The 111,149-nt window shown below is 47.0% G+C and carries 85 protein-coding genes and 13 pseudogenes (1 of these 98 only partly in view); 32 read left to right on the top strand and 66 right to left on the bottom strand.

The window, feature by feature from the left end; all coding sequences use genetic code 11:
* Positions 1-665 precede the first annotated feature (665 nt).
* Positions 666-1,010, top strand: a complete 345-nt coding sequence (locus HRE53_RS26570; RefSeq protein ID WP_235108612.1) for a hypothetical protein — start codon at positions 666-668, stop codon at positions 1,008-1,010.
* 464 nt (positions 1,011-1,474) lie between these two features.
* Here HRE53_RS26570 and HRE53_RS26565 read toward each other — a convergent pair whose 3' ends face one another.
* The 4 genes from HRE53_RS26565 to HRE53_RS26550 form a co-directional block, all read right to left on the bottom strand.
* The gene (locus tag HRE53_RS26565) at positions 1,475-1,954 is read right to left on the bottom strand and encodes a transposase (protein ID WP_235108611.1); all 480 of its coding nucleotides are present in this window, start codon (positions 1,952-1,954) and stop codon (positions 1,475-1,477) included.
* A 186-nt stretch (positions 1,955-2,140) separates the two neighbouring features.
* Positions 2,141-2,374 carry a hypothetical protein gene (locus HRE53_RS26560; RefSeq protein WP_235108558.1) on the bottom strand — a complete coding sequence of 78 codons (234 nt, stop codon included), beginning with the start codon at positions 2,372-2,374 and terminating at the stop codon, positions 2,141-2,143.
* 14 nt (positions 2,375-2,388) lie between these two features.
* Positions 2,389-3,336 (bottom strand): transposase, encoded by a 948-nt coding sequence (locus tag HRE53_RS26555; RefSeq protein WP_235108014.1) that lies wholly within the window; start codon positions 3,334-3,336, stop codon positions 2,389-2,391.
* 189 nt (positions 3,337-3,525) lie between these two features.
* The gene (locus HRE53_RS26550) at positions 3,526-4,044 is read right to left on the bottom strand and encodes a winged helix-turn-helix domain-containing protein (RefSeq protein WP_212662770.1); all 519 of its coding nucleotides are present in this window, start codon (positions 4,042-4,044) and stop codon (positions 3,526-3,528) included.
* A gap of 355 nt (positions 4,045-4,399) precedes the next feature.
* Between HRE53_RS26550 and HRE53_RS26545 the strand changes: the two genes are divergently transcribed.
* A complete protein-coding gene (locus HRE53_RS26545) occupies positions 4,400-4,945 on the top strand; it encodes a transposase (protein WP_235108610.1) in 546 nt (181 codons plus the stop codon).
* A 23-nt stretch (positions 4,946-4,968) separates the two neighbouring features.
* On the opposite strand, the gene HRE53_RS34620 is transcribed toward HRE53_RS26545, so the two are convergent.
* Both HRE53_RS34620 and HRE53_RS26540 read right to left on the bottom strand, forming a co-directional pair.
* On the bottom strand, positions 4,969-5,094 hold the full coding sequence (locus tag HRE53_RS34620; protein WP_255801047.1) for a hypothetical protein: 126 nt from the start codon (positions 5,092-5,094) through the stop codon (positions 4,969-4,971).
* A gap of 72 nt (positions 5,095-5,166) precedes the next feature.
* Positions 5,167-5,859 (bottom strand): NrtR DNA-binding winged helix domain-containing protein, encoded by a 693-nt coding sequence (locus HRE53_RS26540; protein ID WP_235108609.1) that lies wholly within the window; start codon positions 5,857-5,859, stop codon positions 5,167-5,169.
* Between the two features lie 84 nt (positions 5,860-5,943).
* On the opposite strand from HRE53_RS26540, the gene HRE53_RS26535 reads away from it, so the two are divergent.
* From HRE53_RS26535 to HRE53_RS26515, 5 genes and pseudogenes are all read left to right on the top strand, one after another.
* A complete protein-coding gene (locus HRE53_RS26535; protein WP_235108608.1) occupies positions 5,944-6,795 on the top strand; it encodes a protein phosphatase 2C domain-containing protein in 852 nt (283 codons plus the stop codon).
* Positions 6,773-7,573 (top strand): ADP-ribosylglycohydrolase family protein, encoded by an 801-nt coding sequence (locus HRE53_RS26530; protein WP_235108607.1) that lies wholly within the window; start codon positions 6,773-6,775, stop codon positions 7,571-7,573. The genes HRE53_RS26535 and HRE53_RS26530 overlap by 23 nt, the downstream gene beginning before the upstream one ends.
* A gap of 174 nt (positions 7,574-7,747) precedes the next feature.
* Entirely contained in the window at positions 7,748-9,628 is a 1,881-nt protein-coding gene (locus HRE53_RS26525) for a hypothetical protein (protein ID WP_235108606.1), read from the top strand.
* Between the two features lie 14 nt (positions 9,629-9,642).
* Positions 9,643-10,667 (top strand): annotated as a pseudogene (locus tag HRE53_RS26520) (isochorismatase).
* A 106-nt stretch (positions 10,668-10,773) separates the two neighbouring features.
* Positions 10,774-11,555 (top strand): annotated as a pseudogene (locus tag HRE53_RS26515) (hypothetical protein).
* A gap of 266 nt (positions 11,556-11,821) precedes the next feature.
* Here HRE53_RS26515 and HRE53_RS26510 read toward each other — a convergent pair.
* The 8 genes from HRE53_RS26510 to HRE53_RS26480 form a co-directional block, all read right to left on the bottom strand.
* The gene (locus HRE53_RS26510) at positions 11,822-12,166 is read right to left on the bottom strand and encodes an NAD(P)H-quinone oxidoreductase subunit M (protein ID WP_212666262.1); all 345 of its coding nucleotides are present in this window, start codon (positions 12,164-12,166) and stop codon (positions 11,822-11,824) included.
* A gap of 267 nt (positions 12,167-12,433) precedes the next feature.
* Positions 12,434-13,204 carry a hypothetical protein gene (locus tag HRE53_RS26505; protein WP_235108604.1) on the bottom strand — a complete coding sequence of 257 codons (771 nt, stop codon included), beginning with the start codon at positions 13,202-13,204 and terminating at the stop codon, positions 12,434-12,436.
* A 460-nt stretch (positions 13,205-13,664) separates the two neighbouring features.
* The gene (locus tag HRE53_RS26500; protein ID WP_235108603.1) at positions 13,665-14,570 is read right to left on the bottom strand and encodes a DUF3365 domain-containing protein; all 906 of its coding nucleotides are present in this window, start codon (positions 14,568-14,570) and stop codon (positions 13,665-13,667) included.
* A gap of 648 nt (positions 14,571-15,218) precedes the next feature.
* A complete protein-coding gene (locus HRE53_RS26495) occupies positions 15,219-15,941 on the bottom strand; it encodes a hypothetical protein (protein WP_235108602.1) in 723 nt (240 codons plus the stop codon).
* 659 nt (positions 15,942-16,600) lie between these two features.
* Positions 16,601-17,551, bottom strand: coding sequence for a hypothetical protein (locus HRE53_RS26490; RefSeq protein ID WP_235108601.1), 951 nt, complete (start codon positions 17,549-17,551; stop codon positions 16,601-16,603).
* A gap of 234 nt (positions 17,552-17,785) precedes the next feature.
* Positions 17,786-18,352, bottom strand: coding sequence for a hypothetical protein (locus tag HRE53_RS26485; protein ID WP_235108600.1), 567 nt, complete (start codon positions 18,350-18,352; stop codon positions 17,786-17,788).
* A 64-nt stretch (positions 18,353-18,416) separates the two neighbouring features.
* Positions 18,417-18,548 (bottom strand): hypothetical protein, encoded by a 132-nt coding sequence (locus tag HRE53_RS34615; RefSeq protein WP_255801043.1) that lies wholly within the window; start codon positions 18,546-18,548, stop codon positions 18,417-18,419.
* Positions 18,549-18,576: 28 nt separating this feature from the next.
* Positions 18,577-19,080 carry a hypothetical protein gene (locus HRE53_RS26480; protein WP_235108599.1) on the bottom strand — a complete coding sequence of 168 codons (504 nt, stop codon included), beginning with the start codon at positions 19,078-19,080 and terminating at the stop codon, positions 18,577-18,579.
* 135 nt (positions 19,081-19,215) lie between these two features.
* Here HRE53_RS26480 and HRE53_RS26475 point away from each other — a divergent pair, with 135 nt between their 5' ends.
* On the top strand, positions 19,216-20,457 hold the full coding sequence (locus HRE53_RS26475) for an ISAs1 family transposase (RefSeq protein WP_235107866.1): 1,242 nt from the start codon (positions 19,216-19,218) through the stop codon (positions 20,455-20,457).
* Between the two features lie 249 nt (positions 20,458-20,706).
* On the opposite strand, the gene HRE53_RS26470 is transcribed toward HRE53_RS26475, so the two are convergent.
* Positions 20,707-21,279 carry an ISAs1 family transposase gene (locus tag HRE53_RS26470; protein WP_235111273.1) on the bottom strand — a complete coding sequence of 191 codons (573 nt, stop codon included), beginning with the start codon at positions 21,277-21,279 and terminating at the stop codon, positions 20,707-20,709.
* The gene (locus HRE53_RS26465) at positions 21,239-21,808 is read right to left on the bottom strand and encodes an ISAs1 family transposase (RefSeq protein ID WP_235108598.1); all 570 of its coding nucleotides are present in this window, start codon (positions 21,806-21,808) and stop codon (positions 21,239-21,241) included. The genes HRE53_RS26470 and HRE53_RS26465 overlap by 41 nt, the downstream gene beginning before the upstream one ends.
* Before the next feature lie 5 nt (positions 21,809-21,813).
* Here HRE53_RS26465 and HRE53_RS26460 point away from each other — a divergent pair.
* Positions 21,814-22,515 (top strand): annotated as a pseudogene (locus HRE53_RS26460) (ISKra4 family transposase); the annotation flags it as partial.
* Between the two features lie 95 nt (positions 22,516-22,610).
* Here HRE53_RS26460 and HRE53_RS26455 read toward each other — a convergent pair.
* The 3 genes from HRE53_RS26455 to HRE53_RS26445 all read right to left on the bottom strand — a co-directional run bounded on the left by HRE53_RS26455 (position 22,611) and on the right by HRE53_RS26445 (position 25,022).
* Complete coding sequence (locus HRE53_RS26455; RefSeq protein WP_235108597.1) at positions 22,611-23,009, bottom strand: hypothetical protein; 399 nt, start codon at positions 23,007-23,009, stop codon at positions 22,611-22,613.
* A complete protein-coding gene (locus tag HRE53_RS26450) occupies positions 22,922-23,269 on the bottom strand; it encodes a hypothetical protein (RefSeq protein ID WP_235108596.1) in 348 nt (115 codons plus the stop codon). The genes HRE53_RS26455 and HRE53_RS26450 overlap by 88 nt, the downstream gene beginning before the upstream one ends.
* An 85-nt stretch (positions 23,270-23,354) precedes the next feature.
* On the bottom strand, positions 23,355-25,022 hold the full coding sequence (locus tag HRE53_RS26445; protein WP_235108595.1) for an ISL3 family transposase: 1,668 nt from the start codon (positions 25,020-25,022) through the stop codon (positions 23,355-23,357).
* 362 nt (positions 25,023-25,384) lie between these two features.
* Here HRE53_RS26445 and HRE53_RS26440 point away from each other — a divergent pair.
* Both HRE53_RS26440 and istB read left to right on the top strand, forming a co-directional pair.
* A pseudogene (locus tag HRE53_RS26440) lies at positions 25,385-26,625 on the top strand (IS256 family transposase).
* Between the two features lie 313 nt (positions 26,626-26,938).
* Positions 26,939-27,616, top strand: coding sequence for an IS21-like element helper ATPase IstB (istB, locus tag HRE53_RS26435; RefSeq protein WP_304518433.1), 678 nt, complete (start codon positions 26,939-26,941; stop codon positions 27,614-27,616).
* A 76-nt stretch (positions 27,617-27,692) separates the two neighbouring features.
* Here the strand turns inward: istB and HRE53_RS26430 are convergent.
* The 20 genes and pseudogenes from HRE53_RS26430 to HRE53_RS26340 all read right to left on the bottom strand — a co-directional run bounded on the left by HRE53_RS26430 (position 27,693) and on the right by HRE53_RS26340 (position 49,956).
* A protein-coding gene (locus HRE53_RS26430) for an IS630 family transposase (protein WP_212662369.1) occupies positions 27,693-28,567 on the bottom strand; the annotation gives its coding sequence in 2 pieces (ribosomal slippage) (positions 27,693-28,235 and positions 28,238-28,567; 873 coding nt in all).
* Positions 28,568-28,599: 32 nt separating this feature from the next.
* The gene (locus tag HRE53_RS26425; RefSeq protein WP_235108593.1) at positions 28,600-29,949 is read right to left on the bottom strand and encodes an ISKra4 family transposase; all 1,350 of its coding nucleotides are present in this window, start codon (positions 29,947-29,949) and stop codon (positions 28,600-28,602) included.
* 78 nt (positions 29,950-30,027) lie between these two features.
* Positions 30,028-31,584, bottom strand: coding sequence for an ABC transporter permease/substrate-binding protein (locus HRE53_RS26420; protein ID WP_235108592.1), 1,557 nt, complete (start codon positions 31,582-31,584; stop codon positions 30,028-30,030).
* 95 nt (positions 31,585-31,679) lie between these two features.
* Positions 31,680-32,657 (bottom strand): ABC transporter ATP-binding protein, encoded by a 978-nt coding sequence (locus tag HRE53_RS26415; protein ID WP_235108591.1) that lies wholly within the window; start codon positions 32,655-32,657, stop codon positions 31,680-31,682.
* Positions 32,658-32,844: 187 nt separating this feature from the next.
* Positions 32,845-33,723, bottom strand: coding sequence for a glutaminase A (glsA, locus tag HRE53_RS34985; protein ID WP_396133472.1), 879 nt, complete (start codon positions 33,721-33,723; stop codon positions 32,845-32,847).
* Between the two features lie 141 nt (positions 33,724-33,864).
* Positions 33,865-34,788, bottom strand: a pseudogene (gene glsA, locus HRE53_RS34980) (glutaminase A); the annotation flags it as partial.
* Positions 34,789-35,021: 233 nt separating this feature from the next.
* The gene (locus tag HRE53_RS26405) at positions 35,022-36,269 is read right to left on the bottom strand and encodes a trans-aconitate 2-methyltransferase (protein ID WP_212666041.1); all 1,248 of its coding nucleotides are present in this window, start codon (positions 36,267-36,269) and stop codon (positions 35,022-35,024) included.
* A gap of 82 nt (positions 36,270-36,351) precedes the next feature.
* Positions 36,352-37,842 (bottom strand): asparagine synthase B, encoded by a 1,491-nt coding sequence (asnB, locus tag HRE53_RS26400; RefSeq protein ID WP_255801041.1) that lies wholly within the window; start codon positions 37,840-37,842, stop codon positions 36,352-36,354.
* Positions 37,843-38,342: 500 nt separating this feature from the next.
* Complete coding sequence (locus tag HRE53_RS26395) at positions 38,343-38,981, bottom strand: GMC oxidoreductase (RefSeq protein WP_235108588.1); 639 nt, start codon at positions 38,979-38,981, stop codon at positions 38,343-38,345.
* Positions 38,971-39,891: a GMC family oxidoreductase N-terminal domain-containing protein gene (locus HRE53_RS26390; RefSeq protein WP_235108587.1), complete on the bottom strand. Its 921-nt coding sequence runs from the start codon at positions 39,889-39,891 to the stop codon at positions 38,971-38,973. The genes HRE53_RS26395 and HRE53_RS26390 overlap by 11 nt, the downstream gene beginning before the upstream one ends.
* A gap of 50 nt (positions 39,892-39,941) precedes the next feature.
* Entirely contained in the window at positions 39,942-40,982 is a 1,041-nt protein-coding gene (locus tag HRE53_RS26385; protein WP_235108586.1) for a VOC family protein, read from the bottom strand.
* A gap of 173 nt (positions 40,983-41,155) precedes the next feature.
* A complete protein-coding gene (locus tag HRE53_RS26380) occupies positions 41,156-41,554 on the bottom strand; it encodes a DM13 domain-containing protein (protein ID WP_235108585.1) in 399 nt (132 codons plus the stop codon).
* A gap of 132 nt (positions 41,555-41,686) precedes the next feature.
* Positions 41,687-42,682 (bottom strand): class 1 fructose-bisphosphatase, encoded by a 996-nt coding sequence (gene fbp, locus HRE53_RS26375; protein WP_235108584.1) that lies wholly within the window; start codon positions 42,680-42,682, stop codon positions 41,687-41,689.
* A gap of 12 nt (positions 42,683-42,694) precedes the next feature.
* Positions 42,695-44,245, bottom strand: coding sequence for a glucose-6-phosphate dehydrogenase (gene zwf / locus HRE53_RS26370; RefSeq protein ID WP_235108583.1), 1,551 nt, complete (start codon positions 44,243-44,245; stop codon positions 42,695-42,697).
* 10 nt (positions 44,246-44,255) lie between these two features.
* A complete protein-coding gene (gene gnd / locus HRE53_RS26365; RefSeq protein ID WP_212666035.1) occupies positions 44,256-45,227 on the bottom strand; it encodes a phosphogluconate dehydrogenase (NAD(+)-dependent, decarboxylating) in 972 nt (323 codons plus the stop codon).
* Between the two features lie 195 nt (positions 45,228-45,422).
* A complete protein-coding gene (locus HRE53_RS26360; RefSeq protein WP_235108582.1) occupies positions 45,423-45,599 on the bottom strand; it encodes a hypothetical protein in 177 nt (58 codons plus the stop codon).
* Positions 45,600-46,397: 798 nt separating this feature from the next.
* Positions 46,398-47,333: an AraC family transcriptional regulator gene (locus HRE53_RS26355; RefSeq protein ID WP_212666034.1), complete on the bottom strand. Its 936-nt coding sequence runs from the start codon at positions 47,331-47,333 to the stop codon at positions 46,398-46,400.
* A 166-nt stretch (positions 47,334-47,499) separates the two neighbouring features.
* Positions 47,500-48,336: an AraC family transcriptional regulator gene (locus tag HRE53_RS26350; RefSeq protein WP_235108581.1), complete on the bottom strand. Its 837-nt coding sequence runs from the start codon at positions 48,334-48,336 to the stop codon at positions 47,500-47,502.
* Positions 48,337-48,561: 225 nt separating this feature from the next.
* Positions 48,562-49,098, bottom strand: a complete 537-nt coding sequence (locus HRE53_RS26345) for a thioredoxin domain-containing protein (RefSeq protein ID WP_212666032.1) — start codon at positions 49,096-49,098, stop codon at positions 48,562-48,564.
* Positions 49,099-49,329: 231 nt separating this feature from the next.
* On the bottom strand, positions 49,330-49,956 hold the full coding sequence (locus tag HRE53_RS26340) for a response regulator transcription factor (RefSeq protein ID WP_235108580.1): 627 nt from the start codon (positions 49,954-49,956) through the stop codon (positions 49,330-49,332).
* A gap of 112 nt (positions 49,957-50,068) precedes the next feature.
* Between HRE53_RS26340 and HRE53_RS26335 the strand changes: the two genes are divergently transcribed.
* Positions 50,069-50,530, top strand: a complete 462-nt coding sequence (locus HRE53_RS26335) for a tetratricopeptide repeat protein (RefSeq protein ID WP_235108579.1) — start codon at positions 50,069-50,071, stop codon at positions 50,528-50,530.
* Here the strand turns inward: HRE53_RS26335 and HRE53_RS26330 are convergent.
* Positions 50,520-59,435: a GAF domain-containing protein gene (locus tag HRE53_RS26330; RefSeq protein ID WP_235108578.1), complete on the bottom strand. Its 8,916-nt coding sequence runs from the start codon at positions 59,433-59,435 to the stop codon at positions 50,520-50,522. The two genes, HRE53_RS26335 and HRE53_RS26330, sit on opposite strands and share 11 nt — an antisense overlap.
* Before the next feature lie 255 nt (positions 59,436-59,690).
* On the opposite strand from HRE53_RS26330, the gene HRE53_RS26325 reads away from it, so the two are divergent.
* On the top strand, positions 59,691-59,891 hold the full coding sequence (locus HRE53_RS26325) for a hypothetical protein (protein ID WP_235108577.1): 201 nt from the start codon (positions 59,691-59,693) through the stop codon (positions 59,889-59,891).
* A 198-nt stretch (positions 59,892-60,089) separates the two neighbouring features.
* On the opposite strand, the gene HRE53_RS26320 is transcribed toward HRE53_RS26325, so the two are convergent.
* Both HRE53_RS26320 and crtL read right to left on the bottom strand, forming a co-directional pair.
* Complete coding sequence (locus tag HRE53_RS26320; protein ID WP_235108576.1) at positions 60,090-61,331, bottom strand: calcium-binding protein; 1,242 nt, start codon at positions 61,329-61,331, stop codon at positions 60,090-60,092.
* Positions 61,332-61,745: 414 nt separating this feature from the next.
* Positions 61,746-62,987: a lycopene beta cyclase gene (gene crtL / locus HRE53_RS26315; protein ID WP_235108575.1), complete on the bottom strand. Its 1,242-nt coding sequence runs from the start codon at positions 62,985-62,987 to the stop codon at positions 61,746-61,748.
* Between the two features lie 365 nt (positions 62,988-63,352).
* On the opposite strand from crtL, the gene HRE53_RS26310 reads away from it, so the two are divergent.
* From HRE53_RS26310 to HRE53_RS26285, 6 genes are all read left to right on the top strand, one after another.
* Entirely contained in the window at positions 63,353-66,883 is a 3,531-nt protein-coding gene (locus HRE53_RS26310) for an NB-ARC domain-containing protein (RefSeq protein ID WP_235108574.1), read from the top strand.
* The gene (locus tag HRE53_RS26305; protein WP_235108573.1) at positions 66,880-68,547 is read left to right on the top strand and encodes a GAF domain-containing hybrid sensor histidine kinase/response regulator; all 1,668 of its coding nucleotides are present in this window, start codon (positions 66,880-66,882) and stop codon (positions 68,545-68,547) included. Before HRE53_RS26310 ends, HRE53_RS26305 begins: the two co-directional genes overlap by 4 nt.
* A 19-nt stretch (positions 68,548-68,566) precedes the next feature.
* Positions 68,567-69,016, top strand: a complete 450-nt coding sequence (locus tag HRE53_RS26300) for a response regulator (protein ID WP_235108572.1) — start codon at positions 68,567-68,569, stop codon at positions 69,014-69,016.
* A gap of 212 nt (positions 69,017-69,228) precedes the next feature.
* Positions 69,229-69,642: a hypothetical protein gene (locus HRE53_RS26295; protein ID WP_235108571.1), complete on the top strand. Its 414-nt coding sequence runs from the start codon at positions 69,229-69,231 to the stop codon at positions 69,640-69,642.
* Between the two features lie 407 nt (positions 69,643-70,049).
* Entirely contained in the window at positions 70,050-70,850 is an 801-nt protein-coding gene (locus HRE53_RS26290) for a PAS domain-containing sensor histidine kinase (RefSeq protein ID WP_235108570.1), read from the top strand.
* 372 nt (positions 70,851-71,222) lie between these two features.
* Positions 71,223-71,645, top strand: a complete 423-nt coding sequence (locus tag HRE53_RS26285) for a DUF4332 domain-containing protein (protein WP_235108569.1) — start codon at positions 71,223-71,225, stop codon at positions 71,643-71,645.
* 21 nt (positions 71,646-71,666) lie between these two features.
* Here HRE53_RS26285 and HRE53_RS26280 read toward each other — a convergent pair whose 3' ends face one another.
* Positions 71,667-72,932: an aminotransferase class V-fold PLP-dependent enzyme gene (locus HRE53_RS26280; RefSeq protein WP_235108568.1), complete on the bottom strand. Its 1,266-nt coding sequence runs from the start codon at positions 72,930-72,932 to the stop codon at positions 71,667-71,669.
* A gap of 31 nt (positions 72,933-72,963) precedes the next feature.
* The gene (locus HRE53_RS26275) at positions 72,964-73,392 is read right to left on the bottom strand and encodes a low molecular weight phosphatase family protein (protein ID WP_235108567.1); all 429 of its coding nucleotides are present in this window, start codon (positions 73,390-73,392) and stop codon (positions 72,964-72,966) included.
* A 217-nt stretch (positions 73,393-73,609) separates the two neighbouring features.
* Between HRE53_RS26275 and HRE53_RS34610 the strand changes: the two genes are divergently transcribed.
* Together HRE53_RS34610 and HRE53_RS26270 are read left to right on the top strand one after the other, a co-directional pair.
* Complete coding sequence (locus tag HRE53_RS34610; RefSeq protein WP_255801037.1) at positions 73,610-73,735, top strand: hypothetical protein; 126 nt, start codon at positions 73,610-73,612, stop codon at positions 73,733-73,735.
* A gap of 242 nt (positions 73,736-73,977) precedes the next feature.
* Positions 73,978-75,033 (top strand): IS630 family transposase, encoded by a 1,056-nt coding sequence (locus HRE53_RS26270; protein WP_235108566.1) that lies wholly within the window; start codon positions 73,978-73,980, stop codon positions 75,031-75,033.
* Here HRE53_RS26270 and HRE53_RS26265 read toward each other — a convergent pair.
* From HRE53_RS26265 to HRE53_RS26250, 4 genes and pseudogenes are all read right to left on the bottom strand, one after another.
* On the bottom strand, positions 75,030-75,197 hold the full coding sequence (locus tag HRE53_RS26265) for a VOC family protein (protein WP_235108565.1): 168 nt from the start codon (positions 75,195-75,197) through the stop codon (positions 75,030-75,032). The two genes, HRE53_RS26270 and HRE53_RS26265, sit on opposite strands and share 4 nt — an antisense overlap.
* A gap of 120 nt (positions 75,198-75,317) precedes the next feature.
* Positions 75,318-76,397: pseudogene (locus HRE53_RS26260) on the bottom strand (ISKra4 family transposase); the annotation flags it as partial.
* A gap of 313 nt (positions 76,398-76,710) precedes the next feature.
* Positions 76,711-77,949 (bottom strand): IS256 family transposase, encoded by a 1,239-nt coding sequence (locus tag HRE53_RS26255; protein ID WP_235106803.1) that lies wholly within the window; start codon positions 77,947-77,949, stop codon positions 76,711-76,713.
* 52 nt (positions 77,950-78,001) lie between these two features.
* Positions 78,002-78,439 carry a hypothetical protein gene (locus tag HRE53_RS26250; protein ID WP_235108563.1) on the bottom strand — a complete coding sequence of 146 codons (438 nt, stop codon included), beginning with the start codon at positions 78,437-78,439 and terminating at the stop codon, positions 78,002-78,004.
* Positions 78,440-78,563: 124 nt separating this feature from the next.
* On the opposite strand from HRE53_RS26250, the gene HRE53_RS26245 reads away from it, so the two are divergent.
* Complete coding sequence (locus HRE53_RS26245; protein ID WP_235108562.1) at positions 78,564-79,190, top strand: hypothetical protein; 627 nt, start codon at positions 78,564-78,566, stop codon at positions 79,188-79,190.
* A gap of 113 nt (positions 79,191-79,303) precedes the next feature.
* Complete coding sequence (locus tag HRE53_RS26240; protein ID WP_235108561.1) at positions 79,304-79,711, top strand: hypothetical protein; 408 nt, start codon at positions 79,304-79,306, stop codon at positions 79,709-79,711.
* A 16-nt stretch (positions 79,712-79,727) separates the two neighbouring features.
* Here the strand turns inward: HRE53_RS26240 and HRE53_RS26235 are convergent, their stop codons facing one another.
* The 11 genes and pseudogenes from HRE53_RS26235 to HRE53_RS26185 all read right to left on the bottom strand — a co-directional run bounded on the left by HRE53_RS26235 (position 79,728) and on the right by HRE53_RS26185 (position 91,265).
* Positions 79,728-80,021, bottom strand: a complete 294-nt coding sequence (locus HRE53_RS26235) for a hypothetical protein (protein ID WP_235108560.1) — start codon at positions 80,019-80,021, stop codon at positions 79,728-79,730.
* Between the two features lie 79 nt (positions 80,022-80,100).
* On the bottom strand, positions 80,101-80,274 hold the full coding sequence (locus HRE53_RS26230) for a hypothetical protein (RefSeq protein ID WP_235108559.1): 174 nt from the start codon (positions 80,272-80,274) through the stop codon (positions 80,101-80,103).
* Between the two features lie 308 nt (positions 80,275-80,582).
* On the bottom strand, positions 80,583-80,816 hold the full coding sequence (locus HRE53_RS26225) for a hypothetical protein (protein ID WP_235108558.1): 234 nt from the start codon (positions 80,814-80,816) through the stop codon (positions 80,583-80,585).
* Positions 80,788-81,777 carry a transposase gene (locus tag HRE53_RS26220; protein WP_235108557.1) on the bottom strand — a complete coding sequence of 330 codons (990 nt, stop codon included), beginning with the start codon at positions 81,775-81,777 and terminating at the stop codon, positions 80,788-80,790. Before HRE53_RS26220 ends, HRE53_RS26225 begins: the two co-directional genes overlap by 29 nt.
* A gap of 105 nt (positions 81,778-81,882) precedes the next feature.
* Positions 81,883-82,629, bottom strand: a pseudogene (locus HRE53_RS26215) (VOC family protein); the annotation flags it as partial.
* Entirely contained in the window at positions 82,626-82,859 is a 234-nt protein-coding gene (locus HRE53_RS26210) for a hypothetical protein (protein ID WP_235108555.1), read from the bottom strand. The gene HRE53_RS26210 and the pseudogene HRE53_RS26215, both read right to left, overlap by 4 nt.
* Positions 82,860-82,878: 19 nt before the next feature.
* Positions 82,879-83,712 carry an MIP/aquaporin family protein gene (locus tag HRE53_RS26205; RefSeq protein ID WP_235108554.1) on the bottom strand — a complete coding sequence of 278 codons (834 nt, stop codon included), beginning with the start codon at positions 83,710-83,712 and terminating at the stop codon, positions 82,879-82,881.
* Positions 83,709-86,366: an MGH1-like glycoside hydrolase domain-containing protein gene (locus HRE53_RS26200; protein WP_235108553.1), complete on the bottom strand. Its 2,658-nt coding sequence runs from the start codon at positions 86,364-86,366 to the stop codon at positions 83,709-83,711. The genes HRE53_RS26205 and HRE53_RS26200 overlap by 4 nt, the downstream gene beginning before the upstream one ends.
* A 58-nt stretch (positions 86,367-86,424) precedes the next feature.
* Positions 86,425-88,457, bottom strand: a pseudogene (locus tag HRE53_RS26195) (amylo-alpha-1,6-glucosidase).
* A 27-nt stretch (positions 88,458-88,484) separates the two neighbouring features.
* Complete coding sequence (locus tag HRE53_RS26190; RefSeq protein WP_235108552.1) at positions 88,485-89,285, bottom strand: SDR family oxidoreductase; 801 nt, start codon at positions 89,283-89,285, stop codon at positions 88,485-88,487.
* A gap of 432 nt (positions 89,286-89,717) precedes the next feature.
* Positions 89,718-91,265 carry a GMC oxidoreductase gene (locus HRE53_RS26185; protein ID WP_235108551.1) on the bottom strand — a complete coding sequence of 516 codons (1,548 nt, stop codon included), beginning with the start codon at positions 91,263-91,265 and terminating at the stop codon, positions 89,718-89,720.
* 143 nt (positions 91,266-91,408) lie between these two features.
* On the opposite strand from HRE53_RS26185, the pseudogene HRE53_RS26180 reads away from it, so the two are divergent.
* The 4 genes and pseudogenes from HRE53_RS26180 to HRE53_RS26165 all read left to right on the top strand — a co-directional run.
* Positions 91,409-91,558 (top strand): annotated as a pseudogene (locus tag HRE53_RS26180) (IS256 family transposase); the annotation flags it as partial.
* Positions 91,559-91,610: 52 nt separating this feature from the next.
* Entirely contained in the window at positions 91,611-92,852 is a 1,242-nt protein-coding gene (locus tag HRE53_RS26175; RefSeq protein ID WP_235108550.1) for an ISAs1 family transposase, read from the top strand.
* 19 nt (positions 92,853-92,871) lie between these two features.
* Positions 92,872-93,987: pseudogene (locus tag HRE53_RS26170) on the top strand (IS256 family transposase); the annotation flags it as partial.
* Positions 93,988-95,116: 1,129 nt separating this feature from the next.
* A complete protein-coding gene (locus HRE53_RS26165) occupies positions 95,117-95,515 on the top strand; it encodes a hypothetical protein (RefSeq protein WP_235108549.1) in 399 nt (132 codons plus the stop codon).
* Positions 95,516-95,558: 43 nt separating this feature from the next.
* Here the strand turns inward: HRE53_RS26165 and HRE53_RS26160 are convergent, their stop codons facing one another.
* The 7 genes and pseudogenes from HRE53_RS26160 to HRE53_RS26130 all read right to left on the bottom strand — a co-directional run bounded on the left by HRE53_RS26160 (position 95,559) and on the right by HRE53_RS26130 (position 103,311).
* A complete protein-coding gene (locus HRE53_RS26160; protein WP_235108548.1) occupies positions 95,559-96,830 on the bottom strand; it encodes a pentapeptide repeat-containing protein in 1,272 nt (423 codons plus the stop codon).
* A gap of 382 nt (positions 96,831-97,212) precedes the next feature.
* Complete coding sequence (locus tag HRE53_RS26155) at positions 97,213-98,088, bottom strand: LysR family transcriptional regulator (RefSeq protein WP_235108547.1); 876 nt, start codon at positions 98,086-98,088, stop codon at positions 97,213-97,215.
* A 246-nt stretch (positions 98,089-98,334) separates the two neighbouring features.
* A complete protein-coding gene (gene urtE / locus HRE53_RS26150; RefSeq protein ID WP_212666256.1) occupies positions 98,335-99,021 on the bottom strand; it encodes an urea ABC transporter ATP-binding subunit UrtE in 687 nt (228 codons plus the stop codon).
* 37 nt (positions 99,022-99,058) lie between these two features.
* Positions 99,059-99,814 carry an urea ABC transporter ATP-binding protein UrtD gene (urtD, locus tag HRE53_RS26145; RefSeq protein ID WP_212666016.1) on the bottom strand — a complete coding sequence of 252 codons (756 nt, stop codon included), beginning with the start codon at positions 99,812-99,814 and terminating at the stop codon, positions 99,059-99,061.
* Between the two features lie 27 nt (positions 99,815-99,841).
* Positions 99,842-100,949: pseudogene (gene urtC / locus HRE53_RS26140) on the bottom strand (urea ABC transporter permease subunit UrtC).
* Between the two features lie 49 nt (positions 100,950-100,998).
* A pseudogene (urtB, locus tag HRE53_RS34975) lies at positions 100,999-101,978 on the bottom strand (urea ABC transporter permease subunit UrtB).
* Between the two features lie 133 nt (positions 101,979-102,111).
* Entirely contained in the window at positions 102,112-103,311 is a 1,200-nt protein-coding gene (locus HRE53_RS26130) for an ABC transporter substrate-binding protein (protein ID WP_235108545.1), read from the bottom strand.
* An 806-nt stretch (positions 103,312-104,117) separates the two neighbouring features.
* Between HRE53_RS26130 and HRE53_RS26125 the strand changes: the two are divergent.
* From HRE53_RS26125 to HRE53_RS26105, 5 genes and pseudogenes are all read left to right on the top strand, one after another.
* Positions 104,118-105,216 (top strand): annotated as a pseudogene (locus HRE53_RS26125) (aliphatic amidase).
* Between the two features lie 620 nt (positions 105,217-105,836).
* A complete protein-coding gene (fmdA, locus tag HRE53_RS26120; protein WP_235108544.1) occupies positions 105,837-107,051 on the top strand; it encodes a formamidase in 1,215 nt (404 codons plus the stop codon).
* 124 nt (positions 107,052-107,175) lie between these two features.
* On the top strand, positions 107,176-107,454 hold the full coding sequence (locus HRE53_RS26115; protein WP_212666010.1) for an FmdB family zinc ribbon protein: 279 nt from the start codon (positions 107,176-107,178) through the stop codon (positions 107,452-107,454).
* Positions 107,455-107,501: 47 nt separating this feature from the next.
* A complete protein-coding gene (locus HRE53_RS26110) occupies positions 107,502-109,112 on the top strand; it encodes a cation:proton antiporter (RefSeq protein WP_235108543.1) in 1,611 nt (536 codons plus the stop codon).
* Between the two features lie 138 nt (positions 109,113-109,250).
* On the top strand, positions 109,251-111,149 hold the 5' portion of the coding sequence (locus tag HRE53_RS26105; protein WP_235108542.1) for an alpha-mannosidase. The gene runs 1,236 nt beyond the window's last position; the window shows 1,899 of its 3,135 coding nt (coding positions 1-1,899); the start codon lies at positions 109,251-109,253; its stop codon lies beyond the right edge, outside the window.

Here is a 111,149-nt window from a genome sequence, read left to right as displayed (position 1 = left end):
CCTATAGTAAAGAGCACATTTCTCTGATAAATCTAACTTTAGGTGCATAAATAGGTGCAATAGCAGGTATGGTAATTAATAGTATTAAATACTATTAATTACCATACCTGCTTATTGCACCTATTTATTGCACCTAAAGTTAGATTTATCGCAGAGAATGTGCTCTTTACTATAGGAAATAGCATCTAAAAAACAATCTTCCTAAACTCTCTATGCATATTTGTATGTCAATAAAACCAAATAAATACTTATAGAGCATGCCACCTAAAACTCTTTCTATAAATAACTTACAAGCGTAGAACTCTATATATATATTCTCAATAAGATATACAAAATGGATCTTTACTGAGAAAATCTTATGTTTTAGAAGCAGTTTACCCCCCCTTTAAAAAATATAAACCAACACAGGATTGCCACAACTTAACACGCCTAAAAAATAAGTCGTGCTCATGAAAATTATTTTAGGTGTGAAAACGTGTATTAGGTGTACAAACAGCAATACTATTCCGGCAATATCGACATGGGAATATTGAGCAGAGCAAGATGTACCATTATTAGCTTCTGGGTTGGCCATTCAATACTCAGATAGATCAGGAAATGGTGTCTGAGCTGGCAAAAGTCTAAAAAGCTTATACTTCAGTGACTATGAGCGTAGCGAATTAGCCATGACTGAAAAACAAGCCCACCAAAATCGTACAGCAATTGTTCATTTTGGCGCAACCACACAAGACTATTTGGACCTGGTGCAAGCACCCCTCACAGCCCAACTTTCTTCAGAACGTCATAAGCCCGATTGCCGTGATACCAGTCGTTATACGCTCCATGCTCTACGAGAACGTCAAGTGGATGGTTGGGACCAGTCGAGACCCTCCCTATCTGCCGAACGCGCTGTCGAGCCGTCTTCACGGTCTTGCCCAGCTTCCCCAAGCAATCGGCATCTTGACGACGATTGCTTGGGGAAGCTCCAGGAGCTAAATCTAGGGATGGGACTGAGCCAGAGAGTTGAGTGACAATTACGTAGACAGAGGTTGTCGATTGCATAGTCTTCTCTAGGAATATCAGGATCTAGTTCAATCCAGAGATCACATCTGCAGAGAGAGGTAGTTAGGTGAGATTATCTCAGCCCCTCTAGCTAAGGGAGGCTCGAAAAAGGTATTGCTGAAGGGAGTTATTGAGCCAAGATACTCCCATGGAAGAGAAAAAAAGGCCATTACTTTCAGAGCTAGCTTGCGTGAACTCTAACTGTGAAAGCTATGGTCAAGCGGGCCTTGAGAATTTAACAGTACGTAAAGTCTACGGACAAGATCGAATACGGTATCTGCGCTGTCATAGCTGTGGAGCAGAGTTCAGTGAACGCAAGAACACTGCCTTTTGGAATACAAAAAGCCCTGAATCTCGAGCAATAGAAGTAGGTCGTCAAATTGCAGAAGGAACGTCTATCAAAGGAACATCACGTCTGATACCAATTTGCGTTTTAAATCGTAATTCTCATATGAGGAAAATTGGTCATAGAAGTCAGCCTATCGGGTAAATCCATGAGTTCTTTGAGTCCCTTGCACAAGGTATCGGATACCGCATCTAAAGAATCAAAAACCTGATTATAGAAGTGCTTTTCTTTCACCTCCTCCCAGATATGCTCTACAGCATTGAGTTGTGGACTGCGAGGAGGCTGAACAATCAAGCGTATATTGTCTGGAATGACGAGCTTCTTTCCGGTATGGTAAGACGCTCCATCGACCTGCATCACCACAAAATAGTCTGAAAAGTCATCCGCCACTTGTGCTAGGAATAAGTTCATCATCTGAGTATTGGAAAAGGGTAAGACTAAAGCACTCATCTTTCCTAACGCAGGAGCAACAGCAACATAGCCATAGAGATATTCACGGACAAGCTGCTGCCCACTTTCGGGTCGAATTCCAGGCGCACACCAAGCTCTTCTTACACGACTTGGCAAACTTCTTTATTTTTATAGAGGGATAATTAGGTCTAGGCTGGCATTATTACCTCCACAACTTGCTCGACAGATTGGCCTTGTTCAAAGAGTGATTGACAAAACTGTACGAGCGGATGCAAAACCTCACGAGTCAATCCGTAGAGCTTCTGGCCAATGCTTGGCGTTTTACTTGCAAAGCTAAATTTTTCAGATGTTCCCCCCAGCGACAGGCGCATCCTGGAGCAACGACTGCGCCAGACAACTTAAAGCGATGTGGCGTTTGACCGCATCCTCGTTGCGTAGCTGAGCCGATTCCAGGCCACAGATGCCTTTGGTAAACTCATGAAAAACTTCACAGGGCCAGCGATAGCTCCAGGTGATGGCAATGCGCGAGACATCCCAGTGCAGCGCGTCAGTCACTAAAAAAGCGAGGGGTATCATTCAAATCCTCCGTTTCATGAACAATGACAATCCGTTTGCGTCCGATTTTTTTTGAGGCGTACGACTTTGCTAAAGGCCCAAATCTCCTTCACTTCGCCATTGCGTTGATGAATGCGGTAGTGCCGAAACGACTGGCCAGAGGTGCTACGAAGTTGTTGAGCCACTGCGTCAATGCGAGTCCATTGGTTGAACCAAAGCACGGAACGATTACACGCCAGCTCACTCACCCAATGCTTGCCGAATCCTTCAATGACGGTCGTTAAGTCCGCTGCGCATACGCCTGCATCAAAAGCATAATCCGCTGTCGGAAACTGCCCTTCCCCTTCAATTTGCTCAATCATGGCACTCAGCAGTTCCGTTCGCGTTTGATAGGCGTCACGATTATGCTGGTAGGCCACCAACTCACTCAATCGCTCCATCGCCGCTGCGATAGTTTCATACTCGCCTTGACGGGTCATCTTCAGATACTCCAGTTCTGCGGCTTCCCACTGGGCCGCTTGCACGGCGACGCCTATCCCATCTTGTCGCACTCGATTTGCCGCCACTGCGGTCAGAATCGTCTGATAACAGCTCATGCAATTATCAACATAATCGTACTGACGTTTGACCCCAAAAATCTGTTTGCTCCGTTCGTGATGTCCCAGTGTCCAATCTAGGCTAATCACTACACGTGCTCTGGGGGCATAATGCTGTGATACCTGTAGACGGTGGCGCACCATCAATGCCTCCTGCTCCCATGGCGATTCAAACACCCCGGCGTGCATTGCTCGACGACCTGAAAGGGGCTGCTCGGTTGTCGAGACAAACTGACTGTGAATCCCTTGCAATGTTTTGTTCTCACTGAGTAGTAAGCCACTGAGGTATCGGCTCACATGCTCAAATCCGGCTTGTCGAGGAAATAAGTCGCGGTAAGCGCTCATGCCCTGCTTAATCGTGTTGGGGATGCCGACAAAAGGAAGCATTGTTGACGTTGCTCATTACGCTACAAACCTGAAACAAGCATGACGCAACTAACACCATTAGCGACATAAATTGATGGCCTCAATGGGAAACTTTGCCAAGTCGTGTTCTTACTTGTCCTAGACGACCAAAGCGCCCTTCGTCTGCTGCCATGATCACAATGGGACGTTGGTCTTCGGCTGAGCGATCTGCTACAGCGGTTTGGACCAGCCCCCGAAAGTTTTTTTAAAAGCCTCTCGTGCCGCTTTGTTCCCATTGGGATGGGAGGGACGAGGCATGAGTTTGCGCCATCCGTGTCGGTCTAGCAAACGATAGATAGTACTGGGTGCCACTGACGTCTCCACTTTAGTCTCAAAGGCCGTTTGGATCTCTTGAACCGTTGTTAAATGACCTTGTTGAGCACGTTCAATAAACGATTCTAAAAATTCAATCTCTTCCTCAATACTCAGATAAGCACCGGGATTCTTCTTCCGTTTAGCCCTAGGAGCAATTGCTGCTGCTCCTAGGCGATTGTAAGCGGAAATCACCTGATGGACCGTTCGAAGACTAGTTGCAGTATGCGTGGCTATTTCGATAGCTGGGCGAGGATCTACCAGGGCGTTATAAATAATCATCCATTTTTGCTGACAGCGGGCAGTCGGAGCCGTGGCAATTTTGTCTTTCACCTCATCCACTGTTAGATGCGGTTTAACTGTACTAACTCGACTCATATACTTATGGAATGAACATAGGATTAGATCCTATCTAAATTACATCCCAAAACACAAATTGGTCTGACCTACACCCATCCGGATACGGTGAAACGTTTGACCCTCAAGTTTGGTCAGCATGCCCAGAACTTTCATGAGCAGGAAGCTCAGCAACTGGATATCGACATACTAGAGATGGACGAACGTCATGGATACGTCACCAGCAAAAAGCAGCAGTGTTGGGATGCGGCATCCATTGATGCCGCCAGTAAATTCATTGTCCACGTGGCAGTTGGTCCCCGTAACACAGACCTGATAGAAAGGCTGATGCAAGGCAGTCACAGACGACTAGCTCACCCCCCAAGACCTGGTGCTGATGACCGATGGAGAAGCGAGTTATCGCACTCTCTTTCCGGTCATCTTCGGGGTGTCTTACCTCCCCCCCCGTCAAAGCACGATGGGTCGACCTCCCAACCCCAAGTATCGGATTCCTCGAACCCTTGCCCACGTCCAAGTCATCAAGCATCGTCAGGGACAAAAGTTAGAAGCCGTAGAGGTGAGCAAAGCTCATGGGAGCTGGCAACGGATCAATCAAGCGCTAGATGAAATAGGGTACAACATTCCCAACACCTCAACTGTGGAGCGTTTCAATGGCACTGCACGACGGATGAATGCTCATCAAGTCAGACGCTCACTTGCTTTCGCTCATCGCAGTAATACTCGTCAGGCCGTTGCTTGGTGGAGTGCTACAGTTTACAACTGGGTGAGAGTGCATCGCAGTTTACGAACTCCTCTAGAAGTAACCGAGGGTAAAAAGCGCTTTCAACAGAGAACTCCTGCCATGGCAGTTGGATTAACTGAACACATTTGGACCGAAGCTCAGATCCTCAGAGCACCGGTTTATATAGCTTCTCAAGAATAGGGGGCTGAGATAATCTCACCTAACTACCCAATTTTGACGGCCTCAGCTTTCTGTTCGACCGTAAAGGTTCGACGGGGTTTTTGTGTCATGTGAACATTCTCCTTGGTTATCGACTCTTCGGGAATGTCCACTTTTCGAGTAAAGGTCATTTCAAAAATGGGCGAACCGTGAGTACAAGATATATCGACTACTACACAGCTTTTTTTTCAAAGGCTTTAATCTCAAACTTCAAAGTTAAATCCTTGTTGCTTCAATAGCTCATATTTGCTTTGGTCGAACTGATAGAGCCTAGCAGCACGATGGGCAACTCCAATTTGTCGCTCATCCAGAGAGATTAAGAGATCCATTTTTAGAAATTTCTTACGGAAGTTACGTTTATCTAAAGGATGACCCAAAACCGTTTCATAGAGATGCTGGATTTGGGTGAGCGTAAATTTTTGCGGCAGTAATTCAAAACCAATCGGTTCATAACGAACTTTGCCCTGCAAGCGGTGGATAGCCTGTTTCAAGATTTGAGCATGATCGAAGGCTAGGGATGGTAAATTTCCAAGGGAATACCAAGCTGCATCTTCAGCATCAGTAGCGGCCTGTAAGGGATATTCAATTAGGTTGATTAAAGCGTAGTAGGTAACGGAGATGATGCGATCGCGCGGATCTCGACCCAAATCACCAAAGGTATAGAGCTGCTCTAGAAAGATGCCTTGAACACCCGTTTCTTCCTGTAGTTCCCGGCGAGCCGCTTCTTCTAAAGATTCATCCATCTGCACAAAGCCGCCAGGCAGTGCCCACTGATGCTGGAAGGGAGGAATCTGGCGCTGAATGAGTAAGACTTTGAGATCAATCTGTTCATCTAGGCCAAACACCACGCAGTCAACGGTAAGGCTAGGGCGCGGATAGTCATAGGTATAGGGCATAGGGTAGGGTCAATCTTGACATCGTGTAAAAGTGACACTATGATAGATTCAGTCAAGTTAGTGTTACTTTTACACTATAGAGCAATGCAACAGCATTTTGAAGTCGCGGCTGGATCTATTTTGGGCCAGAAGCATCGACGAGTCAGTCAGAACAATCAGGATGCTTGGGGCATTCTTACACGAGATCAAGCAACCATTGCAGTGGTATGTGATGGGTGCGGAAGTCGACCTAAAAGTGAATTTGGAGCGCAGTTAGGTGCTCAGTTAACGGTGAACACTCTTGCTCAATTAGTGGCAGAGGAACGAACAGAAGATGAGCTGTTTTGGCAGGCATTGAGAAAGCGCCTATTAGAGGAGATGCAGACTTTGCAGGAGCAGTTAGGAGCGGATGCACAAGGGCTGTTGGATTACTTCTTATTCACCCTGATTGGGTGTTTAGTGACCTCAGAAACAACCTGGATTTTTGGTCTAGGGGATGGGGTATTTGCTATCAATGAGCAGTTTCATCAGATTGGTCCATTTGCCAATAATGCCCCGCCCTATTTGGCATACAGCTTGCTATGGGAAGCCGAGAAAGGCCCCGATCCATTTCAACTCCAGATTTATGCTCAACAACCTACTGAGCAGGTGCAGTCTGTGCTGATTGGAAGCGATGGGGTAGGGGACTTAATGAACGTAGCGGAAGAGTATCTCCCTGGAAAGTTGGAACCTGTGGGACCACTGAATCAGTTCTGGCATTGCGATCGCTATTTCCAGAATCCTGATCAGGTGCGACGACGGCTCGATCAAATCAATCGAGAGGTGATACAGCCGGACTGGGATGCTCAGCAGGTACGGAAGATTCCAGGTTTATTACCGGACGACACTACATTAATCAGTATTAGACGGAAAGAGACGGAAGAAGGAGGCAGTGATGCTAGGTGCGATCGCAGGTGACATGATTGGGTCAGTTTTTGAGCCCCATTGGCGACGAATGAAACGGAAAGAGTTTGAATTATTTAGTAAGAAATCGAAATTTACAGACGATACGGTACTTACGATGGTCCCCGACCGGCCTTCGGCCATCGCAGTTGCTGATGCCATTCTCCATCAGAAGGAGTATGTCCATTCCATCAAGGACTATTATCGGCGCTATCCCAAAGCTGGCTATGGCAGAACCTTTCGAGAATGGGGGGGGGGCATCAGACAGCTTGGAACCGTATCACAGTTGGGGGGGAATGGTTCAGCCATGCGGGTCAGTGCTGTTGGATTTGCCTTTGATGATTTAGAGACGGTATTGCGAGAAGCGGAGCGAAGTGCAGCCGTCACCCATGATCACCCAGAAGGGATTAAGGGAGCACAGGCAACTGCGGCAGCCATTTACCTAGGGCGACAGGGGCAGTCTAAGGCGGAGATTAAAGCCTATATCGAAGCAACCTTTGGCTATGACTTGAGTTTGAGCCTGGAAGAGATTCGACCCCAGTATCAGTTTGATAGCTCCTGTCAGGGGTCGGTACCCCAGGCGATCACGGCATTTCTAGAATCTACAGATTTTGAAGATGCGATTCGCAATGCCGTATCGCTTGGAGGTGATAGTGATACCCAAGCCTGTATTGCAGGTGGTATTGCTCAAGGGTTTTATGGTGGGGGTACCAGAAAGGATTGCCCAGGAGACTTGGAAACGGCTCGATGCAGACTTACAGCAGGTGGCCACGACGTTTATACAGACTTTTGAGATCAAACAAGTTTAAAGCAATACGGTATTGCAATACGGATTTATTTTAGGTGCGCTAGCAAAAGAAAGCTCAATCTCTTTTCTGTGAAGAGGTTTTAGGGCAATACCGTATTTTACAAGATCGTATCGTCACTTGGTATTGCGATACGAAGCTCATGCTACTTCTAAATTTCTATGGACGTTTATATCAATCAAAAACGAGTTCGCCTACGCCCTAAGCAAGCCATTGGGAAGGGGGGAGAAGCGGATGTGTATCGCCTCAATCGAACCACGGCGGTGAAGCTCTTTAAGCCTCCCAGTCATCCTGATTTTGTGGGCATGGCTGAGGCTCAGCAGGGTGCACGGGAGCGGTTGGCGCTGCATCAGCAAAAGCTGCGGCAGTTTCCCCAGTCGTTACCTGAGCGGGTGATTGCCCCACAGGGATTGGTGATGAATCAAGGCGGACGGCGAATTTTAGGCTATACGATGCCGCTGGTGGCGAATGCGGAGGTGCTGTTACGGTATTGCGATCTCCGAAGGAGGGTCGGGGACCATCGCAGACGGCGGGTCGGAGACCATCGCCAGGTTCGGCAGACGATAGACACACAGGTGGTGGTCAATCTATTTCTGGATCTGCACGAGACAGTGGCCAAGCTGCATGTTGCAGATGTGGTGATTGGGGATTTTAATGACCTAAATATTTTAGTGCAGGGCACCCAGGCATTTCTGATTGATGCCGATTCATTCCAGTTTGGTTCATTTCCCTGTTCGGTGTTTACAGCCCGCTTTGTCGATCCACTACTGTGTGATCCGCAGGGAACACAGCCTATTTTATGTCGACCCTATTCCTGGGAGTCAGATTGGTACGCCTTTACGGTAATGCTGATGCAGGCACTGCTGTTTGTTAATCCTTATGGTGGTGTTTATAGACCGTCTGATCCAGCTCAGAGATTGCCTGCGGCAGCTCGCCCCTTACATCGGATAACGGTGTTTCATCCCCAGGTACGCTATCCGAAGCCGGCTTTACCGTGCGATCGCTTACCGGAAACATTGTTAGATCATTTTCAGCGGGTGTTTGAACAGGATTGGCGGGGAGCATTTCCGCGATCGCTATTGGAAAATTTGCGCTGGCAAACCTGTCCGTCCTGTGGGGTTGAACATGCTCGATCTGCTTGTCCCAGCTGTGTGCAATCTATAGGGGTTGCTCCACCCGTTCAGCAGGGACAGGTTAAGGTCACGACGGTCTTACAAACGAATGGGGTGATCTTGGCGGCTACGTTGACAGCAGGGCATCTGCAGTGGTTGGTCTGGGAGGAGGGGCAGTTTAAGCGGGAAGACGGAGCGGTGATGCTCACGGGCGATCTCAGTCCTGAGTCCGACTGGTATCTACAGGGTCAAACTACTTGGATCGCACAGCAGGGTCAGGTGGTGAGATTATCGGCAGATACGGAGCGGATCTCGGTGGATTGCTATCAAGGTCGGCCCCAGGTTGCGGTGAATAATCGGCATTGTTATTGGTTGAGTCAAGGACAGTTGATGCGGGACCACGCAGTGGTGGGGGAGGTATTGGCCGGACAAACCCAATTTTGGGTGGGACCTCGGTTTGGACTGGGTTTTTATCGAGCCGGACGGCTGAACGGGGCTTTCGTCTTCGATGTCCAGCGCTCAGGGATAAATGATCGGCTGTCGTTGTCCATGGGAGCGGGGACGATAGTGGCGGCCAACTGCACGTTTAGTCAATCTTTGGGATGGCTCTTCGTGACGATCCAGGACCAAGGGGTACTTCAACAGCAATGTTGGGTAATCGCACCGACGGGTCAGGTGGTGGCTCAGGCCGATGTGGGGGAATGGACGGCAGGGAGATCGCCCATTTGTCCCCATTGGGCGGTGGAAGATGCCCTGCTGGTGGCGACGGATGAGGGCATTGCTCGGGTGCAGGTAGATCAAGGGCGATTGATCCTGCAGCGACAATTCCCGGAAACGGAGCCGTTTGTGCAGACGGGCTATCAGGTATTGGCAGCTCCCCAGGGACTCTATACGGTAGGGGCCCAAACCATTCAGTTATTGCAGTTGTAGGAGATTTTAAAATGATGTTCACTCAGTTACCCATTCCTAATTTCTTTGACCCTCAACGGGTGGGGGAGGTGTGGCGGGTCCCTTACCAGGACAGAGTCCAACAGGCCCGGGACTGGGCAAGCCAACAGGGGGTACAGCCAGCAGCGAAGGATAAAATGCGGATTTGTCTGATGGCAATTGATGTCCAAAATACGTTTTGTATTCCCGAGTTTGAGCTGTTTGTGGGAGGACCGTCTGGAATGGGGGCAGTGGAGGATAATCGCCGACTTTGCGAGTTTATCTACCGCAATTTGGGGACGATTACGGAAATTGCACCGACGATGGATACTCATACGGCGATGCAGATCTTCCATGCTGATTTTTGGCTGAATGATCGCGGCGAGTCTCCCACGCCCCTGACGATGATTTCTTTGGCAGAGGTGGAACAGGGGGTCTGGAAGGTGAATCCGGCAATGGCCTATAGTCTGGGCAATTATATGGCTCTGCAGAATTTTGCCCGCCACTATGTCCAACGCCTTTCCCAGAAGGGGAAATATCCCCTGACTATTTGGCCCTATCACTCGATGTTGGCATTGGCCATGCCCTGGTGGCGGCGGTGGAGGAGGCCTGCTTTTTCCATAATCTAGCTCGCCATAGTCAGACCAATTTTGAAATCAAGGGGGGTAATCCTCTGACAGAAAATTACTCGGTACTCCGACCGGAGGTTCTCGATGATCCGAAGGGACGGCCGATTGCCCAAAAGAATATCCGGTTTATCCAAAAGCTGTTGGATTTTGATGCGGTGATTATTGCTGGGCAGGCCAAGAGTCACTGTGTCGCCTGGACTATCGATGACTTGCTCACGGAAATTCAAGCCCATGACCCGGACTTGGCGAAGAAAATTTACTTGCTGGAAGATTGTTCTTCGCCGGTGGTGGTGCCAGGGGTGGTCGATTTTACGGAGCAGGCCAATGAGGCGTTTCTACGGTTTCAACAAGCGGGTATGCATTTGGTGCGTTCTACGGATGAGATCGCAGGTTGGCCTGGCATCAATCCTTAGACGGATTAAACCATGGCTCGATCAGCGTCTGCTGGGTCTGCTGGCTTTTCTCAATAATGCGTCAATCACTTCCTCTCTATACACCTCACTTTTTAAGGAGAATGTTATGTCTCAAGTTCCGAATCTAAATGCACTATTCCAATCAGCCCAAGCGGATGGGGGTACTCTCACAGGCGTCGATGCAGGCCCTCAATATTGTCGATATTGGGGGCACAGATCCAGGCTGGCCTGGGAACGCCAGTCGATGATGTGATGGCTAGTGAGGTGGTGCTGGTGACAATCATGCCGGATGATTCGGGTTCGATTCGGTTTGCCGGCCATGGGGCGGTGGTCCGGGCTGGACATAATACGGTGCTGGATACGTTGGCCATGTCCCCACAGAAAGACCATATTCTTGTTCACAACCGCTATCTCAATGGGGCGGTGCTCTATCCCTACTGTTCTGTTGACCAAGCGATGCGGATGGATCAACACAATTATGATCCGAATCTGGGAACGCCGCTCTATGACCAAACTCTGGTGTTACTGGCTACGGTTCTAGCGAAGGCCCAAGCTTTTATCGATAATGGGGTGCCGGTGCGGACGGTATCTCTGATTATTACGGATGGAGCGGATGCCCATTCTCGGCGTTCTGTCCGGGAGGTCAAGATAATGGTCGAGGATATGCTGCGCACGGAAGACCATATTATTGCAGCAATGGGCATCGATGATGGACAGACGGACTTTAAACGGGTGTTTCGAGAGATGGGGGTGCGTGAACAATGGATCTTGACGCCGGGCAATTCCCATCATGAGATTCGGAAGGCTTTTCAGCTCTTCTCCCAGGCGGCGCTCACGGCCAGTCAGTCGGCACATAACTTTAATCCCCTGGGCGGATTCACGGCTTAGATATGAGAAATGAAGCGAGAAAATGATCCTGGGGGCAAAGGCCAATATCAATCAGGGGGCGATTCAGAAGAGCTGGTAAGTCTTGTTTGAGATCCGGCTCAAATTCTATGACACCGATCCCCCCGTACTGTCGACATTGAATACATTCACCATGCCCACTTGAATACCTGAATCCGGATCGCCTGATGAACTTAATCCATTAGATCCTGTATATTGCCATGTTCTTGGGTAGTGAGTTGAATGTGGTCTTGATAAACCGCCACCCTCTACTTGGATTCTGATGCGATTACCTGGGGCAGGCCCATACTAAAGTTACGCACACGGCTGCTGAGGTTATAACCGACAATGCCTTTTTGCAAGAGGGATCGCACATAATGTTCTAAATCTGAGCCGATACGACGGAGGTTGTAGTCTGTTAAATCTTCACCTGAAAAGGTTTCAACGAGTTCGTCAAACTTGGCATACACTCGCTGGAGGGCATCTTCACTCCAAACCAGCTCGTTATCGGGGTCAACATCTAGAGTTAAGACACTTTCACTGGGAATCAGCTCGTTATTTTCCACTTGGGCAGTGTAAATATGGATGTGACGAGTAGTGGACTTCACTAGCATGGGCAAAGGTCTCAACATTAGAATTTCTCTGGTTCTATTGTAAACATGGGTAGCATTTTCAGAGCAATGAATTTGTCGTTGAGCTACTGCGTGCTCGATTTGATTGGTCGATGAGTGGGGGGATCTGACCTTTACTCGAAAAGATGGACAAGACCCATAGCAAATTGGAAGGCTGCATTGTCACATTTTTCCATTCTATTCCCACACGATTCAATTATTGAATACGCTACTGCTTACACAAAAGTCTAAACACTCTCCAATTATCGATTAACTATTGACTCTGTATTTTTGTTCTAAATACTCAATTTTTTGAGAGAACTCTAAAAGTTTCTCATTTAGATCAAGAGGTACTTCTGCAGTAGATTGAATTTCTGGAACACTAGTGTCAACAAGACTTTTGGCAAGTAAATAGCACTCGATAAGCTCACTCAAGCTGTGATATCTGTTCTCAAAGTAGTGGCGTTCTCTTGGATACTTTGACAGTGAATTTATCTCAAACACCTGATTCTCACCATAAGGCTGTAACTGCTGAGTGACACGATATAGACTTGAGAACTCTGTATGTAACTGACAAAAACGTTGACCCCAATCATCACTCCGTCTAAGCAGCTGCTGCACTAAGAGTAATCGATCACGAAGCTTAAGATTTTTTTCTTCTCCTCGATAGATCTTTTTGACCGTTATTGCTACGACAAGACTGCTTACAATTGCAGCACCAGCAATCGCACTAATCGTTCCTTGCAACACTATACCCAGTGAGAAGATTAATATCCCAGTCCCGATTGCTCCTTGTAACTGAAACTTGCGGATTTTCTGGCGAGGATGAACCAGAAGCAGAGTGCTTTCAGCATTCGTTTCAATCAATAAAATAGGATTGAGTCTACCTACTCCTTTTAGGGGAGTCAGTAAAACAATCGGTGCACCAATCCCGACTAGCTTTGCCAGTTCAACCGTTTTGATAGAACCAGTCTGTAGATGAATTCGAGCGTTATAGATAACCCGATGATGATTGCTATACCCTAGCCAAGATGCAACCACGGTCCCTGCAGAGACAAGATAGGTTGAATGGCAATGAGAACATAGCACTGAGCATTTGCGTAACGACTGTTTATCGTCTGGTATGTACAAAAGGCTTTTACAGGTTGGGCAATTAATTTTCATCCTTAGTCCAGATGGATGACGAGTTGCCCCACCAAGGTGAATGAGCTACGAAGCTTCCAGGTTAGGCCATTCAAGGATACTACCGTGTTAATAGGACTGTAAATTATTTTGTGTATACGGTTTAAAGTGGGCTTTATGCTTTACTACGGCCAGAAAGTATGCACATCTAATTGAGAAAAGGCACCTCTAACTTGTAGAGGTGCCCATCTATTCCATTGCGGAAGCCGTATTTTTTGAGATTTGCTGAGCTATCGTTTCCTACAAAGTTAGCTGAAGCTCAATGTTGACCAAGAATTCAGCCAATATTGCTAGTGAAGTAACCGTCGAGGATAATCAATTAGTCTTTTTTCTTTCTTAATCGATTGGTTGCAGAAACTAGACTCCGGCGCATTAGTTCAACTGCCTTGGCCAACTCTCCAATCTCATCCGTTCGATTAGATCTAATTTCTTGTTCTAGGACGCCACCGCTCACTTCTCGAGCCAGACGAGAGATATGAGTAACAGGCTTGATAATAAAGCGTTGAATCAACTGATCCATCAAGATAAAAATGCCTGAGAACATTGCAGTTAAGACAACAAAGGCAATCAAGCTACGTTGGAAAACTAGAGACTTAACGTCTTGTAGCGGTACTCCCACAACGCTAGCACCAACGACTTGCCCCGAGGTATAACCAAAGCCGGTACCCGCTTTATATAAATCTGTGATTTCTTTTGGGGCGGTTGAAGCTGTGCCATGGCATTTTAAGCAAGAATCTTTACTCACAGAAGGTCTAGATGAAACAAGATAGTTTTTTCCTTCAATTTGACCTTCCCGAATTAAGTCTTTTAAATCTCGATCCTTACGAAAGGTTTCTAAAAGTTCATCTTCTAGAGGCTGTGGTAAGTTATCTGGGTTTAAGGGATTATCTGAAGCTACTTTAATATAGTAGTCAGGCTGCACTTTTAAGAAATGACCTGATACCTTTTTAGTCGCAACTGTTGAAGATACAGCTGGAGGATGAAAAATCTGCTTTTCTAGTAAAGGTGGACGAACATCCTCTGCAATAAAAGTTCTAAGAGACTTAACCATATCAACCATTAAGCCAAGCTCTTTATTCGCAGCAGCATGGACTTCTGTATTTGTCCAAACGCCAATAACAGGAAGCATAATGAAAAGAGTTAGAAGATATAGACTGACCAATATTTGCCTAAATCTCCAGAGTAGGCTCTTCTTTGATGCAACCTCTTCAACTGTATTGACCACCTTGCTTTGCTCCTAAATGTCAAAGTATTGAATAAACAAAGAATGCTTAGCACATCTAAGCAATGCACTGAATGTATAGTGCCCTAACCAAGGAAAATATCACACATCGAAGTAATCTTTTTCTACAAGATTTAGTAAAATAAATGAATTGAAATTTAGTATAAATATTCTACAGAAATCAATTAATAAAACGACACGCAAATAATGACTAAAAAGATTAATATTTAGTCTTTTAGGTTATTGAGATAGAATCTAGATTTTCTATGTTTGCAAATTAAACTTTAAGTTTATTTTACCCTAGAGAATATAGGGAGAATACTAAATACTCAAACCATAGTACTGGTTTCTTAGTAAGACCTGAAGCCTCTTAACCCTTATTTGATAAAGACTTTAGGCTTTTACATCTATCTTGACTAAAAGCCATGTAGGGAAAAGGTTTTGAACAGATAGATCCTCTTAGCAGTCCTATACCCAAACTATACAAACTTAGTAACTACAGATTGGTAGCTACTAAGTTTATGTTTCAAGCTTGTATGGAAGAGCTATCGCTTGCAACAACTGTCTAGGATTGTCTTCCTCAAGATTGTGAATCAGTATCTCCAAAGCCGTAGGATGAAATACGGATATTTTAGAAGAAACAAACAATTCTTAATCCTGGATGAGGATGACGCCGACCAGCTGCTCCTTAATGATGCTTATGAACTGCTTCTGATACTCATCTTCATCAAGTTCACCAATTAAGATGTCAATGAATAATGCTAAGTCTCCACGATCTTTCAATAAACTGATTTCAGCAAAAGCATCATCGTAAATCAGTTCAGAAATAGGACCCACAGCTTGTTGTAATGCAGACTTGATTGTGGGGATTGTAAAATCTGGAATTTCAGTAGATTTTGGCTCAACTGGAGTAACTAAGCCAGACTGTGTAGCAGATACAGGAGATAAATCCTGTACAGGAGAAGATGCTTCAGGATAGCTAACCAAAGAATCAGTATTTTCAGGTCTACTGGGTGCCATGGATACTGCTGAATTCAGCCTAATAGGTTCTAGATTAGCCTGATATTCTTGTAGAGTCTTCGGCAGTTTTACACATAACTTTTGTAAGATTTCACTTGTATCTGGTAAAACTCGCTTAGTTTTGGAATGTTCTAGGGAATGCTTTCGCACGGCAAAACTCTCAACTTCCATGCCAAGAACAGCATTCAATGCGTTAGGCCCAGACAGTGAGCCATAGCGAAGATATGAGATTTCCCCTTCTTTCACTGAAACCATCGCAGTATGCTTATCTTTCGTCGAGATAAGATAAGTTATGTCTGTTCTCTCTTTGATGTTCTGTAATAGTTGAAGAACTAATTCTAGGTATTCATCCATGCTATATATGAATGTCGATTAATCCGTTAACAAATTGTGTTCACACTCAGTTGATGCAATGCAAGAATTTTTCAAATATTTACTTTAAGAAAAACTCATAATATCTTGAAAGTCAGTAGTACAACATTGCTATCCTGATAGTCTCCGAACAAGGGGCAATAAATCTTAGTCGGATCAATCAATATTCTCTGGAGTAGGTAGGTACCTCTAATATGCCCATTTTTTTTAGCTATCTACAATATAATCGAGAATCAAATCAACACTTGCCATTGTTGCCATTAATAGATCGAGCCTAATCCTTCAGTCTTCAGATCTAAAGATAAATACCTCATATCCCATTGGTGTATTAATATGTTGGCAATCGACTACCTATATCTTATAGGAAGTAACTGTAGGCTCTAAATAATAGTTATTTCTCTTTTGCACTAGTTTTTTTTATCAAGACAATAAAAAATCTAATGAATATTTGTTTCAGGCTAAATATAAGCACTAAAACTAAACTCCACCAACCTCAATGAGTTAGGTCAAAGTAAATATTGCCGTGGATCCCAAACGCTCTTGAACAGCTAGGCAACTACCTAGGCTATGTTCAAGCTTTGTCTTCAACTCTATACCGGTTGTGAGACAAGCTAGAACAGGGCCATTCCCAGGGTCTGATATTACCTTTCTTGGGAAGCCTCCAGTAACTCTTCAATTTTTTGAATACTTTTATCTGACATTTTGGCTTGCTTAAAGGCCATGCGTAATGCCTGCCAATTTTGTTGTGTTGGGTTTGCGATCGCAGTTTCTAACTGCCCCAACCAAACAGGTACATTGGGTGCAACTGGTCCATCGGCTTGCCCTAAAGCAAACCCCAAATCGCCCTGCTGATGGTCCTTTGGCAAAGTCAATATCACCTCGACATCGTATTGCTCATCATGCCATTTAGACCACCACTTATCCTTGGACTCACTTTGGCTGGCGAGTAAAACGCCGGAATTGAGGTTATAGGCCGATGTACTAGGACCTATCGGTGCTGCGATGTCTTTGATGATTAATGCTAGAGCAATCGGAACTTCCTCTTGCCAATTCGCCTTATCACAGGTTATGTCAGCCAAGGTATGGCGATATCCTAGGTCCGATAGTTGCTCGACGCTGACTGGGCCACCGAACAGTTTTTGAGTCAGAGCAATCCCTTCTGATGAGTTTTGTGCGGTACCAGAGTCTGCGATCTCAGCAAAAATATCTACCATTGGCTCAATCTTTGGGGATCTGCTCAATACAACTGAAGCTGTTTGGTCGGCTATTTGGCCTTTGAGCAACACAGAACTGTCATCCTTATCTCGAATAACCAACACATCAGTGTATTGGATAGCAGGGATAGGAATTTGTCGTCCATACCAATTCAACTTCCAGCTGGGCTGACTGGCCATATCTTTCGGCAGGGGTTGATAGGTAATCTTGACCCCAGGTTGTTGAGATAGTTCTTTTCTGAGTTTCTGACAATGCTGGGGCCAAATTGCTTGATTGAATGCATGTTCAGATCCTTTACCAGAAACGCTGTTACAACTGGTTAGAGATAATAATCCAATCCCCGTCAATATCTTCAAGAAAGATTGTTTATAGTTCATCTCTAATCTCTAATGGTGGACTTGTTCTAGTTATGGAACAAGGATGCCCATTTAGAAATAAGGTTTTGTAGATTTGACCAATTCTGACTCTAAGGATGAAAAAGACCTTGCCCGCTATAGTGGAAAATTTTTTCTTGTTGCCAAAAAAGAACCCCAGCAGGAGGAAGTTTGGCAATGGTCTCCATCTACTGAATGGCTTTTGTTTATGCACTGCTACTAATGCAAAGCACAACATTATGATTCTTCAGACAGGATTGCCTCTAGATAGGGCACGATATAGTTTTGGCCCTGTTTAAGATAGTAAGGAGTAAATAGAGGCTCAAACTCTTGTGCTACGACCTGTATTGCAGATTCTAGCCGCTGGCGGCCATAAACCAAGAATTGTGCTGCAGAAGAAGCATAGTATTCTCGCTCGGCACCTTCAACATGCTTTTTGAAAGCAGCATGATAGAGTTCGCGGACCTCATTCATAAGCTGTTCAATCGGCGGAGAGAAGCGAATAGAGTCTCCACTGGGTAGATCAATCTGCTTAGCCAGAATAAATCCAATTACAGTCCTCATACAGTCACGGGTCTGTTCTACCGATAAGCAATGCGGGTCGTGTCGGCGCAATCCCCATTGAGTGCAACCATTGGTGACTTCAAGGACTCGCAATAGGGCCAGTTTATCCAGCTCTTTGGAGTCGAACTGCTCTAACGTCAGAATATGATGCTCAACTTGCTGCTGAAAACTGGCAAAATCAGCCTCAAAATATTGGCTGAGTTCTTTGATCTGAGACAGTTTCTGCCAGTTGGGCAACATGATGGTATTACCTTTCTTGTTGCTAACAGTTTAGAGGAGCCCCTCATAAAAGACTGGGTTGTAATTATTCGTGAACTAAAACTGGGGAGGCAATTCTGCTGGGGGGTGGCGAGTTGCGATCGCGCGGTACGGGCTGAATCCCTCCTGGTGGATCGGGCAAAGGCGGAGCAGGCGCTGCCGCTGCATTAGGATCCACACTGGGAGCTGCCGCTGGAGTATTTGAATTATTGGCCGCAGCACTTGCCGGGGCCTCGGGGGCCTTGAGCCACTGGAGCAGGGGGTGCTACCGTTTCAATCACGACGGATCGATTTTGTTGTTCGCCTTTGGCATTCGTGACTTGCAGGATGAGGGTTTGGGTGACAGAGGTGGGGCCAAAGGATAAATTTGCCTTGCCCTGGAGGGGAACAGTCCCTGGTGCCGGTAGTAAATTGACTTTAGTATTTTTGCTGCCTTTAACTTTCCAGGACACATTTACCATTAATGGATTTTGATCTTTAAGGACAAATACATATTTGGGTTTCGCAATCTTGCCATTAATTGTGAATTCCTGAATTTGTACTGGCCCTGGCTTAATCTGAATTGGCTCGGTTTTCTGAATAATGGGAGATGGCTCAGCAGGAGGGTTGGTCTGGGTTGGTTTTGGGGTGACCTGGAGTTCGAAGATATAGGTCCCAGAGTCCTGAACCCCGGTTGGTACATTCAGACAAACCAGAGTTTGGGAGTTCAAACGACAATTTTTTTGCAGAGACTTAGGAATACCTTGATTGAAGTCAAAGATTTTGGGGGCCGTAACCAGGGGCAGCGCAAGAAAAATGAAGCTGTAATATGCTATGGAACTCCATTCTGTTAAAAGGGTTTCCCCATGGCTACAGGATTCAGCAAGCCGCCTTCCTCACCAGCTTCCACTGACTCATCCTCGTCACTCCTGCCTGCCAGTGATTGCGATCAGGCTTATCAACAGTTGTCCGAGTGTTTTGAAGATTTGCCTGATCCACGGGGAGGCCAAGGTGTCCAGCATCCGTTTGTCAGCATCGTCGTGATTGGACTATTGGCAAGTTTAGGTGGCGCACAAGGGTGGGAAGACATTGAAACCTATGGTCTAAGCCATCAAGATTGGTTGTCGAGTTTTCTGAGCCTACCGTCTGGGATGCCGACAGCAGACACCTATCGACGAGTGTTTGAGCGTATTTGCCCCTCCGCTTTTGAGCGGAGTTTCAATCACTGGTTGGATCAGGTAGTGACAACCCTCGGCGCTCAAGTGATACCGATTGACGGCAAACAACTCAGAGGTTCCTATGATCGCAATCAAGACCAATCCGCATTGCATCTGGTCAGTGCTTGGGCCAGTGAGTATCGGTTATTTCTAGGACAGGTCAAAGTTGCAGACAAGAGTAACGAAATTACCGCTATTCCAGCACTGCTAGAGCTATTAGACATTGCCGGGTGCATTATTACCATTGATGCAATGGGAACTCAGCACGAGATTGCCCGCCACATTCAAGCTAAAGAGGCTGACTATGTGCTGGCCCTCAAGGAGAATCATCCCACGCTGTTTGAGCAGGTTGAGCAATGGTTTGAAACGGCTGAAGCGAATGAGTTTAAGTGCATTGAGCACAGCTATGATGCGCGGGTGGAAGCAGGGCACCATCGTCGCGAAAAACGACAAGTTTGGGCCGTGTCCCTTCAACAGATGGGTCCTCTGTACAAGCAGGCGCAGTGGAAGGGCTTGCAAACCATCGTCAAGGTCGCTCGAACCCGTCACTTGTGGAACAAAACCACCTATGAGGTGATGTTTTATATCAGTTCTCTACCGCCAAATGCTCAGCAGTTGGGCAAAGCCATCCGCCAGCATTGGTCGATTGAGAACCAACTCCACTGGGTCTTAGACGTGACCTTTGGCGAAGATGCTAGCCGCATTCGCACAGGACATGCGCCGGAAAACATGGCCATCCTGAGACGCTGGAGCATCAACCTTCTCAATCAAGAAACGTCCTTTAAGAAAAGTACCCGTCAAAAACTAAAACGGGCGAGCATGGATGAAGCGTATATGCTCAAAGTTCTAGGCGCTTCTCTTCCTTTACAGTCTAGCCTTTCAGAGGCTTGATTTTCTTGCGCTTACCCTGGGGGCCGTAACGGGGGCATTATCCGCTCCTCGACCGATTAGCGTCACCTTAGTCCCTTTGCTCTGGGTAATTTGCCAATTCAGATAAATCCCTGAGAAAGCGTAATTTTTGTACATTATTCAAGTTTTTAGTGGTACTCTATCTCTTGCAGAGGTTCGAGAGTAACGGTGAGAGATAGGCTACGAATTTAGAGTGATTGTAGAGAAAGTTTCGGTTACCACTCAGCAGGGCTATTTCATTCTAAAAACATCCATCAGAACTTCTAGTGATTGTTCACATCGTCGCTTTGCCTGAGCCATATTGGTGAATCCATATTCTCGATAAAGATTGAGTGATAGATTACGCGCTTGTACGAACAGGCCAATAAGGGGTGTGGTCCGAATCCTTGAAGCATCTTCACCTTGGGTGACATCGCGAACATAATGGACCTTGTTGTCTACTCCCCAATACCCCCGAATTCTTTGTGCCAAAGGTTCTACCTCCTCCAGCAGTGACGTGATGTAATAGCGAGTCTCTTGGGTATCGACAATCATGTCGTTATAGATTTCAGAGCGTTGTGATTCAACCCGAATGAGTGTTTTGAGACCTGGCCATTGTCGAATATTACTCAGGTCACGGCAGATACTAACGGTTCGCTTTTCAATGCGGCCATGCCCTTTTTCCAGGGTTTCAACCGTTGATTCTGGCTTAAAATGCGCTTTCACATCAGTCAGTAATCCTTTCTGGTTGCCTTTGAGCGCCCCGAGATACTCATTGCCACTGTCAACAATGAGCTGAGCTGTTTTTTTGGGTGTTGATGGCATCAAAGGCAAAGACCACTCCTTTGAGAGCAAGCTGCTCAATCATTTCAGGCAAGGCCTTGATTTCATTGGTCTTCTGGTCCACTTCATAAGGGGGCAAGATTAAACCTCTCTCTACCACATAGCCTGTGACCATCATGATTGCGGGATGGGGCTGACAATAAGGATTGTCTGTTTCAGACATGAATGAATGCTTGAGAACCTTGCCATCGGTCGCGACGGTTTCTCCAGGCTGAGGAACGATCTCAAAGAAGTGGCTGAGGCATTGAGAAAAGCGTTCTTCATCTGTTCGAAGCAATACCCGCCGAATCGTACTGTAAGACGGTAAGCATTGTTTGGGGGGATTGAACAATGCCAACAATGGGTCATGGTAAGACTTGAGCCAATTACCAATGGCAAGAAAGCCTCGATTCCCTGCTGCAACGGCAAGGGTGAACAAGGCTAAACACAAGGTCTGTTTATGGCGTAAACCTGCGGTGCGACGGGTGTCTGGTAGGTCTGAAAAAGCATCTACAATAGCTAGCGATGACATAAGTTATGAAAGAAGTGCAGCCTGCATATCATCCCTCATTTTTGAATGAAATAGCCCTGACCACTCAGGAAGTCGTTAAACGAGATACTCTAAAAATCTATGACATCAAACAACCCGAATCTATTCTAGATCTAGGATTGCGTCACGAAGAACAAATCTCTCTGCTTTCCAAAGTCCAAAGTGCTTTGTTAGCTGAACAATCTACCCTCATCGATACTGGAGTTACGCAGTGTATCAAATGTGGTGGGGAAATAGGCAAACTGGGTTTTTTAGCCTCTAAATTTCACGCCGTGCTCAGCGACCATAAGATTCGTATTCAAAAGCATCGGTGCAAAAATCCTGACTGTCGTTGGCAAAGTATGCCAACAGTGGTGAACGTCTTTGGCACAGATACTCATCCTGACTTAGTGAAACTGCAATGTGAGCATGGTGCCTTGCATAGCTATCGAGAAGCCCAGGATAATATGGAACGGCTGAACGCTCAGCGTCGGACCGTCAATAACCATGTTCAAATCAAAAACGTAACTAATCAAGTTGGTGAGCGTTTATCTCAAGCGAATACTACCCCTCCTGTTAAAGAAGAGTTGCCCACCCCTGCAGCAGACCTGATTGCTCAAGTCGATGGCGGTCACATTCCAACCAAAGATAAAGACAAACGTAGCTTTGAAGCCTTATCTGGCATCGTCTATCGTCCTAGTGCAATGAAAGGGTAGTTAGGTGAGATTATCTCAGCCCCCTATTCTTGAGAAGCTATATAAACCGGTGCTCTGAGGATCTGAGCTTCGGTCCAAATGTGTTCAGTTCATCCAACTGCCATGGCAGGAGTTCTCTGTTGAAAGCGCTTTTTACCCTCGGGTACTTCTAGAGGAGTTCGTAAACTGCGATGCACTCTCACCCAGTTGTAAACTGTAGCACTCCACCAAGCAACGGCCTGACGAGTATTACTGCGATGAGCGAAAGCAAGTGAGCGTCTGACTTGATGAGCATTCATCCGTCGTGCAGTGCCATTGAAACGCTCCACAGTTGAGGTGTTGGGAATGTTGTACCCTATTTCATCTAGCGCTTGATTGATCCGTTGCCAGCTCCCATGAGCTTTGCTCACCTCTACGGCTTCTAACTTTTGTCCCTGACGATGCTTGATGACTTGGACGTGGGCAAGGGTTCGAGGAATCCGATACTTGGGGTTGGGAGGTCGACCCATCGTGCTTTGACGGGGGGGAGGTAAGACACCCCGAAGATGACCGGAAAGAGAGTGCGATAACTCGCTTCTCCATCGGTCATCAGCACCAGGTCTTGGGGATGAGCTAGTCGTCTGTGACTGCCTTGCATCAGCCTTTCTATCAGGTCTGTGTTACGGGGACCAACTGCCACGTGGACAATGAATTTACTGGCGGCATCAATGGATACCGCATCCCAACACTGCTGCTTTTTGCTGGTGACGTATCCATGACGTTCGTCCATCTGTCAGGCGACAATTAGACCAGGTTCTTCCCAGCTTTTGGTGATTCGGTTTAAACCCTTACTCAGAAAGAGATTTGCTTCTTTCTCATGAAGCCATAATTAGTCGCTTGGCGAGTAGTGTTAATCCTGCCCTGCCAAACATCTGACGCTTAAGCATTTTTAGTTTGTTGTTGAGTCCCTCCACCGGACCATTACTGACCTCCATCATCATGCTGGCTTTGACTGCAGCATAGTCATCCATGAGACCCGCAGCAAACTTTTTCAACGGTTGAATTGGACAGGTCAATGCCTTCATCAACCAACAATCAAAAGCATCGGCCTGTCGTTGTCTGAGCAACTCAAGGAACGTATGAGCTAAATCAACAAGGGTTGCTAAGTCCGGGTGTTGTTTGACCAGGTATTCCAACAACTCTTTATTTTCGGGTTCTCGATTCTCTTCTTTGAGCACAATTAGATAGGCTGCTTGACGAGGTGTAAAAGGAGGAGCTTGAGGATCAATGACAGTGGGTAAGGACTTTGTCACTGGAGCACGATATGAAGGAAGGCTCTGAGCTTCGCGGAACCCACGAAGGTAACGCTGGAGAGTGCGTTGGGAGCCTTCATAGCCATTCTGTCGGAGCAATACCATCAAGACTTTGGAGTTCGTTATTCCAGAATTCCACCAAGCCACAACCTCCTGTTTGTAGGGGTCGAGTAGGCTCCTACCCAAGGTCGGACGTCGGTTATAAGTTTCTGGAAAATCAGGTCGGGTACCATATTTGCGAACAGTACATTCACTCACTCCGACTTTGTCTGCAATAGCTGCAGTCGACCATTGTTGTTCGCGGAGAGCTTTAATTTCTTGCTGCTGTTGTACCCGAATTTGATGGTTTGCCTGTGCCCGTTCTTGAAAGGTTGCAGTGGCAGTCGATTGAGGAATTACAACAACCGTTGCAGTATGCCCTAGATTTGAGCTAGTGACTGGGTATTGCTCCCGTGAAGCGGCTTTAAGCTCAGCATGGTAGTTTTCCAATGAAAGCTCAAGCGCTTCACTCAAATTTTTGACTAGATGAAAGCGATCTGCAACTTGTCTGGCGTCTGGCGCAGCCTTATCCATGGCACTTTTGTAGGTCTTGGAACGGTCACGGGATAATACTTCTATACCTGGATGCTCTCGTAGCCAATCGACCAATGTGTCTGCTTTGCGATCTGCTAGCAGGGCAATAGGTTGATGAGTCTCTAAGTTGACTAAAATTGTGCCGTAATTATGGCCTTTTCGGAACGCAAAGTCGTCTACCCCTAACACTTTTGGAACCTCGAACTCAGGGAGGGGAAGGCGCTCTAAGTGGTTGAGTAGTGTACTGCCACAGCTAAAATAGCCCAGACACTTGCCTAGACGAGAACCAGCAGCACCGCCTAAGGCTAACCCAATCTCCTGGAGATGCTGAACCTGGCGTACGGTTTTCCTGGCCCAAGGTGCCGCCACCTCTGGAATGCGTTCGGTAAAAATACGACGGCGACACTCTGAATTCGGACAAAAGAATTTGCAGACTAGCACGAGCAAGCTTAAGCTGAAGTGCAAGCAGGGTAAGTCGGCAAGGGTTCGTTGATATCGACTGTGCACTCGATGAGCCACGCTACCGCACAAGGGGCATGGAGCCACCGTTTGGGTGGACATAACACTCAATTCCAAATGCTGGTGTTCTACATCCATTTCATAGTCGTTCAATTGGAGCCCGTTGGGGCTAGGTAATAAAGCTTGGAGTAATTCCATGGCCAGAATATTGCAAAGACTCTAGCTTCAATGGTTTCACAGATTTTTCATCGCATCACCAAAAGCTGGGAAGAGCCTTAGACCAGGCTCAGGGTCTATTACTTGACCGGTTATGAGATCGCCATTTAAAACATGATCACAGATCGATTTGGCGACAATTACCCCAGTCTTGCCTGAGAAATAGCAAATGTATTAGATCAATCCCAAGGAAGTAAGGGAGGAGATCTAGTGCGTGGTCAACTTATTGAAACCTACAAAGTGGAAGTTTTTAACCGAGCCAGAGACCAAGGCAATACCCAAACGAGACTGATCAGAGTTTTGTGTAAGCGGTCTAGAATCCAAACACACCAGGAGACCGCATCATGTCTAGAAAGAAACAAGTACCCAATCGAGTTGATGAGCTATTGGATGAACTCATTGGAGAGAATCCACAGCCAGAGGATATTCTGGGCGAATCAGGACTGCTCAAACAACTCAGCAAACGCCTAGTGGAACGAGCTTTGGCAGGTGAATTGACTCATCACCTGCATCAATCCTCCGTCGATGAGCGTTCTCATGGCCCTAGAAACAGTCGCAATGGTTACTCGAAAAAGACCGTCCAGACTGAACAAGGAGAGATGGACCTATCGATTCCTCGCGACCGTTGCAGTGAGTTTGAGCCTGTCCTCGTGCCCAAAGGCCAGCGACGTATCGCGGGACTCGACGAGAAAATCATCGCCTTATATGCTCGTGGCATGACCACTCGTGATATTCGAGTTCTCAATTGGTGGAGCTGTATGGGGCCAATATCTCTGAGGGTCTGATTAGTGACGTCACCAATAGTGTCATGGAGGAGGTTAAAGACTGGCGCTCAAGACCATTGGATGAGGTGTATCCGATTGTCTATCTCGATGCCCTGTATGTGAACATCAAAGTCAATGGTCAAGTCAGCAAGCGAGCCGTCTATGTCGCGCTAGCGGTAACTGTGGAGGGAAACAAAGAGCTGTTGGGATTATGGATAGGGGCTGCCGAGCGGGAGGGAGCAAAATTCTGGCTTTCAGTGCTCACAGACCTTAAAAACCGAGGCGCTCAGGATATCTTGATTGCTTGCTGTGATGGTCTCAAAGGCTTTCCCCAGGCGATTGAATCGGTCTATCCCGATACTCAAGTTCAAGTTTGTATCGTTCATCTCATTCGCAATAGTTTGCGCCATGTGCCTTGGAAGGAAAGTCGAGCCGTAGCTGCAGACCTCAAGCCCATTTATCAAGCGGCCACTTTGGAGGAATCTGAGGCTGCCTTGGATGCGTTTGCCAACAAATGGGACCAGACGTATCCTGGCATCAGCCAAATCTGGATACGGCATTGGGATAATATTGCTCCGTTGTTTAAGTACCCAATGGCCATCCGAAAGGTTATCTACACCACTAATGCCATTGAGTCGCTCAATCGCTCACTGCGAAAGGTGATTAAGACCAAAGCTGTCTTCCCGAATGAAGAGTCTGTCTACAAATTGATGTTTCTGGCGATGAGGAATATCTCGAAGAGATGGACCAGACCGATTTTGAATTGGAAGGCGGCGCTGTCCCATTTTGCTATTCTGTTCCCAACACGATTCAACTATTGAATACGTTACGGCTTACACAAAAATCTAAACACTCTCGATTTGATGGTGGAAGCTCTCTACATTTCTGCCACTCAAGACAATGAAGCCACCGTTGAAGCTTATCTCCAAAATCAACTAGAGCAAGAGAGCTTGACCCTTGCCAATCTTCAGCGCCATTTCCAACTACTCAGTGACGCTGATGTTCCCCCACTCGATGTCCAACAACATTTGCTTTATCCCTATGACCAACTCCTCCCCAGCGTCGTCGCCACCGACCATACTCAGCCCCTACGAGAATCTGAGTCTCCACTTGAAACAGCTCCGACTGTCGAACATGCTCAGCCACTGGGAAACCATCGAGAACCAAGCCACCCAGGAACAGTGGTCCTACGCGCAGTTCTTGCTTGCCTTATGCGAATTGGAACTCCAGCGTCGAGTTCAGGCCAGACAAACAAAGGCGCTAAGAGAAGCCCAACTACCAAGCGCAAAAAGTTTTACCAGCTTTGACTTCAGCCACTGCAAACAACTCAATCCAGCCCCCTTAATGCAGTTAGCTGGAGATCCGACTTGGCTGGAGCGAGCAGAGAACTTGCTAATATTCGGGCCGTCAGGCGTTGGGAAAACTCATTTATCGATTTCGATGGGGCGGGCCATGATTGGTCTGGGAAAACGAGTGAAGTTCTTTAGTGCCATTACTTTAGTTCAGCAGCTCCAGGCAGCGAAGCAACAGCTTCAACTCCCGACAACTCTGGCAAAGTTAGATCGCTTTGAGTTGCTAATCATTGATGATATTGGGTACGTCAAAAAGACAGATGAGGAAACGTCTGTGTTGTTTGAGCTGATTGCTCATCGGTATGAGCGCCGTTCGTTGATGATTACTGCTAATCATCCCTTCTCAAAATGGGACAGCATTTTCAATGACTCGATGATGACGGTGGCTGCTGTAGATCGTCTTGTCCATCATGCCCTCATTATTGAGATCAAGGCTGAGAGCTATCGGAAGAGAGCGTAATATATCTACAGGCTATAGGCTCGTTATGCAGCTACTGTCAAGGCTGAGATTACAGGTATAGCATTCGCCACTCTAATTAGGACGCTAGGTACAACACATGTTCCATTGCTTCTCTAAGTGAACCGAAGTGCTCTAATTGGTGTCTAATTCGACTTTTAATCCAAGCCCACGACCGTTCAATCTTATTCAAATCAGGAGAATAGGGTGGCAAGTACCACACTTCACATCCTGCGGCTTCTACCAGTTGCTCAATTCGCCCTCCCTTATGGAAGGTGGCATTATCAATGACTAACTTCTGCCCCGGTTTGAGCATCGGTATCAAACAAGTCTCAAGCCAAATTTCAAATACGGTGCGATTGCAAGCCCCTTCAATCGTGAACGGGGCCATGAGCTGCTTTCCTCTCAAAGCTGCAATCATATTGACTCGTCCACTTCTGCTACCAGACTTTAAAGCATAGACCCGCTCACCTTTGGGACCATAGCCATAGTCATACTCATCTCGATTGTCCATCCCTGACTCGTCAGCATAGACGATATCGTCTGGGTCTACTGTTGTTAACTTTTGGACGAACTCAGCCCGTTTGTGCTCATCACGTTGGCGGTAGCCATAGGTCTTTTTTTTCGAGTAAATCCAATATTCTTCAGCGCTCTTGAAATAGTACGCTCACTGATTTGCCCCTCCCACAACTCGGCCATCTGAGCTTGGGTTTTATAGCGATGTTCTTGAGCAAAAGCTCGAAACTTGTCCCAGTCTGTGATTTTGTGGCTATGGCCAAGGTGTTGTCTAGGGATGGGATGAAGATCACCTGTTTCTGCTTTGAGACGTTGCCATAGATTAATGGTGTTACGACTGATATGAAAGGTGTCACTCGCTTCTGAGGGAGGCATGCCATCAAGTTCAATAGCATCGATCACTTTGCAACGTAAATCGTAGCTGTAGATTTTAGGCATCCATTGAAAGACATAACAGTATCTCTAGTTTATTATGTCCTGAATAAAATGGCGCTTGCTATAGCTTGCCAGTTTTTATCCCATTCATTACTGGTGATCATCCCTCTAATCTGCAAGATATTATGAGCACCATCATGAGTCCACTGCATTTTCTTAGTTCGTTTAAAGCGGTCATTGATAATCGTATCGATATGAGATTCTGCCACTTGACTGGTGTAACTCAGACCTTGTTGATCTCGTTCTTCATAATTCACTAGATAGGCTTGATTGTTCTCTAGATAGTTATATAACTTCTTCAGTTTTGAGCGCTTCTTTGAATCAGTAATATTGTTCATCAGCAGTTCTAATTTCTGCAACGCCTCATCCGACTTGCCATGCCATAATTTCCACTTCACTCCCTCTAAGGTTTTTTCGAAGGCGTCTTCTACCGCCCCTCTGACATTCTGAAATCGCATGGCAAGATGAAACCAATCCAATATACACAGAAGATTTTTGCAGTGTGGAGCCAAGCTTAAAATCACTGACCAACAATTTTGAGCACCATCGGCTAAAGCCGTGACCTTAGTCTTTTTCGTCATACCCTGCTTTCGGGCTGCATTGAGCGTAAAGAGCTTCATGGTCGCTAGTTCGTCATCTTGGGCTGAGAGGGCACAGCTTTTATCCTTGATCTGACGATGATGGCTATCCACTTCGATAATATTTTCTGGACGGTAAACAACAGCAGAGAGCGCTTCAAAGCTACGTTTATCCTTATCTTTGTCAGGGATATGCCCCCCATCTACTTGGAGGGTAATCTCTTGTGCAATGGCAGTACCTTTGGGTGTTGCCAATGGTTTGAGATTCTCTTGGGCTAAGGTTGCCCCCACTTCATTGGTGAGCAGCTTGATTTTGTTATGGTTATTGACCGGACGGCGATGAACCGTCAACTGCTCCAGATTAGTCTCGGCTTTACGGAAGCTATACAACGCCCCTTGCTCACATTGCAGTTTCGCTAAGTCTGGGTGAATACAAGTGCCAAAGACAGAGGCCGTTGAAGGGGTACTTTGCCATTTACAGTCTGGATTAAGACATTTGTGTTTTTGGATGCGGACTTTATGATCACTGAAAACAGCATGAAATTTAGAGGGCGTAAATCCCATCTTTTTGAGATTATCCCCACATCTTGGGCAAACATCATAGCCTGTTTTAATCAAGGTTGATTGCACGGCTAAAACAGAGTTCTGAATCTTTTCTAACAGTGAGATTTGCTCTTCATGACGCAGACCTAACTCTAAAATGGATTCTGGTGACTTAATGTCATAAACTTTAAGAGTGTCACGTTTTAAGACCTCTTGAGAACTTACGGATACTTTCTCAACGACTACCCGTAATTCGTAATCCATCTCAAAACTCCATGCCATCTACCTCACTCAAAGGAACGTAGCATGAATACATATAAATTGTAAATATATTACGCTTCCCTAGAGTGATTCGAGATGGCGCTTTAAATCCGAGATCGATGTAATATTCAGTTTCTTAGTATCTTCAGTACGCATCATTAAAGCATAACTATTATTAAACCCGAAGGACGCCAACCACTCCACATCATGGCGTTCTTTTGATACCTTCTGAACATACTTGAATACTTCTTCTCGATCTTGCCCCATGTTTTTGAGGGTTGTTTCGTCTGCTTGTAAAATGACCAACAAACCAGTCCCAGTATACTCAGGATAAAGATCAATTGCGCCCTTCTTGAGAGCATCAAAACAGATTTTTGTACCTGCTAACCCAGTTTTTAGTTCCACATCAAGGTCAGTTGAATTTTCAATTACAATACCCATCATTTCTGCTAGAAGATATTGTTCAGTAAAATTCTTAGACCCAATGACAATATCTGGTTTCCCCTGGCGATCTATCGTTGTTTTGAAACCTGACTGTTTGAGAAAATCCTGTACCACTTTTTGAGAGGGTTCCTTGAGCCGATCAACCCGATCATTTAATTTGATCATCGTTTCATCCGACAAGGCTTCGGCTAATTTTGCTAACGCAGGCTGCAATTGGGGATACTTCCGTAAGGTTGCCCCCCGCACTAGGGGCGCAGCATAGTAGGGCGGAAAATACTGTTGGTCATCTTCCAAGACAGTGAGATTATACGCATCAATTCTGCCATCCGTCGTAAAGCCACTGACGACATCTACCTTTTTCTCCCGAATGGCTTCATACATGAGACCCGGATCAAGTTCGACCGAGTCTAAGCTCAGATCATAGTGCTGTTGCAAACCTGGATAACCATCTGCACGTTCTACAAATTCAGAGGTAAACCCTGCCTTGAGAGGTTGAGGACGCAGGCTTGAAAAAACGATTTGGGACAGCAACAACAGGAAAACAAGGGTGACACTCACCAAGATAGGTTTGAGTAATCGTAAAACCCTGGGCTGTAGAAGACCCAAACCGAAATCCAACAGTATGGCCAAGGCCGCAGCAGGAATAGCCCCTGCCAAAATCATGTCTACGTTGTTGAGGGCAATTCCCCGAAAGATAAAGGTTCCTAATCCCCCAGAACCAATCAGAGCAGAGAGCGTGGCAATGCCTACTGTTGCCACTGTTGCCGTTCGAATTCCAGCAAAAATGACGGGCATAGCGAGGGGCAATTCTACCTTCAACAAAATTTGTCGGTTCGGCATACCCATACCTTTAGCTGCCTCTGTCACCGAACTATCCACCTCCTCAATCCCCGTATAGGTATTGCGAAGAATCGGAAGCAGAGCATATAAGAATAGAGCGACAATGGCAGGCGTAGAGCCAATCCCTAATAGGGGCAAGAGAAAGCCCAACAAGGCCACACTGGGAATAGTTTGGATAACGCTGACAACACCAATCACTTGATTCGCTGCTTTTGGATAGCGAGTCAAGATTAAACCTGTACTCACCCCAATCAGAATAGCTATAGTGGTCGAAATGGCCGCCAACACTAAATGAGTGAGAGTTTGTTGGAGAATCTCCTGTTGGTGACTGATGAAAAATTGCCAAAGCTGCATATCAATTTGGAAAAAAGCAGGGTTTATCTAGGAAACTTGCTGACCAGTTTACGGAACTGAGTAGCAATCGATACCATTTCAGGCCTGAGATCGACTCAGACTACTTGAAATGTTTTTTTGTACTGATAGAACGCTAGTAAGAGATCCTCACAACTTGTTATTTGCCGAGACTGGTTGTCAGGATCAATCATCACAATTCGAGACGCCTTTGCTGCAGAGGCTCCTGCAATTTCTAGTACCTCTAGTAAACTTTGACTCGTTTGATAAACTTCCGCTTGGCTTTCTCTATCTTCGCTATGGGGTAGCCAAGGGAGTAGGTCCTGTAACCGTGTCACTTGCAATTCCAACTGAAAGCGATTGGTTTGAAAGAAATCACGTACAAAATCATTGAGTCCGGCAAAGATTAGATCCTTTGGGGTGCCAATCTGTTGAATTTCACCCTGGTCCATCAGGCAAATGCGATCGCATAGGGTGATGGCTTCAAAAACATCATGGGTGACAAGAACCATCGTTTTCTGCAACAAGCTCCCCAGACTCTTGAACTCCTGTTGGATCTGGCGGCGAGTGATTTGATCTAGGGCCCCAAAAGGTTCGTCCAGGAGAACGACTGGAGGATTGGCAGCTAAGGCTCGGGCCAGACCCACCCGCTGTTGCTGGCCTCCACTAAGTTCATGGGGATAGCGCTGAGCAAACTGATCGGGAGGCAGTCCGACCATTTCCAGTAATTCTGCGGCCCGTTGACCAATCCGTTTTTCCTTCCATCGCAACAAGCGAGGTACCACGGCAATATTGTCAGCAACGGTGTAGTGGGGGAAGAGGCCGATGTTCTGAATTACATAGCCAATATGTTGACGCAACTGTTCTGGCGGCGACTGGCGGATGTCCTTACCACCAATCGCAATACGCCCAGAGGTTGGTTTAACTAGGCGGTTGAGCATCTTTAATGTCGTTGTCTTGCCACAACCACTCGTGCCAATCAAGCCCAACGTTTCCCCTTCGGCAACCCGGAACGAGATCGCATTCACGGCCGAAACGTTGTTGTAGTGCTTGGTTAGTTCGAGGACTTCAATCATTGTGTATTCTCAGCATTATTACTTGGCTTCGATGCTCTCCGACCCTTACCCACCCCTTTATTGCTTGACATATTCTAGGGTCAATAAAGGGTAGACCAATTGTAGTTCGATAATATCGGTCCGAGGGCAAAATACTACATTCAACGGGAACTATTACCCAATTTGCCAGCAACGGCAGCGGTCACTTCTATTTACCGAGAATATGCAACTGAAAACGGCGAGCCAGTTCTTCGCAAACTTTAATACCTCGAATACTATTTCCTCGCTCATCCAGAGGAGGTGAGAAAACAGCAATACCCAATTTCCCAGGAACCACCCCAATAATGCCACCGCCCACACCGCTCTTGGCAGGGAATCCGACTTGATAGACCCACTCACCAGCAAAATCATACATGCCACAGCTATACATAACACTGAGAAGATCACGTACATAGTCAGGCTGAATCGCTTTTTCCCCAGTGATGGGATGAGTGCCATTATTCGCCAGCGTAGCCCCCATTACAGCCAAATCGCGACAGTTGAGTAGCACCGAACATTGTTGAAGATAGAGGTCAAGAATTTGGCTGATATCTCCATCAATCATGCCAAAATTACGTAATAGATAGGAAATAGCCCAGTTGCGATCTCCGTTCATCCGTTCGGAGATGAAGGTTGGCGTATCGACAAACACCTGGTGGCCAGCGTAACGACGATACATCTCCAACAGGCGATTCAGGCGAGTCGCAGGTCCCTTGCCTTTAATTAAACTAGTCGTGGCAATGGCCCCGGCATTGATCATCGGATTGTAGGGTCGCTTAGTTTTGCTTTTTAGTTTAATAATCGAATCATAGGCATCTCCGGTCGGCTCCACATCTACTTTCTCAAGAACAGCATCCCGTCCCCAGTCTTCCAAAGCCAAGCCATAGGCAAAGATTTTGGAAATCGATTGAATTAAAAAAGGAACCTGCCAATCTCCAACGGAATAAACCTGGCCTGACACCGTTGCTACACTAATTGCAAAGGAATCGTGATGGTGTTGCATCAAGTCCGGTTCGCTAGTGTAAATCGTTCCCTCCCGATCAGGCAGAAACTGTTCGTATAGCTCTTGTAAACACTCTTTCCATGCTTCTTCTCCAATAATGTCTATCTCTGAAGCAGAGCCGACTAGGAAAGACGAAGAAGAACTCTCGGGTTTTACCCGTGCATCTGGTGTTTTTCGAACACCTGTTTCGAACATATGGAGTTGAAATTTTTGGGAAATCTCCTCAAAGACCTTAACACCCCGCCAGCTTTTCCTATGGCTTCCTAAAGGTGGAGAGAAAATAGCAATCCCCATTTTCTGAGGGATTACACCGATAATTGCCCCAGACAAGCTACTCTTAGCTGGAATTCCTACTTTATAAGCCCACTGTCCAGAAAATTCATATAGCCCACAGGTATACATAATACTCAGGACATGCTGGACATAGCGGGGGTCAAGAGCTTGCTCTCCCGTCAAAGGGTTGATACCACCGTTTGCTAGCGTCGCTGCCATCACGGCTAAATCCTGGCAAGTCACCAAAAGCGAACACTGCTGGAAATAGAGATGGAGGATTTCAGCCATATCCCCCTCAATCAAGCCAAAATTAAACATCATATGAGCCAGGGCTTGATTCAGATGATCTTGGCTGCTCTTGGAATGGAAGGCCGCGGTATCAATATTGATCTCTCGCCCGATAAAGGTATGAAACAACTCAAACAAGCGTCTAGATCGTTCATCCAAACTGTCCCCATCAATCATGCTCGTGGTAACGATTGCCCCAGCATTCACGAGCGGATTATACTGACGCCGAGAAATTTCTTCGGCTTCAATCAGAGAATTGAACGGATCTCCCGTTGGCTCTACGCCAATACGGCTGAGAACATATTCTTCCCCCCAGTCTTCTAAGGCCAAACCATATACAAAGGGTTTGGAAATGGACTGAATTGTAAATGGCTGTAGGCTGTCGCCTAGGTGACACTGCTGCCCATCTACACCGACAGCAACAATCCCAAACCAATCAGGATTTGCCTGTGCCAGCTCTGGAATGTAAGAAGCAACAACCCCCTGTTTACAGGGTTGATAGTGGTGGTGTAAGTGTTCAAGAAAAGTAGAGAAGGATTCAAAGTCCATCAATTGAGTTCCAATCGCCAATTTTAGCTTTTGAACAGTGCATCAGAAGGGAGTTCTGACTCAAAAAATTCTTCCTCAACCCTTACCCTTACTAGACTTGTCTTCTATCTCACCTCTAAGTACTTTTGCTCCAGATATATCAATGGTTTTGACTACAGATACAACACTCCCGAATAGAAAGTGTTGTATCCCTATGATTCTCCTTGCAGATTACGTTGATCTCATCGCAGAAATCATTTTTTAAGCTGCAAAATTGCAACTAAACCGTGGCCACAACCACTCCCTCGTTGCATATCATATTCTAGGGTCCGCAAAGCATAACCCAATTGCGGTTCGATGATATTAGCACGGGGATCTCCATACCACATCCAACCCACATCAGCTATCACGCGATCCATCGTCATCAATGAAAACTGTAGTGGTTTTGGAAAGTCATTCCATCCTTTCAATTCTGGCAAACAAAAGTTATGGCAAAGCCGATGTTGGCAATACTCTACTAAAGTATTCCAAGATTTCATTAACTGTTGCAACCGAGGTGTAATTTGAGGGTGGTCAGGAACATCGAGATCTAAGATTAAATCTCCCAGGTCGGTACGCAAGTAGTCTTCATGGAGGGAATTAATCAGGCGGCGAATAGGCTTGAGAGCGGGGTTGTACTCGTGTGTATCGGTGTGGCGGCCAACGAGGATTGAGCGATCCATCATATTGACAACTTCCAAGCCTGTTCCAGTTGCAGCAGCCAATTCGTCAGCTAATTGTTTAACTTCCGAGCCTGCCCAAAATCGGAGTGGAAAACTTTCAATATCAATTTCCTGTCGGGCTGTTTCCGAGTAGAGATAACTCATCGTGTACTGACGTACTTTTTCTGACTCTGATTCTGCTGACCAAAAATCCGGCCATTCAATCGAATAACGCCCAATCAAATCAAGAACGATGAGGCTACCGTCATGGCCATGTTCACAGACATCGGTTAGCAGCTTCACTAAATCCTGTCGCCCCAAGTGAGAAAGAGACCCGTAGGATGAGAAATAAATATCAAAGGGCTGTTCTTGCTTGATCTTGCCCAATCCCTCTCGTAAGTCTGCTTGGGCAAATTGCAACTGGGGCTTGTCGGCAAACAGAACTGAGCCTTTCTCCACCATTGCCTGACTGATATCCAGTCCTAAATAGGTGGAAATTTCATCTTCATTCAGTACTCGCTGATGCTGAAGGCCCAAATCTAGATCACGGCGATCTATTTTGGTCAAGATTTGGTAACCTTGCCCAGCACCACAACCCAGATCGCAAATGCGAACCTTTTGCCCAGCTTCGCGTTTGCGATCGACTAGGTGGGTGAGACATGGGCGAAGAGCTATGCGGGTCAGCTGATCTTCCCAGTAGGTGCGGACATTATCGTATTTGCCAAATAAGTTACCGACGTAAAGGTCGTACTTACCTTCTCTAACTGCCTGGGTATAGGTTTGTTCTCCGACCGATTGCATCTAGTATTCTCTTGTAGTGGATAACAGCTGACTTTATATCTTCTTTTGACCTCGCAACTTTTTTTGATATCTTTTGCTGAGGTCAATGCAAAGTTCCTTCCCATCGTCCCATAACTTTAGCAGCGTCTGGATGAGGGAAATGCTGGTGGAAGATACCGTAATAGAATAGCTCTTCTTGGGTATTGACCGGAAATCCTTGTATCTTTGCCTCTACGAGTGCTTGCTCGGTGATCACTGCTTTAGCGTGTTTTTCCAAGACCTCAGAAGAAGCACAGCCTTGAGCAAATTCCATTTTTTCTCGCCAGACAATTTCATGGGGTAGCAAATCTTCAAAAGTCTTACGTAGCAACCATTTTTCAATCCCAAAGGTCGAGAAAAGTTTAAGATGAGGATCAATTTGTAAACATAGCTCGATAAAATCGATATCCAGAAAAGGAACTCGACCTTCTAAACTATGGGCCATCGTCATGCGGTCCACTCGTTGCAAATTCAGGTTATGTAATCCTTCTAGGATAGAGATCGATTCCTGATGCAGTGCCCTAGGATCATCGTAGTCGGCAAGATAGCTATAGCCCGCAAAGAGTTCGTCAGCCCCTTCTCCAGACAGGACAACTTTGACATATTGGCTAGCCAGTTTAGAAACGATGTAGCAGGGGATGGCACTCCGAACTAAGGCAGGATCATAAGACTCTAGATAGTAGATAACATCGGCAAGTACTGCCTGCATTTCCGCTTCGGAATAAACATATTCATGGTGAATGGTTCCAACATGATCAGCGACCAAACGAGCAGCCTTCAAATCAGGCGAATTAGGCAAGCCGACTGAGAAGGAGTGTAATTCAGACACATGCTGTTTCATTAATGCCGCAATAATGCTTGAATCTAGTCCCCCGCTCAAGAAAACACCAACAGGAACATCAGACATGAGTCGCTTCTGGACGCTTCTAGACAAGGTTTGGCGAAGGGCGACCTGGATAGCCTCTTGATCTTTCTGAAACACCGTCACATCAGGAAGGTTGTAGTAAGGAACCAGGCCTGCTTGGGAATGGTAGAAGTGGCTACTGGGAACCTCCTGAATGTGTTCGGCGCAATGAACTAATGCTTTTACTTCTGAGGCAAAGAATTTATGTTCACCCGCTGTAGCGTAATAAAGGGGTTTAATACCCATACGATCCCGGCCTGCTAACCATTGCTGACCATCGCTGACCACGAAACTAAACATCCCATCTAATTGTTGGATGAGATCATTGCCAAAGGTCTGAAATAAGGGGAGAAGAACTTCGCTGTCCGCCTGAGTCTGAAAAGGGTAGGAAGGACAATGGCTATCTTGAAGATCTCGGAAATTGTAAATCTCGCCGTTACAAATGCTGTAGAGTTTTTCCTCTGCCGTTTGCATGGGTTGGTGCCCGCCATCCACATCCATGATGGCAAGACGCTGATGTCCCAACATCCAGTTGTCGCCTTGGAGAATTCCTTTATCGTCTGGCCCTCGATGCACAATGGTCGATAGCATAGATGAAAGATCGAATTGGGCCGATGAGTCAGGGCCAAAAACGCTTAAAATGCCGCACATAGAAATCCTAGTGATTACAGAACAATGTAAGTTGTTGGTTCAATTTCTCTATCAAAGCGTATCGGAGGATGATTTACCTAAATCTGAGGGGTGACTCTTAGACTTGGCTTCAAACCGACTTGTAATCAAATTTATGCTTTTTCCCATGCTGACAGAATCGCTACATGTTTAATTCTACCGGTAAGTTCCTTGCAGAGAGCTTTTCTAGCGATTATGTCTCTTGGCTTCTCGGTGAACCTATTCCTCTGGCTGAACTCATCAGTCCCTCAGAACTTTTACTTGAACCGATCCGAGCTGATGCACTGATTCTATTAACTTCTGAGGAATAAGTATCAACACTGAGTATCCAAGGTTTCTATTGAGAATTTCAGAAAAACTCAGTTCTTGAAATAGTTGATTTTTCATTGAAAGGTCAAGAAAACCTCATTTAATGGTCAATGATACTGAGAATAACGATCTTAGATACTCAGTACTGACACTGTCCAATCATCAACAAATTTCTATAATCTTTGGCTTTTGATATAATCGGCAACCCTGAGGGTCTGGGCAATGATAGTCAGAGTGGGGTTAACCGCTCCTGCTGAGACAAAGAAACTGCCATCAGTCACAAATACATTGTCCAATTCATGGGGCTGGCAATAGGGATCGAGGACGGACTGACTGGCATCTGTCCCCATCTTCATCGTGCCCATGGTGTGTCCAAGGGGGATGCCCACCATGCTGCCTAGATACAAGTCAACAGCGTGAGTACCGGGATGACAACCCACACAGTCGAGGAAATCAGTGAGCCGTTTCTTGAGCTGATTCGCAGGCTCGACATTATTGGCCTGGTAGTCAAAGACAACTTGGCCTGAACTGTTGTAAGAAATGCCGTTTTCGACTCTGGGTAAGTCTTCACTTTGCAGCCAGAAGTCTAAGGAATGTGAAGCCATTTCCGCATGGGTCATGCCTAGTAGTGGTTCTGGGGACTCTAGTTTCATCAGGGCTTCATTAAAGTTTCCCAGCATTTGAATCAAACCCATCGGATATTTAAAATCCTGATCTCCCCAATAGTAATCAGCCAGGGCTAGGGTCTTTTCAAAGGTGGCATCGTTCGGCGTTTTGCTGATGGCAATTAAGGTGGCGTTGTTATGCCCCATAAAGTTGCGACCGACTAGACTTGTCGAGTTGGCAAGGCCGTTGGGGTGATGGGTCTGTTGCGATCGCAAAAAACAGCAACGCTGATCCCAAAGCCCCCGCTGCCACAATCACCAGGTCAGCAGCATACTCGATGGTTTCTCCAGCGTCCGTCTTTACAACGACTGTCTCTATCCGGCGACCAGAAGCATCGGTGACAAGGCGGTCTACAGGGCTATTAGTTTTGAGGGTCACATTGTCATAGGTCAGAGCTGGACGAATGCCCACAATATGGGAATCTGCCTTAATTTCATAGGGATCGGGATAGCCATCGAATTGCGGCCATAAATCCAAGCTACTGGTAGCTCCGTCTTCTCCGTCATGGCCCATGCGCATGCCCATAGGAATGGGGAACGGATGCAGGCCCTGATTGGCTAGATCGTCGTTGAGTCGTTGGATTCGTGGTTCATGTTGGAGGGGTTCATAGGGATAGGGGGAACTGCGCTGAGGTTCTGTAGGGTCTGCGCCGTCTTCACCGTGAACGTAATACCATTTTTCACCGATGGCATAGTAAGGCTCTAGATCGGCGTAGGAAATAGGCCAAGCTGGGGAAAGGCCATCATAATGTTCAACTTCTTCGAAATCCTTTTCTCGCAGACGAAACAGAGCAGATCCATAGAACTTGGTATTACCGCCCACATAGTAGTGGGGATGACTGGGTCTAAAAGGCTGGTCCTGGTGATACCAGGTGTCATTCGGAGTGTATCGTTTCTCCACCCAGTTCACATGGGGATCAAAATTGTCTATCTCCCGGGGAACAAATCCGCCTTTTTCTAAAATCAAAATGCGTTTCCCTGTGGGAGCTAATGCTCTAGCCATGGTGCCGCCCCCCGCACCCGTACCAATGATGATGATGTCGTAGGTGTTATCCATAGTGCGTCTCCAAAGGATTAGGTATTAGATGTTTGCGAGGCATAAAGGGACTAGGGCTGGACAATACGAAGGACATGTCCATCGGGATCTTTGACTAGAAACCCTTTATGAAAGCCCAGTTTGTTTGGGGGCAGGGTGATCACTCCAGGGGAGATGAAGGTTGCTCCTCCCTGACGAAGTTGGTCTGCAGCCTGCTCGATATTTTTAACCTGAATAATGGTGGTCCAATGCCAGAGGTCATCTGCTTTGCTATCGATGGGAATGGGTCGACCATTGGCAGGGGCTAAATAATCTAAAAATTCGACACCAGGGCCTGTGGGGGCTTTGAGGCCACTAATCAGGAGTCTGGCCCCAAAAACATTGTTGAGGTGTTCCTGTTCTGTCCCGAAGTTTTCGCTTTGGCCTGCGAGTTTGAGACCCAGAAGATTTTCATAAAAATTACGACTGGCTTGGGTATCGGAGGTTGCGATCGCAGTATGATCAATCCCCAAAAACAATTCCTCCGTCGGCTCTTGCCAGCGTGGATCCCCTTTGTCGGGTGGGAAGAAAATGATTTCTAAGTTGTGGCCATCGGGGTCCCGAAAATAAAATGCTTCAATCCCTGCCGCTGCTGGAATAGAGTCTGGGAGTTTTTGGGGACCTGTGGAAGCGTGCTGAACCTTATGTTGCCGCAGGAGCTGATAGGCCGCATCCATGTCCCGCACCACAATCGCCATGTGTTGAAACCAGAGATCGTTACTGCGAGAATCAACAGGAATGGGGCGCCCCCCAGGCGTTAGGTAGTCAATTAGCTCAATGCTTTCCCGCCCCAACTGCAATTGCACAACCCGCATTCGCAAACCAAAGACGCCTTGCAACCGTTCATATTCCGTCCCCGTCACCTCGGTATCTGAGACTTTTTTGAAGGGCAATATTTTTGTATAGAATGCCAAAGCTTGGTCCATATCCGAGACCGTGAGACTAACCCCTTTCACGGCCACTAGATTTTTCTGAGCTGCAGACTGAAGCAATTGAGGGTCTGCTGCAGTCCTTTCTAGAACGGCTTGACCGAGTACTGGAGGGTGGAATCTGGCAGCCTGACTGACCAGCACACCACTTAATAATAAGGATGTATAAAAAACTGATTTTTTAAAAGCATAGTAGCTGGATCGAGAGCAATAAAGGTTACTCGTTCCAAGAAATTCTAGGATTTATCAGAAATCGGGCCGACTAATAGACCCCAAAATCCGTTGGAACAAGCTGCAAGTAAGGCAATACTGTCCCGTTAGAATTTTGCTTCTGCCAAAGGCACGCCAAACTTTTCGCACCAAATGGTTACTTCATCAAAGTTACTGATATCAAGGGTGGCAGGTAGCCGATAGATTTGCTTGCCATTATCAAGGTTGAGACCTGAAAACGTACTGGTTTCAACAAAAGAATCCTGACTCGAAAAGCCCAACCGGGGATCAGGAGCACCATCGAAGGAGAAGTCTTCACCCAGAACGAGGTAATAGACTTTGCCCTTTTTAACAATCTCAACTTTGCCACTGACGGCATGATCGCTTTCCCCTGTAAAGGTGGCAGATTCAACCACCGTTGCCCCCTCTAAGACATCAGCGGCCCACACTAATGTGGGTGTGAACGTAAGAATGGCAGCGGCTGTGATTAAAGATTTCGTAATCATGGTTCAAGTCTCTTCCTTGTGTATCGTGACTGTGAGCTTATGGCTAGGGGCTTAAGTTTTACTGATGGCACTCTGAATACTAGTTAAGCAATCACCTCATTACATCTGAGAAACCCAATTTATTAGAGGTATCTAGGGTGCTTTCCCTTGCTCCAGAAAGGTTTGGTATAGATCAACAGCAGATTGGCTGCCAATCACCAGGGGCGACCGCTGGTGAATAGAGGTCACTTCTAGCTCCATAATTCGAGCTTGGCCGGAAGTCGCCCTCCCCCCTGCTTGTTCCACCAAAAAAGCCAATGGCGCACATTCATACAACAACCGCAGCTTGCCGTCGGGTTGATCCTCCGTGGGGGGATAAAAATAGAGTCCTCCCTCTAGTAAACAGCGATGGACATCAGCAACGAGGGCACCGCTATAGCGGAGGGTATGGGCTGCATGAGACTTGCGATCGCCTAAGTAATCCGCAAAGTTTTGAATATGGGGATGCCATTCCTGGTAATAGCTCAAGTTGGCACTATAGGTCTTGCCTGTTTCAGGACAGCGAATATTCTCATGGGAGAGGAGGAATTCCCCCAAACTCGGATCAAGGGTAAACCCATCAACCCGGCTGCCAGTGGAATAGACCAACATCGTACTGGTGCCATAGAGGACATAGCCCGCAGCCACCAGTTCTGTACCGGGCTGCAGGGCATCCGCTTCGGTACTGCAATATCCAGTCGTTTGACGGCGATAGATACCAAAGATTGTACCGACAGCACTGCCTGTATCGGTGTTAGAGGAACCATCTAGAGGATCGGTGCAGAGAATATATTGGGCCTGCTGGCCGCATTCAATCAACTTCACCTGGTCGAGTTCTTCGGATGCGATCGCAGCCACCAAACCGATGTTAGAAAAAGCATCAATCATGATCTGATTGCTAAACACATCGAGCTTTTTTTGAGCATCTCCTGTGGCATTTTTCTCACCGACGAGACCTAAATTTCCCACTAGGGCGGCTCGACTGATTTCCTGGGCCAGCACCTTGGCCGCAAAGCCCATCTGGGTCAACAAGATGGAGATTTCAATCGGCTGCTCAGAGCGTCGATGCTGTTGCCAGAGATGCCCGTTGAAGGTGGTAGGAAGATTCATTTCTTTTTCCAATTAACTGCAAAACTGAGGACTGGTGCTGCGCCATTGACGTCCATCTCGTGCCATCAATTCTGTAGCTGCTTGAGGTCCCCAACTCCCAGCCCCATAGTTCGGAAAATCTCTGCTGGGGAGGGCATTCCACACATCTAAAATCGGCGTAACGACCTGCCAGCCCAACTCCACATTGTCGGATCGTTGGAATAGAGTGGCATCGCCAATCATGCAGTCATATAACAAGGTTTCATACCCAGTGGTTGGGGTGGAATCAAAGTAGTTGGCATAGCAAAAGTCCATATTGACGCTGCCCATGCGGACCTTAGGGCCAGGCACTTTGGCCCCAAATTGAAGACTGATGCCTTCATTGGGCTGCAATCGGAGGACTAAAAAGTTATCGGTCAGCTGATCAATGGAAGTCTCCCGAAATAGCAGGGAAGGGACTCGCTTGAACTGAATCGCAATTTCACTGACTCGCTCAGGCAGCCGTTTGCCCGTGCGCAGATAAAAGGGCACTCCCGCCCATCGCCAGTTATCAATAGTGAGCTTAAGAGCCGCAAAGGTCTCCGTATTCGAGTCTGGAGACACCCGAGATTCTAGTCGATAGGCCGAAACCGGCTGTTCCTTCATCAGACCCTCGCCATATTGTCCGCGGACCGCACAGGTGAGAACCTCTTCTGCCGTGAGGGGTTCGATGGCCTTGAGAACTTTAGACTTCTCATCCCGAACCGCATCTGCCTCAAAAGAGACCGGTGGCTCCATGGCCGTGAGCGCTAAGAGCTGAAACAGATGATTTTGCATCATATCTCGCAGGGCACCTGAACCTTCGTAGTAGCCCCCGCGACTCTCAACCCCCACCTGCTCAGCAACGGTAATCTGTACATGATCAATGTAGCGGTGGTTCCAAACAGGCTCAAATAGGCCGTTACCAAACCGAAACACCAAAATATTCTGAACCGTTTCCTTACCTAAATAATGATCAATGCGGTAGATTTGCGGTTCGGTGAGGACCTGACCAATGGCTTGATTTAATGCCTGGGCAGAGGCTAGATCCTGGCCAAAAGGCTTTTCAAAAATAATTCGTCGCCACTGATCAGAGGTTTCCTGGACGAGGCCAGCTGTACCGAGCTGCTGGGTAATCTCCGTAAAAAAGGTCGGGGCCGTGGCGAAATAAAAGAGATAGTTGCCCTGGGTGCCAAAGTCTTGATCGAGCTGCTGTAGTTGTTGAACTAGATGACCATAGGTCTCTGGGGCCTGAAAGTTACCCGCTAGGTAATGAAGCCGGGGCTCTAGCCACTGCCATAAATCTGCTTCCAGTAAATCTGAAGCAAATTTCTGTAAATTCTGGTGAATTTGGGTGCGAAATGCTTCGGTTTGAATTGGGGTGCGGCCAATCCCTAGGATGGCGAAGGAATCCGGTAGGAGTTTGTTCTGGGCTAGGTTATGGAGGGCCGGAATTAACTTCCGTTTGGTTAAGTCTCCAGCAGCTCCAAAAATAACAATGATGCAAGGGCCAACTGCTTGAATGGGATCAGTCGCGTTTAAGCTGGGTGCTGTGGCAGTGATCATTAGGGCTTCCTTACTTTTCTACATGACCGCCAAACTTGTAGCGCATGGCCGACAATACTTTTTCGGCGAAGGTATGCTCTTGGCGAGAGCGAAACCGCGTATATAGAGCAGCGGATAGGACATCCGCCGGAACGGCAGATTCGATGGCAGCCATTAAGGTCCACCGTCCTTCACCGGAGTCTTGGACATGGCCAGAATAGCCAGACAAAGCTGGATCCTCAGCTAAAGCCATGGCGGTTAGATCGAGCAACCATGAACCCACCACGCTCCCCCGTCGCCAGACCTCGGCAATGTCAGCCGTGTTCAAGTTGTATCGATGGGCAGCAGGCAGTTCATCGGAGTTCGCACTGCGAAAAATATCAAAGCCCTCGGCATAGGCCTGCATCAGCGCATATTCAACGCCGTTATGTACCATCTTGACGAAATGTCCAGCCCCCACGGGGCCACAATGCAAATAACCTTCTTCGGCGGTAGCATTGAGCGAGTCTCGGCCGGGGGTAGTTTCGATGTCTCCTTTGCCTGGCGCAATGGTTTTCAAAATAGGGTCCAGATGGTCGACGGCCTCCTGGGGTCCCCCAATCATCAAGCAGTAGCCTCTGTCTAATCCCCAAACCCCTCCACTAGTCCCAACATCGACATAGTGAATACCTTGGTTTTGCAGGGTTTGGGCTCGTCTCACATCGTCTTTGTAGTAAGAGTTGCCGCCATCAATAATAATGTCGTCGCGGTCCAGTTTGTCTGCCAGCATCATGATCATCTGCTCAGTCACTTCTCCCGCAGGCACCATCACCCAGATGGTGCGGGGAGGGGTGAGCTTTTGGACTAAATCCTCTAACGAGACAGCTCCGATAGCCCCTTCAGCTTCGAGTTGGGTGACTTTATCTGGCGTACGGTTATAGACCACACAACTATGTCCATAACGCATCAGACGCCGAACAATATTGGCCCCCATTCGACCGAGACCGATCATTCCGATTTCCATCGTTTTCTCCTTAGCTGCGGATTAGAATTAAGCATTAAATGAGCTGTGGAAGCACAGTCTTGAGAAGCTCCTGAATCCCTCTTAGGACATTCGTAGGTACTGGTATTGAGCCCAGCAGAAAGCAACTCCCATCAGGGGAATGGTGAGCAAACTAAGGCAAGGCTCCTTGAAGGGCAATGATCAGGATGTTCAGCCTTAACTCAATGTCGCTGTCAAAAAGAACTTAAAGGAGGTGACGTTGGCGCTCTGCTCAGACTTGAAAGTTCCCTCGGACGTGAGCGATTCAGTGAGCACATCCCCATTACCTGGATCATTGAACAGCTGCAGTCTGGCCTCCTGAAAAATCGCTGAATTAGAGATATCCTCCTGCATTTCTTCATCACCTGCTCGCCCGTTCAGGTCTTCGCTTTCCTAAGAACAGCGACGAATATAGTCAAACCCCATGGACTGACGACAGCACTTTAGGGATTGCAGGACATTGAGTTATTTAAGAGCTGAAACAGCACTCATGATTGTCTCCTAACGGATGAATAAAAGAAGGCCGCCCTGTCATCTGAGAGATGAATGGATTGCTGCAGTTAATCAGCAAAGGGGGAATAATTCTGTTCTGAGACTAGTTCAAACTGTTGATGCACATATAGCGATCTGACGTGAGTTGTGAGAATTATATTCAACCTAAATGGATACTGGCAAAGATTTCAGCCTCTCTACATCTCACGATTGATTTCAGATTGCTATAGTCAGTGGCAAGACTGAAAACCTCTACATTAGACATAAGTAAATTAAATATCAAGGAATAAATAAACGTCACCCTATAATTTCTAACACTAGCGAAAACGTCACTCTATACTTAGCCATAAACAATAAATAAAGTGCTGTTTTTTTACTAATTGTATTGCTGTTGATCACCTCCATAAAATTCTCGATAGCTTTTAAGTTTTAGAAATTAACAGAAACATTAGGGGCCAGTATCCGGAGCTATCACCCACTGATGAGATGACACCCGAAGCACTTTTTATATTGGGCTTCACTAGCCAATGAATCGTCGTTCATCAGCTAGTGAAGTTGACCTCTGGGTGTGATGCCAATGACTTTAGAATACAAAGTTAACCGGATAAAGATCTTTTATATTCCTGCAGGTACTATTACGATCTTGCACTCATTCTCAACTCAACGATATTGGTCTCGAAAGGCTTTTGGGGTAACCCCGGTGAGCTGACGAAAATATTTGCTCAAGTGGCTCGGATTGGTAAAACCACACTGTTGAGCAATCATGGCGATGGGGATATTCGACTGCTTCAGCAACCGCTTAGCTTTTTCGATGCGCTGCTTAATGGCGTACTGGTGAGGGGCAATCCCCATAGATTTCTTAAACAGTCGTGAAAAGTAATAACGACTCATGCCTACTTCTTTGGCAAGATCCACTAATTTCAGATTTTGATCCAATTGATCGTTGATATATGCCAATGCCCGACTCAACAGCACTGGGGACAAGCCTTTGTCAGAGGGATCACTGATGCGGGGAACTTGAGCACAATACCGTTTCATCAAATGGATGGATAAGGCGGTGACTAGGGAGTCAACATACAGGTGATCCGCGAGGTCGAGAGTATTGAGTTCTTGCCGTAAAGCCGTGCCAATGTCATAGATCAAACGATCTTGAACAGCAATATTCGGCAGTAATTCAAAGCGATTTACAGTTGTTAAATCATAAGCAGCCGTCTCGAAAAATTGAGGTTCGAGGCTAAGGCTGAGAAACTTTACCCCCTGATGCCACTGACACTGCTGGCGGGTATGGGCTGGAATAATCATAATCTCCCCATTGCCATAGGGTCCCTGAAAGGATAGCTCACCTAACTGATACTCCACCTCAAATTCTTCATCCAAGGGCGAAAGGATTAATACATGCTGAGTGAACTCATGGGCTGGTGTGGTATGAGCCGGTTGATGGTGTTCTTTGAGAATGAGTCCATCCCACCCAGCTGCCTGACTGGAGAGTTGAGGGCGTTCAGGACAAATTTGGAGAATAGAGTCTGGATCGCCGCAGTTGACGGAGCAGATCGGTGAATCTTCATCAGGAGAGCAAAAATCCTCATTGGGGTTCATGGGAGATTGTTTCTACAAACAATCTTCCTATTGAGCAATAGTCCTTACAGTTTGTGCGTCAAGATAATGAGGTTAAGGGAGAACTTAAGGAATGACCTTAACCTCTTTCTAATTTCCCAGAAAAAAGGTTGAAGAATATCACCTAATTTCCTGCCCTAGTTCGTCATTAATGAGCATCTTGATACGCCTTGGGGGTTATACCCACATGCTGTCGAAAATAGAGTGTTAAATGACTTTGACTATTGAAGCCACAGTCATAGGCAATTTCCACAATCGGTAACTTCTTATCAATGAGCAGCAATCTGGCCTTCTCAATGCGTTGGCGAATAACGTATTGGTGGGGGGAGATACTCATCTGCTCCTTAAAAAGATGACAAAAACTGCTCTCACTCATTTGGGCAATATTTGCCAGGGTTGATAGTCGCAGATCTTGCCCGAGGGAATCATGAATATAGTCAAGGGTCTGTCGCAACCACCTCTGAGGTCGAGGAGAGTTACTGACAACAGATTGACAATCTGAGTGGGCTTTGAGGAGATACATTGCTAATACGTTGACCAAGGAATCAATGTAGAGATGATCAATAAATTCCTGGTTGTCAAAGGCGGAGCGCATGGTTAGGGCGAGGGAATGAATCAGTGAATCGGAAATGGCATATTGCCCTTCAAACTGAACGGAGCGACCCAGGGTCCATTCATAGGTGGTTTGGAGAACAAAGCTCGGATGCAAAAAAATTAAAATGTAGTCTGCAGGCATGTCCCAGGCAAGGGTGTGGGAATGGTGAGATGGAATAATACAGAGCTTATCGGCAGAGATTTGGCGATATTTTGATCCACCGTCTGTTGGCAGCCACTCGACCTGTGCGGCTGCGTCATTGAGCATTAAACATATTTCGAGTTCATCGTGACGATGTTCCTCATAACAAGTCGGGGGTTCGTTAGCGGCATAAAAGGAGAAGCCTTCCAGTTTATAAAACGGCTGCTCTAATTGCTCTTGAATGCTCATGTAAAGTCTCTGCTGAGTTTGAACGACTGAGAAGGCAATACTCTTGTACAAACCTGAGGCAGGAAAATGGGGAGTTAGACTTAATATGACTGTTTAAGACGTGTACTGAGTTGGTCTCCCAGGCAAAAGTTTCTAGCATTAGTGAAAGAAGTTATGAAGTCTAATCTTCAAATCAATTGAAAAAATCATAGAAATTCATTTTTTAAAATAATTCTGAGTCACCGTTTAAGAACTATCTTTAGATTGAGTCAGTGCAGCAATCTCTTTCACCTTAGAAAGGAGGGGTTCTAAGGATTGACTTTTTTGACAGCGAATACTAATCAAGACAGTAGGCGGGGTTTTGACTGCATTAGCAATCCCACTGTCCACATCAGCCTGCACTTGCGCAGTATGGGTATGGCTAGTGAGACCTTTAAGGAAGTGGGGAATATGAAGGCCAATCTCGACCGCATACTCAACCAGTTTGTCATCTTCTAAGCTTGCTGAATGCTGATATAAGAGGTCATGCATTTCCCAAAACTTCCCCTGAGCCGAGGCGGCCTCGGCAGCCTCAGCAGCCTTCCACGCAGGAGTATGGGGTGGGGTTTGGGGAAAGTGTCGATAGACTAAACAGAAGGGATGGGTGGATGTATTCAAAATATTGTTGACTGTTCTGTAGGCTTGGGATGACTGGGAACATTGATAATCTCCATAAATGATGAGAGTCACAACCTCATCGAGAGAACCTTGATAATGATCGCAAGGGCGTAAGGGCGGCGGCATAGATCGTTATTCCGTCCGTTTACAAGAGTGAATTGCCTTCACGAAATAGATTTTACGAAGAGGCAAGGTCATTCGTCGCTTGTCGTCAGACCTGACTTTTTATACCAAATCAGACCAGTAAAAGCGCTAGCCCAGTGTTCAGGAATAGAGCTATAGGGGAGTCATGAGAAATTCCCAACCTTCAGAGGGGGAGCATCCATAACTTTTGGCTAGGTTTACAGAAGAACAGCCCTAGTCGAGTCGGGCTAATCCCTTTTTTAAGGCTACAATCACCGCTTGAGTGCGATCTTTGACCCCCAATTTGGAAAGAATGTTGTTGATATGAAACTTGACGGTCCCTTCGGAAATCGTTAGGGCAGCGGCAATTTCTTGGTTGCTGTTCCCCTTGCTCAGGAGTTGCAAAACTTCGAGTTCCCGATCCGTGAGATCGCTATCGTCAATCCGGTCAGCTAGTTTGAGGGCGACTTCTGAAGGAATGTAGCGTTTGCCACCATGAACAGTGCGGATAGCATGGATCAGTTCTGTGGCTGTGGTGTCTTTGAGAATATAACCCCGTGCTCCGGCCTGAAGTCCCCGATAGATGTCTTCGTCCGTATCGTAGGTTGTGAGAATGATGATCTGGGCTTTGGAGGTTTGGGCTCGAATGCGGGCAATCGCTTCTACCCCTTCGAGATGGGGCATCCGCAGATCCATAAGGGTGATATCAGGCTGATGCTTCTGGTATTGGTCAATGGCTTCTAAACCGTTTTCGGCTTCGGCAATCACATCCATATCCTCGGCCTGACTGAGGATAGCAATAATGCCATGGCGGACAACAGGGTGATCTTCAACGACAAGGAGACGGATGAGTGGAGACATATTTGCTTATTTGAGGTTGGCTCAGGCTATTTTCAGGTTGCTGCTCCATGATTAACCATACAACTCCGCTACAATGCCGAGTTGATTTTGAGAGATATTGGCGAATCGGAAAATGTTGAAATCAAACAAACTATTCGGTTTAGGGATGGTGCTGCTGCTGACTTTAGGTCCCAAGACCGCTATCGCATTGGAGGACAATCTTGTCGGTTTAATTCGTCAAGAGCAGGCTCATCTACAACAGCGAAATTATCAAGCTGCGATCGCAACCTTCACCCAGACCATTCTTTTGGATCCAGACAGGGCTGCTCCCTACTACCATCGGGGAAAAGTGCGGTTTGAGCTGGAGGATGACTTCGGGGCGCTAGAAGATTTTGATGATGCGGTGCAGCGAGACTCCCGATTCGCAGAAGCCTATCTGTATCGGGGAAGTGTCAGGCTCTCTTTGGGAGATCAAACGAATGGGTTGGTCGATCTGAGACAGGCCGCAGGGCTGTTCGCCAAACAGGGCAATCAGCAAGAATATCAACGAACTGTGCGGTTAATTCGACATTTCAATCCAAACTTTACCCCTTAAGCTGGGTGGGCAGAGTCACTTCAATAGAGGTTCCTTTACCCGGCTGGCTCATAATCTGGACTTGGCCTTTGTAACGGGCCGTTCGTTCATGAATGCCCACTAGTCCAAATCCCGTTATATCAGCCGCATCTTGGGGTTCAAAGCCCACGCCATCATCGACGATACCAAGACTAACCTGTTGGTCTGTAAAGGTCAGAGTAACAATGAGGGTTTGGGCATGGGCATGGCGGAGGGCGTTGGTAATGGCCTCTTGACCAATGCGAAGGAGATTGAGCTGTAGTCCCTCCTCAAGAAGAGTAGGAGTCCCTTGAAGTTGGAATTCAGTCTGTAGGGACGTATTGAGGGTCATCTGGGTGAGACTTTTCTGGAGAGCCCTGACTAGGGATTCAGTCTCAAGGGCTTGGGAGCGTAGGGCGTGAACGGAACGACGAGCTTCAGATAGGCCCTGACGGGTTAGGTCGCGAGCCTGGTCTAGGTAGCTCTTTGCGGTTTCGGGCTGTTGGACCAAGATATTTTTGGCGGCTTCGAGCTGGAGAGAGATGCCCGTGAAGGCCTGGGCTAGGGTATCGTGAATTTCGCGGGCGAGGCGATTACGCTCATCGGTGAGGGCATTGGTCCGAGCCTGTTCAGCAAGGCGGGTGAGGTGAATGGCGAGGGTGGCTTGGTTGGTGAGGGCTTGGACAAATTCAAGCTGTTCAGTACTGAGGATGGTGCGATCGCAAAAGGCAAATCCAATAAATCCTATGGGTTGGTTGCCAATTTTCATGCAGGCACAGGTGGCGGATTGATGCCCTCGGGCATCGTGCCACTTCTGGGTTGTCGGCCAGAGAAATTCTGCTGCTTCAGGATTTTGATCGTCTAAAGTAAAGGGCTTGCCGGATTTGATAAGAATTTGCCAAGCCGCTGTGATATCAGCAGGAATATCTGTGTAGAAGAGTTCAGGGTCACCAGGGGCATTTCCTAAGTAAACGGTATCGCTTTGGACTGCAAGTTGCGATCGCAACGTATGAGTCTCGGCATCATACAAAAATAGGTGGGTATCATCTGCCCCAATTTGCTCAATAATTTGGGTCAAAATTTGACCTAGAAATTCGTTGAGTTCTGGAGTTGTTGTCAGTGCATCTAGCGTTTTTGAAATAGCCTCATTGGTCTTAGCTAACTCAACCGCTCGTTCTCGAGCAGCATGTTCTTGTTCCTGTGCAATAGCAGCTTGTTTGGCTTTTTCCGCCAGACGAGTCAGGTGAATGGAGAGGGTCGCTTGGTTGGTCAGGGATTGAATAAACTCTAGTTGTTCGTTGCTGAGGACGGCAACGTGGCGGAAGGCAAAACCGATAAAACCAATGGGTTTTCCTCCCACCTTCATGCAGGCGCAGGTAGAGGAAATATGTCCTTCCGCCTGATGCCAGGGAATAGATTCCGGCCAATAGGCTTCTGCAGCTTCAGGGTGGCGCTCATCTAGCGTAAAGGGTTTAGGAGAGTTGACTATCATCTCCCAAGCGTTGGAAATCTTGGACGGAACAGGACGGCGAAACATGTCTGGATCGGTTGGAGCCGCGCCTTGATAAACCTGCCCATCCTGAACAGCCATATATTGATTCAATGTATCTGACTCTTCGTCATACAAAAATAGATGAGCTTTGCAGGCCTCAACTTGATTGATCATTTGAGTTAAGATTTGCCCTAAAAATTCACCTAGCTCAGGTGTTTCGGTGAGAGCGACAAGGGCTCGACCAATCGCCTCATTTGTCTTTGCCAGCTCTGCTGCCCGCTCTCTTGCTGCTTTTTCTTTTTCCGCAAGAATAGCTTGTTCTGATCTGCGCAATGCTTCATCTTGAGACTGCCGTGCAATTGCCGCTGCAATACTTTCTGCCGCTACCCGCAAAATCGCAATATCTGCCTCATCATAAAGCCGAGATTCACCATAGTTATCAAAGTTAAAAAAGCCCCAAAGTTTTTGTTCTACAGCAATGGGGACAAAGCACTGTGCTAAAAGGCCAAGGGTTGATAAGGAACTTCGATCAGGTTCAGGTAAATCAGCGATGCAGGTATTAACAACTTGCCCCATTCTTAAGGCCTCGTAAATAAAAGGGGTATGTTCCCAGTAAAAAATTTTGTCTGTGTAAGTGCAATGGTGGTCCCAATGGTATGCTCTAGCAGGATGTCTCCATTCCCATGCTAATTTGATGCTGGCAACTGATTGATGAGAGTTTGGGTCCATTACATCCTGGCCGATACCACAGCGATCGCACTCCACCGCCTCACCCAACAGCCGCACCACCTCCGGCAACACTGTTGTATAGTCTGCTGAACGCAATAATAAATTCGCCGCTTCTGCAACCGCACCTAAAAGCCTTGCCCGTTCCTGAGCTGCCTGATCACGTCGGGCCATCTCTTGATAAATGGCTCTGCCAATACAGTTTGCAGCTGTTTGAAACACTGCAAGTTCTGATTGGCTGATCCGTTTAGCCTCCCGGCAGTGATTTATACCGACCAACCCCCATGCCTTGCCGTTCACAAACACTGGAACAGAGTACATAGATTTAACACCCAGAGACTGTTGGTAACTGCGCATCGGCTCTGTTAATTCATCAACGATGCCACCAATCCATTGCCTATCGCCTATCTGCTCCAGGGTCTCCTTAAATCTCTCAACCGGAACTTTTGCAATTTGAGGGATATTAATGTGGTGTTCCAGCCCCTCTGAGCACCACTCATGGGTTAAGCAAGCAAAGCCAAGTTCGTCAGCAGAGCCGTTTGGTTTTGCCATCCCCTGCATAACAAAAACGCGATCGCATTCCAAATTCTCGCCGATGGTCTGCAAAGCCACGTTGACACTCGCAGATACATCAGTGCCAGACAGTAGCACATTGGCAGCAGTGGTCGTCGTTTCTAACCAGCGTTCACGGGTTTGGAGCACTCGGTTCGCGGCTTCTAACTCATCCGCACGGGCTGCCCGTTCTTGCTCAATCAAAGCAGTACGTTCTGCCGCTTCGCGAGCTTGGCGGGTGCGGTCTCGCTCCAAGGCACCCCCCACTGCAGATGCGGCAGTTTCCAGGACTGCAATTTCGGCATCACTCCAGACCCGCTCTTCAATACAATCATCTAGTCCCAATAATCCCCACCATTTACCTCCAACCGTAATGGGAACCCCCACAAGAGAAAGAGCTTGCCCCGGTTGCCGCTCTGCTGGGCCGATACCGTCCAATTCACTGGCAAGAAATTGAGTCGCCCGTCCTGCTTTGAGAAGAGCGGTTAGATGATCAGGGAAGTGCTCGATGGGGACTGGGAAACGAGCCCCAACCTCCATCTTGGGAGGAATATGAGGTGCATCCCACTCCAGCATGAGGTTGAACAGCAGCTCGCCAGTTTGCTCGTCCTGTGAATTTCGTAAAATATAGGCCCGACACTGGGCAGTTCCCTCGCCCAATATTTTCAGCATTGTGGGCAGAGCCGCATCAAGGTCTTCATTAGCAACCAAGGACTGGGCGGCAGCATTAACGCTATTGAGTAGGCAATCACGCTGTTGAAGCTGTCGATTATAGATCTCTAGGGTTGCAGCCCGTCTCTGAGCCGCCTGTTCCCGTTCTTGCTGCAGGAGAGTATCGCGTTCAGCCTGTTCGCGTTCGCGTCTCATCTGCTCTCGGTGAATGGCACTGCCAATACAGGTGGCGGCGGTTTTGAACACGGCCAATTCTGCAGGGGTAAGCTGTCGTAGTTCACGGCAGTAGTCCATAAACACTGCCCCCCAAAATTCCGCCTCGATGAAAATAGGTACAGCATAGGTTGCCAAGGTACCCAGGCTCCGCATTTTGCTGCGGAAAGGTTCAGATTGCTGTTCAACAGCCCCCCCAACGGGATGGCCGACCATTAAACGACGAGTCCAGTCGGCAAAGTCACTGGCAGGCATCTGATTCAGTTCCAAATTGCTGATTTGGCAAGTGGTGCCCGCAGCATCCCATTCATATAGGACTTGAAAATAACCTAGCTCTGTATCGTCAGGAAAATAACGCATGACGCCTAAACGATCGCTATCTAGATTAGAACCAATCGTCTGCAGAGCAATGTTAACGCTGACCCTAATATCAGCCGTGGAAAGGAGCTGGTTCGCAGCAATAGCAGTCGTCTCTAGCCAACGATCACGAGTCGTAAGCACTTGGTTTGCAGCTTCCAGTTCGGCGGTACGGGCAGCACGCTCGCCTTCAATTAAGGCTGTGCGTTCAGCAGTCTCACGGGCTTTGCGAATCTGGTCGCGCTGAATAGCACTGGCAAAGCAACTTGCAATAGTTTGAAAGACAGCAATCTCTGTTTGTGTTAGAAGTTTCTTCTCGCGACAGTGGTCAATTCCCACCAGTCCCCAAAACTGACCATCAATAAAGATAGGAACTGAGTAGGTAGACTGGACACCAATCTCTTTTTGGCTACTGCAAAAAGGCTCAGGAAAATCTTCAATATCGCCACCGTACCATTGTCCATTTAGTAAGTCTTTGAAGTGCTGTTCACCGATGAGATGGCAAGGAATAGCTGACAGTTCCTCATTCTCACTTTGAACAGGCTGACTCGGATGAATCCACTCTTCAATAATTCCTAAAACCTGCTGACCGTCGCGTTCGAAGGCATACATAATGCCAACACGATCAACCCCAATACTTTCACCAATTTCTTGTAACGCTGGTTTAACGGCACTTTTTAGATCATTTTCTGATAGCAGTTTTTCTGTTGCTGCAGCCGTGGCAGTGAGCCAGCGATCTCGTTGAGAGAGGATTTCATTATTCTTTTTTAACTCTACTGCCCGAGCTTTGGTAGCTGCTTCTCGTTCTTTGCGGTTGCGATCGCGATCAATGGCATTGCCAATACAATCTGCCACGGTTTGCAAGGCTGCTAGCTCTGCCAAACTTCGTTGCCGCTGCTGGCGACAGTCGCCAAATACCACTGTGCCCCAATACTGATCATGCAAGAGGATGGGAACTGCATGCAAGGTTTGGACACCTACCGTTGCCATATTGCTGCGAAAGGGTTCAAGCATCTGAGCCGTTGTTAAGCTAAAGCCTTCACCCCGCTGATGCATTTCATAAAGCAGCTCAGCCCCGGCATAGCTCCCCTGCATGGGCTCTGGATAAAAGATTTGGGCGACAGGGGTAATCCCAGGGGCATGCCATTCATGAATTAGTCGCCAATGCCCTGGTTCAGCCTCGGTGATATACGCAAGATGTTGAGCAAGTCCCACCCGATCGGTGCCCACTGCTTCCCCAATAATTTGCAAGGCTCGATTAAAAGCCCCTTCAAAGTCGTCATCGGTTAGTAAAACATTCGCGGCTGCTGCTGTTGCTTCCAATATGCGATCGCGGCTTGCCAATTCCAGATTATGCGCCTCCAACTCAGCCCCACGAGCCTGAGCAGCAGCCTCTCTTTCCTTGCGAGTATGATCACGCTCAATCGCATTGCCAATACAATTCGCTAATGTTTTCAATGCTTCAAGTTCAGCTTCGCTGCGTCGCGTCAGATGACGGCAATCGTCTAACGCAATAATGCCCCAATAATCACCCTCCACCATAATCGGTATAGAGTAAGTCGATTGGACTCCTAGCTCTTTCTGACCTGTACGAAACGGATCTGGCAGCTCATCAACAATTCCTCCAAAAATTTTGCCTCGGCTTAATGCTTCATAGATCAACTCCAGCCCTTCATTGCTAATTTTTACCAATTCAGGATGTTCTGTCTGCAGGTTTGTTCCTTCAGCCACCCATTCATATAAGAACTGGATGTAGTTTGGTTCTTGAGCCAAAACGGCATCCACATGCTTTCCGAGCAAAACTCGATCCAGTTCTAAACCGTTGCCTACTATTGCCAAAGCAGTATGGACAGCAGTATTAAAATCTTCGTCCGTCAGCATGACATTGGCGGCAGTAGCCGTGGTTTCCAAGATGCGATCGCGTTCAGCTAACTCAGTCAGTCGGGCTGCAGCAGCAACTTCTTTTTCCTTGCGCTCGTGCTCACGATCAATGGCATTGCCAATACAATTTGCCAGCGTGATGAGAGCCTCAAGTTCCGCCTCACTCCGCCGTGTGAGACGATGGCAATCGTCTAAACCAATCATGCCCCAATACCTACCATCAGCCCGAATGGGAACTGCGTAGGTGGACTTTACGCCTAGTTCAAGTTGGCTGCTACGAAAGGGCTCAGGGAACTCTTCTACAATGCCACCAAAAACTTCACCTCTATGCAGCGCCTCTAACTGAGGCTCCATACCTGTATCGCTGATTCTAGAAAACTCAGGATGCTCCGCTTGTAGTATGGTTTTGGCCGATGTCCATTCATAGTTGCTTAGGTCATGGCAGCCAACTTCTTGTGGTGAAGTTGCTTCGAAATACTGTCCTAGGTTAATGCGATCGACCTCTAAACCTTCCCCTACGATTTGAAGCGCGGCTTTAACAGCTTGGTCGAAATCTTCGTCGGTCAGCATGACATTTGCAGCGGCGGCCGTGGCTTCCAAGATGCGATCGCGTTCAGCTAACTCAGCCACCCGGGCTTGGGCAGCAGCCTCACGTTCTTTGCGGGCACGATCTCGTGCGATAGCGCCGCCTACACAATTCGCTGCAGTTTTGATTACGGTTAGCTCGACTGACGATAACAACCTCTTTTCATGGCAATTATCAATCCCAAACACTCCCCAAAACACACCTTCGACAAAAATGGGAACATTATGAATGGACTTTACATCCACTGACTCCATCAGGGACCGGAATGGTTCAGGCAATTCATCAATCACCTGGCCAAATGCTTCTCCCCTTAAACTGGCTTGGCACCAACTCCTAAGCCCCATGGCATCCCAGTGAAAATCGAGCATATCCTCATGGTCTTGAAGCTGTGAGGTGACTCCAAAACCATCCCATTCATAGAGAAAGTGCATATAACCTGAAGTGTTTCCTGTGGGATCATTAATCTGTTGCCCCACCGCAATCCGATCTAAACCGATACTCTCACCTAAAAGTTTCAGTGCGGTATTAACAGATGCATCAAAATCCTCTCCATTTAACAGAACACTCGAAGCTGTAGTCGTTGCTTGAAGGATACGATCTCGACCTTCAAGAACCCGATTATGTGCTTCTAGCTCCCTTGCCCGTTCCTGAGTTGCCCGATCTCGCTCATCTAGCACTGCCACCTGTTGGTTTTCTTCGGCTAGCCGAGTAAGCTGCACCGCTAAAGCAACTTGATTCGTAAGGGCATAGCCCAGTTTTATAGTCTCCTCAGGCAGTGGTTGCGCGTTTGGCAAGAAAATGGCGATCGCCCCAAAAGATTGACCTCCCAACACAATTGGGAAGTTAATCGCCTGACCAGACAACTCCACACCGAACTTTTGACACCAATGATAAATGTTGTCGTAAAAAGGCGCTATAAAAGGATTCGCGGGTGAAATCTCAATTTCAATAAATTGAGTACGCTGAGATAACTCATCCACCATGATTAACTCTGGTGGCACAGCCAGCCCATCCACCCCATGATGTCCGGCAAGCTGTTCGCCTACCAAAACTTCACCCTGGATAACAACTTGCTCCAAGTAGGTAATCTGCTCATCAGCGGTACGCCAATATTCGAGGAAAGGAGAGTCAAACTGCTGGGCAATCGCCTGCAAAACATACCCTAAAAACCGCGATAATTCAGGCTCGGTGACTAGCATATCTAGTGTCTCTTTCTGGACACGGTTGATTTTTGCTAGCTCATTTCCACGAGCCTGAGCAGCCTTTGCTCGCTCTATCAGAACTTCCCTCTCCGCAGCCTTACAAGCTTCTTGGCTATGATCACGCTCAATAGCACTACCAATACAAGCTGCTGCAGTTTCTAAGACTAGAACTTCAGCATCAGACCATATTCTTTCAGTTTTACAGTCATCAAAACCCAGCATTCCCCACAGTTGACCTTCGACTTTAAAGGGAACACCGACTAGTGAAAGTGCTTGAGCATCTTTATTTAAATCAAACGCCATCCCGTCCAAATCCCTTACGAGATAACGAAAAGCCTGTCCATTCAACACAGGCTCAGTTATCTGGGTTGGAAAGGCACTCATAGGAATGGGCAAATGCATCCCATACTCACTAGCAGAAGGAATTCCCAATGCATTCCACTCAAATGGCATATCCCAAAGAATTTCACCCGTTTTAGAATCAGGTAGATTCTTAAACACATAAACTCGATCTTGCTTTGTTCCCTCCCCCAAAATCTTTAGTGCCTGTGGGATAGACTGCTCCAGCTCATCCGTTGCGACCAAACATTGTGCTGCTATATTCACACTCTTGAGCAAAGCATCTCGCCGCTCTAGTTCTGCTAGGTTATTCTGCCGCTCTAATGCCCCTGCAAAGCTCGCTGCTGCCGTCTCCAGCACCGCAGTCTCCACCTCACTCCACACCCGTTCGGTGGTGCAGTCATCAAAGCCAAAGTTTCCCCAATAGTCACCCTCTACAAAAATTGGAACAGTGAGTACTGACAGTGCTTGTTCCTGTATCTGTTTGTCCTGTCCTACCTCTGACATTTCCCGTGCGAGCTTTTGTACAGGTTGGCCTGCCTTCAATTCAGACAGCCAATCGCTGTACCCATCAATTTCGTCGTAAAACAGCGGAAATTGATTCAGGAGCTCACTCGCTTTACCCCCCCCTGTTACTGTCCATTCATAAGGACAAGACGCAAATTCTCTGTGGGTCCCCAGCTCTGAGTGGTTTCGATAGATAAAGATGCGATCTATTTCAGTCGCGATTGCGATCGCTTCCAGGGCTCCATTAACTGCCGTATCAAAATCTGCGATCGCTAATAGTTGCCTTGTGGCTTCGGCGACCCCTGCTAGCAGCCGCTCCTGCTTCGATAAATCAGATCTGAGCAAACTCTGATGCCCGTCTGAACAAACTTCAGTAGTCATATCAACTGACCTCTTCTGACTGGCATCCTCAAATGCTACTGTAGACTCCCCCAAATGCTCCTAGCCCACAGATAAAGTAAAGAATCTCCAGCCCACTTTCAAAAATGAGTACTCGGTTGTCCCAAGGATAATTTTCAGCTTTCTCATCAAAAATCTGGAAAGCGTTCAGAATTATTGCTGAAGACCTCAATCATGCATCAGGGTTGTCTCAGAAAGGAGCCTTATTTTAGAGATGTTGCCTGCTCCAAAGGAACCATGCCAGACATTAAACAGACTCTTATTCCTCTTTCCTGCCTTGCCGCTCTGGGTTTCTCCCTCAGTTCCTTTATTCTTAATGCTGATTTTCTAGAGCCCCCCTCCCAATATCAAGGATCAGTTTCTGTTGCCCATTCTGCGACTAAAACATTTGCAGTTCAGGACAATACCAGCAATGCTCCGATTTCTATGGCACCTTAATCACTGAAGCCTCAAGCCAATTAGCATCACTGACAACAAAGCTGGGGGATGGATCAGAATGGCAATGCTATTGCTGTGATACGTTTTCTGGGTAAATCCTACATCCCTTCTAGAAAAAGCCCCAAGCCCAATACCTCATATCAATAGTAGGCATGGGCTCAGGTTTTCTCAGGAATTTAAGATAGCCAGATAGATACCTTAAGAAATGACAGCAGAGTTACCCCGAACCAGCACATCCAGGTTTAACCCAGCATCCAATGTGGCGACTTCAGCGCCATCCACAGACACAAAACCGGTTGCGCTATCGTAGCTGGCATCTGTACTACCGACAATGACCAGGGCATCGCTACCCGATTCAAAATCAAGCACCACGTCGAGATCACCGATGCCAAATTGGTCAGCAAAAAACTCAAAAATATCAGCCCCTGTCCCCCCAATCAACACATCAGACCCTTCGTTACCAACAACCACATCATCGCCCTCACCGCCCCGGACAATATCGTCACCAATGCCCCCAAACAAGAAATCAGTTCCTTCAGCTCCCATGATGTTGTCATCGCCACCATTGGCCATAAAGATATCGACTTCATCGCCACCCGCAGCAACATCGTTACTATCTCCAAACACGAAAATATTAGTAGTGTCCTCTTGACCCACCGCAAAAACGCCACCCCCATCTTGAGGGGCATCAAAGAATTGTGCCCCTTCAAAATTACTGATAAATAGGGGAACGGTGCTCCCAGGTGCCAGACTAGGCGATGCATCCACAATGGATAGCACCTCATATTCCCCTTCACTATCCAATGCGTCTGCCCTTGGCTGCTCGTCTGTCTCTTCGGGAACTGTAGCAGCACCAAAGCCAGAAACATCTGCACCCGCATCAAAGACGACGGAAGAATTAGCCCGCGTCAACACCTCTAGTTCTAACCCTGCATCTAGTACAGCTGCTGTCGTTCCATCCACTGTTAGAAAACCAGTCGAGTTATCGTAGTTAACATCTGTACTACCAACAATCACCACAGCGTCTTCGCCCGACTCAAAATCCAAGATGATATCTAGATCACCAGGCAGGATCTGATCTGCAAAATACTCATAGATATCGCTTCCACTGCCGCTGATTAAGATATCAGAGCCTTCATTACCAACAACCACATCATCTCCTTCTCCGCCCCGGACAATATCATCGCCAAATCCTCCAAATAAGAAATCAGTCCCTTCAGCTCCCATGATGTTATCGTCGCCGCCATTGGCCATAAAAATATCAACTTCATCACCGCCTACAGCAACATCATTAGTGTCATCAAACACAAAAAGATTGGTAGTATCTTCCTGCCCAACAGCAAAAGTTCCACCGCCATCTTGTGGACTACCAAAAAACTCAGCCCCTTCAAATTCACTAATAAATAAAGGGTCGGTACTACCAGGTAATAATAAGGACATTTTTAGATCTCCATAGTGACTCAATTGAGTCAGGTTCAAGACCCAGACTATTTTCAAAAGATAAGTAGAAGCTGAGGAATAAATTAGTTAACCATGTTTAAAAGTGAGAACTAAAAACAATATTCCAGGAAGAACTAAAACACCATAAAACAGCTTTTAATTAGTTAAATATGTTGCAAGAAATTGGCATAAAAATTTTCTCAAAAGTGATGCCAATTCTTTCTGAAATATAATTCATCAAAAAATAATCTTTTTTAAGTCTAGTACTTCACCACAGTGATTACGAAGAGTTGACTGACAGAGAAGTACCTAAGGATCAAAGATTTTATCTTCATCAGACGTCTAGGATCATTGGGGTGAAGCACTAGCAACTTATCTTAACTAATGTGGAAGTAACCGCTAGTGGCAATTTTGCTATTTGGAGGTGATAGATTGCCAGAGGAGATTGCTTTCCCTACCGGGAAATTGAAGCAAACCCCAGCGCAGGGAATTGGGTGCAATGGCAAATAAGCGCACCATCACTGCTACCAATGCTGGTGTCGATAGCGTATCGGCCAGAAATCCCGACCATTGACCTCGGGGCAGACTAAAAAAAGTATCGAAATGCTGTTTTAACAGCACCTCATCAAACCGCATTAACTTTTCTAAGCCAAACCGATAGAGATAGTACTTGCGCAGGCGATCTCGATTCCATAGCTCCTGCCATGCCGCCTGAGCGATCACGGTTGGTCCAGCTTGAGTATCCTGGAGTTTAGTGGCAATAGCTGCAGCCAAACTAGGCCCACGGCGCAGCAGCGCCCCGACCATATACCCCGAAGCGGGATGTACCATGCTCGCAGCACCACCAAAGGCCACCACGGGTTGATGGAGATCCGGCAGGGGAAGTGTCATCGGAAAGATGCAGCGTTCCACCTCATGGATCGCAGTCACCTGAACTCCGCGGGCGGCTAATCGTTGGTGCAAGCGTCGCTCTAGTAGTTCAAAGCTGACGGGAGGTGCCATCGCCAGGGATGTCTCTTCCACAAAATAGACATCATTACCAAAATCCATCCCATAGAGAAAGGTCGGCGGCTCGGTGGCGCGTTCAGTGGCCGATAAATGCTCGCTGCGAAAATCCTGAAGCACGAATTGTTGTGGATTGACGGGGGGTGCGGAAAAATGACCGACGATACCATAGGCCGTTTGAAATGCTACTGCCTCCTGCTGTTGCCGCTTGATAAACATCGGATTGTGGCCGCTGGCATCAATCACCACCCTGGCACGTATGGTTTCACCTGCCGCAGTCGTGACGATCGAGCGTTTGTGATCGTGCTCGATATTTATGGCCTTACCTTGCTGCCATTCCACGCCCCCGGTTTCGCATTGGGCCAGCAGATGGTTTTGCAGCTTGACTTTATCGAATAAGCCGTAGGCGCGACCGTGGTTGACTTCCCCTTTACCAAAATAGGAGACACAGTTTTCCCAACAATGCCCTAATAATTCCGTCAATCCCAGAGCTTCGAGTTCATCGCGCCAGATACCGTAGGTATTCGGCCAGACTTGCCGCAGCGGACTAGCAGTTAGGCCGCCAACCTTGACGCCTTGCTCGGCCAAAGCCGCCGCAATAATCATCCCAGCGGGGCCTGCCCCAATTACCAGCGCATCAAAATCCAACATAGCAGCGTTCTTTTAGATAACACCTAAGGGAGCACCCATCCCCGGTTCGCACTTTAACACGCGATCGAATACGGATAGAATAACCCTCGATTGCTCTATTGCATTGGCATAGCTTATTTTCAGGGTAGACATGAGTTTATTTCGAGCATCATCCATATTCATTTGCCCATCACTGCCGTGAATTCTAGAAAATCTACAACCTTGTATTGCCTTTTGTGATGAATCAAACAGCCATAAAGCCCTAAAACATTTTTTACAAGGACTTAACTAACTACTCTGTGTCCCCACCCATAGCAATGGATAATCTAGAAACTGTTTTCCACCAGCAGTATCTGTAACGCCCCCAGAGCAGTACCCTAGTCAGTATGGATCATCAATCTTCTGCACCCCAGCGTCAGCGCGGATTCTCGCTGACGCCCCTCGGGATGAAGAAACTACAGCAACGGTTACTCGCTCTAGAAGCCCAAACGGGTGTGAAACATAATGCCGCCCGCATTACCCAGCAGATCCAAATTATTGATCCCAAGGGACTCCACCCCACCACCGTCCGCAAGATTCTGCGCCAGGAAACCGTAGACTTGACAACCCTCCAAGTTCTTTTTCATGCCTTGAACCTAGACCTGGCTCAGGTCGATTGTGAGCAACCCTCGCCCCTACAGGCCGCACCCACACAACAAGATTGGGGTGGGGCACCAGACGCCACCCCATTTTATGGTCGTCATCAGGCGTTAAAGACCGTCAGCCACTGGATAGTTGCAGATCGCTGCCGATTAGTGACCCTGCTGGGAATGGGCGGCATGGGAAAGACGGCCCTCTCCATCAGACTCGCCCAGCAAGTTCAAAATCAATTTACCACCCTGATCTGGCGGTCTCTGCGGAACGCTCCCCCCATTGAGGTGCTGTTACTGGACTACCTTCAAGTCTTTTCAGGACAAAGGGAGGCCGAACTGCCACAGCACCTCAATGGCCAAATTTCTCAACTGACAGACTACCTGCGCCAATCTCGATGTCTTTTAGTTCTCGATAATGTGGAGTCCATCCTAGAGCGAGGTCGTCCTGCTGGACGATATCAATCTAGCCGGAAGGGGTATAGGGAGCTACTACACCAAATTGCTAGCACCGACCATCAGAGCTGCTTGATCCTGACCAGTCGTGAAAAACCCCAAGGAATTGCAGCCTTCGAAGGAGAAGTCTTGCCCGTTCGTTCTTACCATTTACAGGGCTTAGATGCGTCATCAGGTCAAGAAATTCTCCATCAAAAAGGCTTTACCCATCTCACCTCAGCCACTAGTCAGCTGATTGAAACCTATCAGGGTAATCCCCTGGCCTTAAAAATTGTCGCGACTGCCATCCAGGATCTCTTTGCGGGGGATATCCAAGGGTTTCTAGACCAGGAGCGAATTGCTTTTAGTGAAATCCGCTTACTGCTAGATCAACAGTTTGCGCGGCTGTCATCCCTAGAACAGCAGGTGCTGTATTGGCTTGCGATCGCACGCGCCCCCATCTCTCTAAAAACCTTGCAGTCCGACATCCTCACCCCCTCAGCCCATCTTCTGGAAGCCATCGAGTCCATTGACAGACGCTCTCTGCTGGAACGGGACAGCACTGTATTTCAGCTGACCCTACAGCCCGTGATTATGGAGTATGTTTGCGATCGCTTTATTGATACCGTCAGTGCAGAGCTTCTCAACCTGCCCCTACCAGAGACTTCTCTATTTTATTCCCATGCCCTGATCAAAGCAGACAGCCCAGACTATCTCCGGGATGGTCAAATTCGCTTGGTTCTGGCCCCCATCGCCGACCGATTATTAGCGAGTCTGGGCAGCCCTAGTCGGCTCGAAGTCCATCTCAAACAGATGCTGTCGCACCTCTCGTCCCAGCCCAGCTATGGTACTGGCAATCTTCTCAATTTGCTGGTGTACTTAAATATCGATGTGACAGGCTATGACTTTTCTGGCTTGACCGTTTGGCAAGCCTATCTTCAGGGCAGCAATCTCCATCAGGTGAACCTTAGGGCAGCAGACGTTACAAAAAGCGTGTTCACCCAGACCTTCGGTGATATCTACGACGCCACCCTTAGCCCCAACGGTCAATGGGTGGCAACAGCCCATGCCGATGGTATTCCCCGAGTCTGGCAAGTCAAGGACGGCAAACTATTATTTGCCTACCAGGCTCATTCCCAAGCCGTCTGGACCGTTGCCTTTAGCCCCGATGGTCAGACCCTCGCTAGCGGCAGTTTTGATCAGACTATTCTGCTGTGGAATCTAGAACAGGGGGAAGGGCAACATATCCTCTCCGGACATCAGGATCGGATTTGGTCTATCGCCTTTAGCCCCGATGGCCAAATTCTCGCGAGTGGCAGCAACGACTGCACCCTGCGCCTCTGGGATGTAACAACTGGCGACTGTATTCATACTCTTACCGGACATATCGATGGCGTTACCACCCTTGCCTATCACCCTGACGGCAACCTGATTGCCAGTGGCAGTGCCGATCAGACCCTTCGACTCTGGCATCCTTCAATGGGATTACTGACAACCCTGCTGGGACATACCCTTCCGATTACCTGCATTGCCTTTAGTCAGGATGGTCAATTTTTAGCTAGCAGTGATGCCCAAACCATTCGTCTCTGGCAGGTGGATACCCGAGACTGCCTTCACGTCATTGAGAATTTAACGTCGATTTGGTCGGTAGCCTTTAGTATCGATGGGCAAATCTTGGGGGCAGGCGATCGCCAACATCTCAAGTTTTGGCAGGTCTCTACCGGAGCACTGATTCAGTCTCAGACCGGATACGACAGTCAAATCTGGTCTGCAGCCTTTAGCCCCAATGGTCAGCAGTTTTTAGCCTGTGATAAGCAAAAGTTGGGGGTCTGGGAGTTTGCAGCTCAACCCAACGACAAGAGCCTTGTACATCGCATTTACACTCTGGAGGGGTATACGAATGCGGTCTGGTCTGTAGCCTTTAGTCCTGATGGTCAAACCCTTGCCAGCGGCAGCACCGATCACGTGATCAGGCTGTGGGATGTGGACCACCAGCACTGTAGGCAGCGCCATCTGCAACCCTCTGCCCGCCGCATCACCTTTAGCCCCGATGGCCAAATTCTCGCTAGCGGCAGTGAAGATGGCTCAGTCCAGCTGTGGGAACCTACAACCGGGCGGCAGTTTACGATGACCACTCGTCACGAGGGCAAAGTATGGACAGTTGCCTTTAGCCCCGATGGCCAAATTCTCGCTAGCGGTGGTGCCGACCACCAAATTCGCTTCTGGGATGGGGTCAATCACCATAGCCTCAGAACCTTGACCGGTCACGACAGTTGGGTGTTATCTGTGGCCTTCTCTGGCCATACCTTAATCAGCGGCAGTGCCGATCAAACCATCAAACTATGGGACGTTCGCACAGGCGACTGTCACCACACTTTGACTGGACATATGGGCGCAGTGTGGTCCGTCAGCGCCCATGCAGATACTCTCGCCTCTGCCAGTGAAGATCAAACCATTCGACTCTGGGATCTCTCTACGGGAGAAGAGTACCAAACTCTCAAAGGCCATGACAGCCTCGTATTAACCGTGCAGATCAGTCCAGATGGACGATATATCGCCAGTGGTAGTGCTGATAACACCGTTCGATTATGGGATATCCAGACTGGGAAAGGTCTTAAGGTTCTAACGGGGCATACTCACTCTGTCTGGTCCGTGGCCTTCAGCCCTAATGGTCAGCGCTTAATCAGCGGAGGACAGGATGGTGCCTTGTGCCTGTGGGCTGTGGAATCCGGTCAACAGCTCGGCAAAATGCCGTTAGAGCGTCCCTACGAAGGTATGGATATTACAGGGACTTGCGGACTCACACCATCGCGCCGCCAGATGCTGCAAACCTTGGGAGCTATTGAGTCATGACGCAAGAATCCAGCCGCATGCTCCATCTTCTGGAAGTTCTCACTTCTCTGAGTTATCGCCAGAGCGATCTAAATGACTATCTCACCACCGTTGTCTCGGGCATCAGCCAACTCATTGACACGGACTGGTCCATCGTCACCCTCTGCCAAGACAAACAGTATCGCATCCTCGCCAGTAGCGTAGAGATGGATGACGCTGAAACCGTTTGGAACTTACATGGATCCATCACCAATTGCATCTTGGAACGGGGAACCACGCTGATGGTAGAAGACGTAGCCCTAGAGCCGATGGGTCACATGCCTGAGGGATATGCAGCCTATTTAGGTATTCCCCTCAAAACCCCAATGGGCAAAGTCTTAGGCACAGTCTGTTCTTTTTATCGACAGCCCCATCGCTGTACAGATGAAGATGTGCAGCTCGCTGAAGTATTAGCAGAACGAGCTGCGATCGCAATCGACAATTACCAGCTCTATCAACGCCAGCAGTTAGTCAATGCCCAGTATCAGCAGTTAAGTGAAAAGTTAGGGCTCGCTAACGAAGATCTAGAACGGGCCGCCCAGATGAAGGATGAGTTTCTGGCCACCATGAGCCATGAACTCCGCACCCCATTGACAGCAATTATCGGACTAGCAGAGGTACTGCGGGAGGAGGTCTATGGTGCTCTCAACCCCAAACAGATGAAGTCCGTCCGCACCATTGAAGAGAGTGGTGAAAATCTGTTGGCCCAGCTCAACGATTTAATTGACCTCTCCAAAATTGAATCGGGCAATCTGGAGCTACAGTGCAGTCGAGTTTCTATCCGCTCCCTGATCGAGAGCTGTCTAGGGTCGGTCCAACAACAAGCCCAAGATCAACAGATCAATCTGAGCCACTCTATTCCAGCAGATTTAGCGGAAGTGAAAGGAGATGAGTTGCGGTTGCGGCAAGTCTTCCTGAACTTGATCCGCAATGCCATTAAATTCACACCCCAGGGGGGTGACGTATCCGTAAAGGCGCAGATGCAGGATGCGGAAACAATTCAAGTGAGTGTGACAGATACGGGAATTGGTATTGCTACCGCAGAACTCTCTCAAGTATTTGAACCCTTCGTACAGCTCGATAGCTCTAGGACACGACTCTATGGAGGGACAGGTTTAGGCTTAACCCTAGTGCAGAGATTAGTCAAACTCCACGGCGGTATGGTTCAGGTCTATAGCGAAGTTGGTGCAGGCAGTACCTTTACCATCACCTTACCCTTCTCTTGCTCTCCTGTTGATGGAGAAGAACCAACATCTGTTCCCCCCTCTCGCCCCAGGACTATCGCTGCCCCGTTGATTTTGCTAGCGGAAGATCGAGAATCCATTGTCCTACTGCTGACGGATTACCTTGAAGAACAGGGATACCGAGTTGCGATCGCAACCAATGGTCAATCGGCCATCGACCTCGCCACCCGCCAAACCCCAGATCTGATCTTTATGGATATTCGTTTACCCCAAGTCGATGGCTTAGAAGCAACCCGTCAGATTCGCAGTCATCTACCCTACACCCCAATCATTGCCCTGACTTCATTACTCATGCCCGAGGATAAGGAACGGTTCCTCGCCGCCGGTTTTAGTGACTCTCTCTCTAAACCCCTGAAGATGGAGCAATTAACCGCAATGATCACTAAACATCTGCAAATCTAGCATCGCTAAACAAATCCCCATGGATAGCAAACAACATTCCATCCTCGTGATTGATGATGAAGAACGGATCTTTGACGTGATCGAGGGGTTACTCATCCGGGAAGGATACCGACTGACCTATGCTCCCAGCGGCCCAGCGGCCATTCAGCAGATTGATTCCCTGCAGCCCGACGTTATTCTACTCGACGTCATGATGCCTCAAATGGATGGCATCGAAGCCTGTCGCCAGATCAAAGCCAACCCCAACTGGAAACACATTCCCATTATCATCGTCACGGCCCTCACTTCCAAGGCAGATTTAGCCCGTTCATTAGAAGCTGGAGCAGACGATTTTATCTCTAAACCCATCAATAGCCTAGAGCTACGAGCACGAGTTCGTTCCATGTTACGAATCAAAATTCAGTATGATGCCCTAGCCGCTACCCTTCGCCTGCGAACTCTCAACCTTTTTGATGCCTTTCTGAGCTAGTCAAACCGAAAAAAATGGCATCAAAACCGTAGCATCAGACACAGCAAATTTTTATATTTCTGTATCAACCAGATAATATTCTGGGAACCGCAAGATTTTGTTATCTCCTGCAAAAAAAGTAAAAGACTCTCTAGGAGGGGCAACGGCTAGGGTGATTACGCTACCAATCTACATCCAGGCCTTTTCCTGAACTTGGGGTATATCCCCATTCGATGGAGATACAGATAGAAGATTGGGTGCAGTTAGTCGTATATGAGGTCTCTGAAATGGCTTTCTCCGCTAAAATTAGCTCCATTGCTTCACTTATTGCCTTAAGTATTGCTGCTCCAGTCGGTGCAGTTCCCCTACAAAAAGCTCAGTCCAGCTTACCTACCCACCCAGATTCAAGCTTTCTGATTGCATCCCCTTTCCGTAAAGAAATAAGCCCGGCATACCAAAGACGGAAGAAGTTGATGGAAATGCTCGTCATGCAGATGGAAATATCTGAAATGGCAGCAGAATTTCTAAAATCCGACGATCCTGAAGTCAAAGGACTGGCACAGGAAATGATGAAAAGTAGCGATAATCTATCTTCTCGGATTCTGAAAATGCTGTCTCCAGAAAATACACCCAAGACCGAAGGCTAGATTATTTCAGAGCCTTGCACAGAGCTGTAGTAGCTCCCGACTTAACAGCTCTGTGAAATGTCTCAAAAGTTCATCAGTGGTACAGCGACTCCTTGCCCAAGAGACATCACAGCTTGAATTGACATCACAATTCTCAGGCAGATTAGGTCTCATTTTTCTTGAGGCTGGTCAAACAGATGATCCTATAGGCGTATCAATCTAGCCATCGGCATTTATTGATCAAGGGACAAACAATCGCGTAGATATTCAATCGTTAGGTCTAATCATTGAGTCATGAGTCTATCGAACTCACTTCACAACAGACTGACACTGCTACGTGATTTGTATTTTTCATATGTCCGATGCATCCATTCTCCAGTGAGTTAATCTTTTCGATGAAAACATACAAGAACTTTGCACCCCGGACCTTGCCCCAGAGCAAACCTTTCACCAGTAGTGATTATCAGTCTCTGATCCAAATACAACAGTCTGAACTTAAGGCATGTACCCATTTAGGCACTCAAATCCCCAAAGGACAAAGAGTGGTGACCAATCGTCAAAGTGAGGATGCGCGCTTCGCTGAGCTAGGCAAGTTTTCAACCATGATTGTGCATGAGGTGCGGAACCCTTTAACGACGATATTGATGAGCCTTCAGTCGTTTCAAAATCTCAACTTGCCTGAAATATTTCAACTGCGGTTAGATTTTGCCCTAGATGAAGCAGATCGGTTACAGCGTCTCGTGAATGAGATTTTACTCTATACCAAGCCTCAGAAGTTATCCGCTTCCTCCCTAGACATTGATGCCTTGATCATTAACTGTATAGAAGGTTTTCAAGCCATGCCTTTGGCTGTTGACAAAAAACTTACGTTTATACCCACACCTGTTCCGGTTGAAATCCAGGGAAACTCAGACAAACTTAAGCAAGTATTGATTAATCTGCTGACCAACGCCTGCGAAGCATCAAGGGTTGGGGACGAAATTAATATTCAGCTTCTGCATCAAGAGCAAAGTGTCTGCATTAAAGTCCACAACTGGGGTGAATCTATCCCTATCGATCAATTAGTCACTGTCCTGCAGCCCTTCTATTCCACCAAGTCCACAGGCAATGGGTTAGGGTTACCCATTGTGAAACGCATCGTTGAAGAACATGGTGGACATTTGCGAATTAACTCTGATCCACAATCTGGAACCACAGTTTCAGTTGAGTTGCCCATCGACCCTAAATAATACCTACAGAACGCCAGAGTTATGAAGGTAAGCTAATAAGTCTAACTTTAGGGTAAATCATCTGAGAATCAAGAAAAATTGTCCGACATAGTTAACCAATCTCTCTAAAATTGCAATCACTGCCTTAAACTTGCTTATCTTTGTTGCTAAGCAGCTTGAAATAATTCTTGGAGTTCATGGGGTTTTAGGTTCCAAAATTAGTGCATCTGAAAAGGTGACAGGCTTCTAGTCAAGACGACACCAAATCTAAGCCAAAGAGATTTAATAGTTCGTCAATCAAGTCAAGTGCCTAGACGCAAATACCCCCAACTCGATACAGTAGACAAGCTGAATCAAGTTCTATGGTGTGGGGGTAACCCCTAAAGACCAGTAATGCCTACTCCTTCTCTTCCATTTGCTGAGCCCCTTGCTCAACTGCCTGGCCTGAGTCCTGACAATCTCAGCCAGCTACAGCAATGTGGAATTACAACGATTAAAAAACTCTACACCCATACACAAACGCCTAATCACAGGCAACAGTTAGCAGCCCGAATGAAGCTACATCAACAGTACATCAATAAATGGGCAGCCCTAGCAGACCTCTCCTTAATTCCAGGTGTAGGGACTCAAAACTGTGGTTTACTCCTGCATGCAGGGGTAGGTTCGACAGTACAACTCGCACAAATGCCAGCAGAGCGCCTTCACAGACAATTGCTAAGGTTACATGTAAAGATGTTAGGGCAAAATGCTCTCTGTCCGACGGTGGCTGAGGTAACCCAGTGGATCTTTCAAGCTCGCCGCCTTGCCCGCAGCTAGGCCTTGCCAGCTAGAAGCCAACTAAGCCAAATCACGGATATGTTTCAACACTCGATCGATTTCGTCAGGGGTATTGTAGACACCTGGTGTCAAACGAGCGTAGGACACATCATAAGGAGTTGTACTAGCAATAATATTGTGGGTGCGCAACTTCGCAACAACAGCCTTGGGCATTAATCCTTCGACATCAAAACAGATAATCGCGGCAGATAGGTTGTCGTCGATAGGCGTATACAGTTTGACATGCTTCATTTTTGATAGCCCAATTTTTAGTTGGCGGCTGAGGGAATGAAGACGTTGAGTCACTCGCTTTTTACCCATCTGCTGATGAAATCCAAAGGCTTGAGCCATTGCCCATTGATGTTCAAAGGATTTAAATCCTCCAGGCGTCATCCAACTACCCCAACCTGCTCCCCCTGTGAAAGTCGGAATCGTGGGCGTGACGGCATTCTGGGTTTCAGGCTTGCCCCAAATAAAGCCAGAGCCACGAGGAGCAAACATCCATTTATGGGTACCTGCGACGAAGAAATCACATCCTAGATCAGTCAAAGCGTCATCTTCTACCCCTAAGCCATGGACGCCATCCACAAAGAACAGAACCTGATCCTCCTCTGATCGGTTCTGGTTCACTTGCTTTAGTTGTTCCGACATTTTGGCAATGGGCACTTTGAGACCTGTACTAGAGTGGACCCAGGTGGCTGTTACCAGTCTTGTTTTCGGTCCAATCCCTTTAACCAAGGTCTCAACCATTTCGTCTTCAGATACGGTTTGAATATCCCGATATAGGGGAATTTCCTTAACGGTTGCTCCAGTTCTAGATGCCTTATATTTCAGTGATGTATGAGTGGAATAGTAATCATAGGTGGTGGTCAACATTTCCTGATCTGGACGAATGCTAAGACCATTAATCACCAAAGCTGTCCCCATGGTTGTGCTGTCGGTCAGGGCAAGATCGTTGGACTGAACACCCAAATAGTCAGCCGCATTGTTTCTAACTTCTGCCACTAAGTCCTGTCGATGGTCATAGAGATAGTGAGTGGGATTTTGATCCAGGCCGTCGCGATGCTGATCAATGGCGGATTGCACAGGAGCTGGATGGGAGGCTAACAGGAGGCCTGCCATGTGAATATATTTAGGGTCTAAGTTGAAGTGGGCTCTTACCTCTCGCCAATTATTGAGGTTTTTGTGTTGAGCGGTTGGCTGGCTTACCGCATTGGATTGAGCCAGAGTGCCTGCAGCTGTTCCCAGACCTGCGGTTAGTAAAAAGTTTCTCCGAGTCCAAGCCATGACTGTTTTCCCTAGCTGTTTAGGACTCATCCTACAGTCTAGAAATCAGATCATGGATGTGGTTTTCTAATTGTTTAAGGGCATCGTCTGGAAGTGCTTGGTCGATATCATGGACGCACCAATAGTCGACTTTATTTTCCCAGTCTGGGAATCGTGCGTGCATCAGGGGACGATGTTCTGTTTTATCAACGGCAATCACCTGATCAGCCTTGTTGAGATCCGCCACCGTCAGGGATAAGGGGAAGCGAAGATTGTCAGGGAGTTGAATATTGTGACTGAGTAATCCTTGTCGGGTGTATTTGGAGATGGGGCCAACATTATTTTGACCTCGCTCCAAGGCCAGGCCCCGAGAATCTGCCCGCCCATTGAGGGCCTTTTGCATCGCTAAATGATTGAAGTAGTATTCACAAAAACGGCTGCGATAGTAGTTTCCGGTACAGAGAAACAGGATTGTGTGCACTTGGATTGCTCATGCCAATAATCTATTCCCATACCTTACTCTCACAAAGAAAGTCCTGTGGGTATGGTTGGTATGTTTGCATTCATCTTGGCTAACGCATTGATCGGAAAGTTAGGGTCAAATCTCATGGCTTGATATCAAAGTACTGCAACTCTCAACCGTTGGATGGCAAGCCGTCCAAGAATGTAATCACATTGGTATCGCCAAGAACATTGATATGAATGAGAAAACCGATAAAGCCTCTTGGGCTAAAAGCAATAATTCATCTAGCTATCAATTCACCAGTGACTTCTTCCAGAAAAATCCTGAATTCGGCGGCTCAGATGGGGTAGTTCAGGTTTAACAGCCGATATTTTAGATCAACTGGATAAAGAATCGAAATGAGTTGCAGCTATCACCTTGAATGAGGTTTAAATTGACTCAATCAAAGTTCAATAATACGTAATATATGACCGTTAGGATCTTTAATCAGAAAGCCTTTCTTGAAGCTTAGAGTTTTGTTATACTGCAGACGACTTGTGACTTAACATTGTAGCGGAGAGATTTGGCACACTGGGAGTATCCCCCACCTACTCTCTTACTTGCATGATTAAAATTGATTTCACCGCAGAGGAAATCCAACACCTCAATTACGAACGCTATCATCACCCTCACCCACGGGTGCAGCGACGGATGGAAGTGCTCTACTTGAAAAGTCAGGGTCTTCCCCATGCCCAGATTTGTCAGCTTTGTCAGATTAGTCGTCCGACCTTAGCTAAAACCCTTCGTCAGTATCAACAAGGCGGAATTGAAGGACTGAAGACCCTGGAATACAAAGGTCAACCTAGTTCACTCAATGCTCATAGCGATAGTGTGAGAGCCTACTTTGAGCACCACCCGCCCCGCACCAGTGCAGAAGCCCAAGCAGTCATTGAACAATTGACAGGCATTAAGCGTTCTCCAACCCAGATCAAAGCCTTCCTCAAACGCATTGGTTGTCGCTATCGAAAAGTGGGGTATGTGCCGGGAAAGTCGAGTCTGCCCGAGAAAATTGAGGAGCAAGAGCAGTTTCGACACACTCGCCTTGAACCCTTATTAGAGGAAGCTCAACGCCAAGAGCGTCTTGTCTTTTTTGTGGATGCTGCTCATTTTGTTCACCGGGCTTATCTGGGGTTTCTCTGGTGCCTTCGTCGGATCTTCATCCCGTCTCCTTCTGGCCGTCAACGATTCAATGTTCTGGGTGCACTCAACGCTGTCACCAAAGAAGTCACCAGTATCACCAACCACACCTACATCAACTCTCATAGCATGTGTCTGTTGCTAGCCAAGCTGGCACTACTCGACCCAGTCATACCCATCAGCGTCATTTTAGACAATGCCCGATATCAAAAATGCCAGCTGGTGACTGACTTTGCTGAGATCGTCGATATTGAGTTAGTCTATTTGCCCTCCTATTCACCCCATTTGAATTTGATTGAGCGGCTTTGGCGCTTTGTGCGCAAGGAATGTCTCTACTCGAAGTATTATTCGGATTTTCACTCTTTCAAAGGGGCCATTCAACAGTGCATTGATCAATGCAATGGAGAGCACAAGGCGAAACTAACCAGCCTTCTATCACTCAAGTTCCAGTCTTTTAAAGAAGTTAATATCTTAGCCGTCTAGAGTATAGGTAAAGTCACAACATCGGCAGAAACAAAGGTTACTCCTTTGGCTTTAAGTCGTTGTGCAGTCGCTTCGGCATCATCTACTACGACAGTGGTTTGCCAATGGAGTAGGTCGTTGGCTTGGGCATTAGCAGGTCTGCTTCGTCCATTTGCTGGAGTCAAATAGTGTAAGAATTCAATACCAGGGCCTGATGATGCTTTAAGGCCACTGATCAACAACTTGGCCCCGAAAACATTATTTAAATGTTCCGGGCGCTTTCGGCAGTCGTGGGAGACCTGAATTTACCTCGTTGGGACATGGGGGAATAAGGTATCAAAGCGTTGATTCACCCAATCCAATCTCAGGTGAAGGAGATGATTGAATCCATCCTCACTCCATCGCATCCCCACTCCCTTAAAGCGCTGTTGAATCAGCCACTTGCAAGCACTCTCAATCATGCCACTGCCAAGTGGACATTGGTCCTTCTCAAAATCCTGATAGCGGATATGTCGATGATGGGTTTGGAAATAAGTGTGCACCTGGATAAGTGTCTCTAAATCTTTGCCCTGCGGAATATCTGTAGTGACCAGGGCAGTCAAGGATTTAAGTACAGCGTGATGTTGCCCATGTCTGAGTAGAGACCGCCAGTTCTTGAACCAATTTTTAGCCTCAGGGGACCGACAATCGAATAAGGCTGCAGTCGCTCGCCACAGATGTCCAGCGGCATGATAGAAATCGAGAATACCCATCGCACAATGGGCAAAGCACTGACGGTAGACCCGCCAGAATCCCCGTCCGCCATCACTCAACCAAATGACTTGGGGAGCAGTGTCAATGGATTGTCGTTGAGCCTCCATCTGCATGAGAGGAATAAAGGTATCAATATCCCCCAAAACAGCTACTAATCGACGATGACATAATCGAGTCACTTGTTTTCCAGACCGGGTTAGATGCTGTCCTAAGCGAGCAAATAGACCGACCTTCACTTCCCGCCATCGAGTTTTACCTTTAGCGGTTTTAGGCTTCGGTCGAAAAGGCACCATCACCCCATCAGCAGCAATAGCAAGACGGAGCATGGCGGTCATCTCCTCCAAGGTGTCTGGTGACAGACATACTCCTCGGAGGAACTGCTCTAGTTGTTGCCTTAATCGGGATTGAGACTGTTGTCCATAATGCGCAACCCAAGACCACAAGGTACTCGCACTCACCGCTATTCCGGTACATTGATGCAGCATCCAACTCGATAGTTCATAGGGCATGACAATACTCATCAAGCATCCCAAACGTATCAGTTCTTCACTACTCGATTGATAAGGAGCAATACCCAACGCTTGATCTAAGGGCACACTGAGACTCACCTTACAGGTTTGATTGGGGCAACGCCCGACTCTTCGCTTTCAGGCGATCTGACCCACCAGCGTCTTCATCTGGCGAGACCGAAATCCTTTGGAGCGAATATGTCGTCCACAGACTGAACAATCTGGCCAAATCGTGGGAAATTGCGCACGAGTATTGAGTGCTTTCTCTAAGGTCAGGCGGGCAAACTTCTTTATTTTTATAGAGGGATAATTAGGTCTAGGCTGGCATTATTACCTCCACAACTTGCTCGACAGATTGGCCTTGTTCAAAGAGTGATTGACAAAACTGTACGAGCGGATGGAGAGTGTTTAGATTTTTGTGTAAGCCGTAACGTATTCAATAGTTGAATCGTGTTGGGAACAGAATAGCAAAATGGGACAGCGCCGCCTTCCAATTCAAAATCGGTCTGGTCCATCTCTTCGAGATATTCCTCATCGCCAGAAACATCAATTTGTAGACAGACTCTTCATTCGGGAAGACAGCTTTGGTCTTAATCACCTTTCGCAGTGAGCGATTGAGCGACTCAATGGCATTAGTGGTGTAGATAACCTTTCGGATGGCCATTGGGTACTTAAACAACGGAGCAATATTATCCCAATGCCGTATCCAGATTTGGCTGATGCCAGGATACGTCTGGTCCCATTTGTTGGCAAACGCATCCAAGGCAGCCTCAGATTCCTCCAAAGTGGCCGCTTGATAAATGGGCTTGAGGTCTGCAGCTACGGCTCGACTTTCCTTCCAAGGCACATGGCGCAAACTATTGCGAATGAGATGAACGATACAAACTTGAACTTGAGTATCGGGATAGACCGATTCAATCGCCTGGGGAAAGCCTTTGAGACCATCACAGCAAGCAATCAAGATATCCTGAGCGCCTCGGTTTTTAAGGTCTGTGAGCACTGAAAGCCAGAATTTTGCTCCCTCCCGCTCGGCAGCCCCTATCCATAATCCCAACAGCTCTTTGTTTCCCTCCACAGTTACCGCTAGCGCGACATAGACGGCTCGCTTGCTGACTTGGCCATTGACTTTGATGTTCACATACAGGGCATCGAGATAGACAATCGGATACACCTCATCCAATGGTCTTGAGCGCCAGTCTTTAACCTCCTCCATGACACTATTGGTGACGTCACTAATCAGACCCTCAGAGATATTGGCCCCATACAGCTCCACCAATTGAGCTCGAATATCACGAGTGGTCATGCCACGAGCATATAAGGCGATGATTTTCTCGTCGAGTCCCGCGATACGTCGCTGGCCTTTGGGCACGAGGACAGGCTCAAACTCACTGCAACGGTCGCGAGGAATCGATAGGTCCATCTCTCCTTGTTCAGTCTGGACGGTCTTTTTCGAGTAACCATTGCGACTGTTTCTAGGGCCATGAGAACGCTCATCGACGGAGGATTGATGCAGGTGATGAGTCAATTCACCTGCCAAAGCTCGTTCCACTAGGCGTTTGCTGAGTTGTTTGAGCAGTCCTGATTCGCCCAGAATATCCTCTGGCTGTGGATTCTCTCCAATGAGTTCATCCAATAGCTCATCAACTCGATTGGGTACTTGTTTCTTTCTAGACATGATGCGGTCTCCTGGTGTGTTTGGATTCTAGACCGCTTACACAAAACTCTGATCAGTCTCTGCCGAATCCTTCAATGACGGTCGTTAAGTCCGCTGCGCATACGCCTGCATCAAAAGCATAATCCGCTGTCGGAAACTGCCCTTCCCCTTCAATTTGCTCAATCATGGCACTCAGCAGTTCCGTTCGCGTTTGATAGGCGTCACGATTATGCTGGTAGGCCACCAACTCACTCAATCGCTCCATCGCCGCTGCGATAGTTTCATACTCGCCTTGACGGGTCATCTTCAGATACTCCAGTTCTGCGGCTTCCCACTGGGCCGCTTGCACGGCGACGCCTATCCCATCTTGTCGCACTCGATTTGCCGCCACTGCGGTCAGAATCGTCTGATAACAGCTCATGCAATTATCAACATAATCGTACTGACGTTTGACCCCAAAAATCTGTTTGCTCCGTTCGTGATGTCCCAGTGTCCAATCTAGGCTAATCACTACACGTGCTCTGGGGCTGAAGGGGCGACATGCGCCGTAAACCTCTTGCTATTCGTGCAATAACCAGATAGATAAGAAAAAAGATGGGCTGCAAATGATGTATCTCCAGCTCACCTTATTGACAATGATATTGCCACTATACCAACCTCATTTACGCCGTCAACTGTCTCCTGCCCAGTATCTTCTCCTAGAGATCCTCGTTCATCTATTACAAACACTTCGCTGCGTCAAAATCGAGACGCTAGCAGAAGGGCTGCCACTGCCGATTCTTTTTGACAGTCGCCGAAAAAAAATCCAACGGTTCTTATCCTTACCGACCCTTGAGCTTGAAACGCTTTGGCTACCGCTGGTTAAGCTGTGGCTGAGCCAGCAGTATCCTCAAGGCTCCCAGCTTTATGTCGTCATCGACCGTACGAGTTGGGGAGTGATTAATCTATTGATGGTCAGCGTGGTCTGGCAACATCGCGCTATTCCCGTATGGTGTGAAGCCCTCTGCAAAAAGGGCAGCAGCAATTATGACGAGCAAACCGCTGTTTTAAGCAAAGTTATCCGCCATTTATCAGCCTATCGTCTGGTCATCCTCGGTGACCGAGAGTTTTGTTCCGTCAAGCTGGGGGCAGTGGTTAGGCCAACAGAAGGTCTACTTTTGTCTGCGACTCAAGCGCAATACCGAAGTGGCTCTGGCCCAGCAGTTTACTCAACAACTCCAACAGTTTGGCCTTGTCCCAGGTCAAAAGCTATTTCTCAATGATGTGCACGTCACTCAGGCTAAAGGCTTTGGAACTTTCAATGTAGCAGCCAAGTGGAAACGACGGTATCAGGGCTTTGCACCTGATGAAGCATGGTTTATTCTCACCAACTTCTGTGACCTCAATAGTGCTATCGTCAGCTACCAAAAAACGCTTCTCTATCGAAGAAATGTTTCGGGACTTCAAGCAAGGAGGCTATTGTCTCGAAGGCTCTCAAGCCATGCAAGAACGGTTGGTGGCTATCGTTATTGTGATTGCCATTGCCTATACCAGTGCGGCACTGCAAGGGCAAAATCTCAAGCAAAAAGGACTACAGCGCTATATTACTAGACCCGAATCCACCACTTCACCGAACAAGCGTCATAGTGCATTCCGAGTCGGACTATCTGCTCATCTGTGGGCCATAACGGGGGATGGAGTTCTGGCTCGATTGGTGGATGAGCTAATGAAACTCTCTCCCAATAAGCTACCTGAGTATCAACGGGGGATGAGAGCGATGGAGCTTGTCTGTGCTGGGTTGTAGTCTTCATGTCGCCCCCTCAGGCTCTGGGGTCATAATGCTGTGATACCTGTAGACGGTGGCGCACCATCAATGCCTCCTGCTCCCATGGCGATTCAAACACCCCGGCGTGCATTGCTCGACGACCTGAAAGGGGCTGCTCGGTTGTCGAGACAAACTGACTGTGAATCCCTTGCAATGTTTTGTTCTCACTGAGTAGTAAGCCACTGAGGTATCGGCTCACATGCTCAAATCCGGCTTGTCGAGGAAATAAGTCGCGGTAAGCGCTCATGCCCTGCTTAATCGTGTTGGGGATGCCGACAAAAGGAAGCATTGTTGACGTTGCTCATTACGCTACAAACCTGAAACAAGCATGACGCAACTAACACCATTAGCGACATAAATTGATGGCCTCAATGGGAAACTTTGCCAAGTCGTGTCTCTAAGGTCAGGCGGGCAAACAGGAGTCCTAATTGCAGAGCAATGAGAACCATCGCAGACAGATTACTGGCTTGGTGCAATTGCTGGCAGTAGGATGACCAGTCTGCATGTTCTGGATATAGAGCCTCTAATTGGGGTAAAGTCATGGTGCTTTTTTGAATGGGGTCGGGATCATTATCTCGTCCCTTTTTCTTGAAGAGTACCCCTCCTACATCCTTCAAAAGCGCCCAAATGTTCCTGCTCAGTCCCAAAATTCACGACTTGGCAAACTTCTTTATTTTTATAGAGGGATAATTAGGTCTAGGCTGGCATTATCACCTCCACAACTTGCTCGACAGATTGGCCTTGTTCAAAGAGTGATTGACAAAACTGTACGAGCGGATGCAAAACCTCACGAGTCAATCCGTAGAGCTTCTGGCCAATGCTTGGCGTTTTACTTGCAAAGCTAAATTTTTCAGATGTTCCCCCCAGCGACAGGCGCATCCTGGAGCAACGACTGCGCCAGACAACTTAAAGCGATGTGGCGTTTGACCGCATCCTCGTTGCGTAGCTGAGCCGATTCCAGGCCACAGATGCCTTTGGTAAACTCATGAAAAACTTCACAGGGCCAGCGATAGCTCCAGGTGATGGCAATGCGCGAGACATCCCAGTGCAGCGCGTCAGTCACTAAAAAAGCGAGGGGTATCATTCAAATCCTCCGTTTCATGAACAATGACAATCCGTTTGCGTCCGATTTTTTTGAGGCGTACGACTTTGCTAAAGGCCCAAATCTCCTTCACTTCGCCATTGCGTTGATGAATGCGGTAGTGCCGAAACGACTGGCCAGAGGTGCTACGAAGTTGTTGAGCCACTGCGTCAATGCGAGTCCATTGGTTGAACCAAAGCACGGAACGATTACACGCCAGCTCACTCACCCAATGCTTGCCGAATCCTTCAATGACGGTCGTTAAGTCCGCTGCGCATACGCCTGCATCAAAAGCATAATCCGCTGTCGGAAACTGCCCTTCCCCTTCAATTTGCTCAATCATGGCACTCAGCAGTTCCGTTCGCGTTTGATAGGCGTCACGATTATGCTGGTAGGCCACCAACTCACTCAATCGCTCCATCGCCGCTGCGATAGTTTCATACTCGCCTTGACGGGTCATCTTCAGATACTCCAGTTCTGCGGCTTCCCACTGGGCCGCTTGCACGGCGACGCCTATCCCATCTTGTCGCACTCGATTTGCCGCCACTGCGGTCAGAATCGTCTGATAACAGCTCATGCAATTATCAACATAATCGTACTGACGTTTGACCCCAAAAATCTGTTTGCTCCGTTCGTGATGTCCCAGTGTCCAATCTAGGCTAATCACTACACGTGCTCTGGGGGCATAATGCTGTGATACCTGTAGACGGTGGCGCACCATCAATGCCTCCTGCTCCCATGGCGATTCAAACACCCCGGCGTGCATTGCTCGACGACCTGAAAGGGGCTGCTCGGTTGTCGAGACAAACTGACTGTGAATCCCTTGCAATGTTTTGTTCTCACTGAGTAGTAAGCCACTGAGGTATCGGCTCACATGCTCAAATCCGGCTTGTCGAGGAAATAAGTCGCGGTAAGCGCTCATGCCCTGCTTAATCGTGTTGGGGATGCCGACAAAAGGAAGCATTGTTGACGTTGCTCATTACGCTACAAACCTGAAACAAGCATGACGCAACTAACACCATTAGCGACATAAATTGATGGCCTCAATGGGAAACTTTGCCAAGTCGTGAAAATTCTCACTTTGACCCACAAGCTTTAAACCTAAAACATCCTGATAAAACTGGAGACTGGTGTTGGTATCAGAAATAGCGATCGCAGTATGATCTATACCTAAAAATAACGATTGGGTCGGTTGTTGCCAGCGTGGATCCCCCTTATCTGGGGGAAAGAAAATTACCTCTAGGTTATGGCCATCGGGGTCCTGAAAATAAAAGGCTTCAATACCTGCTGCTGCAGGAATCGTCTTGGGTAGACGTTGTGGCCCCGTAGAAACATGCTGAACTTTATGTTTACGTAAATGTTGGTAGGCGGTGTCCATATCCTTCACCACAATCGCAATATGCTGAAACCAAAGATCATTGCTACGGGAATCTACAGGAATCGGCTTGCCTTTAGGCGTTAGATATTCAGTTAACTCAATCACTTCCTGGCCAAGCTGCATTTTGACCACTCGCATCCGTAAGCCAAAAATACCTTGAAGCTGTTCATATTCAGCTCCAAATACCTCAACATCTGAAATTTTTTGGAAAGACAATACATCTTGATAAAAGGCAACGGATCGATCCATATCAGAGACCGTCATGCCAACATCAGCAACTGCTTTTACCGAAATAGACTGCGCTTGAGCTAGTTCAATTGTTGGAGAATTTCGAGCCTCCTGAGTCTGAGCCTCAATCGGCACATTAACGTTTGCAGCAATAGCAAGCGAGAGCCCGACTAATACGAAATGTCGATAGAAAGCAATGCGAGAGGTCATCGGATAGCTCCAGACAAAATAGTTGAATTTAAGGTCCCAAACTTCAGAAGATGTCCACTGGCAGTCTGCCAAGTTTGATCCGTATGGCAGCGATCCTTATAGAAGACATTTATTCCAGCTGGCCTTTTTCCGAGGGGGAAAGAACACCGTTCTAAAACAAGAATCGTCTTGCCAGAAGAGGCTAAGCGGTGGGTTAAAATTCCACCACTAGCACCCATAATTGTCGTCATAATCTGTCATCGGGTTAAGTCAATCGAGAGGTTCTGCAGGGCTATGCCAAGGCCGCACCAATTGCTTACATTGACCACAACAATTGGCACTGATACAGGATGTTTCTCCATTGGGGCAAAGTTTGCAGCAGATGGAGCGAGATTGTAGACCTGTGATCCTTTGGTAAATCTCAGCCGCACATAACATCGCTAAGGGTGGAGCCAGATAATAAATCCAGAAACCTGTCCACTCCTGTGCAGGTAATGCAGAGGCAAAGGTACGAGCTGGATTAATGCCCATGCCAGAGATAGGTGCTTCAAAAATGATATAGAAGGCGACTAACATCCCTGAAAATATCCCGGTCCATTTGGAGAGGGCGAGTCGATTACTGGTCACTAATACCATCATCATCAGACCAAAAGACAAGGCGAATTCTGCGAATAAAGCCGCTGGCCAGCCCCATACACCCGGAATAGTCACCACATGGTTGACGGGTAGATCTGTAAAGGGATTTCCCACAATTGCTACAACCAGTAAGACCCCGAGCCATCCCCCTAGAAATTGGGACAGAATATAGAACAACGCATCCCAGAGAGCGATTTTGTGGAGGTGAAAAAAAGTGAGGGTGACAGCAGGGTTGATATGAGCCCCAGAACGTTTGCCCCAGGGAGAGTAAATAATTGCGATCGCAGTCAATCCCATCGTCACCCCCATGATCACATCTCGTAAGAAGGGGTTGGGTAACCATTGCAACACCGGGGATGTCGGCGCATAGAGGAGAGAAGCCGTCACACCTGCCGATACCATAAAGGTGCCTAAGCCCCACCCTTCGATTAAATAGTTGGGCCAATGGTCTTTAAAGGTTTGAATCATAGGGTATTGCCGCTCTGCTGAATCAGTTTGGCAATTAATCCCGTCCAACCCGTTTGATGACTGGCTCCGATCCCGGCCCCATTGTCACCATGAAAATATTCATGAAATAGAATTAAATCTCGCCAGTATGGATCGGTTTGAAATATGTCTGTTGCTCCATAGGCTGGCCGCTGGCCTGCGTCATTTTGGGTGAAAATTCGCATCATCCGCCGAGAAATCTCTTCTGCCACCTGCCAAAGGGTCATCATCTGCCCCGATCCCGTAGGACATTCCACCTGAAAGTCATCCCCTAAGTAGTGGTGGAACTTTTGCAGGGATTCAATAATCAAAAAATTGACAGGGAACCAGATGGGGCCGCGCCAGTTGGAGTTACCGCCAAATAAGCCACTGCTCGACTCAGCAGGTTCATAGTCCACCCGATGCTGTTGACCATTGACGTCAAACACATAGGGATTCTCGGCATGGAAACGGGATAAGGCCCGAATGCCATAGTCTCCGAAAAATTCTGCTTCATCTAGTAACCGGTGGAGGATACGCCGAAAGCGATCCGTTTCCACCTGTTGGCCGGGAGTGACGTAGCACAATGCCAACAAACGACGAGCCGAGACCCCTCGGGTTTCCGTACAGGCAATATTTTTTTGTAGGTGGTTGCGGTGATGAATAAACCATTCCAGCCGCTCTTTAAACGCAGGTACGTTGTCTAAGTGGTCTTCATCCAGGGTCATCACTGCAAACAGGGGAATCAATCCCACCATGGATCGCACTTTCAACCGCAGTCGCTCTGAATTAGGGAAATGGAGAACATCGTAAAAAAAGCCATCTTCTTCATCCCAGAGCTGGGTGGCATCATTGCCGATGTGGTTCATGGCCTCAGCAATATAGATGAAATGTTCAAAGAACTTGGTAGCCATATCTTCATAGACTGGGTTTTCCTGGGCCAGCTCCAGGGCCATCGTCAGCATATTGAGGCAAAACATGCCCATCCAGCTGGTGCCATCGGCTTGTTCGATATAGCCCCCAGTCGGCAAAGGCGCACTGCGGTCAAAGACACCAATGTTGTCCAACCCCAAAAAGCCGCCTTCAAAGACGTTATTGCCTTCGTTATCCTTGCGATTCACCCACCAAGTAAAGTTGAGCAGCAGCTTCTGAAAAACCCGCTCCAAAAAGGCCCGATCTCCTTTCCCGGTTCGTTTCTGATCGATCTTATAGACCCGCCAGGTGGCCCAGGCATGGACGGGGGGATTGACGTCGCCAAAGGCCCATTCATAGGCCGGTAACTGACCATTGGGGTGCATGTACCATTCTCGGGTCATCAGGTCGAGCTGATGCTTAGCAAACTCTGGATCAACGACGGCCAGGGGAATGGCATGGAAAGCCAAATCCCAAGCTGCAAACCAAGGATATTCCCATTTGTCCGGCATGGAGATAATATCCGCAGCCTGGAAGTGCGGCCACTGGTGGTTTCTGCCTTTGATGCGAGAAGCAGGTGGGGTGGGCTGCCCTGGATCGCCTCCTAGCCATTCCTGTACCGAGAAATAGTAAAACTGCTTGGTCCACAACATGCCAGCAAAAGCTTGTCGCTGGATATTGCAGAGATCTTTGGAGGGACAAGCGGGGGTAATCGCCCCATAGAAATCATCCGATTCCTGGATGCGATCGCAAAAAATCTGATCAAAATCCTGCTCCCAGGTGGCGGCTAATCCGGACTGATCACTCAACCGTAGCTTGATGGATTGGGTTTCTCCCGGTGGAATGTGGAGGCGATACCCAGCCGCCACTTTAGTGCCCTGCTGTTTCGGATTGACGGCTTCACTTTGCCCACCGACCACATAATCATTGATGCCATCTTTGGCGTAGGGACTCCCCCCCAGCCCAAATAGTCGCTGGGTATTCGTTTCATTTTCCGTGAACAGTAAATTAGGCGTATCGCTGCAATACCACCACCGCTGGCCCATCTTAGGGTGATCGGCTTGGACGATATTAGATGCGATCCCATGTAAATGCGGCTTCTGGGCCTCGTCGCCCCACGCCCAGGTATTCCGAAACCAAAGAGTGGGTAAAACCTCCAGAACCTTGGTATCAGGACCGCGATTGGAAATATTGATGCGAATGAGAATATCCTCGGGACTGGCTTTGGCATATTCCACCTCGACATCAAAGTACCGATTCTCGGCAAATATTCCCGTATCTAATAGTTCAAATTCTGGCTCCCCTCGACCCCGCTGTTGATTCTCCCTCACCAATTGCTCATAGGGAAAAGCAGCCTGGGGATATTTATACAGCCCTTTCATATAGGAATGGGTAGGCGTACTGTCTAGATAGAAATAATATTCTTTGACATCTTCGCCATGGTTGCCCTGATTCCCTGTTAGGCCAAATAACCGTTCCTTCAGAATGGGGTCTTCGCCATTCCATAGGGCCAAGGCAAAACAAAGCTGTTGCTGCTGATCCGAGATACCCAGCAGACCATCTTCTCCCCAACGATAGGCACGAGAGCGCGCTTGATCATGGGAAAAATAATCCCAAGCTTCCCCATAATCGCTATAGTCTTCCCGGACGGTGCCCCATTGGCGTTCACTCAGGTAGGGTCCCCAGGATTTCCAAGGTGTCGATTGGGCTTTTTCGTCAGCGAGCCTTTGCTGTTCTGGGTTCATAGTCCTAATCAAGATAGAGGTGTACTTATGTCGACCAAACGTTCTGAGCTATGGATGCTCAACGGATCAATGGAGAAGGGGATGAATGATGGGTATGCCTTTGTAAGACCTGCCATACCCTCAGCACTTCAGCCACCGTCCAGGCTTGGGCAATACATCCTCTAGGGCGAAAAGGGGCATTGCCCTCAAAAATTTCACTGAGACTTCCCATGCTGTGGTTGTGTAGGTGATCTGCCATCGGCTGTAGAAACGACAGGGCCTGGTCAGAATCTTGATATACCCGCAAATGGGCCTGCACAAAAGGCCCGATTAACCATCCCCAGGTTGTACCTTGGTGATACACACTATCCCGTTGAAGCGAATCTCCTCCATAGCTGCCTTGATAGTCAGGATGGTCAGGAGCTAAAGATCGAAGCCCATAGGATGTCAGCAAGGATCGGCTACAGGTATCCACCACTGCCTGTTGTTGCTGAGCCGATAAAAGGGGTGGCCCTGCCAGATCCCCATAGGGTAAAGCAACCGCAAAAATTTGATTAGGCCGCAGGGAATCATCATCCCCCTCTGGGCCATCTAGGACATCAACACAGTAGCCTTTCTCTTGCTGCCAATATCGCTGAAACCCTCGATGGGTTTGTGTCGCCAGACGGATATAGTCCTCCTGGGGTTGACCCACAACCTGAGCTAATTGGGCCATGATTTGGAGGGCATTGTACCAAAGAGCATTAATCTCAATGGGCTTGCCCATGCGTGGGGTCACCACCCAATCGCCAATCTTGGCATCCATCCAAGTCAGTTGGGCACCTGGCACTCCTGCATAGAGCAAACCATCCTCATCTAGGTGAATGTTGTAACGGGTCCCCCGCTGATGCCACTCGATGACGTCTACTAACGCCGGAAAAATTTGACGAATTAACGTTTGATCCTCAGTAGCCGCATAGTAGGCGCGGATGGCTTCAAAGTACCAGAGGATAGCATCGACGGTGTTGTACTCCGGCTTTTCTCCCACCTCAGGAAAGACATTGGGGAGCATGCCTTGATCGAGGTATTGGGCAAAGGTACGAATAATTTTTCCGGCCCATTCAGGCCGCCCCGCAGCAATCGTCAGCCCCGGTAGACTAATCATCGTATCCCGCCCCAATCTCCAAACCAGGGATACCCAGCAATCACCGTTTTCCCCTCTGGGTCTTCTGCTAAGGGGCGATTCACAATAAATTGATCGGCAGCCCATACCAGCCGCTGAATCCAAGGAGGCGAATCTGAAGCCGTTCCTAAACCCTTTGCTTGCCAGTGATTCAGTAATGCTTGTTCATCAGCTCGTCGTTCGAACAGCGCCTGTTCTCCATCCAAATTGGGGTGCCCCTCAGTCGTGGCAATCACGGTAAAGGTCTCTCCAGGCTGGAGCACACCCCTCAAAGTGGCAGCATGCAGGTGATCTTCTCGATCCGTTAGCCCTCGGAATCGTTCTTTTGATAGTTCAAAGTCCTTATACCAATCATGGTGAACGGTGACTTCTCCCCGATCTGCCCAGATATAAAAGGGCGTTGCCCCTGGAAAGGCTTCCACACGAATCCCTTGAAGCTGGGGAATAATCTGCATGGTCCACGTATCACCCTGGGTCTCACCATGATGGTCCCGGTAATTCACTAGGGCTTCCATCGACAGGGTAATGGGCAGGCTACTGCGTTGGAGGGTATAGCGAATATAGGTGGTGTTCGCCCCAGACTGCATCCAAATTCGCTTTTCTAGTCGGGCATCGGCACAAGCATAGGTCCAACAGGGGATGCTGCCCTCTAACCGAAAATGCTCGATCTGTTTGTACCCTTGGGGATGGAGCGTGCCGGAAGTCCAACTATTGGTCGACAAGGGATAGTCTCGTCCCCCATACACCAAGGTTTCATCCAGCTTGGTAAGCAATAGAGTTCTCTCTAGGGGTGGTTTCAGGGCAGCAATCAATAGACCCTGGTAGCGCCGGGTGAGTAAACCAGATATTGTACCAGCGGCATATCCGCCCATCCCATTCGTGACAAGCCATTCACGAGTGGAAGCCGATGGTAATTCGCCACAGATCTCTCGACCAAAATGAAGGGCCATGTCCGTGGATAATCGATTTGTCATCCCCTAACCCCCTGTTGCAAAGCCAGGATATAAAGTCATGCCGCCATCAACAAACAGGGTGATGCCATGGACATATTCCGACTCGTCGGAGGCCAACCAGACTGCCGCTTTACCAATATCAACGGTTTCACCAACGCGGTTATAGGGAATCAAGGTTAATAAGGAGGCTTCCGCGTCGGGAGTGTCCCAGGCACTCTGATTAATGGGCGTTTTGATCGCACCGGGACCAATACTATTGACGCGAATTTTGTGAGGAGCTAATTCTTGAGCCATGCTTTTCATTAGCAGCATAATCCCTCCTTTCGAGGCGGCATAGTTACAGTGACCTGCCCAGGGAATCACCTCATGGACCGAACTCATACAGATAATTTTTCCGGCTGAGCAAGATTTTTGAGGCACCACACCCCGCCGAATAAATTCTTTGGCCGCTTCTCGGGCACATAAAAACTGCCCCGTGAGATTGATATTGATCACCGTGTTCCAATCCTCCAGAGACATCTCAGTGAAAGGAGAATCTTTCTGGAGTCCAGCATTATTGACCAAAATATCAATGGTGCCGTAGGTGTCATACATCTGCTCAAACATCTTGAGCACCTGATCTTCTTGACTCACATCGGCTTGGATTGCGATCGCATCTCCGTCTTGGGCTGTAATCTCCTCCACAACCGCTTCTGCACCTTTAGCGCTGCGGGCATAATTCACCACTACTTTGGCCCCCTCAGCTGCTAGAGATTTTGCGACACCAGAACCAATACCAGAACTGGCCCCAGTCACGAGTGCGACTTGATTTTGCAAACGTTGCATCCTTCTAGATCTCCTCAAGAGTTAAGCGTAATTAGAATATGTAAGATTGAACCCGTCTGAGATTGAACGACTAGCATTGAGCAAGAAGCTGAGAGTGAGCATATTGCAGCAAACTTAAGGGCAGATGAACGTTAGCTAAATATTTCCAGCCCTTTGCCCAATTCAGACCATCTTGCCCAGTGGATACTACTGGAAGTTATGTCAGTAAATACTGCTTTTCCCCTCACCAGCCTGGAGGACTTCGCCACCCCTAGTGTTAATCGCCCCATGCTCCTCTCCTGACCACCTAGACATTGACTGGAAATATAGATCACTCCTGGGCATTATTGATACCAAGAACTTGCTACAACTTTCAGGGGTACAGTGAGGGCTTCCTTAGGGTGTGAGATACAGGGTTACAGGAAACCCTGAAGTCCAACAAGCTAGAAACTTCTAGGCAAAATCTTTGAGGATGTAATCACTGACCCTTAGGGCGTTGGCAATGATGGTGAGGGTTGGATTAACTGCTCCTGCTGAGACAAAAAAGCTGCCATCAACCACAAAGACATTATCGAGATCATGAACTTTGCAGTAAGGGTCTAGAACTGACTGGCTGGTATCCGTACCCATTTTCAGAGTCCCCATCGTATGCCCCAAAGGGATGCCCACCATACTGCCGAGGTAGAGATCGACATTATGGGTGCCAGGGTGACAGTCAATACAGTCCAGAAAATCCGTGAGTCGCTGCTTCAGCTGCTTGGCAGGTTCCACATTGTTGGCTTGATAGTCAAAGACAATCTGGCCTTGGCTGTTGTAAGAGATCCCATTTTCGATCCGGGGTAGATCTTCGCTTTGCAGCCAAAAGTCTAAGGAATGGGAGGCCATTTCAGCATGGGTCATGCCCGCTATTGGTTCTGGGGATTCTAGCTTCATTAGGGCTTCATTGAAGTTGCCCAGCATTTGAATCAAACCCATGGGGTATTTAAAGTGATCATCTCCCCAGTAGTAATCCGCTAAAGCAAGGGTCTTTTCAAACGTGGCATCATTCGGTGTTTTACTAATGGCAATGAGGGTGGCATTGTTATGGCCCATAAAGTTTCTGCCAACTAGGCCAGTCCGATTAGCCAAACCATTGGGATGTTTCGGATGTTGCGATCGCAAAAACAATAGGGCTGATCCCAAGGCTCCTGCTGCGACCACAACCAGCCCAGCCGTATATTCGATCAGTTCCCCTGCCTCAGTCTTGACGACAACTTTTTCGACTTTTTGGCCTGAGGCATCGGTGACTAGATGTTCAACTGGGCTATGGATTTTGAGGGTTACATTGTCGTATTCCAGAGCAGGACGTACCCCGACAATATGAGAATCTGTCTTGATTTCATAGGGATCAGGATAACCATCAAATTGAGGCCATAAATCTAAGCTACTGGTCGCCCCCTCCTCACCATCATGGTTCATGCGCATCCCCATTGGAATGGGAAAGGGGTGCAGTCCCGTGTTCTCTAGATCATTATTGAGTCGCTGGATGCGGGGCTCATGTTGTAGCGGCGGGTAAGGGTAGGGAGCGCTGCGCTGCGGTTCAGTCGGATCGGCTCCCGCCTCTCCATGCACGTAGTACCACTGTTCAGCTTGAGCATAGTAAGGTTCTAGATCGGCGTAGGAAATGGGCCATGCTGGGGAGAGGCCATCATAATGTTCAACCTCCTCAAAGTCACGTTCTCGGAGGCGAAACAAAGCTGCACCATAGAACTTAGTATTGCCCCCAACATAGTAATGGGGATGACTGGGACGAAAGGGTTGGTTTTGGTGGTACCAGGTGTCATTGGGGGTATAGCGTTTTTCCACCCAGTTAACATGGGGGTCAAAATTCGCCATCTCACGGGGGACAAAGCCTCCCTTCTCCAAAATGAGAATGCGCTTACCCGAAGGGGCTAATGCACGTGCCATTGTGCCTCCACCAGCTCCAGTGCCAATAATGATGATGTCGTAATGATGCGTCATTTTATCCTCAAAGGAATTGGGGTATCAGATGGGTTCAGATCGGATCTATCAAACGTGAGAGAAATCCATCCGCTCCACCCAGGGAGACTGATCAGAGTTTTGTGTAAGCGGTCTAGAATCCAAACACACCAGGAGACCGCATCATGTCTAGAAAGAAACAAGTACCCAATCGAGTTGATGAGCTATTGGATGAACTCATTGGAGAGAATCCACAGCCAGAGGATATTCTGGGCGAATCAGGACTGCTCAAACAACTCAGAAAACGCCTAGTGGAACCAGGGGCAGCGCAAGAAAAATGAAGCTGTAATATGCTATGGAACTCCATTCTGTTAAAAGGGTTTCCCCATGGCTACAGGATTCAGCAAGCCGCCTTCCTCACCAGCTTCCACTGACTCATCCTCGTCACTCCTGCCTGCCAGTGATTGCGATCAGGCTTATCAACAGTTGTCCGAGTGTTTTGAAGATTTGCCTGATCCACGGGGAGGCCAAGGTGTCCAGCATCCGTTTGTCAGCATCGTCGTGATTGGACTATTGGCAAGTTTAGGTGGCGCACAAGGGTGGGAAGACATTGAAACCTATGGTCTAAGCCATCAAGATTGGTTGTCGAGTTTTCTGAGCCTACCGTCTGGGATGCCGACAGCAGACACCTATCGACGAGTGTTTGAGCGTATTTGCCCCTCCGCTTTTGAACGGAGTTTCAATCACTGGTTGGATCAGGTAGTGACAACCCTCGGCGCTCAAGTGATACCGATTGACGGCAAACAACTCAGAGGTTCCTATGATCGCAATCAAGACCAATCCGCATTGCATCTGGTCAGTGCTTGGGCCAGTGAGTATCGGTTATTTCTAGGACAGGTCAAAGTTGCAGACAAGAGTAACGAAATTACCGCTATTCCAGCACTGCTAGAGCTATTAGACATTGCCGGGTGCATTATTACCATTGATGCAATGGGAACTCAGCACGAGATTGCCCGCCACATTCAAGCTAAAGAGGCTGACTATGTGCTGGCCCTCAAGGAGAATCATCCCACGCTGTTTGAGCAGGTTGAGCAATGGTTTGAAACGGCTGAAGCGAATGAGTTTAAGTGCATTGAGCACAGCTATGATGCGCGGGTGGAAGCAGGGCACCATCGTCGCGAAAAACGACAAGTTTGGGCCGTGTCCCTTCAACAGATGGGTCCTCTGTACAAGCAGGCGCAGTGGAAGGGCTTGCAAACCATCGTCAAGGTCGCTCGAACCCGTCACTTGTGGAACAAAACCACCTATGAGGTGATGTTTTATATCAGTTCTCTACCGCCAAATGCTCAGCAGTTGGGCAAAGCCATCCGCCAGCATTGGTCGATTGAGAACCAACTCCACTGGGTCTTAGACGTGACCTTTGGCGAAGATGCTAGCCGCATTCGCACAGGACATGCGCCGGAAAACATGGCCATCCTGAGACGCTGGAGCATCAACCTTCTCAATCAAGAAACGTCCTTTAAGCGAAGTACCCGTCAAAAACTAAAACGGGCGAGCATGGATGAAGCGTATATGCTCAAAGTTCTAGGCGCTTCTCTTCCTTTACAGTCTAGCCTTTCAGAGGCTTGATTTTCTTGCGCTTACCCTGCTAGTGGAACGAGCCTTGGCAGGTGAATTGACTCATCACCTGCATCAATCCTCCGTCGATGAGCGTTCTCATGGCCCTAGAAACAGTCGCAATGGTTACTCGAAAAAGACCGTCCAGACTGAACAAGGAGAGATGGACCTATCGATTCCTCGCGACCGTTGCAGTGAGTTTGAGCCTGTCCTCGTGCCCAAAGGCCAGCGACGTATCGCGGGACTCGACGAGAAAATCATCGCCTTATATGCTCGTGGCATGACCACTCGTGATATTCGAGCTCAATTGGTGGAGCTGTATGGGGCCAATATCTCTGAGGGTCTGATTAGTGACGTCACCAATAGTGTCATGGAGGAGGTTAAAGACTGGCGCTCAAGACCATTGGATGAGGTGTATCCGATTGTCTATCTCGATGCCCTGTATGTGAACATCAAAGTCAATGGCCAAGTCAGCAAGCGAGCCGTCTATGTCGCGCTAGCGGTAACTGTGGAGGGAAACAAAGAGCTGTTGGGATTATGGATAGGGGCTGCCGAGCGGGAGGGAGCAAAATTCTGGCTTTCAGTGCTCACAGACCTTAAAAACCGAGGCGCTCAGGATATCTTGATTGCTTGCTGTGATGGTCTCAAAGGCTTTCCCCAGGCGATTGAATCGGTCTATCCCGATACTCAAGTTCAAGTTTGTATCGTTCATCTCATTCGCAATAGTTTGCGCCATGTGCCTTGGAAGGAAAGTCGAGCCGTAGCTGCAGACCTCAAGCCCATTTATCAAGCGGCCACTTTGGAGGAATCTGAGGCTGCCTTGGATGCGTTTGCCAACAAATGGGACCAGACGTATCCTGGCATCAGCCAAATCTGGATACGGCATTGGGATAATATTGCTCCGTTGTTTAAGTACCCAATGGCCATCCGAAAGGTTATCTACACCACTAATGCCATTGAGTCGCTCAATCGCTCACTGCGAAAGGTGATTAAGACCAAAGCTGTCTTCCCGAATGAAGAGTCTGTCTACAAATTGATGTTTCTGGCGATGAGGAATATCTCGAAGAGATGGACCAGACCGATTTTGAATTGGAAGGCGGCGCTGTCCCATTTTGCTATTCTGTTCCCAACACGATTCAACTATTGAATACGTTACGGCTTACACAAAAATCTAAACACTCTCACCCAGGGCGAGAAAGTCTGAAACTATAGCGGTCAATGGTGAGCATGGAGATGGAATAGATACAATCCCCCTCCGTACCACCCACATTTCATTGCCCAAAATCATGCAGAAATATTTCTAGTTTTGCTCCTAAACTACGGGCAAAAAGGTTGAACAACAGTCGTGCAATCTACTTGTAGGACATTGACATGAGAATCAGCTTAATCGTTGCAATTAATACCCTAAGCTTCCATTCAAAGCTTGTCACTTATCAAAGAGTGAGTTTTATCCCTAACGGAATGACTGGCAATCACCTTAACTTTCGATCAGTCAGACTTCATCGATTAAACAGTGGTGCAAACCGTTTGAGCCAAGAAGGCACTTTCATTCATCTATCAGTGGAGAAGGGCTACTCTCATTCTGATACTGACAAACTCAGAAAGCTAATAAACAAAGTCGAGCTTGGGACTTTGATAGGGAGGGGGTCACCTTTTTGAGAGAAATTCAGGCTGCCTCCGCCCCCCATTGGCTTGGTCATGGTTGAGGCATGTCAAACTAGGAAATTGATTTTTATTCTTTAAAAAGTAATATCTTCCCACTTTGATGCTTTAGCTGTGCAAGCCTTGGCATACACCTATAGAGATCCATCATTATTCTGGTCACCCTCGCAACCAGGCCCCAAGGCTCTGCTTACCTATGATGAAACTTTAGCTAAAGGCTTGAATTTGTATTTCAACTTCGACGGTCGTCCTGACTACAGAAAAACAGTTTACTGTGAACTTGTAGCACTCAATACATCGTCTACCCAAAAAAAAATCAATTCACCTCATTTTTGCAAAAGATGGTTTAACTTTTTAAGCTTCAATAAACCACTGTTCGATAGTCGAAAAATGTAAACCAATATTTCGCTTTCTTTAAGAAATTATCGACTCTGATATGTATGTAAGCATATTCAAAACGAAAGGCTATTCAAACATATTGTCCAATAAAAAAAGCATTCACCAACTCATGATTTTTAATTAAATTCAAGGTTCAAACAGCTACTGATTGAGCACTCTTGTGCTTAGCAAGCATTCTTCCCTAATTTCAATCTGATAAAAAATAGGAGTTCCTCATGCCTCAGCGCCGATCTCAAGCTAGATTCCCAAATGTAAATAAAGTGGACGACAATCTAACAGGAAGAACCGTAAATATCAGCCTCGTCGGAGGGGCAAGCAATGATATTATCTATCGCACATCAAATACAAATGCCCTTGCTTTAACAGATATTCCTACAACAAAGGGCAACAGCGTGATTACAAATTTTAGTGCCAATAATAAAGGTGCTTTTGAGATTGATACGATAGCACTAGGGATGTCTAATCCCAACAACGCTGGATCTAGTCGGGCAACGAGTCAGGTCTCTATTCTGGCAATGGGTCAAGGATCTGTGCAGTTATCAGGTCAGGCATCCCTACAATCCAATGGCCAGACATCTATAGGTAATGCTTCTGTAGCACTCTCTTTCTTTTAAGTTGACACCAACAAACCGTCATTCAGTCACCTTTCGTTCCTGATTAACGGCTGCTCTCAAGTTTATTAGGAATCCCTTCGCATCCACCGGGAATGGTTGCCCTCGTCTTCTTTCCTCCCCAAGCACAGCAGTAATACCGTTGCTCTTCAGACAATCCTTCCGCTTTAGAAAAATCGGCATTTTCAATCACAGCCCCAGTTTGTGCCCCGGTTTGAAAGTTGGGTGGATTCATGCGATCGCGCGGTGTTACCTGTTCCACTTCCCCATAGAAAAATCGGGCCCGAGTCAAATCCGTCTTCGATAAATTGGCTCCATACAAAATACAGCGAGACAAATTGGCTCGGCCTAAATCACACCCCTGCAAATTACTGTGGACTAGGTTGGCTTCACTCATCTCAGTCCGCCGTAGGTCGGTCCCCGACAAATCGACATTCGCTAACATACCGACTAAATCAATCACTCGCACCCCATATTCCAGGTCTTCTTCATAGCCGCCTAACCCGTCAAAAATAGCGCGACCTAATCTGCGATCGCGTTTCAAAGGCGTCAACAATTTAGAACTGGATAGAAACCGAATCACCTTCGCTTTTCCTTCCCCACTTAGACCCGTCAGAATCGCAGCGGTGCGGCCTTCAGCAATCGCTCGCTCCGGGGGCCAATCTTCCAACAAACCTTCTTCATTAATCACCAAATCAGAAATTCCTTGGAAATAGGCATCAATGGTTTGTTGTTGAGTAATCCGGTTTTGCTGTTCAGTCAGTTCTTTGGAAATGACATACTGACGCCACGCCACAAAAAGGGCTAAAAAAGCGACTAAAATTTGGCCAATTGCCCCAAAAGAGTCTGCCAGAGCCCCAACTGCTTCCCAGTTAACAGACCGCCCCCCCAGCAACATTGGCAGTACACCGGTAAACTGGATCACTCCAATCAGGCCAGCAAGGCTCAGCACACCAGCCAGAATGAGTTGCTGATTGCGGACCGACACCCATTCCTGTAGCCCTTTACTCAGGGGAGGCCACAGCACCCTTAACGACAGCCATAAAACCACCACAGCCGCGGGCAAGCCAATCCATGAATTATGAAATAGTAAACCCAGAATCAAGACTACAGTGGCCGCTCCAGTCACCAATTCTAGGGAAGAAGAGGTTGTCGCAGATCGCAAAAACCGGGCAGAAGTTGACTTCAATCCAGCCATTGAAGTCGATAGGCCTTCTTTACCTTTACTCAGAGACGTATCAGCTTCAATAGCTGATCGGGAAGATACTGAATTCTGCTGTTCTTCTGGATTTGGGGTTGGAGTTGAAGGCCGTGTCATGCACTTTTCAATCAAAGACTACATAGGTCGCTTTTATTTAATCGTAGTCTGCCCCAAACTCACAAATTGTTACTGTTCGCCATTGAGCGATGCGTGGACTAGAGGATCTTGATGCATCCCTCCACGGTGCATGCAAAGATTCTTTGTGCAGAATTAGAAATATTTAGGACGTGACCTTGGCCAATATAAGCCCATTTGTTCAGGATTAAAACTAGATCGAGCAAGATTTTTCTATGGGGTGTGTGGGGATTTGTGACGCCACTTATCTCAATAGTGGGTTGTACTGATGATCCACTAGGAGAGAATCTGGGGTAAATTCCTGTGTTGAGTAATGCGATCGCACCACCGTATTCCCTTTAAGCCCTTAGCCTCTACTCGCAGGCTAACAGATAGATAACGGCACTAAAGTTCGTATCGTTTCTAGTAGTGATGTAGCTTCGGGACTCAAGGGAAATCGAGGATTCGTCGCAATCACTGCTTTATGGACGAGAGATTGTCCAGGAAATGTTTTAGCCACCAAGACATTGTTTCGAAGATCAGTTTCAACCTGCGATAGGGGTAGAACAGCAACCCCATCACTAGAGGCCAAAATCAAGCGTAAAGATTGGGAACCACTAAACTCGACAACCGTGTTGACTGGACACTGATGGCTACGAAACAACTCCTCCACAAGGGAGCGAATCCCATATTTTGATACTTGGTGAGGGAGAACGATTGGATATTGGCCAATCTCATTCCAAGTAGGATCTGCAACTCCAGCGAGTGCATGAGTTGCAGCGCAGACCAGACCTAGTGGCTCTTCATACAATACCTCTGTCTGCAGGATCTCCTTGGGTAAAGGTGAAGACATCCAAGCTAAATCAATAGTCTGATTCTGAAGCCCTTGAATGAGATCTTCCAACGGATACTCAAAAATTTGTAAGCACACATTAGGATTACATCGATGAAACCGATTTAACACGGTTGAAAGACACAATTTAGTATTAAAGCTAGTTAATCCTAAGGTCACTTTACTTAAAGAGTTTTGGGCAGCTTTAAGGGCAGTATTTATACCTGTTTCAATGTTTTTCAAGCCAGCTTGGCAATGAGTAATAAAAGCTTCACCTGCCTGACTTAAATACACCTTATTAGAGCGACGATGCAGTAATTTTACTCCCACCATCCGTTCTAATCTTTGAACTTGTTGACTGACAGTGGGTTGAGATAAATTCAACGCAATGGCTGCCTCAGTAAAGCTTCCCCGCTCAGCAACTTCCATAAAGGAGATAAGAGCTGATGTCTCTATATTACTAAGACTATATTTATCCATTGAAGAGACATTTTATAACAGGTAGATTGCGTCGAATATGGCTACAAAGACTTATATATTGAGAGTTAATCATCAAATCCAAGCTATTTCATGAAGTCAATGTATATCGCCAATAAATTTCAATAAAAAATAAATGAAACACTGCGAAAAAAAGGTAGATAAATATCAATCATTCCCGTCTAAAAAACCATCGACTTATACAGCTAAATAGCGATGCAACAACGAATCAGTGAGTCTATCTGTCTTACCCTTTTCCACAATAGCTCCCTTTTCCATGATGAAAAACTTCTGAGCTAACTTACGAGCAAACTCTATTTTTTGTTCAACCACTATGATCGTGATTCCTTTCTCTAAATTGATACGTCTCAAGGTATCTTCAATCTCTTGAACAATAGAGGGCTGAATGCCTTCTGTCGGCTCATCCAGTAACATGATTTTAGGGTTACACATTACGCCCCGAGCAATAGCAAGCTGTTGTTGTTGTCCTCCACTCAACAATCCTCCCTGACGCTGTAAATGATCTTTTAGCATTGGGAAAAAATCAAAAATTTCAGATGGAATTCGCTTAACCTTCTTGCCACTTGCACTGAAACCCATTTTTAGATTATCTAGCACCGTTAAGTAGGGAATAATTTCTCGGCCTTGAGGGATATAGGCAATTCCTTTTCTAGCACGCTTATAGGTAGGAGCCTTTGTAATATCAACATCATTGAAAGAGATACTACCGCTAGTTAAGGGATTCAAACCAATAATGCTGCGTAGCAACGTCGTTTTACCCACACCATTTCGCCCCAACAAACAGGCTATTTCTCCTTCTGCAACAGACAGGTCAACATCAAATAAGACCGGGGTTTGGCCATAGCCAGCCGTGACATTCACCATATCCAGCAATGGCTTAGCAATAGTCAAGTCTTCTTCTTTACGCAGCAGCGTTGATTGTTTCACGACCGAGATAGACCTCAATGACTTTAGGGTTAGCTTGAATATTTTCGATTGAACCTTCTGCTAAGACCATTCCCTGGTGTAGCACTACAATGCGCTTCGCTATTTGTTTAACAAATTCCATATCATGCTCAATTACCACAACGGAATGAGATTTCGAAATGCTTTTAATGATTTCACCCGTCATATAGGTTTCGTCTCCAGTCATGCCTGCTGTCGGTTCATCCAACAGAACAATGGACGGGTCTTGAGCCAAAACCATGGCAATTTCAACCCATTGCTTTTGACCATGGGATAGAGAAGAAACCAGTTCAAATGCTTTATCGACTAAACCCGTTCGTTCTAAAGCATCATGAATCTTACCTTTTTTCGTTTGAGTCAATTTGGCTGTGATCGAAGCGAAAATTCCATGAGTTCCCTTGAGGGCTAATAAAATATTCTCAAAAACAGTTAGTTCGTTATAGACATTGGGATTTTGAAACTTCCGACCAATGCCCATACGTGCAACTTCATGGGGAAGCTTATTGGTAATTTCTTTACCTTGATAGCGGATATGCCCTGAAGAAACGGGAGACTTACTCACAATCGCATCGAGAAGTGTGCTTTTCCCTGCACCATTAGGGCCAATAATCGTAACAATCTCACGATCAAAAACCTTTAAATTCACACCACTCAAGGCTTTAAAGCCTGAAAAAGTTACATTTAAATCTTGAACCGATAGCACAGCATCCATATAATTCAACCCTCATTCCAATAAGATCTACTTCTTCGTCAATACAGTTACAGGTAATGGCTTTGGCTTCGATAAGTTTTTCAATGAAGCTCTTTTGGGTAACAGACTCATCAATCCGTTGGGTAGGAATAGAACAACAACTAATAATAAAATCCCAACAACAAGTTGCCAGTCTTGAGTCACCTTTTCTGCATAGTTTTGCACTTGTCCCAATAGAATCGCAGCAATCAGCGGTCCCACCAAGGTTCCTCTCCCACCGATAGCGACCCAAATGACAACCTGAGTTCCAAACGCAACTGCCAGGTATACCGGAGAAATAAATCGATTTAAAGGTACAAATAGACCACCAGCCATACCTGCGATCGCAGCCGAAAGGGTCCAGATAAAAATCTTAAATTGGGCCACATCATATCCCAAGAAAGAAATACGCTGTTCATTCTCATTAATCGAGCGCAAAATGAGGCCAAAATTAGATTGGGTAAGGGACCAGCTTAAAGCGATTACAAAGGCCGCATAGGCCAAAATCAAGAAATAGAGTCCTAATGCTGTCAGTTGCACCCCAAATAATCTCAAGCTGCTAACATCGGTGATCCCATTTGTCCCACCGGTATAGGCCTGCTGACTCACAAAAAAAGTGGTTAAGGCTGATGAGATAGCGATAGTAATGATGGTGATGTAGACACCACTTACTTTTGAACGAAAAATAAAATACCCAATAATATAGGCAAATAATGCTGGCACAGCAATCGTTGCCACCAAAGCAACCGGAAAATATTTTAACGGGGCGATAAACCAGGGCAATTTTTCTAAGCCATTCCAGACCATAAAGTCCGGCAATTCTCCACCATAGGTATTTGAAGCCGCAGAAAGGTTCAGTTTGAGATAATAGGCGGAAGCATATCCTCCCAAAGTAAAAAAATACCCCATGGGCGAAGCTCAAAATACCTGTAAATCCCCAAACTAGATCTAGAGAAACGCCTAAGGTCCCAAATAGCAATAGCTTAGACATCAAGGACAGTTGAAAGCTATTGATAGTAAAAGGCAATATGATAAAAACTAATAATGAGATACCACTAACAATAACTAATTTATGGGGAAAAGTTGACTGTTTATACCCCATGACGATATTCGTCATAACCAAACCTCTAAAAGATCAGCTAGTCGTACAGAATTAAACCTGAGAATCACACCCGCTTCTGTACGGTGAATAAACCTTCTGGACGAAAACGAATTAGAATAATTACGGCTCCTAAAACGATGACTCTAGCGAGAGGATCATTAAGCATAAAAGCGATGATTGCATTAGCCTCGCCAATCAGTAAAGAGCCAGCCAAAATCCCAATTAGCTTGTCTACACCCCCCAGTCACAACCACCATCCAGGCATCCACTAAATAATCTTGGCCCATGGGAGGGGCCACAGATTTTAAGGCTGAAATAACAGAACCAGCCACTCCAGCTAAACCACAGCCATAGGCAAAAGTTCCCATATCCACTAGTTTGGTATTAACTCCCAAACACTTAGCCATATCTCGATTTTGGGTGACAGCTCTAATCTGCCTTCCCCAAGACGTTCCATAAAATAGATATAAGGTAAGCCCTAAGAGTGCAAGGGCGACTCCAACAATAAAAAAGACGGTAGTAGGAAATAGCAACTACTGCAGCACCACTGTCATCTGAGACTAGGGGTAAATTTCCAGATAAATAGGCCGGAGCTTTTACATACTTTAGTTGAGCTGTAAAAATAAGCTTTACAACCCCTTGCAACACAATACTCAACCCCCAAGTGGCTAATAAAGTTTCTAATGGGTGACCATACAATCGACGAATAATTGTAATTTCTACAACTGCACCAATGAATGCAGTAATCAGAAAAGCCAAAGGGATAGTCATGAGAAGATCTAAATCAAAGGCATCTTGAAACACAAACGTTACATATGCCCCTAACATGATGAACTCACCATGAGCCAAATTAATGATTCGCATCACCCCAAAGGTGATAGCTAATCCCAACCCCGTTAGCAGCAAAATCCCGACGATTCCAATGCCATTGAGGGCTTGATTCAACAAGGTTAAAATATCAAAACCTTCATTAGAGGCGGCTGCTTCCTGAGCGATTAAAACATGAGGAGTCGAGAATAGAGTGGGAAAAGTATAGTCCAACATAGGCTCAATCCAATAGGCCGAAAAAAGAAAAGGATTTTTGTTGAGTGAATCTAAACAAAAGCCACCGACTAGCAAAACAGAAAAATAGATCCACTGTGTCGTTTCGATCAACTGAAAATCTGCTATTCGATCTTTAAGAGAGATACTTAGGTTCTAAATCTTTTCCAGTCTCAACCGTCGGATCTACCCGAGTATCAGGGGTGGGATGGACACAAGTTCTCCCCTTGTAGAGTGTCTGGCTCCAAGCAATTGGTTTCACTGCCGCATCGGTAGAAAAGACGATTTCAGCTTGGCCATCCTCTTTCCACTTGCCAATTCTGGAATAAAGATAGGTATGGTAATTTTCAGGATCTATTTTGACTCGCCCTTGAGGTGCATTGAATTCCTGTCCTCTAGTAGCCTCCCGGATGGTCCCTGTATTCAGTTCTCCACCCTCATCAAGAACCTTCTTCATCGCCTGAGCCATAAAGAAGGTCTGTAAGTAAGCCGCTTCCATCACACCGTTAGTGACACGGTTACCACCAAACATCTCTTGAAATTGTTTAACAAAAAGCTTATTTTCTGGCGTATCAACCGTTTGGAAATAGTTAAAACTCGTATAGTGACCCGATGAGTATTCGGGTCCCATGGCCTGGATTTCTTCCTCAGTAGTGGGATAAGCCATAATCGGAATTTTATCTGAAGTAATCCCCGCGTCCTTAAACTGCCGATAGAAAGCTGGAATACTATCTCCAACCAGGTTACTTAAAACAAAATCGGGCTTGGCTGCCTTGATTTTGTTGATAATCGTAATGAATTCTGTCGTACCAAGGGCTGCATATTCATCCCCTACGACCTTCCCACCAATTTTTTCAAGTTCTGCTTTGGCAATACGGTTACTCTCTTTGGGGTAGATATAGTCAGAGCCAATAAAGAATCCTTTTGAACCAAAGTTTTTGTGACAATAGGGAATAGAATCTGTGATTTGCTGGTTTGGAGCTGCGCCCGTATAAAAGACATTCGAACTACATTCATTTCCTTCGTAATAGACCGGGTAGTAAAGAATGGCATCCTTGTCTTCAAAAACAGGCAAGACAGATTTTCGGCTTGCAGATGTATAGCACCCCAGAATGCATACCACCTTATCTTCCTCGATGAGGCGTTTAGACATTTGATTATACAAATCCCAATTCGAGTCTGGATTGACGACAACCTTTTGAATCTTACGACCGCCAATCCCCTCACCATTCCCTTCCCAAGGGCCAGTGCCAGTATTTATTTGTTCAATGGCTAAGAACGTTGCATCTTGTAGAGATTTTTCCACAATGGCAATTGTGCCAGTTGTGGAATACATAACACCAACCTTAATGGGATTCTCACCTAAATCAACAGAACTCTGTGTAGAAGACCCATTCGAGCATGCAGCTACTATTCCTGAGCCAACCGCTAATGAGCTGTATTGAATAAACTTTCGCCGACTGATTCCTGCAGAGGAAGATTGGGGGTTTTGTCATAGTTTTAATTAACCAGAACAGGCATAAAATACAAAAAATATTCCAGAGAAAATATCTTGTTTGAAATGGACTAGCCAAATATTCCAATTAACGATCGAAATCTAGCTGCCGTTAAAGCTACCTTTCGGTGATATTTCTCTTTGAGCATCAATTCCTTACAGCACATACCTCACCGACTTAAGTTAACAAGAAGGAACTTATGCACTGAACAGATGAAAAGCTGTTAGTAAAAGATTACTGCAGTTTTAAATTGATTTTGTAACCTTGAATACCAAGAAATTATGAATACTAGAAATCTAGAGTTCTTAATATATGAAAAATCATGCATTTGTCATGAATTTATCACTTACTTAAAAGCCTTCTAGCTAGATAGGAGTAGGTATATCACCTGCGAGTAAATAGCATCTAGAGATATAGAGAAGTCCTTATTTTCATGCATTATTGACTTTAGCAATAGTGGTATTGGTCAAAACAATAAGCAGTCTAAAATTTTAGCGTTGCCGATAGATTATTATTGTCAATCAAACAAGTGATTAATTTCAGAAAAGTCATTATGTCGATTCCATTCTAAATGTATAAAATGACACAATTCGCACGTTTAAATAAGTTTTTTTTCCTATGAATTTCAATAAATTAGGAGAGTCTGATGGCATTCCATGGTGATATTTCTTCTAGTCATGATTCTGTTGGTGTTGCTGTAGTGAACTACAAAATGCCAAGGTTACATACCCAGAATGAGGTATTAGCTAATTGCAATAACATAGCCGAGGTCATAGATGGGATGAAGTTGGGACTACCGGGTTTGGACCTGGTTATTTTCCCTGAGTATTCTACCCATGGCATTATGTATGATTCTCAAGAAATGATGGATACTGCTTCTCTTATCCCTGGCGTAGAAACAGATATTTTTGCTGAAGCTTGTGTGCGAAATAAGGTGTGGGGAGTGTTTTCCCTCACGGGTGAGCGCCATGAACAACATCCCAATAAAGTTCCTTACAACACCCTCATTCTGATGAATGACCAGGGAGAGATTGTTCAAAAGTATCGCAAAATTATGCCTTGGACCCCCCATTGAGGGATGGTATCCAGGGAACTGTACCTATGTTTCCGAGGGGCCCAAGGGTTTAAAAATAAGTCTGATTATTTGTGATGATGGCAACTATCCTGAAATTTGGCGAGATTGTGTCATGAAGGGTGCAGAGTTAGTCATTCGTTGTCAAGGCTACATGTATCCGGCGAAAGAGCAGCAAATCATTGTTTCGAAGGCAATGGCCTGGATGAACAATACCTACGTGGCGGTTGCCAATGCGGCTGGTTTTGATGGTGTATACAGCTACTTTGGTCATTCTGCGATCGTTGGCTTTGATGGTCGAACCTTAGGTGAATGTGGAGAAGAAGAAAACGGAATTCAGTACGCGGCGTTATCAAAATTTGCTATTCGAGATTTTCGCGAACATGCCCAATCGCAAAATCACCTCTTCAAGTTGCTGCATCGAGGCTATACCGGCCTGATTAATTCAGGGGATGGAGATGAAGGCCTGATGGAATGTCCCTATGATTTCTATCGAGAATGGGTTCTAGATCCTGAAAAAACGAAAAAGAAAGTAGAAGCGTTGACTCGGCCAACCGTAGGAACCCAAGAATGTCCGATTGAAGGCATCCCAAATCAAACTGCCAAAATGCCCGAAGTCAAAGTGAAAAAATCGGAACCAATTTCAGTTAGACAAACTATTCTCCAAGAATAGGTGATGGCGATATCTCAGAATTAATTCATCACAGATCTATTTTAAGGTAGAGATATTGCTTTAAAATATAACAGACATGCAATATTTTTGTGTTACTTAATTTGGATATAAATTGATTATAGATACAGATTGAATTAGTATACTGGCAAACAATATAAATATTTTCTTACTGTATATTTATAGTAGATTCACTCCAGCCTATGTTCTGCGTAGGCCTTTTCTTTGCCTTTCTAAGAATCACGATTCATCTACTAAGACAATATAAGCACTTGAGGCTAGGATCATTGCCAGGTAAACTTATTCTCTAGAAATTAAGCTGATTGATTCAAGATTTAGACAATAAACTGAATCCTAAATACTAGTAATTTCTAAATCAATCTAGCTCAGCTACTTCAGTAGTTTTCTGCGCACTAAGCTGCAAGTATACATTTTTTGAATACACATATAAATACTTTTATTAATCTTCGGTAGATTGTGTCCAAATTAACTTTTTAAGAGATATTCACTGCCTTAGCCTAACAATCATATTCATTCTGAAATCAACATTGGGGGGAATAGCTCTGTAGATGAATGAATACCACTTAAGTTTTCGTTCCTGCTAATTATAGGATTGCGTCACTATGCCCGAAACTCTCTTCAAAATAGATCTGACTAAACCGATGCATGAACAAGAGGTGCCAGGCCATAATCGATGGCATCCAGATATTCCAGCTGTTGTCTCCGTTAATACAGGAGATATCTTCAGAATCGAATGTAAAGACTGGACAGATGGACAAATTGGTAACAATGATGATCCAAGTGACATCCGAGATGTTGAGCTTCAGGTCGTTCATGTTCTCAGTGGCCCTATCCATGTAAATGGGGCTGAGCCAGGCGATATTCTTGTGGTGGATTTGCTTGATATTGGTGCCTTGCCTGGAGATGAATGGGGATTTACCGGCATATTTGATCGCAACAATGGCGGCGGTTTTCTGACGGATCATTTTCCGGCAGCCGCTAAAGCTTGTTGGGACTTGGAAGGGATCTTTACCAAAACTCGCCACATCCCTGGTGTTCGATTTGCAGGCATTACCCATCCTGGTCTCATCGGTTGTGCCCCGTCTCAAGATCTGTTAAATACCTGGAATCAACGGGAGCAAACATTAGTCGATCAAGGGGAGAGTGAGGGGGGACCGCCCTGGAAACCTAAAATTCCTCCCTATGCAGCGCTTCCCAATCCAAATTATGCCGTGCTGGGGAAGCTAGGCAGTTATGCAGATAAAGGACCAGAGTTTGATCGGGTTGCGTCCGAAGCTGCCCGTACTGTTCCTCCCCGAGAACATGGCGGTAACTGCGATATTAAAAACTTGTCTAAGGGATCTCGCATCTATTTTCCCGTTTATGTCGAAGGGGCCAAGCTTTCCATGGGGGACATTCATTTCTCCCAAGGAGATGGAGAGATCTCTTTCTGTGGGGCGATAGAAATGTCTGGATATATCGATTTACACGTCGATATTATCAAAGGTGGCATGGAAAAATATTCGATGGTCAACCCCATCTTCAAACCCGGTCCGGTTGAACCTCATTATTCCGAATATCTCATCTTTGAAGGGATTTCTGTGGATGAGTTTACGGGAGAGCAATATTACCTTGACGCCCATGTCGCGTATCGACGAGCCTGTTTGAATGCAATTAATTATTTAAAACACTTTGGCTTCACCGGGGAACAAGCATACTTGTTACTCAGTTGTGCTCCAGTTGAAGGACGCATTAGTGGCATTGTAGATGTCCCTAATGCTTGCTGTACCCTTGCTTTGCCGACTGCCATTTTTGACCAAGATATCTTACCGACCTAACGGATATCCGACTTAACATCTCTCTACGACGTGCCTTTCTCCTCAATGGTTGAGTGCTGTTATAGTTTTCAGCACTCAATTCTCTTTCGCATAATCTGCAATTTTTTTAATCATGGAGCTGTATATGCCTTTGTATGATTATCGGTGTAGTGACTGTGGTGATTTTGAGCAGTGGCTCCAGATCAGCGATTTAGATTTACCGATTCATTGTTCAAGTTGTAATCAAGTTGCAATTAGACTTATTTCTGCTCCCAATATTAGTTTAAATATGGGCCGTTTTCCGCAACGAGATCAGACACCTAAAGTGGTAACCCGCAAAGAAATGAGTCCTCCTCCCGCCCGATTTCAGCAGGCCAAGGCTGGACGTCCTTGGATGGTCAGCCATGCCCCCGCCCGGTATTAAGCCCTCTCTTCCTGCATACTATTCGACAGGGATAGATAAGGCTGGGGATGCTAGAAAGTACAATTTGGATTTTGCTAGTTGGGTTTGGGGCTGGACAGTTAGCCAAACGCTTGGGAGCACCTGGCCTGATCGGCATGATTTTGGTCGGGTTTCTCCTGGGCCCAGAAGGGTTCAATCGCATTAGTACTGGCATCCTTGCTAAAGCACCTGAGTTACGCCAGTTCGCCGTTATGGTGATTTTGATGCGGGCGGGTTTGGGATTAGACCGAGATAAGCTGCAGCAGCAAGGCAGTGTCGCCCTGCGGTTGGGTTTTTTGCCAGCGATGTGTGAAGCGATCGCAATCACCGTTACCGCAATGGTGCTATTTCAGTTCAACTGGGCGACAGGATTGCTGCTAGGGTGCATCATCAGTGCCGAATCTCCTGCAGTTATTGTCCCCGGCATGTTGCACCTGAAAAATCTGGGATGGGGAGTGGGCAAAGGAATCGCAGATGCCATCTTGACGGGAAGTGCCTTATCGGATGTCCTTGTCCTACTGGTCTTTAGCTTATTGATTAATTTCCTGACTCAGGGACAAAGCAATGGGCTAGCCTTTCTTCCCTTGCAAGTCGTCTTACAAATTGGCGTCGGGGCATTGTTCGGCTATGGCGTTGCCCGATTATTCACACTCCTCTTGACCCAATCTTCCTGGGTAGACACCCAGGTGCAAGAAGTATTAGTTGCGGCCTGCCTTGCTCTGTTATTAGTCGTTGGCACCCACTTTCTACCGATTTATTCTGGCTACTTGGCAGTGATGGCCTTCGGATTTTTCATCATTGAATTTTCTCCACCCCTAGCTCGACGCCTGCGAATTGGGTTTAACGCACTGTGGATCGGTGCCGAAATCATCTTGTTTGTACTCATGGGGGCCAGCATCCAACTACAGATCCTGGGCAAAGCCTTTTGGCCAGGGCTACTATTACTGACCATTGGCATTGTTTTTGGTCGGATGCTGGGGTGGGCCTTATCCACCTACCGAAGCAATTGGAATTGGAGAGAGCGATTGTTTCTCCTACCTGGTAATTCAGCAAAAGCAACGGTTCAAGCAGCCATCGGAGCCGTACCACTCAGTTTGAACCTAGAAGGCGGTGACATTATTCTTGCCGTAGCCGCGCTGTCTATCTTGATCACAGCTCCCCTTGGCGCTTGGGCTATTCCTACCTTTGCACCTAAATTATTGACTCAAGATCCAATTGATCCCACTAAAGTGATGGTTAATCGTAAGACTATCCTGTTAGCCGCAGTGGATACCTCAGACTTAGCGATTCTGGTTTTAACTAAAACGGCCGAAGTTGCTCGCCGCTGTCAAGCTGACGTAATAGTCGTCCATGCTCTCCAGGGAGAACCATCAGCATCGACTCAGGTTTTACAAGCTCATATCAGTCGATTGTTATTAGATGTGCCCCACCAATTTGTGATGATTGCCGGAACGGTATCAGATGTGCTTCTCAAGTCAGCTCAGCAGTATCATGCGGATGAAATCATTATGGGTAAACGGGGCCATCGCCCTTGGCAACAGGTCTTTGTCGGATCGGCTTCTAGAGCCGTATTGGCAACCAGTACTATTCCAGTCATGCTCGTAGAACCCGACCGTTCTCCCACTCAATCTATCAGCTAGCTAAAAAATTTTAGATGTCAAGCATTTTCGAATCTGTACAACTCTGAGCAAGATCCTAAATGGGTTCTATACTGCTGAATGACTCAAGAGAAATCTTTGATATTTTTCGGGTTATACACCGTTCCAATGGCATAGCTTATGCAGTCAAAATCCTCTCCAGAACATAGCTTTGAGCAAGAGAACCTCGCTGTTTCTGCGATTTTGAAACTGCGTCAACTGACTCAGTTGAATGTTCAAGCCAATTGGCAAGTATGCTTGGGGGATCTGCCCATCGAGATAGGTCTAGATCCACAGACTTGGCCAACATGGTCACCAGGACAACTCAATGCCAGGGAGCATATTGACTGGTCCCAAGGGCGTTTAGTGCTGTGGTTGGGGCAGGTTATCTCAATCCCAAATGATCAGTTTCGCTACCCTCTCGCAGGCTGTAAGCTCAGATTGGCTCTGACTTGGTGGGCAGAAAAAGCCGAAATTTTTGTCAACGGAGAGTTGGTTCAGGCAGGAGATTTATATGACTGTGTGGCTCGGATTGTTCTGAGTTCTGTGACTCAACCTGGGGAGGAAATTGCAGTTGCCCTGCGACTGGTCAGTCCGGGGCATGATCCGGGGGCGTTAGTGCGATCGCAACTCCTATACGAACCTCCATCTCCTCTCCTGGATCCAGGTAAAGTCGCCGATGAACTAGCGGTCTTACAAGGCTACCTAGCAAAATTCTCACCAGCAGACATAGCCCATCTAAGTGAAGCTATCGCCACCCTCGATTGGTCCCAGGTTGTTAACCCAAAAGCATTTAGCCACAGTTTGGAGCAACTTCACCAACATCTTTCTCCTTGGAAGGCTTGGTTGCAAAAGCGCCAAATCAACTGGATTGGTCATGCCCATTTGGATTTAGCGTGGTTATGGCCCGTGGCCGAAACCTGGGAAGCTGCAGAACGAACTTTTAAGTCGGTGCTGAATTTACAGGCGGATTTTCCTGAACTCATTTTCTGCCATTCTTCCCCAGCTCTATACGCATGGTTTGAGCAAAATCGTCCAGAGTTATTTACTCAAATTCAAACACAAGTCGGTAAAGGGACGTGGGAGGTAGCTGCCGGGCTATGGGTAGAACCGGAGCTTAATTTAATCAGTGGGGAATCCTTAGTCCGCCAAGTCCTATATGGGCAAAAGTATATCCAAGAAAAATTTGGCTGCATCAGCAAGACAGCATGGCTACCCGATAGTTTTGGATTCTGCTGGCAGCTCCCCCAAATTTTGAAGCAGGGGGGGATTGACTATTTCTTAACCCAGAAATTGCGCTGGAACGATACCACGGAGTTTCCCTATGAGGTGTTTAAGTGGCGATCACCAGACGGGACTGAGATTTTCAGCATTATGATGCCTCCCATTGGAGAACAAATTTACCCGGTCAAGATGGGAACCTATGCCCAGGAATGGGAAGCTTCAACCGGGGTACAAGAATGCCTATGGCTACCTGGGGTAGGAGATCATGGCGGTGGTCCGACTCGCGACATGTTGGAAGTGGCCCGCCAGTGGCAACAATCTCCTCTATTCCCTAAACTACAGCCATCCACGGCTGAACACTTTTGTCAGCAGGTGGAATCTCAGATTCAACAGGTGCCTGTTTGGGACGATGAACTCTACCTAGAATTGCATCGAGGCTGTTATACCAGCCACGCTGACCAGAAACGCTACAACCGAGATTGTGAAGGGTTGCTGTATGAAGCGGAATTGTGGAATGCGATCGCAACCCTCACCCTCGACCATACTTACCCAAAAGATGACCTAGAACAGGCCTGGAAGAAGGTTTTGTTTAACCAGTTTCACGACATCTTGCCTGGATCCTCAATTCCCCAAGTGTTTGTGGATGCCAATCGAGACTGGGACTCAGCTCAACAAACCGCCACCGAACATTTGCACACCGCTTTAGATGCGATCGCAGGCGCTATCGATGGTCCAGCACCTTCCCCTGATAGCCGATCGGTTGTAGTATTTAACTCCCTCAACTGGCCGCGTTCTGAATTAGTGTGGGTAGAACTG

This window comes from Acaryochloris sp. 'Moss Beach', from assembly GCF_021497025.1.
Lineage (GTDB): Bacteria > Cyanobacteriota > Cyanobacteriia > Thermosynechococcales > Thermosynechococcaceae > Acaryochloris > Acaryochloris marina_A.
The sequence above is the reverse complement of the archived record's forward strand: the minus strand, read 5'-3'. Positions and strand labels throughout refer to the sequence as shown.

Coding starts and splice junctions, on each gene's coding strand:
- gnd (WP_212666035.1), bottom strand. CDS start 45,227: ATGGAAATCGGAATGATCGGTCTCGGTCGAATGGGGGCCAATATTGTT.
- asnB (WP_255801041.1), bottom strand. CDS start 37,842: ATGTGCGGCATTTTAAGCGTTTTTGGCCCTGACTCATCGGCCCAATTC.
- HRE53_RS26535 (WP_235108608.1), top strand. CDS start 5,944: ATGCAACAGCATTTTGAAGTCGCGGCTGGATCTATTTTGGGCCAGAAG.
- HRE53_RS26285 (WP_235108569.1), top strand. CDS start 71,223: ATGCCTACTCCTTCTCTTCCATTTGCTGAGCCCCTTGCTCAACTGCCT.
- HRE53_RS26295 (WP_235108571.1), top strand. CDS start 69,229: ATGGAGATACAGATAGAAGATTGGGTGCAGTTAGTCGTATATGAGGTC.
- HRE53_RS26405 (WP_212666041.1), bottom strand. CDS start 36,269: ATGCAATCGGTCGGAGAACAAACCTATACCCAGGCAGTTAGAGAAGGT.
- HRE53_RS26570 (WP_235108612.1), top strand. CDS start 666: ATGACTGAAAAACAAGCCCACCAAAATCGTACAGCAATTGTTCATTTT.
- HRE53_RS26305 (WP_235108573.1), top strand. CDS start 66,880: ATGACGCAAGAATCCAGCCGCATGCTCCATCTTCTGGAAGTTCTCACT.
- HRE53_RS26465 (WP_235108598.1), bottom strand. CDS start 21,808: ATGTCATCGCTAGCTATTGTAGATGCTTTTTCAGACCTACCAGACACC.
- HRE53_RS26320 (WP_235108576.1), bottom strand. CDS start 61,331: ATGTCCTTATTATTACCTGGTAGTACCGACCCTTTATTTATTAGTGAA.
- HRE53_RS26280 (WP_235108568.1), bottom strand. CDS start 72,932: ATGGCTTGGACTCGGAGAAACTTTTTACTAACCGCAGGTCTGGGAACA.
- HRE53_RS26560 (WP_235108558.1), bottom strand. CDS start 2,374: ATGATACCCCTCGCTTTTTTAGTGACTGACGCGCTGCACTGGGATGTC.
- HRE53_RS26510 (WP_212666262.1), bottom strand. CDS start 12,166: ATGCTAGTGAAGTCCACTACTCGTCACATCCATATTTACACTGCCCAA.
- HRE53_RS26175 (WP_235108550.1), top strand. CDS start 91,611: ATGGCTACAGGATTCAGCAAGCCGCCTTCCTCACCAGCTTCCACTGAC.
- HRE53_RS26270 (WP_235108566.1), top strand. CDS start 73,978: ATGATTAAAATTGATTTCACCGCAGAGGAAATCCAACACCTCAATTAC.
- HRE53_RS26355 (WP_212666034.1), bottom strand. CDS start 47,333: ATGAACCCCAATGAGGATTTTTGCTCTCCTGATGAAGATTCACCGATC.
- fbp (WP_235108584.1), bottom strand. CDS start 42,682: ATGAATCTTCCTACCACCTTCAACGGGCATCTCTGGCAACAGCATCGA.
- HRE53_RS26310 (WP_235108574.1), top strand. CDS start 63,353: ATGGATCATCAATCTTCTGCACCCCAGCGTCAGCGCGGATTCTCGCTG.
- HRE53_RS26255 (WP_235106803.1), bottom strand. CDS start 77,949: ATGTCTAGAAAGAAACAAGTACCCAATCGAGTTGATGAGCTATTGGAT.
- HRE53_RS34620 (WP_255801047.1), bottom strand. CDS start 5,094: ATGACCTTTACTCGAAAAGTGGACATTCCCGAAGAGTCGATAACCAAG.
- HRE53_RS26550 (WP_212662770.1), bottom strand. CDS start 4,044: ATGAGTCGAGTTAGTACAGTTAAACCGCATCTAACAGTGGATGAGGTG.
- HRE53_RS26160 (WP_235108548.1), bottom strand. CDS start 96,830: ATGACACGGCCTTCAACTCCAACCCCAAATCCAGAAGAACAGCAGAAT.
- HRE53_RS26235 (WP_235108560.1), bottom strand. CDS start 80,021: ATGCTTCCTTTTGTCGGCATCCCCAACACGATTAAGCAGGGCATGAGC.
- HRE53_RS26415 (WP_235108591.1), bottom strand. CDS start 32,657: ATGATTGAAGTCCTCGAACTAACCAAGCACTACAACAACGTTTCGGCC.
- HRE53_RS26185 (WP_235108551.1), bottom strand. CDS start 91,265: ATGACGCATCATTACGACATCATCATTATTGGCACTGGAGCTGGTGGA.
- HRE53_RS26110 (WP_235108543.1), top strand. CDS start 107,502: ATGCTAGAAAGTACAATTTGGATTTTGCTAGTTGGGTTTGGGGCTGGA.
- HRE53_RS26345 (WP_212666032.1), bottom strand. CDS start 49,098: ATGCCGCCGCCCTTACGCCCTTGCGATCATTATCAAGGTTCTCTCGAT.
- HRE53_RS26155 (WP_235108547.1), bottom strand. CDS start 98,088: ATGGAAGTTGCTGAGCGGGGAAGCTTTACTGAGGCAGCCATTGCGTTG.
- HRE53_RS26530 (WP_235108607.1), top strand. CDS start 6,773: ATGCTAGGTGCGATCGCAGGTGACATGATTGGGTCAGTTTTTGAGCCC.
- HRE53_RS26420 (WP_235108592.1), bottom strand. CDS start 31,584: ATGCAGCTTTGGCAATTTTTCATCAGTCACCAACAGGAGATTCTCCAA.
- HRE53_RS26165 (WP_235108549.1), top strand. CDS start 95,117: ATGCCTCAGCGCCGATCTCAAGCTAGATTCCCAAATGTAAATAAAGTG.
- HRE53_RS34610 (WP_255801037.1), top strand. CDS start 73,610: ATGAATGAGAAAACCGATAAAGCCTCTTGGGCTAAAAGCAATAATTCA.
- HRE53_RS26325 (WP_235108577.1), top strand. CDS start 59,691: ATGCCAGACATTAAACAGACTCTTATTCCTCTTTCCTGCCTTGCCGCT.
- HRE53_RS26350 (WP_235108581.1), bottom strand. CDS start 48,336: ATGAGCATTCAAGAGCAATTAGAGCAGCCGTTTTATAAACTGGAAGGC.
- HRE53_RS26200 (WP_235108553.1), bottom strand. CDS start 86,366: ATGAACCCAGAACAGCAAAGGCTCGCTGACGAAAAAGCCCAATCGACA.
- HRE53_RS26545 (WP_235108610.1), top strand. CDS start 4,400: ATGACCGATGGAGAAGCGAGTTATCGCACTCTCTTTCCGGTCATCTTC.
- HRE53_RS26540 (WP_235108609.1), bottom strand. CDS start 5,859: ATGCCCTATACCTATGACTATCCGCGCCCTAGCCTTACCGTTGACTGC.
- HRE53_RS26445 (WP_235108595.1), bottom strand. CDS start 25,022: ATGGAATTACTCCAAGCTTTATTACCTAGCCCCAACGGGCTCCAATTG.
- HRE53_RS26225 (WP_235108558.1), bottom strand. CDS start 80,816: ATGATACCCCTCGCTTTTTTAGTGACTGACGCGCTGCACTGGGATGTC.
- HRE53_RS26330 (WP_235108578.1), bottom strand. CDS start 59,435: ATGACTACTGAAGTTTGTTCAGACGGGCATCAGAGTTTGCTCAGATCT.
- HRE53_RS26115 (WP_212666010.1), top strand. CDS start 107,176: ATGCCTTTGTATGATTATCGGTGTAGTGACTGTGGTGATTTTGAGCAG.
- HRE53_RS26455 (WP_235108597.1), bottom strand. CDS start 23,009: ATGGGTCGACCTCCCAACCCCAAGTATCGGATTCCTCGAACCCTTGCC.
- HRE53_RS26390 (WP_235108587.1), bottom strand. CDS start 39,891: ATGGATAACACCTACGACATCATCATCATTGGTACGGGTGCGGGGGGC.
- HRE53_RS26475 (WP_235107866.1), top strand. CDS start 19,216: ATGGCTACAGGATTCAGCAAGCCGCCTTCCTCACCAGCTTCCACTGAC.
- HRE53_RS26525 (WP_235108606.1), top strand. CDS start 7,748: ATGGACGTTTATATCAATCAAAAACGAGTTCGCCTACGCCCTAAGCAA.
- HRE53_RS26470 (WP_235111273.1), bottom strand. CDS start 21,279: ATGCCATCAACACCCAAAAAAACAGCTCAGCTCATTGTTGACAGTGGC.
- HRE53_RS26485 (WP_235108600.1), bottom strand. CDS start 18,352: ATGTTGCCCAACTGGCAGAAACTGTCTCAGATCAAAGAACTCAGCCAA.
- urtD (WP_212666016.1), bottom strand. CDS start 99,814: ATGGATGCTGTGCTATCGGTTCAAGATTTAAATGTAACTTTTTCAGGC.
- HRE53_RS26130 (WP_235108545.1), bottom strand. CDS start 103,311: ATGTATTCCACAACTGGCACAATTGCCATTGTGGAAAAATCTCTACAA.
- istB (WP_304518433.1), top strand. CDS start 26,939: ATGCTCAGCCACTGGGAAACCATCGAGAACCAAGCCACCCAGGAACAG.
- HRE53_RS26555 (WP_235108014.1), bottom strand. CDS start 3,336: ATGCTTCCTTTTGTCGGCATCCCCAACACGATTAAGCAGGGCATGAGC.
- crtL (WP_235108575.1), bottom strand. CDS start 62,987: ATGTTGGATTTTGATGCGCTGGTAATTGGGGCAGGCCCCGCTGGGATG.
- HRE53_RS26335 (WP_235108579.1), top strand. CDS start 50,069: ATGTTGAAATCAAACAAACTATTCGGTTTAGGGATGGTGCTGCTGCTG.
- HRE53_RS26230 (WP_235108559.1), bottom strand. CDS start 80,274: ATGACTTTACCCCAATTAGAGGCTCTATATCCAGAACATGCAGACTGG.
- HRE53_RS26495 (WP_235108602.1), bottom strand. CDS start 15,941: ATGGATGAATACCTAGAATTAGTTCTTCAACTATTACAGAACATCAAA.
- urtE (WP_212666256.1), bottom strand. CDS start 99,021: ATGGTGAATGTCACGGCTGGCTATGGCCAAACCCCGGTCTTATTTGAT.
- HRE53_RS26205 (WP_235108554.1), bottom strand. CDS start 83,712: ATGATTCAAACCTTTAAAGACCATTGGCCCAACTATTTAATCGAAGGG.
- HRE53_RS26360 (WP_235108582.1), bottom strand. CDS start 45,599: ATGCAGGAGGATATCTCTAATTCAGCGATTTTTCAGGAGGCCAGACTG.
- HRE53_RS26245 (WP_235108562.1), top strand. CDS start 78,564: ATGATATTGCCACTATACCAACCTCATTTACGCCGTCAACTGTCTCCT.
- HRE53_RS26220 (WP_235108557.1), bottom strand. CDS start 81,777: ATGCTTCCTTTTGTCGGCATCCCCAACACGATTAAGCAGGGCATGAGC.
- HRE53_RS26190 (WP_235108552.1), bottom strand. CDS start 89,285: ATGCAACGTTTGCAAAATCAAGTCGCACTCGTGACTGGGGCCAGTTCT.
- zwf (WP_235108583.1), bottom strand. CDS start 44,245: ATGATCACTGCCACAGCACCCAGCTTAAACGCGACTGATCCCATTCAA.
- HRE53_RS26340 (WP_235108580.1), bottom strand. CDS start 49,956: ATGTCTCCACTCATCCGTCTCCTTGTCGTTGAAGATCACCCTGTTGTC.
- HRE53_RS26425 (WP_235108593.1), bottom strand. CDS start 29,949: ATGGATTACGAATTACGGGTAGTCGTTGAGAAAGTATCCGTAAGTTCT.
- HRE53_RS26300 (WP_235108572.1), top strand. CDS start 68,567: ATGGATAGCAAACAACATTCCATCCTCGTGATTGATGATGAAGAACGG.
- HRE53_RS26380 (WP_235108585.1), bottom strand. CDS start 41,554: ATGATTACGAAATCTTTAATCACAGCCGCTGCCATTCTTACGTTCACA.
- fmdA (WP_235108544.1), top strand. CDS start 105,837: ATGCCCGAAACTCTCTTCAAAATAGATCTGACTAAACCGATGCATGAA.
- HRE53_RS26395 (WP_235108588.1), bottom strand. CDS start 38,981: ATGGGGCATAACAACGCCACCTTAATTGCCATCAGCAAAACGCCGAAC.
- HRE53_RS26490 (WP_235108601.1), bottom strand. CDS start 17,551: ATGAACTATAAACAATCTTTCTTGAAGATATTGACGGGGATTGGATTA.
- HRE53_RS26210 (WP_235108555.1), bottom strand. CDS start 82,859: ATGACGACAATTATGGGTGCTAGTGGTGGAATTTTAACCCACCGCTTA.
- HRE53_RS26450 (WP_235108596.1), bottom strand. CDS start 23,269: ATGGACGAACGTCATGGATACGTCACCAGCAAAAAGCAGCAGTGTTGG.